We start from the raw sequence: 115,343 nt of genomic DNA, 5'->3' as shown, positions 1-115,343 counted from the left end.
TCGCTATTGAATATTATATTTGAATCTGTGATGTCACTGAAAAATTTCAAGAATGTATCCGGTACGGTGGCAGTGAGACACTCTTTTACAGTGTACGTCATATTCGACTTTCCGCGAATAATAAAAAATGCATTGCTGTCGGATATCTGCTTGAACAGATTGAAAGCGATATAGCCTCGATCACAGACATATGTAATGCCTTCGCGAAGAATTTGCTTAACAAATTCTTTTTCGGAAAAGTTACCTTCCGTACTGATAAATTCGGTTGGAATCATTCGGTTGAGTTCAAAAGATAAATGCATTTTGATCGCATTAGCGGTTTTCTTGTAACAAGCCCATGCCATATTGGAAATGGCCGGAAAAAGCGAACCATCTACAATTAGCATTTTTCCAAGATGACTGATTTCCGGAATTTTATGCAAATCCAATTCTTTTACCAACTGATGGAATATATCTTTAAATATTTCTGGGGGATAACGATTAAACGCTTCATTATACATAGACTTCGATGCGACGACCAATCCTAATGCCTTAGCAGTTGGTGATGTTTTGATCTCAGTGACGATTTGTCCAACGCTTTTAATTCTGGTTATTATTCCAAAAAGCAAATTTGTGGTGAACGATGATAATGAAAGCTTGTAAGTGTCCAAATCATTATGGAGACTATTTTGAGTAACCTCAATCAATGGTAGCACCGGTGATAGAATTGTTTGAAAAACATTTTTGTCGATGTGTTCGCTCATGGAGACCTCCTGGTTAATTAATTGTACCCACCATGATTAAAACACAAAGCGATCTTTTTGTCCAGCGCTATTTTTTATTTTAATAACAAGATGTTACGGCAATATGTATGCCGAACGGTATTGGTAACTTTCATACCCCGGACCGTAATTGTATCCGTTATGGTATTCTTCATCGAAGATATTGGTTGCGTTCAAAAAGAGTTCTATCTTCTTAATGGAATAGGAAAGGTACATGTCGACGGTGTCCGCACTGTCGATCTTGTCATAGGCGTTGTCATTGTCTCCCCCGGCATAGCGTTTGCCCAGGTGGTTGTACTGGCATCGATAGGTTAGGCCGAAATCGAAATTTAGGGCAAACCCCAAGTTTGCCTTGAATTCGGGCACCAGCGGGATTTTTTTTCCGTCATAGGTGCCGGCCGTAAATTCCGCATCGGTATAGCCAAATCCGCCAAACAGGCGTAACAGATCGGTAGCCTGGAAAGCGATATCCAGTTCTCCCCCTTGATGGCGGGTTTCATCGAGATTTTCATTCTGGTTGGAAAAGTCGTTCCAGGTGATTTCATCGTCGACATCGAAACTGAACAGCCTGGCGTTTGCAGACAGCCGTTTGTCCAGGCCAACGAACCGGACCCCGGCTTCGTATCCCATCGACGTTTCATGGTTGAGATCTTCGTTGACCGCACCTGTGGAAAGTATCATGAATTCGTCGGCTTTCGGAAACCTGAAGGCCTGATAGGTCCTGAAGTAAACTTTCGACCCTGGCGCGTAAATATAGGCCAGCCCCAGGTTCCAGGCCCATTCGTTTTCACTCAGGTCCTTGTCCGTGCCAAGGCTGGAGCGCAAGGTGGTATCGAAATCCTCGTAACGGGCGCCCATGTTCAATACCAGATTGTCAACCAAGCTGAATTCATCCTGGACATAGAATCCGACGGACGTCTGTTCATGGTCGTAGGTATTGATTTGGGTTTGGGTAGCGGTATCGCCGTTCCAGGCATCGTAGTCGGTGTCATAGAATTCGATACCGGCTGTCAGGCGGTTGTCCCTTCCAAGGATGGAGTGGTTCAGGACGTATTGGGGATTGGCCCCGAGGGTCGTATAGTCATAATCATAATACCCATAATACCCCCAGGCAGGAAAGTCCCAGGAGACCATGGTATCCTGGCGTTCATAATTTTTGCAGCTCAAATCGACGTTCAGCCGGCCCAGGCGTCCCCAGTCCGAACGAACGGAAAGCACGTAATAGTCCTCCTGACTCTCCCCTTCGTCTTCCAGATTGACGGCCTGACGGCGATCGGCGGCCATCTGGGATTGGGTCATTCCTCCCGGATATTCATAATCCGCCCGGGTGGTATTGGCTTCCAGGCTCAGGTCCAACATATCGGAGGCAGAGTAGAAGAGTTTCGCATAGGCGCTTTTTCGGTCCGCTTCCGAGCGTTCTCGGTATCCGTCGGTTTCATAATAAACGGCGCCAACATGGCCGCCGAACCGTCCCTCGCTAAAGCTCAGGCCGGCGGTCCCTTTGAATGTATCATGGGTTCCCCCGCCGGCTTCACCCCAGCCATGGACGCCGGCTGTGGCCTCCCTGGTGATGATATTGATGACCCCGCCCATGGCATCGCTGCCGTAAAGTACGGAATTCCCACCGTGGAGCACCTCAATTTTTTCCACGTTTTCAATGGGAATGGAAAGAAAATTGATACTGGACTGGTCAATGGGGTTGATCTTTCGGCCGTTGACCACAACGGCCACATGACGGCTGGCGGTTTCCCCGAAGCCGCCCATATCCACTTGTTGGTTGAACCCGTTGCCGTTAAGGTCGGTGACGATGACGCCCCCCAGATTCTGCAGCGCCTCGGGAACGGACTGGGCGCCACTGGCCCGGATATCCTCGGCCGTGAGCACCGTGATCTGGGCCGGGACTTTTTCGTTCTGCTGCTCGGACCGGCTTGCCGTGACAATCATCTCATCCACGACCACCGGCGAACTTTGCTCATCCACCGCTGCCGCCGGACCAGCAGCGGGCAGCATCCACAAGGTTAACAGAAAAAGGAAACCCACGCATTTTTTCATCTTTTTATGCCCTCCTCAATCCTTGGGTCCGGGCATAAAAAACCCGGACCGTAAAAGTCACGATCCGGGGATTTCCCATAACTATCCGGCAGGATCTGTCGTACCACACCCGTCCTCGAGGAATACGACGCATTGTCCAAGAAGGTCTTCTGACTTCCGGGTCTTTCTCTTTCCTGCACCTTCCCGGTATGTTACCAGTGGTCTGTTGCAGGTTTCGTCTCCGGTTACAGCGGCGGGCCCGTTCCCGACTCTCACGGGATTCCCTAACGCAGCCGAATCTTTCCGTTCTGCATTCGCGTTTCGTACGCGCCTGGACAACCAAAATTGAAAAAATATTAATTAACCGAGTCTGTCATTGTCAATACAAATACGTGTTGCCGCTTCGATCGAGGTAATTCAGAGACAACAAACAGGGGCGCGAAAAATTCCACCACGATGAACGCATCGCCAACTTTGACGAACAAGGGCTATGGTGTACCTGGCAAGGTGGGGAGGATTCCCTTGGTGGTCAATGCCTGGAAGAGAAGGGCGTCCAGATTGTCATCCTTGGATATCGGCAAGTACTTGTCCCGTTCAAAACAGCGGCCGCGAGCATCGGTCGATGTTTTTTTAATTTTTTTGCGCAGGATTCCGGCGGAACAGCCGTTAAAGATGGCGAACCCCAAGCAACGGGGCCTTAGGCTGGCGGAAAGAAATAATTCCACCATCCTGCTTGTCTTTGTGCCCGTCTACCGCGTTGCCGCCACCGGCACATATTCCCGATATGCACCGGTGGCGGCGCCTTGTAGACGAACCCAAATCCGGCGCGATCTGGGGGAATTATTTCTTTCCGCCAGCCCAAGCGATGGAGTTTAATATGATGAAATGGATCTGCATCACCCTGAGTGCCTTGACCGTTACGGCGTGTGCCATGTTCGCGCCTCAGGATCGGCCAAACACGCCTATCAGCCTACCGTCGGCATACTCGCTTTATACGGATAGCGACCCGGTGCCCGATCGGTGGTGGGAGGCGTTTGGCAGCGATGAGCTTAACCAACTGGTGGGAACCGCGCTGGCCGGTAATTTCGATGTGCGCACGGCCTGGGCCCGCTTGAAACAGGCCGATGCCGTTGCTCGTCAGGCCGGGGCGGACCGCATGCCGACGCTCGACGCCAATGCCGGTGCCGAAAAAAGCTGGCAGCAAACAAAAACCGATGCGGCCGGGACGTCCCATAGCAACAGCCGCAGCTTCAGCGCCGGACTAACTGCTGCCTACGAGCTTGACCTGTGGGGACGGCTGGCGGCACTGCACCGGTCCGAGCGATTGGAGCTGAAGGCGAGCGCCGAAGACCTGGCGGCGGCAGCCGTAACCGTGTCGGCCGAGGTAACCACCGCCTGGATCGAAATTCTTTCCCTGCACCGCCAGATCGCGATTCTCAAGGATCAAATCGACATCAACCAGCGCATGCTCAAGCTGCAGGAGCTGCGTTTCATCAATGGCCAGGCCGACGCCCTGGACGTTGCCCAACAGCGCGAAGCCCTGGCCGATGCCAAAGCCAATCTGCCGCCGTTGCAACTTACCGAGCAGCAGCAGCAAAATGCCCTGGCCGTTCTTCTGGGGCAGGCCGGTATCGGCGAATTCGCTCTCACCCAGGAAACATTACCGTCCTTGATTCCCCTGCCGGCTACGGGCCTGCCTGCCGATCTTTTGGCCGCCCGGCCCGATGTGCGCGCCGCCGGTTTGCGCCTGAAAGAAGCGGACTGGCAGGTCAGCGCGGCCCGGGCCGATCGCCTGCCGTCCATCACCCTGTCGGCAGACGCGGCTTTTTCCAGCGACGCACTTGATCTTTTGCTCAGCAACTGGGTGTCCACCCTGGCGGCCAGCCTCACCGGCCCGGTGTTCGACGCCGGTTACCGCTCGGCCGAGGTGGATCGCACCCGGGCCGTGGCGGATGAATATCTTACCGCCTATGCCCAGACCGTGGCCGAAGCAATCCAGGAAGTCGAGGACAGCCTGGCTACCGAAACACGCCAGGGCGAGTACATCACCCTTTTGGAGGAGCAGTTGAAGGCCTCGCGATTGACCTTGAAGGACGCCCATCTGCAGTATATGAACGGTCAAGACAACTACCTTGATTACTTGACAGCCTGGACCAGCGTTCAGACATTGGAACGTCAACTGGTGGACGAACAGGCCACGCTGATTAAAAACCGGGTCACCCTGTACCGGGCCCTGGGAGGCGACTGGACCGGCGCGTTGATCGGTGGCCGCTTCCTGGAAAAGAATACCGGCGCAACGAAACCGGCCGCCCGAACCGGTGGCACGACCGTTTCCGAACTTGGATAAGGCTGGCGGAAAGAATTAATTCCACCAGCCTGACCGCGACACCATGGAGTCAATCGATATGTCAGAGAATAAAGCCAACTCATCCTTTCCCGCCAAGGTCGGCAAGGCCCTCGTGCCCCTGGTGCTGATCATTGCCGGCGGGGCCGCCTGGTCCTATTTCAAGACTACCGCGCCGGTGATGCAGCGATCCACGCCCCAGCGTAAAGTTGCCGTGGTCGATGTTCAGACCGCCAGCCTGGGCAATGCCCGTGCCGTTGTTTCCGCCATGGGGACGGTCGTCGCCGCCCGCGAGGTGACCCTCAAGGCCCAGGTTTCAGGCGTTGTCCAATCCGTCGCCGACGCATACGTTCCCGGCGGGAGGATCGCCAAGGGCGCCGAACTGCTCTCCCTGGATCCGGCCGATTACCAGGTGGCCGTGAAAAAGGCCCAAAGCACGTTGGCCGATGCCAAGGCCGCCCTGGCCATCGAACAGGGCAGTCAGAATATCGCCCGGGAGGAGTTGCGCCTTTTGTCCGAGTTATCCGCCGAGACGGTTGCCGAAACCGATCTGGCCTTGCGCAAACCCCAGTTGCAGCAGGCCCAGGCGACGGTTGCCAGTGCCGAGGCCGACCTGCGCCAGGCCATGCTGGACCTCAACCGTACGGTGGTGCGGGCGCCCTTCAACGCCATGATCGTCGAACGCGATGTCAACCTGGGCACCTACGTGGGGGAGCAAGAGAGCCTGGCCACCCTGGTGGGCACGGATACGTTCTGGGTCGAGGCGGTGGTCTCCCTGGAACAACTCGCATTGATCGACCTGAATCACCCGGGCGGCTGTCCGGTGACCATCCGTTCCCAGGCTAGCCAGGGTCAGTGGGGGGGGAAGGTGGTCCAGGTGGCCGGCAAGCTCAATGATTCCAGCCGCATGGCCACGGTAATCATTGCCGTCCAAAACCCCCTGGGGACGATGGCGAAGCCAGCCGCATCCCGGCTGATGATCGACGACTACGTCTATGCGGATATCACCGGCCGGGAACTGAACGATGTGATCGAGCTGCCGCGTGCCGCCCTGCAGGACGATGATACCGTGTGGATCAACAGCGACAACACCCTGGATATCCGCAAGGTGACCCTGGCTTGGAAGAGCACCGACAAGGTCTACATCAAAAGCGGCCTGACTGCGGGGGAGCAGGTGGTCATGTCAAACCTGGCCACACCGGTTCAGGGCATGGCTCTGAAGCGGGTCGATGACGCGGCGGAATCCGCCGCGGATGCAACGGCCGGGGAGTGAGGTGACCCATGAAAGTGGAAACTTCTTCGAACCTGGAACGCGGCCCGCTGGCCTGGATGGCGGGCAACTCCGTAATCGCCAATCTGCTGATGTTCGTTTTCGTGGTGGGCGGCCTGATCGTCGGATGGCACATCAAGCAGGAAGTCTTTCCCGATTTTACCCTGGATACCGTTGACATCACGGTCAGTTACCCCGGTGCCAGCCCGGAGGAGGTCGAAAACGGCATCATCCTGGCCGTCGAGGAGGCCATCCAGGATCTGGAAGGTGTCGATGAGATTACCTCCACGGCCACTGAGGGCAGTGCCAGCATCAGCGTCGATGTGCTCGAAGGCGCCGACGTTACCCGCCTGTGGCAGGAGATCAAGAGCGAGGTGGACCGCATCGACACCTTTCCCGACGAGGCCGAGGATCCCCAGGTCTCCATTGCCGACCACAAACGGGGGGTCCTGACGCTGGCCTTGCATGGCAACGTGAGCGAATTGACCTTGCGGTCGGCGGCCGACACGGTGCGTGACAAATTGCTGGATAACGACGACATCACCCAGGTGGAACTGACCGGCGTCAAGGATTATGAGGTCCAGGTTGAGATCCCCCAGGCCACCCTGCGGCGCTTCGGTCAGACCCTGGGCGACGTGGCCGAGACCATTGCCGACGCATCGGTGGAGCTTGGCGGCGGCAGCCTGAAAACCGAGGGCGGCGATATCCTGGTGCGGATCAAGGACCGGCGGGATTACGCCAGCCAGTATGCCCATCTGCCCCTTCTCACCGAAGCCGACGGGTCCCGGATCCTGTTGGGGGATGTGGCCACGGTGCGTGAAGGGTTCGAGGATTCCAACACCTGGGCCGAGTTCGACGGGTATCCGGCGGTGATGATCGAGGTTTACCGGGTCGGTAACCAGACGCCCACCGAAGTCGCTGATGCGGCCAAGACGGTGCTGGAACAGCTGAACCGTTCCCTGCCCGAGGGTATGACCTTGACCCTCTTGGACGACCGTTCGGAGATCTTCACCCAACGGGCCGAGTTGTTGACCAAAAACGCCTTCCAGGGGCTGATTCTGGTTTTCATTTTTCTGGCGTTGTTCCTGGAAACGCGCCTGGCCTTCTGGGTCAGCCTGGGGATTCCGATTTCCTTCATGGGATCCTTCATTTTCCTCTCGGCCACCGATTTTTCCATCAACATGATCAGCATGTTCGCCTTCATCGTGACCCTGGGGATCGTGGTCGACGATGCGGTGGTGGTCGGTGAGAACATTTACTATTGGCGCCGCAAGGGCCTTGGGACCCTCCAGGCGGCCGTGGCCGGCACCCGCGAGGTGGCCATGCCGGTGGTGTTCAGCGTGCTGACCAACCTGGTTGCCTTTATGCCGCTGATGTTCGTTCCCGGCTTCATGGGCAAGATTTTCAATGTGATTCCCCTGGTGGTGGCCGCGGTTTTCGGTGTTTCGTTGATCGAAAGCCTCTTCATCCTACCGGCCCACCTGAGCCATCGGACGCGTCAGACGCCCATCTGGCCCCTGAACTACCTGGAGCGCTGGCAGGACCGCTTCAGCCAGGCCTTCGAACGATTTGTGCGCAACCGCTACGGCGATTTCCTGGACTTCATGATCCGGCAGCGCTATGGCGTGCTGGCCTTCGGCATCTTTTTGATGCTGGCCCTGGGCGGGTATGTGGCCTCGGGGCGCATGGGGCTGGAGATGTTTCCCAGCAGCGAGTCGGACTATGCCTACGGTTCCGCGACCCTGCCCTACGGGACGGCCGAGGCGCGGCTGAAAAGCATTGAGGCGCATTTGGTGGAAACCGCTCAGGCGGTGATCCGTGACAATGGCGGCGGCGAACTGGCCAAGGGGGTTCTCAGCAACGTGTCGGACAATACCGTCACCGTGCGCATTTTTCTCACCGCCGCGGACCGGCGGCCCATCCCCACGTCCAAGGTGGTCGACCTCTGGCGTCAGCGGGCCGGGACCATGGCCGGCCTGGAAACCATCCGCTTCGAATCCAACATGGGCGGTCCGGGCTCGGGCAAGAACCTGACCGTCATGCTCAGCCATTCGGATACGGATACCCTGGACGCCGCCGGCGAAAACCTGGCCGAACAACTGGCCCATTTTTCCATCGTCCACGATATCGACGACGGGTCGGCCCGGGGCAAGCGCCAGTTCGACATCCAGCTGCGTCCCCTGGGGGAACGCATGGGGCTGACCTCCCAGTCCGTGGCCCGGCAGGTGCGTTACTCCTTTCAGGGCGCTGAAGCCGTTCAACAGCAGCGTGGCCGCAACGAAGTGACCGTGCGGGTAAGCCTGCCCGAAAAAGAACGCGCCACCGAGGCGACCCTGGAAAATCTCATCCTCCAGGCCCCCGAGGGGGAGGTCTTTCTGCGGGATGCGGTGACCATGACCGCCGGCCGGGCCTATACATCCATCGAACGTACCAACGGGCGCCGGGATATTTCGGTGACGGCCAATGTGGACCCGCCGGCCCAGGCGGAAAATATTCAGCGCGAACTGAAAGCGACCATTCTTCCCGACCTGATCAAACGCTATCCGGGGCTCGGTTACAGTTTCGAGGGGCATCAGGCCGACATGCGTGAAAGCCTCAGCGCCCTGGTGACCGGCTCGCTCCTGGCCCTGTTCGGCATCTATGCCCTCCTGGCCGTGCCGTTCAGAAGCTATGCCCAGCCGTTGATTATCATGGTCAGCATTCCCTTCGGCATCATCGGCGCCGTTCTGGGCCACCTTTTGATGGGCTATGCCCTCTCCCTGAACAGCCTGTTCGGGGTCGTGGCCCTGTCCGGTGTGGTGGTCAACGATTCCCTGGTGCTCATCGATCTGGCCAACCGGAATCTGAAGTTCGGAATGACCCATTTCCAGGCGATTCACAGTGCCGGCATCCAGCGATTCCGGCCGATCCTGTTGACCACGGTGACCACCTTCGGCGGGCTGATGCCCATGATCATGGAAACCTCGTTCCAGGCGCGCATGATGATTCCCATGGCCATCTCATTGGGCTTCGGCGTGCTCTTCGCCACCCTAATTACCCTGGTGCTGGTGCCGGCGCTTTACATGGTTTTGGAGGATCTCTCACGCTTGATCCATCGGCGGCCTGCCGCCGATGGTCTGCCGCCGGACGGCGACATCAGCCCGCAACTGAGCGGGCCGTCCCATTCCGTTTGATGAATGTATTATAAGGATGAATTGTCCCTATAAAGCGTTTGTGCTATGAGAGCGAGTCTGACGAGATTCTTTAACCGATAAAAAAACGGGAACGGCGCAATGGACCGGATGACATCAAAGCTGACGCAATGGATTGAACAGGAAAACAGAGACCCAAGAAGTGCCCGGTGGCAAGCCGCTCTGGAAGAGATCATGAGCCTTTTCATCCCACGGCTGGAAAAGGGAAAGTTAACACCGGTTAACCCTCTGCAAGAGCAGGACATCCCCATATTCAAGTCCGCCCTGGCCAGTGTAGACTTAAGTCCGGGATTATGGGCCGCCTTTCTGCCCCCTTCTGCGGCCGCTCTGATCCTTCCCCCCGCCGATGCCATGGAAGAATTGGTAAGAATCGACAGCGATAAACCGTCATATAAAATTATCATCCAAAGACCCGGCAAAGAAAGTCGTATCCTTTGCACAGAAATTTCAGAATATGCGCACCGGCCGGGCATCGATATTTTCCAGGAAGGCGCTTTGCTGGGCAGTTTCAACTATGAGACCCATGAAATCTGCCTCGAAGAGATGACAAAGGCTGTCCGCGCCCATGCCTGGGAAAAGGATAAATGGTCCAGGGAAGACATCATTGCCTACACCGTGAACTGGTTTGAAAAGGTATTGTCTCTTGAACAAGCCGACGTCAGCGTGGAGGAAAAACGTTCCTTTTTCCATTCCCCCACCCTGATCCAGACGAACCGCGTGGACGCTTTGTTCCGTCTTCTGACGGCCTTCCTCAACCTTCGTTTTCAAGCTGATCCAGAAAATTTCACAGCTTCCCTACCTGATAAAATCGGAAACGGGGAAGACAGAATGTCAGCCTGCAACGCCCTTGCAGAATCTTATCTTCTGGATCTGCTGAACACCGTCCGCTCCCTGGCGCTGCTCGACTTTAAAAAATTCACCGGCCAGGAAGAGAAAAAATTCAAAACCGAATTCACCCGATCTGTCCGCAAGCTTGCATCAGATCTCGATAAAATGGATTCGTAATCCTTGCTCTGCCATCTTCGATCATCGCCCCCCCGGCATCAAAGGCCTCCATATTGACCGGTACTTTGGACGCAGGCATCCGGCTTCTGACCACGGCTTCAAAAGTATCGCGGTCAAGGGGCAACTCACCTGTCCTGGCCAGGGCACCAACCAACATGACGTTACCGAAGATGGGATTTCCCAGCCGGACCGCGGTTTCCGTGGTGTCGAGAAACCAGGCGCTTTCGGAAAAGTCGCGGATCCAGCCCATGATGGTTTCCGGTGCCGGGTATGTCTGCTCGCCGCTGATGACACTGATGGAGCGGACCGGACGCATGTTCGTAATTACCTTGACTTGCCGGTTGCCATAGGCCCGGAGCACCCTTAAGGTTTCGGCGGGCTCCAGGGACACGATCATGTGGGCGCGGCCCATGGGGATCTGAGGCGAATAGCTTCCTTTTTGCGATATCCTCAGGTGGCTCATTACCGACCCGCCCCGCTGGGAGGCACCAAAGGTTTCGCCGATGGTAATGTCAAATCCCAGACGGGAGAGCATATCGCCGACCATCCGGCTGGCCAGAACATTACCCTGCCCGCCGACACCGGTAATGATCAGATTGTAGGGGTCGTGTTTCAAATTTGCCTGGTTCATGAATTCACCACCTTTTCAACCCTAATCGCGTTTTGGGGGCAGACCTGGGCGCAGACGCCGCAGCCCACGCAAACGAATTCATCGATACGCATCTCTTTTTGTTTCGGGTCCCAGATCAGGCCGGGGCACTTGAAAACCCGGGTGCACAACCGATTGCAGCCGCAGGCCTCGCCCAGGCACTTATCCGGGTCAACCGACACGGTCCATTCCTTCTTACCCTTGCGGGCCGGGCTCAGCGCGCAGGCCTGGCGCAATACCAGCACGCGCACCCCACCCCCATCGTCCATCAATTCCGCGATGGTCTTTCTGGCGGCGTCAAATTGAAACGGATCGGCGATTTCCACCCGTGCGCCCATGGCCTGGCAGATGGTGGGAATGTCCAGGGCCGGCAGCGGCTTGCCATCCGCGCCCACCGGGATCCCGGGATGGGGCTGAAAACCGGTCATGGCCGTGCCCGCGTTGTCCAGGATCACCATGATCATATCCGCCTGGTTGTGGATGGCATTGACCAGCCCCGGCATGGCGGCATGGAAAAATGTCGAATCTCCGCAAACCGCGATCACCGGCTGCTCCAGGCCGAAGCGCCGCAGTTTGCCGAACCCGGAGGCCATGCCCACGCCCGAGCCCATGGCAGCGACCGTTTTCACGGCCCGAAACCCGCAGTCGGCCACGCCCAGGGTGTAACACCCGATGTCACCACTGATAAAGCCGCGGCGGTTGTCGAGCTTGAGCGCTTCATGCAGCAGCCAGAAGGAGGCGCGATGGGGGCATCCGGGGCAGAAGGTCATGGCCCGGTCCGGCACATTGCCCTCAAGCGCAGCCGAGATGCGCTGGCGATAATCGGCCGTGCTGTGATCAATTGGCAGATTCAAAAGGCCAGCCAGGGCTGCCATGACGATGTCGGGATTCAGCTCGTCCACAGAAGGAATCGTTTTGTCCGCACGCCCGTGAAACCGCGTCGGCCCGACGGTTTCGATCCGGTCGGCAAACAGGGCCTTGAGATTGTCTTCCAGAAACGGGGTGCCCTCCTCGACAATCAGTACGCGGTCTGCGGTGGCCAGGTGTTTTTCAATCAGGCGCGGTGGCAGCGGCCAGGTGGTTCCGAGTTTCAGGAGCCCCACCCGCTCCTCGATCCCCAGAATGGCGATGGCTTCCCGGCAGTAGAACGTGGCGGCCGAACTGGTGATGATGAGCAGTCCGGGCCGGTCCGGGCCGGTGTAAGTGTTGAAAGGACTCTCTTCGAAACACGCGATCGCCTTGGCGAGCCCTTCGTGCTGGCGCAGGCGCTGGGCCGGGGCCGTGGACGGAAGTGTCATGACCGGGCCCGTCATCTGATCGAAAAATTCGCCGTTGCATTGGAAATCGGCCTTGACGTCCGTTTCCGGAAGATCGCCGACCGTCACATTGCCCGAGGCATGGGACATCCGCGTGACGCTACGCAGCATGACCACGTTTCGGACGGTTTCGGAAAGCTCGAAGGCCCAGCGGGTCATGTCCTTGGCTTCCTGGATGTCGCCCGGCTCGATCAGCGGGAACTCCATCATCTTGCTGTACGGGCGGGAATCCCCCTCATTGGTGCTCGACAGGGAACCGGGATCCTCACAGGTCACCAGCACCAGGCCGGTGCGGGACCCGTATTCGGCCAGGTGGAGCAGAAAATCGGAGGCCACGTTCACGCCGACCTGCTTCATTGTGCACAGGGCACGAAGTCCCGAATAGGCGGCGGCTGCCGCTACTTCCAGGGACACTTTTTCGTTGGTGGACCACTCCACATACAATCCCATCTCGTCGGCAACATCTCCTAACGTCTTGGGGATTTCCGAAGACGGGGTTCCGGGATAGGCGGCAACGACCTTGACGCCGGCCTCCAGCGCACCCCGGGCAATGGCCTCGTTGCCCATCATCAGAGGACGTTCTGCCTTGTTTTGATTACCGGTAATAATTGACATGCAAACACCTATTAATTGTTTGATCAGGAAGCCAGGGCGTTATCCTCTCCGAGCAATCTGCGCAAATTCGACTGGCCATTGCGCTTCTTGCCCATGGCGGCGGATTTGAGCTTGGCCAGGTTCTCCGGCGGCACATCTTTGAATTCCAAAATCCCCTTTTCCTTGGCAAGGTTCATCAGCTGCTCGCCGGTCCTGCTTCTGACGATGGTCTGGTTCCAGTGCCTGTCCACGTCCCACCCTTCCGGGCTTCTCGCCGAACCGATTGAGATATCGGCGAACTCGGCCGTCATATCCGTGCAGTAGTCGCAGCATCCGCGGACGCAGCCATTCACTTGGTCGATGGGGATATCGATCACACCGCTGTCCGTTTCGACCTGCATGCAGGCGTGGCTGGAGGGCGGGATATCCATGGACAGAATGTTCTCCCCCTTGACCGCCTCGAGCACCAGCTCCCGTAGCTTCCGCCAGTCCAGGGTCCAGCCGCAGAACAGACCGATGGTCAGCTTGAGGCGGGCCACCCGGGCGGCGTCCTCATCCGCCGGATGGCTCCACATTTTGGCCAGCGCCATTGCCTGGCAGGGGGTCGCCACCACCCCCAGAGGACCCTGTCCTTCGGTGGACACGCGATTGAATTCGGCTACCGCCGGGGCGTTGGCGAATTTGCTGCCGGCAGCAGCCAGAACGTCGGCCTTACTGAACGCTGTCGTGCTTCTGGGCTGCATGGGGGTGTCTTCCATGGCCACAACCCACCCGTCGATGAGCCCTTCGTCCAGCGCCAGACAGGTCAGGGCGGTCACGGTGCCGCCGTGCTGGGCCCGGGCCCGAATCTCAGGATCGGTCGCGCGGGTTATGTAGAGCCCCTTAAAGGCGCCCAGCTCCGGGGTGATCTCCGAGGCATCGAAAAGTGCCTGCTGAAGGTTATCCCAATCCGTTTCCATCCGGGGGCAGTACCGCCGGCAGCGCCCGTCGTCACGGTCGCAGTCAAACAGCATGACCGTACTGCCCCGATGGATTCGAAGATAGGGGCAAAGCCCGACGCAGGCGCCGCAGCCGGTGCACAGCCCAGTATCGATAACGGAAGATGAGACATGTGAATGGCCGATGGGTTCTTTTTCCGTCATTGCGATAATCGTCCTTCTTTTATCTGGTTAACGGATAGGCCACGCATCCCGGATCGATTGCCTACCGCGTTTTTCCTAAACCGATGAGGGTGCCAAATTCCAAACGTGGTCGTATACGTTTTTAGCATTGGCCCTTTATGTCACAGCCATTTCAGAATTTAAACGCAAAATTTCATGACCCCATCGCCCCCGCAGGTTCGCTACCGATATACACTACAGCGTCAAAATACCGTTGGATTCATTAACCCACCGAAATATAATTAAATCCTGTTGCGTATGCGTTGGTAAAGTTCCTCCGTCGCCCTTGCCGGCGGGACGTCGAAGTGGGTTTGCAACACTGTCCGGCAGCGTTCATAAACTCTTACCGCTTCGGCATAACATCCCTGATAAAAATAACAGGCCATCAATCGTTGGTAAAAATGCTCTTCAAGCGGATCAATGGCCAATCCTTTTTGATACCAAACAATGGCACGGTCGTATTCCTTGGCCGTTTCCCGATGGCGGCCGGCCTCCTTCAGGATATCCAGAAACATGTTTTTCAGTCGTTCACGGGCGGCGATGATCCAGGGGGTTCCATTTTCATCGCCTAAAAAAGGGCCGCGATAGGCGTCAATCGCGCGTTGGAACCACTCAAGGGCCTCCAGGCCGTTGCCGCTGTCCCTCAACCTTCGCCCCCGGCGAATGGCCGTCTCGAAAACGTGAACGTCGACCCAAATGTAACGGGGATTAAAAGAGACCTTGCCGTTCGTCAGGGTGATGGCTTGTTTGACACCGATCAGTTTGCGCAGCCGATTCAATGCCGAGGAAAAGGCACTGGCGGCCATATCCCCGTCCGCATCCGGCCAGAGCGCGTCCATAATGGTGGCCAGGGGCACCGCCTGCCCCCCTCTTGCGCTCAATAATTTGAGCAATTCGAGGGGGCGTTTCTGGACTTTGCCGCTGAAGGATACCGGCTTCCCGTCACGCAGCAGTTGAAAGGTGTCGAACGTTCGCACATGAAACGCCCGCGGCCAGTCCACGAGGCCTTCAAACTGGGAATCCGGCGCCAGGCGGTGAGTTTGGATGAGCGTTTTGGCATAGTCCGTTTCGATGCCATGGACAAGGGCTTGTCCGCACAGATAGGATATCAGCCCGGGATGCCACCACCAGACCATGGTGAGAAATTGATGCCGGCGTCCCAGCCCGAAAGCCCGTTCCAAAACCACCAAACCCTGCCGCTCATCCTCCCGGTCATAGGCTATCTTGGCCCGCACGATCATTTCCATAAAGTCGAAGACCGCGCTTTGTCCCCGTCGCATGATATCACCGACCGACTGAAGCGTCTCCAGGGCTTGGTCGCTGTTCCCGTGCAGATGGCGGAGATAGGCCAGTTGGATCCGGCAGATCACGCATGCCAGCCGATATCCCGTTTCATCGGCAATACGCAGGGCGGTTTCGGCATGGGCCCGGGCTTGAACCGTATTGCCGGTCAGCAGCGCATACAAGCCGGCAAAGTGATGATAGATCGTATGGGCATGATAGTGGGCCGGATCGAGAATCGCCTCGAAACGTTTCAGGAACGCATCCGCGGTGTTGAAATCGGACAGCAACAGGGCCGCAAAAATGCCCGGCATGAAAAATTTGTGCTCCCATGTGTAAAGACCGGTCTTACGGACCATATCGATCGCCTCGGCGATCTCGTCCAGGATGGATTCCCGACCGCACAGCGTGTAAAGCCGGGTGGCGATATCGATCCATTTCCATTGAATTACCTGGGATGGCTGGGTCAGGCGGCCTTTGGCCAGGGCTTTGGAGGTCTTGCGGATGACCTCGACTTCATCAAACCGGCCCATCCACGCCTGATAGGTCATGGCCCAGCCGATGACCTGCAATTCAAAATCCACGTTGCCGCTCTTGCGGGCCAGTGACAGGGCTCTCTGAAAGCCCGGCTGGATGGTTTCCGATGTGGGTCTGCGGATCAATTCGGCCACGGCCCTGGCGAGCATTATCCGTGCCTCGATCTGCGGTGAGGGATAAACACCGGCGCCCCGGATCCAGCGATCCAGCCAGTCGAGCCATGGATCGATCGCGTGAAAGTCGTTCCATTCGCTGATGATGCATTGCACGATGCCGGCCCAGGCGAGCAAAAGGCCGCGCTCGTCATGGTCCCACTCAAATCGTTCAAAAGCGCCCACAAAATCCCCGCGTGCACCGACCGCCTCATCATACTGCCGGGCAGCGCCACGCCAATAGAGCAGCCAGGGATGTTCGTCGATAACCGGCGCGGGGATTTGGCTCAGCCAATCGGCAAGCGGTCTGTGGCGCCCCTGATCGAGCAGCATCGTGGCGTGGGCGTGGAGTAACCCGACCAAACCGGGCATGTCGCCCACATCGATCAGCCGCAAGGCCGCCTCTTCCACCAGACCGGCGTCCTGCAGCACCCGGGCGGCGCGGCGTTTCAACCCCGCCACGGTTTCCGGTCCCAGCATATCTCCGGCTTTGGCAATCAAAAAACGATGAAAAAGTGCATGGTACTGATAGGTGGGCGGATCGTCGGAAGACTTTTCCGTAAAGAGGTTTTTATGCTGCAGACCCGCTAAAATGCGGTCGGCATCCGTATTACCGGTGAAGGCTCTGGCCATGGCCGCGGTCATCCGGGGCAAAACGGCGGTTTTCAGCATAAAATTCCTGACCGGATCCTCCAACTTGTCAAACAGCTCACCGGAAAAGTAGTCGAAGATGGTGGATGGCATGATGGGGGGCCGGCTGGATGATGACCACTGCCGATCCCGCAGGCCTTTGGCCATCAGAACAATCCCCGCCGCCCAGCCCCTGGATTTTTCATAGAACTGGCGGGTAATTCCGGAATTAACGGGGCGGCCGGTTTCCAGGCGGAGGATCGCACCGGTTTCCTTGAGACTGAGCCGCAGCATGCCAGCATCGATGATGCGCATCCGGTTATTGGCCAGCAGGGAAATCAATCCCGGGGGCGGGTCCGAACGGCTCATGATCAACACGTGAATGTTCGCCGCCAGCTTCAGCAGCCCGTTTTTGAAAACTTCATGAAAGGTGGGAAACGGTTCGACGTTCTGAAAATCATCGAACACCATGAAAAGCGGCTGGTCCAGCCGGGCACTCACATTCTCAAAAAACCGGATGGCAAAAACCGCGGCGCCCGGTAGATAATCAGGCGTGAGAAGCGGCAGGGGCTTTCGTTTCCGAGGGGAAGCCTTTTTAACGGCCTGGCCGAGGTAATAAAAGAAGGTGGGCAGGTCGCCGTCGCCGGCATCGACCCGATACCAGATAAAGGGAAGCTTCTGGCGCGCCAGAAAACTGGCCACCAGGGTTGTCTTGCCGGCCCCGGCTGCCCCGGAAATCCAGGTCGCTGAATAGTGCGCCTTCCGGTCCAGTAGCTTAAACAGCGTTTCCCGTCGAACGACTGATGGCAGTTCAGGAGGAGCGATCTTACTGATGAGCGGTCGCGTCAGTCCCATGATCCCTGTCTTCCTTGACTCGGTTTAACGAGAAGATCCTTGTCCCTGCCGTCTCCTCCACCCCTCCTTGGTAGCGCAAACGCTCAGGTTCGTTCCTTCATTCAAAAAAAACGCTGGCAATGCAATCGGTGACCTATCGGTGACATCGGTCATGATAGGTGTCCAACGCTTACTGGATATGATTCTATGGTCGGCCAAATTTCACTTTTTAGCAAGTCCTCAAATCAATGGACAGTTTTCTCATTCGCATTTATCGGCGCAGCCCGGACGAGCCGGAAGAGGTCGTGGGCATGGTCGAGAATATCAATACCGGTCAACGCCGGCCGTTCAACAGCCTGGCCGGGTTGTGCCAAGCGATATCGGCAACGGATCCGAATGGAAAGAAATCACCGGGAACGGTCAAATCTAAAAAGTCTCGGAAGTCAAGGAAGGGGGGCTGATGATACGAGCAAATCCTGCAGCACGAATCGGTTGGGTTTTTTTTCTCCTTTTTTTAGGGATGTTGCTGGCCGGGCACGCCGCCTGGGGAAATGATTTTACCGCCGACATTTCGGCACGGATGTTCAACAGCGACGTAACGGGCAAAGTTTATGCAAGCGACGGCCGCTACCGGATGGACCTCACCGTTGCGGGCGACGACGTCGAAAAAGGTCCCGTCGTGGTCACGAATCGCGTCAAGGGCGTGACCCTGCTGCTCAACCCCAATACCCGCACCTATGACACATTTAAAAGCTTCTCCTTGCGCGCTTACATGCTCGACCCTTTTCAAGCCATTACCTACCTGCAGGAAAATGTTACCCGACGACGGATCAACGCGGAAACGGTTGCCGGGTATGCCTGCGATCACGATGGGTTTTACGACCAGGACGTCAAGCTGGCCGATGTATGGTTCGCCAGGGATCTGGACGCTTTTCCGGTCAAAGCCCATATCGTCAGCGGCCGCAAGGACGGCGCCGTCAAGGTCAAAACCAATATCCGGGATGTCACCCTGGAACTCAGCAACATTAAAGTCGCACCCATTGATTCAGCAGTATTTGCGATCCCCGCGGGATACGCCAAGGAAGTGCATTCGAGCCAGGTCAGGAAGGACAAGCCGGCCATTACCCAGACCGTTAAAGGGTCCGCTCCCTGGGGTCGCCGTATCGGCCAGGGGGGAGAAATCCAGGTGGCCGTGGATCCCCATCGGCCCGTCGCCATCGTTCTGAAAAACCTTACCGATCGCTCAAGCTGTCGCTACCGCATCATTCCCCAAAACGGGGCTCTGGATGCCACGCCTCCCCAACCGGTGGCGTTGACAAAAAAATGGCAAAAAAAACGATTCGAAATCAAAAAATCCAAAAAGAGCGCCCAGGTGATGGTTCACGTCGAGGAGGGGCTCGTTTATGCCGCCGTTACCAACGAAGCCGATCCGTTTGCGTTCAGCAGGGACAGGAAAATCCAGGAAGGCTATCTCCACCTGAGCATCCTGGGTGCCACCCAGATCGACCTCGATCCCGCCCGGCCGGCGATCATCACGGTGACCGGCGACAGCCAGGATGCGCCCGAATCCCGGGTGGTCCTGAAATGCTTCCAGCGCGGCAAGCAGGACAAGACCATCCAACAAGAATGCCGCCTCGCCAACGGCGATAGTGAAGTCTTTCATTTTGCGCCGGAGCAGCAGGTCCGGGCCTGCGATATCGGTGTTAAGGGGGAAAACGACGGGATCGTCTATCGTGCCGAACAGCCCGCCGCGGCCCCCGCCAAGACACGAACGGAAAATGCGCCGGCAACGGCCAAACCCGAGTCCACACCGAAGATCGTCCGCACCCCGTCAAGTGCTTCCGTCGGCCGCACGTCAACCATCCAGCCGGGTTCCAAAGCGGCCGCCCTCGACAAAGCCACGGCAAAAATCATTATCCGCGCCCTGAACAACGGCGATGTCGCCGCCGTCCGGGAACGGATCGACAATGGGATGGACCCCAATGCCCTGGTTTACGGCGCTCCCCTGCTGCAAAGCGCGGCCAACCTGAGTACGGCCGATATGGTCAAAATGATCATCACCCGGGGCGGCGATCTGGCCTACCGGGACCGCTCCGACAATGATGCCCTTTCCCAGGCCCAAAGCAACCGCAAGCACTGGCAGGCGGTGATTGCCGTGCTGGTGGAAGCGGGCGCCCCGGTCAACGACGAAACCAACGTCTGGAAATTGGCCTTTAAAACCAAGAACGGCGTTTTCCAACCCGGTGTCCGGGAAACCCTCGGCATGCTTTTTTCCAAAGGGGCGGATATCAACAAGCCCATCAGCAAAAGCGGCACAACACTTTTGATGCACGCCGCCAAAAAGGCGTGGCTCGAGCCGCTGGAATTCTACCTGGACCATGGTGCCGACATCGACGCCCGGGATGGCAGCGGCCAAACCGCCCTGGATTGGGCCAGGACCCCGCGGCGGGGCGAAAAAGCCTATGAACAGCAAAACCGCCAAGCCATCATCGAACGGCTGGTATCTTTAGGCGCACCTTGAAGACCGACAACTGGGAACCCATACCACGGAGATCGATATGTTGACGCTTAAGAAAATCCTGATCGGGCTCGCGGCAATGTTCGCGTTGCTGTTTTCTCTCACACCAGCAGTACTATCAGTGGAAAAATCCCTTTCCGAAAACACGGCTGCCGCCGAAACGGCCGGAAACATCCTTTTCATCCTGGACGCTTCGGGCTCCATGTGGGGCCAGGTGGAGGGCCAGGCCAAAATTGCCATCGCCAAGGAAGTCCTCACCGGCCTGGTGCAGGAATTGCCGGATGAGAGCACGGTTGGCCTGGTGGCTTACGGGCACCGCCGCAAGGGCGACTGCGACGATGTCGAGGAATTGATTCCCCTGGAACGGCTGGACAAAGAGAAGATGACCGCCAAAATCCAGGCCTTGAACCCCAAGGGGAAAACCCCCATCAGCCGGTCGGTGCGCCTGACGGCCGAGCGTATCAAACATCTCGAGAACGAAACGACCATTGTTCTGGTTTCCGACGGCAAGGAGACCTGCGATCCGGATCCCTGCGGGCTGGTCCGTGAACTCAAAGATGCGGGCATCAAATTCGTCATGCACGTCATCGGCTTCGATGTCACCGAGGAGGAGCGGGAGCAGTTGGAATGCATGGCCAATGCCGGGGGCGGGAACTACTATACCGCCGGCAATGCCGGGGAATTTCTGGCGGCCGCCAGGGAGGTCGTGGAAAAGTCCACCCCGCCCTATGGGATTTTCAAGGTTTCCGCGGAAAAAAACGGCAAACCATTTTTTACGCTTGTCACCCTGACCCACCAGGAAAGCGGCAAAAGATGGTCGCCAGCCAGTACATCCGGGAAAACCGGAACGGTGGAGATCCGGCTGGCTCCCGGCACGTACCAAGCCGAACTCAACAACACGGGTGTCAGCGGCGGCCAGGCCTCGGCGGTGCGTTTTAAAGATATTGTCATCGTGGCCGGCGAGACGGTGGAACGTAAAGCGGACTTTTCGGACGGCACCATCGCGCTTGCATCTTTTCTCAACGGCAAGCCTTTTGAGTGCAGTGTCTTTTTTTATCGCCAAGGAGAAAAAAAGCACTTTTTCAGCATGATGACCAACCACACCACCGGCGATCTTAAAAGACGAATGCTACCAGGCTTCTATCGCATCGAAGTGAGAGCCCATGAAATTGCCGGCAAACCACGCGTTTTTCTGGACGACGTGGAAGTTATGCCAGGCGGAACAGTCGAAAAAACCGTCGAATTTTCAGCCGGAGAACTGACCGTTGTCGTGACCCTCGATGGGAAACCTTTTGCGACTCCGATTAAAATCGTGGACGCGGCAGGCAAAGAGGTTATCAAGATTTGGAGCACCTGGCCCAAACAAGGCACCCGTGTCGTCACCTTGCCGGAGGGGGCGTATACGGTGCAAGTCATCAACATCGAAGACACGAAACAGGTTCACGAATTCGAGGCGGTTACGATAAGCGCGGGAAAGAGCGAGACCGTTACCGCGGCCTTTCCCATAAACCAATAAACCACAGTGTCGGTAAAGGAACGATAGTTATTTAAATTCAAGCAACAAAGAAAGGGTGGAATGAGAATGAACAGCCCCAAAGCCCTTCAGACAAATAAGTCCAAAAGCAGGTTTGTCCATTTATCCGGCGTCAGTGGCAAGGCAGACCGGGGGATGATTTTTCTGATTCTGGGGATGTTCGTGGCCGGCGTTGTTATGATGGCTTGGGGCGGCTTCGAAATCAAAGGCTCCCGGGAGAGCGGCAGCTGGCCCACCGCCCAGGGAACCATCAGCGCATCCAGTGTTGGCAAACGGACGACCAGAGATTCGAACCATCGGACCAAGACAACCTATTATCCAAAAGTGGGCTACCACTATCAGGTCGAAGGGAGAAAATATTCCAGCACTCGGATCGCATTTGGCGTGGGCGAGTCCGGAGGCAGCATGAAATGGGCCCAAAAGATTGTGAATAAATATCCGGTCGGTAAAACGGTGACAGTCTACTACAATCCCCAGGACCCGCCATACGGCGTCCTCGAATCCGGCACCACCTGGCGTTCGATAGTTCTTTTATTGGCTGGCGCCGTTTTTTTCATCGTAGGCGTTTTATGTGTGAAAGCCAAATTAAGGAGAAATTGAAAATGCGCACATTTGTCTATCTATTGGTTTTCCTTTTTTCGTCCATGCCGGCCCTGGCGGCTTCCTTTTTCGCGGACCTGGTCATGACAAGGGACGGTAAAACCGAAACCGGCAAGTTTTTTTTGTCGGATCGATGTTACCGGATGAATCTCAAAGAAGACGGAAAGCCGCTGATTATCCTGGTGGACCGCGTTGAGAACAAAACCCGCGTGATCGATCCTTCCGGGAAAATTTATCAGGAGTTTCCCAGCACCAGCTTCAGGAGCCTGATGTCGAATCCATTTGAAGCCTACCAAAAAATGGTGGCGGATCATGGCTCCAAGTCGTTGGGGCAGGAAACCGTCAACGGCATCGAATGCGCGAAACAGGCGATCGAAATGGACGGGAAGGTCGTGATGACCGGCTGGATTTCCCTCGAATTCAACTTTCCCGTCAAGTTGTTGAATCGTGCCAACGGCTACGCAACCGAACTGCGAGAAATAAAAAAATCGTCCTTGAACAAGGCCTTGTTTGCGGTTCCGGAAGGTTTTGTCAAACAGGAACAATCGAAGCCCCAGCCGGCGAAAAAGAAAAAGGAGAAGAAAGCGGTCATTACCGGCAAGGAAACCCACAACGCGCCCATTGGCCGGCGCTTGGGAGCCGGCGGCGTGTTGACCATCAAGGTGGATCCACAAAAAGACATCATGCTGTATTTGAAAAATGTCCACCAGGGAGCGTCCCATCTTACGATCGATGCCCTGAACAATAAAACATCGATTGCAAAAAAAGTTCTGAGAAATCCTTCCATTCGTTTTGCCAAACGTTGGGATCGTGAAGAGGTTAATTTCACCCCTTCGTCCAGTCGTGTCGCCACTCGGCCAAGCCCTGACGAGATCGTGGTGGCAGTGACCCAAGGCGCCGTTTCTGTAACCGTCAACCAGGAAACGATTCCCGGGGTAAAAAACCAACGCCGGGAAAAGTATGTACGGGAACCCGGCAAAACCGAATTCCGGGTAAAACGCCGAAGGACCGCTGTCTGCCGACTCGTCGGTGACAGCCAGGATCTTCCCGGAAGCAAACTGACCGTAGCTTTTTTCAAAGACAAGGACAGCGCGCCCGCCCTGAAAGAGGATTTCGATTTAAAAAACGGGCAGTCCCGACAATGGCGGTTCACCCCCGATCAGAACATCGCTTCGGGCGAGGTTCATGTCAAAAAAGGGGCGGTGCGGTTTTACCTGGAACAGGTTAGATGAATATCCCCATGGTTACGGAGTGTTAAACCGATGCATATTTTTCTGAGAACCTTGTTTGTTTTTCTGATGAGCATGATTTGGCTTCCATCCGGCATCCAGGCCCAGCAGCAGATTATTCCGGCCGCGGAGCTTTTAAAGCAGCTCAACCTGCCTTCGGGCATGGGACAGGTCTGGGAAGGAGAGATTACTTTCACCCAGAAGGACAGCAAGAGTAAACATATTGATGACACGCAGTTGGGGCACCAACAGGAAGTTGTTGACAGGCAAACCATACAAGCCAGTGCAACCATCCGGTTTTGCGGGTGCGGCCGCTTCTATGTGTCGAATGTGCAACGGGCCTGGAAGGAGACATGGGACCGTGGCCGTATCGATGCCTATTACAAGACGATGTGTAACAAGGAAACTGCGGACGGAAGGTCGGAGGCGGTGCCGGTCTCTCCAGGCAATGAAGTTTCAGAAGAGGAAAGCGGCAGCGGCGAGCTGTGCCCCCAAAGGGAGAAAGGCAAGAATGGGCAAACAATAAAGTGGTTCGACGAGACAAACTACGACATGAAACCGAAAGGGGCCAGGGTCGGACTGACGCCGGCACCCTACCAAGGCGGGTACTGGCTCGATGCGGCCGTTGAACTGTTCGTGAACTACACATCCGAGGCCGAATCCCTGCAAACAGATGTTTGCAGCGGCAAGCGCAAATCATCAAAACGATTGATGACAACCGTTCCTTTCGCCCAGGAGCCGCGATCCAGTGAATCGGGTGGTGAAGACAATAAAATATGCCGCTTCCAGGTCCATCCCGTTTCCAGGAAGTTTGTTTTGCACAAACACATCAAATTTTCCGACGGGCAGGAGAGAATCAAGGGCAAATTCACCCTGGTCGAGGAGAAGGCGGAAAAGCCGGGTGACTGGGACCGTCTCATGGTGGCAAAATATACATTGCAAATGAAGAATTATTGCAACGATGTCTTCAACTCTCTGTACGAGGATCTGGCCATGGCGGAGGCCTACAACGACCCCACCTTGCGTGGCAGGGCCGCCGGAGATGTGTCCACCTATAAACGGCTGGTTGGTCAACAGGCATGGCAGACCTATCAAAGCAACGGCCCCGATCCGATCGCCGATACCAGCATTCATATGTCCGCCCATAAGTGCGCCGAAAACGACAAAACCGCCGAGTGCAAGGAGGCCGCCAAAAAAGGGGAAAAATGTTGTGTCTTGGGAGCCAAGGAAGCGAAAGAAAGCCTGAAAGAACGCTGCCTTCCCGATGTGATTTATAAAGCCGTGTACGCCCACGAAAGAAGGCACGTTCGTCAATGCAATATGGATCCGGACATGTTTCCGCCAAACAATGTCGATAAACTCGGCGTGTACGAAACCGATGCCTACATTGCCGGCATTCATGTCTACATTTCATGGCTAAAACGAAACTGCCCGAACGATGGTCGCCTGGCCGTGGCCGAGGAGCGCCTGGCCGTGTTGAAGGCCAACCGGACCCGGTGACCGAAACTGTAAGCAGGGAGAGCTGCAATGAACAAACGAGTTTTTGTATCCGGAATGTTGTTTTTTTGGCTTGTGATGACAGGCGCTGCAGCAATCGCCCAGGATGACCAGGATGAAATCTTCAAAGCCTGCAAAGATCTTCCGCGCGGCCCCTGGTGCTACCAGGAAGCCGTGGAGCAGCTCAACCAGCCCGAGCTGTGCGAAAACATCCTCAAATACTGGCCCAAGGCCGACGGGGTGCATGGCTGGTGCTACTACCAACTGGCTATGAAAAACAGGGACTGCAAGCTTTGCGAGCGGATTCACAAAGGCGACATCAAGAAGATGTGCAGGTTGGATGTCTGCAAATAAAGAACCGTTTCCCGCCGCACGCAAAAACGACAACCCCCTGAAACCGCCGGCCGGCGGCAACAGGAACGCGGCTTATGCGGTGAACTGGCAAATTTCCGAAAGCGATCGATGAAGACTTTTGACCCATGCAAAAGAAGTATTATGAGAAATTTTCTGTGAATCGTTACTATTTTCCGTTGAAGGAGGCTTCTATGAAAAACTGCAAACGACTTATTGTACTGATGATTGTCCTTTTGCCGATGGCTGGCCATGCCTGGGCCGGTCCCAACATCAATCCCGGCCTCTGGGAATTCACCACCGAAACCAAAATGGAGGGGGCTGGCAACATGCAGGTTCCTTCCGAAACCCATACCCAGTGCATCACCGCGGACGATCTGGTTCCCATGAGTCAGGGTGCCTCCCAGGAATGCCAGATATCGAATGTTGTCACCAATGGGGACACCACCTCCTGGGAGATTGTCTGTAGCGGCCAGGGCGGCCAGATGGAGGGCACCGGCGAGGTGACCTATCATGGGGACACCATGGAGGGCAGCATGGTCATGGTGATCAGCAGCGCCAATATGAAACTCACCAACCACATCACAGGGCGCCGGATCGGCAACTGCAGCGGATCGTCAACGGCGGCGTCGGCCCCGCAGCCTGTCGCCCAGACGTCTTCCGAGCCCTCGGCCGTCGGGGAAGCCATCAGCGAAGACGCCAAGGACGTGGGGCAGGCTGCCCGGGATGAAGTCAAGGACAGTACTTCCCAAGAGGTCCGCAAAGGCGTGCGCGGCCTCTTCAAGAATCTTTTTAAATAGGGAGGTCATCGTGATCGTCGCCATCGTCATCGCCGGTGTCATCGTTCTTCTTCTGATCCTGCTTTACAACAACCTGGTGGGCAAGAAAAACCAGGTGGCCACTGCCTTTTCCAGCATCGACGTATTGCTGAAAAAGCGTTTCGACCTGATCCCGAACCTGAGCAAGATGGTGAAGCGCTACATGCAGCACGAAGTCGACGTGCTTACCCGGGTGACCGAGATGCGCGCCAAGGTCATGTCCGGCCAGATGAGCGAAGCGGACACCGTGGCCATGGACCGGGAAGTATCCAGCGCCATCGGGAAAATCATGGTTGCAGCGGAAAACTATCCGGATCTGAAGGCCAGCGAGAATTTCATCAACCTGCAGGCCTCCTTAAACGAAGTGGAAGAACAGATTTCGGCGGCGCGCAGAGCCTACAACGCCTCGGTCAAGGATTACAACAACGCCCTGGAAATGTTTCCCAGCAATATTGTCGCCAGCTTGATGCGATATCAGCAGAAGGTATTTTTCGAAATCGATACCCAGGAACGAAAGAATGTGGATGTAGGGCAGCTTCTGGATGTATGAGAGAATCTACCCCTTACGATTTGAACAATCCCAAATCATGGCAAGGTGCAGACATGCAATCACTGGAATCCTTCTACCAATCCGATCTGTTGCCGGACCTGGAAACGCTGGAGGCGCAACGGCTCACCGTAAAAAAGAAATTGGTGCAGGCGATCGTCATCTTCGTGGCGCTCAATCTGGCGTTTTTATTCGTTCATGGTCTGTTCGGCCTCAATCTTTATCTCATGGTCTGGTTGACGTTTATCATTTTATCGGCCCTCTTTACGTTTTTTTTCTGGCACATCAAGTACTACCGGGACTACCACACGGGCTTCAAAGACAGGATCATCCCCAGGATCGTGGCCTTTGTCGATCAGCGCCTGCGGTACGACAAAGCCGGTATGGTGCCCAGGGAAGCCTTTATGGCCAGCCATTTGTTTGCCGACAAACCCGGCGAATACAGCGGGGACGATCTGGTGAGCGGCACCTTGGGGGAGACGGCCATCCAATTCTCGGAGGTGCATGCCAAGCGGGTCGACATCATCCGGAAAAGTTCGAGTTCCAGCAGCACGAATCGAACGAAAAAACAGATCACCCCCATTTTCGACGGACTTCTCTTCGTTGCCGATTTCAACAAATCCTTCAAAGGGACGACCATCGTCCTGCCGGATACGGCTCAGCGGCTGTTCGGCGATATTGGCCAGGCCCTCCAGAGCCTCAATGTGCAGAACGGCCAACTGATCAAACTGGAAGACCCGGATTTCGAAAAGCTGTTCGTGGTTTACGGCCAGGATCAGGTGGCGGCGCGCTACATTCTTTCCACCAGCCTGATGCGCCGGCTGGTCGATTTCCAGAACCGCGCCCAAAAAAAGATGCGGCTCTCCTTTTCGGATTCCAAATTCTATGTGGCCATTGCCTTCAATAGAGAGCTGTTCGAACCCAGAATCAGAGAGAGCCTGCTCGACATCTCCCACATCCAGGAGTATTACGACGATTTGAAACTGGTCGTCGATATCGTGGATCAGTTGAATCTCAACACCCACATATGGACGCAAAAATCAGCGCTTGCGGCAACCTCCGTGGCCGCGGCCAATGCCGCCATGGAATCCGGGACGTCCGGTGTACCGCCGACACCTCCGCCGCCCCAGGGCGGCCGGAAGCGCTATTCGGAAGAAGAGACCAAGGCGCTTTTCAGAGAATTCGCCAACAAGGCCGATACCTCCATGGCGCCCAAAATCAAAACGGCCAAACGCTGGCTGAAGCGAATTGCTGGCATTCTGCTGGCGGTGATCGCCTTGCCGTTCCTGCTTTCCGGCGTCGGTATGGGCGGATTGATCACCCTGGGGATCGGTCTGTTTTTTATCGTGGGGGGCTTTATGTCCCCATCCGTGGAAAAGATGGTCGGCGGCGTCCTTTTTCCCGCCATTGGCATCGTTATCGCCGTGTTCAGCTACAGTGCCTATCAAACCAGCCTGGCCAGCAAATCCTGGCCGACAGTAAGCGGCAGTATTATCCAGTCGGAAATAAAAAAGCGGACCAGCACCAGCGGAGAGGGCACCAACAAAAAGAAGACGGTGAAGGAATACCCAAACGTCACTTATCAATATCTCATTGACGGTAAGACCTATAAATCCGGTAAACTTTCGTTTTCCTCAACGGGCAATGCCAAACAGGTCGTTGCCCGATATCCGGTCGGAAAAAGGGTTCCCGTCTACTACAATCCCGAAAAACCCAAGCAAGCGGTGCTGATCCCGGGCGGTGCGAAATTCAATTATGTGCCGTATTTTTTCTCCGGATTTTTTATCCTGATGGGGGTGCTCCTGCTTAGCCGATGGCGCAAACAGACCCGGGCGCTTGGAAATGCGGGGTGAAAAGAAAAGCGCCGGAAGGCTGGTCGTCACGCCACTTTATCTTTGGGTTTCCATACGTTCTTTTGTCAGGCAGTAAACGCCTTTGCCCATCATGCCCGGCCGGAAACACAGGTTGTCCGAAATACAAAGGGCCGGACTGCGGTCGCCGGTCTGCCAGCGGTTGACCAGGTCGGGCTCCCGGATCAACGGGCGGGACATGGCGAAAAAATCGGCACTGCCGTCAGCCAGCAGGCGCTCGGCCACTTCGGGAGAGCGGATGCCGCCTACCAGAATGAGCGGAACGTCCAGGACCTCCTTGAACGCCCGGGCCGACAGCCGGAAATAAGCCTCCTTCTCCGGGGTGGTGATGCCCGGCCGGCTGGGAGAGAGCGTTCCGCCGGTAAGCAGACCGCCGCTCAACTCAATGGCATCCAGGCCGGCGGGGACCATCCGCCGGACTGCCGAGATGCTCTCTTCCACGGTCAGTCCGCCATCCGCGAAATCCGAACAATTGATTTTGATCAGCAGGGGATAGTCCGCACCCACGACCGCACGGATCGCCCGGATGATCTCCACGTGAATGCGCGCACGGCTCTCGATGGATCCGCCATAGGCGTCGGTGCGCCGGTTGAACCAGGGGGAGAGAAACTGGCTGAGCAGATAACCGTGGGCGCAGTGCAACTCGATGCCGTCGAAGCCGGCCGCCAGGGCCCGCCGGGCCGCCGCCACAAAAGCTCCTTTCAGTGCTTCGATCTCCTCCGCGGACAGCTCGTGGCGCGGCGTTTTTGCCAGGCCGTCGAAATTGGAAACCACTCGGGGGGCGGTAGCGATGGCCTTTTCCAGGGCGAAGTTACCGGCATGGGCCAGTTGGGCAAGGATACTCCCACCAGCGGCATGCACCGCATCGGTCATCTGGCGCAGGCCGTCAACCAGGGCATCGTCATAGATGCCCAGCTGCCAGGGCGTGGCCTGGCCCTCCGCTGAGACATAGGCATGCCCGGAGATGATCAGGCCCACGCCGCCTTGGGCAAGGGCGGCCATGGTGTCGATCAGCCGGGGCGTCACCGCGCCCTTTTCCGTGGCCATGCCTTCCCAGGTGGCCGAGCGCACGAAGCGGTTGGGCAGGGTCAGTGTATGAAGGGTTGCAGACTCGAACAGGGGAGATGTTTGCATATGACAGGATTCACTTTCTCAAGGTGATGGTGAGCGTGTCGTTTTCGAGTGCTACCGGAAAAGTGGTCAGGGGCGATTTGGCCGCGCCGCTCACGGGCTGGCCGTCATAGGTATAGGTCGATTTGGAAACACTGCAGCACTGGATGCGGCCGCTGCCGGCGAGAACATCGATACGCCGGCCCATGTGGGCGCAGCGGTTGGCCACGGCATGATACTGGCCGTCGTCGCTGTGAACCACCAGCAGCCGGGGATCCAGACCCTGGCCTTCCAGGCGCACGCCGCTGCCGGGGGCGTTCAGTTCCGGCATTCGCGACAAATCGACCTGAACTGTTTTACCGTTAAGAGACCAAGCCGAGGGATCGGCCGGCAACGGAGTTTCACAAATGCCAAACAGTCGTTTCAGAAATTTCATGGTCATTTCTCCCTTGGTGATTTTCCATATCGGATCTCGTCGCTGGCATGGCCCGCTCTTACAGGTCCGTGGGCCATCTCCGTTTTCGGCAGCGAAAAAGGACCATGCCAGCGAGACACGACGGTTTTTCCATTCACCGTCCGAAAAAATCAGCGCAGGCCCCGCTCCTGGGCGATCTTCATGTAAGTTGCGAGCATATTTTTGGGCGGGACGTAACGGTCGTCGGCATTTTTCTCCACGATCTGCATGGCCCCGGAAGGGCAATCGGTAACACACAGCCCGCATCCGATGCAACGCTGCAGATCGACCCGGGCGATGTCGTCCATGGTGATGGCATCCATCTGGCACCGCTCCACACAGGCTTCGCAGCCGGTGCATGCCGTATCGTCCACCCGGGCGAAATAGTTCGAGTGCACGGCCATGGCCGGACGGTCCAGGGTTTTGAGGTTCTTGAGAATGCCGCAACAGCAGCCGCAGCACATGCAGATATTGCTGGTTTTCTGCTGGTTGCCCGGCTGAAGCACCAGACCGGCCTCCACGCCGGACTTGAGAATCTCCAGGGCTTCGGCCTTGTCGATGGAACGCCCCAGACCGTTCCGTTCATAGTAAAAGGCCGCGGCACCAAAGGAGAAGCAGGTCTCCATGGGTTTGTCGCACCCCTTGCCGATCAGTTTCTGTTCCTTGCGGCAGATGCAGTCGGAAACCACAATTTTGGATTGGGCATTGAGGATCGCTTCGGCGGCTTCATAGGGCGTGACCGCCATGCCGGCGGCAAGGCTTTTGGAAACCGGCACCACACGCAGTTGTTTGGTTTTGACATCCAGCCAGCCCTGTTTCAAAAGTGCAGGCATGTATTCGTTGACATCCGCGACCAGTCCCTCGTCCAGGCTGTTGAGGTGGTACTCCCAGATCCCGATGACAAACTGGGCCGCACTGTAAAGGATTTTGCCCCGCTTGGAAATCCGGAAGACCAGGCCCTTGTCCGCCATTTCGGCAAACTGCTTTTCCAACTCGGTTGCATCCCGTCCGTTGCGCGCCGCCACTCCCGCCACCGGTTCCGGAATCATGGTCAGGGTCATGGCGGCTTCGGCTTCCTCGGGAGAAAATAGCCGTTTGAGAATTCTCAGTTCGACACCGCTTTCGGTGGCGGGATAGCCGGCCGGCAGGTGGTCCAGAAAGATGGCCAGTTGCTTGTAGATGCCACTCATGGGGCGCTCCTTGGTGGAAAAATCAAATTTGTTGTCCGGTGGCGGTCTCTCCGCGCCGTCCCTTCTGCAGCAGCACCACCAGGACAAACGCGGCCAGACCCAGACCGTCGGCCCAGTAGGTGGGCCAGAGAAAACCGGCGGCAGCCAGCCAGAAAAGCAGGGTTTCCGGCCAGGTAGCCCGGCGGATGAAGAAGCGCTCGAGGGCCGAGGCAAAGGCGATGAGTCCCAGCATGGTGGCCACCATGGACCACACCACCGGCCAGTGCAGCAGTTCATAATGCTCACCCATGCCCAGCAGGGGGCGGTAGGCCATGATGATGGGAATGATATAGAGGCCCTTGGCCAGCTTCCATGAGGTGAAGGCTGTACTCATGGGGTTGGCGCCGGCCACACCGGCCCCGGCGAAACTGGCCAGGCTCACCGGCGGTGTCACATTGGCGTCCTGGGAATACCAGAACACGATCATGTGGCTGACCATCAGCGGCACGCCCATGTCCAGCAAGGCCGGGCCGGCCAGGGTGGCCAGAACGATGTAACTGGCGGTGACGGGCAATCCCATGCCCAGCACCAAGGAGGCGAGGCCGATCAAAAGAATCGCCAGCACCTCGATGCCGTAACTCAGGTCCAGCACCAGGCTGGAAAATTTCAGCCCCATGCCGGTCAGCGTCACCATACCCACAATGATGCCGGCGGCCGCACAGGCCACCGAAACCATGATGGCGCTTGTGGCCCCCTTTTCCAGCGCCTGAACAATACTTTGCAATTCACCGCCGGCGAATGCGGCCAGCGACGGGCACGAAGGATCCGTTGCCGACGCTATCTGCCAGCGCACGGCATTGGCCAGCAGGCTGGCGGCTACCGTGCTGATCACGGCCACGAAACCGGCCATCATGGGGGAGTAGTTGTTGACCAGCACATAGATGAGGATCACCACCGGGATGACGAAATGCAGGCCACTTTTGAACACCTGACCCACCCGGGGCAGTTCCTCCCTGGGCTGTCCTTCCAGGCCGTACTTCTTGGCCTCGTAGTGGACAAAAAAGAGCAGCGTGGCGTAGTACATGATCGCCGGCACCAGGGCCACCTTGATGATGGTCAGGTAGCTGATATTGGTGAATTCGGCCATGAGGAAAGCACCGGCTCCCATGATCGGCGGCATCAACTGGCCACCGGTGGAGGCTGCCGCCTCGATGGCGCCGGCCACATGGGGACGGTAGCCGACCTTCTTCATCATGGGGATGGTAAAGGAGCCGGTGGCCACCACATTGCCCACGGCAGAGCCGGATACCGAGCCCATGAAACCGGAAGCCACCACGGATGTTTTGGCCGGGCCGCCGGAAAAGTGGCCGGTCAGGGCGTAGGCCATCTCGATGAAAAAACTTCCCCCGCCGGTGGTCTCCAGAAAGGCGCCGAAGAGTACGAAAACAAACACGAAGGTAGCGGCCACCCCGATGGGCAGACCGAAAATTCCCTCGGTGGTCAGCCACAGGGTCGTGGCGATGCGCTCGACGGAGTAGCCCTTGTGGATGATCAGATCGGGCATGTACGGTCCGAAGTAGGCATACAGCATGGCCACCACGCAGATGACGGACATAAAAACCCCGATCACCCGGCGGCAGGCTTCCAGCACCAGCAGCGTTCCGAGAATGCTCACCAGCCGGTCCATGGGCAGCCAGTCCCCCTGGCGCTCGAAAATGGCGGTCAGATTGACGCAGATATAGACCGTGCAGAAAATCGCCGCCGCCACCAGCACCCCATCCACCACCACCCACAGGTTCAGGCGGTCCTTGCGGGCGGTCGAGAATGGAGGCCTGAGCAGAAAGGTAAGGGTCAGGATGGCCCCCAGATGAATGGAGCGTTGGACCAGGGCGGTGAGGGCGGCAATCCCGGCGGTGTACAATTGATAAAGGCTCAGGCAGACCGCCACCACCATAACAATTCGGGCGGTGACGGTGGCCAGGGCCGGATGACTGGGCAAATCAGCTGCAGGATCGATGGTGGCCATTCAATCGGTGCTTTCTATCAGGTGGATGGGGTTTGGTGGCCGTCGGCAATGCCGGGCGGTGTGGCCCGGTGGGGAAACACCTGCCGCCACAGGGCATAGAACCGGGAAATCGAGCGACCGCAAAACTGCACCGCCGCATGGGGGGCCAGGGTGCTCAGATTGGTCTGGGTGCCACGCCAGAGCAGCATATGGTCCACCCCGGGACTGCCGATGCGCAGAACGAAATTTCCCGTGCGCATGTGCATGTCCACAATCGATTCATAGGGTCCCTGCCTGACCATACGGCCCACGCCGGGCATCTTGCCCATGCCCGCACCGAACTTCAGGTAGCGCTCCTCTTCGATAAAGATGCTGCCCGACGGATCCAGTGTGTGCACCTCCCAAATGGGCGCGTTTTCCACCGAATGGTAGTATTGCAGGGTAAACGGTTCACCAGCGGCGAGGGGCAGCACCGCCAAGGGCGGCCCCCCGTCAACCGGAACGACACGAAGCTCCAGGCCTCCGGGTCTGAGCAGCACACCGAGGGCGATCAGAGCGGTCAAGACAACGCTGGTAATGGCAACACGATGGTTTTGCATGGTCATCATCCGCAATCAGGGTTTCAATTTGTCCGGCACCGCGACGCCCTTCTCCTGCAGATACTTGATCGTGCCCGGATGCAGGGGAATCGGCGAATATTTAACCGCGTTTTCCGGCGTGGTGTAAACGGCCGACGGATGGATTTTCTTCAGGTAGTCGTTGTGCTCGAACAGGGCTTTGACCAGCCGATAGACCAGGTCAGTATCCAGCGACGCCTGGCAGATCATCACGTTCCACACTCCGATGGTGGGAACGGCCTCGTCGACACCGCGGTATACGCCGCCGGCCAGGTCAACGGCCGAATAGGTCTTGTTGGCCGCCAGCACGGCAGCGGTCTGTTCGGGAGTAAAACCGATGATGCGGATGTCGTGGGTCGTGGAGAGGTCCAGGATGGAACTGGTGCCGGGCCCCACCGACCACGTCCCCACCTCGATGGTCCCGTCCCGCAATGCATTGGCGCTTTCGGTGAAGGAGAGCCGGCTGTCCTTGTAACTGTCGGGGGAAATATTGAGCGCCTTGAGCACCCCTTCGGCCATGAAATTGGTACCGCTGCCGGGACTGCCGGTGCTGATGCTGCGTCCTTTCACCTGGGTGATGTCCGTTACGTCGGAGCTTTTCAACGCCACCACCTGGAGCAGGTTCGGGTACATGATGGCCATGGCGAAAATGTCGTTTTTCTTGCCCTTGAACTTCCCCGTCCCATTGTAGCCGGCGACGGCGACATCACCCATCACCTCGCCGATGACGGTCTCGCCCTTGTGGGCCAGCTTGACATTTTCCACACTGGCCCCGGTCACCTCGGCCACGGCCTTGACATCCTTGACGTGCTTGGACCAAATCTCGGCCACACCACCGCCATAGGGATAATAGATCCCTCCGGTGCCACCGGTGCCGATACCGATAAACGTGGTTCTGGCCATCGCCGGTACGGCCATCAGACCCAAAACGAAAACCAACAGAACTGCCATGCTTGTGCGTTTCATGTCCGTAACCCTCCCCTTGTTGAATAAGCTTACAGGTATTCGGTTGACGCCGAAAAAGAGATACCTTCGTTTTATTGCCGTTTAATCATTCTATGATTTTTATTCATTTAGAATGGTGCATGAATAATTTTTTGTCAACCGGTGCGCGGTTCAATAACCACGGTCCCGTCAAACGTAACCGGGAATCCCGATAAATGAGCCAGTGTCACGGACGATCGTGATCAGCATTTTCAAATAGGACGGTTGCCAATTGATCGGATTTGTGATTTGGAACCGGTTTTTTAAATGGGTAACAGGGCCGCCAATATGTCAGGGAACGATATCAGAAAAATACCTTTTAATTACACCTCCGCCGATGACCATCAGATCATCCGCCTGATCATTGGCGAGGCGGGCTTTGGCCAACTCCGGAAAAGTCGTCTGCTGAAACGAAAGGGCCCAGCGTTGCGCCCCCTGCTGCGCTTTTTCGGCGACCTGTTCATGCTGCGGCGAAATGCCTTCGTCCGCAACGAGCTGATTGAATCCAGCCAGCGCCGGAATCAGTTTTTCGACGCCGTGCGCCAGGATCTGGCCATGGCCGAAAAAGCGGCGGCTTCCGGTGAGCCCGCGTCAACGGCCGTCATGGACGCCTGCCGCCGGTCCCTGGCGGAGAGCGAAGCCGGCATCCGCCAGATCCGCGACAGTCAACGCCGGATTGTCCGGCGGTTGGCGCCCCTGATCGGCCGCCGGAACATCTTCACCGATCCGTTCAGCATCAACGCCCATGTGACCGACGCCACCAACTGGCGGCTGAGCCTGCCGCTGGCCGTGGCCCGTCCCACCTGCGAGGATCAGGTTCCCGGCACGATCCGTGCCCTCTCCGACGCCGGATTCAAAGTGATCCCCCGGGGCGGCGGAACCGGGCTGACCGGCGGCAGCGTTCCCCTTGAAGCGGGCTGTGTGGTCATCAACACCGAACAGCTCAATCGCATTCACGGGATCGAAACCGTGTCGATCAGCACGCCGGACCAAAAGACCCGCCAGGTGCCGGTGATTCACCTGGAAGCCGGCGTGATCACCCGTGCGGCCATGGACGCGGCCAAACAGCAGGGCCTGATCTTCGCCACCGATCCCACCAGCGCCTGGGCCTGCACCATCGGCGGCAATATCGCCGAAAACGCCGGCGGCAAGACCGCCGTCCTTTGGGGCACGGCCATCGACAACCTTCTGGCTTTCAGCATCGCCATGCCCGATGGACGCCTTTACATGGTAAAACGGTCGGCACACAGCCTGCGCCGGATCCGACCCGAAGACCGGATCCGCTTCGATGTGCTGGACGACACCGGCCACCGCGTCCGCGAAGTAAACCTTGACGGCCTGGATGTCCGCAAAGCCGGCCTGGGCAAGGATATCACCAACAAGGCCCTGTCCGGATTGCCCGGGGTTCAGAAGGAGGGCACCGACGGCATCATCACCTCGGCCCGTTTCATCCTGCACCGGGCCTATCCGAGGCAGGCCACCTGCTGCCTGGAATTTTTCGGCGAAGACATGGACGAGGCCAGCCGGGCCATCGCCGCCATCTGCAACGCCTTCGCCAATCGCGGCGAGGAAACGCTCATGGCCCTGGAGCACTTCGACGATGCCTACGTGCGCGCCATCGGCTACAAGGTCAAGGCGCCCCGCCAGGATCCGCCCAAGGCGGTCCTGCTGGTGGATATGGTCGGGCACGACGACCAACAGATCCGACGCGGGCTGGATCGACTTGCGCAGCTCATGGCCGCCTACGCCAACACCCACCTTTTCGTGGCCGAAAACGAACAGGAGGCCGAGCGTTACTGGCGTGACCGCAAGCGGCTGGGAGCCATCGCCAGACGCACCCGATCCTTCAAACTCAACGAGGACATTGTTCTGCCCATCCACGCCCTGGCCGAGTTCGCCCAGTTTGCCGACGATATCAATGCCGAGGAGCAGCGCGAAAATCAGCGTGACCTGGTTTTCCGCCTGGGCGCCCACCTGGAGACCGCCCAGCCCCTGGAAGACCCGGAATGGCTGGCCGCCAAACGACCCGCCGCAAAAACCCTGCTCATGGAGACCCTGGAGCGCATCCGCCTGTCCGGCAAACACCATCTGCAGGAAGAAACCCACATCCGACAGCTGCGCGGAGAACTGACCGAACTGTTCAGCGGCTACGTGAAAATCAACCATGAAATCGACGAAATCGTCGCCGACACCCGCTCCAAATTGATCGTCATCGCCACCCACATGCATGCCGGTGACGGCAACATCCACGTCAATATTCCGGTCTTTGCCAATGACCGCGAAATGATGATCCGGGCCGCCGAAACCGCCGATGCGGTCATGGCCAAGGCCATCGAACTCAATGGGGTGGTCAGCGGGGAGCACGGCATCGGTTTCACCAAATTCAAATACCTGGACGAAAGCCGCATTGACGCCCTTGCGGATTACCGCCGTCAGGTGGATCCCGACGGGATCATGAACCCGGGCAAGCTCAGTGACCCGCGGGCACCGCAACTGGTCTTCGCCCCTTCTTTCAACCTGCTGGAGCTGGAAGCCAGCATCCTGCGGCATGCGGAACTGGAGCAGCTGGCCGAAATGATCTCCGGTTGTGTGCGCTGCGGCCGCTGCAAGACGCCCTGCTGCGTGTTCCATCCCCAGGAGAATCTCTTTTTCCACCCGCGCAACAAGAATCTTGCCGTGGTGGCCCTCATCGAGGCGATCCTGTGGGAAACCCAGCGTTTTCGCAGCACCGGGTTCAACGCGCTGAAATACCTCGGCCAGGTGGCCGATCACTGCACCATCTGCCACAAATGCCAGCCGCCCTGCCCGGTGGACATCGATTCGGGTGCCGTCTCGATCCTGGAGCGCCAAATCCTCACGGCACGCCGGTACCGCCATACCGCTCCGCCCACGGCCCTGGCCCTGGCCTACCTGGACAATCGCTCGAAGACGGCCAATGCCATCCTGCGGCCCACGGCCCTGTGGGCCGGCAGCCGGATGCAGCGCAGCGCTGCCTGGCTGCTCAACCGGCTGCCCGGCGGCGGCGGCGCCATCCGGGCAGCCGGGCTCGATCTGTTGCGCGCGCCCATGCCGCCGGTTCCGGCCGGCACCCTGTTCGGCCGCCTGCCGGCGTGCGGCCGCCATCAGGCCGTGGTGGTCGAACCCGAGGAGCCGGCGCGCGGCACGGTGTTCTACTTTCCGGGTTGCGGCTCCGAGCGGATGATCGCCCGTATCGCTCTGGCAGCGATCCACATTCTGGTCCACACCGGCCTGCGCGTCATCCTGCCGCCCCCCTTCCTGTGCTGCGGCTTTCCGGCCCAGGTCAATGCCAAGGCCGACATGCACCGCCGTCAGGCCATGCGCACGGCGGTCATCCTGAACCAGATCCGCGAGCGTTTCGGCCACCTGACCTTCGACGCCGTGGCGGTCAGCTGCGGGACCTGCCGGGAAGCCCTGGCCGGCATGCAGGCGGAGGCCATCTTCGGCTGCCCGTTGACCGACGTCAGCCGCCTGGCGCTTGAACGCGGCTTGAACGCCGCCATTCCGGGCCCATGCCTCTACCACGCCCCCTGCCACGACTCCCTGGACGGCACGGCGGACACCCTTCTGGGAAGCCTGGGTCATCCGGTCAGCGTCGTGCCGCACTGTTGCGGTGAAGCCGGCACCCTGGCCCTGAGCCGGCCCGATATCGCCGCAGCCATGCGTGCGCGCAAGGCCGATGCCTTCCGCCCCCTGCTCGCAGACACCCCCACGCGCAGCACCATCGTGCTGACCAACTGCCCGTCATGCCTCACCGGCCTGGGGCGCAACCAGAATCTGGGATTCTCCGTCCGCCATTTAACCGAAGAACTGGCCATCGGCACGGACGGCAGTGCCTGGCTGAAAAAGGCCCGCGCCTGGCTTGCCCGGGCAGTGGTGGTAACTATATAAGGCTGGCCTTCACGGATCATCCATGTCGATCCATGGCCTCCCTGACCTTAATGGCCAGATCTTTTTTGGAGAAAGGCTTCTGAATAAACGTCACGCCTTCGTCCAGTACACCGTGATGGGCGATCACATTGGCTGTGTATCCGGACATGAAGAGACACTTTATTCCGGGAGAAAGAACTTTCAAGCGCTCGGCCAGTTCGCGGCCGTTCAGTTCCGGCATGACCACATCCGTGAGCACCAGGGCAATGCGGTCGGTATGCCCCTCGGCGATCCTCAGGGCCTCTTTCGGGTTCTTGGCCAACAGCACCCGGTAGCCCAGACTTTTCAATAATTTCTCGGCCAGTTTCAGTATCAACGGCTCGTCTTCGACCACCAGGATCATTTCATCCTGGCCCTGGGGAAGCGTTTCCAGCGTGGCCTGGGGATGCGGAATATCTGCCCCTGCGTGGCATGGCAGGTAGATCCTGATGGTGGTCCCGTCCCCCGGTTCACTGTATACATTGATGAAGCCATGGTTCTGTTTGACGATGCCATAAACGGTGGACAGCCCCAAGCCCGTTCCTTTGGACTCCCCTTTGGTGGTAAAAAAGGGCTCGAAAATTTTATCCGCCGTCTCCCTGTCCATCCCGCAGCCGTCATCGCTGACCGCCAGGACGACAAACCTACCTGGTACAAACCCCCGATGCTCGCGGCAATAGGCCTCATCGAATGTCGTGGTTCCGGTTTCAATGGTGATTTTGCCGACATCCCGGATGGCGTCCCGGGCGTTAATGCAAAGGTTGGTCAGCAGTTGGTCGATCTGGGAGGCATCGATTCTCACCGGCCACAAATCCAGGGCCGGCCGCCAGATCAAATCGATATCCTCACCCAGCAGCCGTTGCAGCATTTTCAGCATGCCCTGAAGGGTCTCGTTCAGATCCAGCACGGTAGGGGAAACGGTCTGTTTGCGGGCAAAGGCCAGCAGTTGGCGGGTAAGATCCGCCGAGCGCTGCGCCGCCTTGCGAATTTCCTGCAGGGTGGTGAATATCGGTTGGGTGTCGTCCAACTGGCTCAGCTCCAGCTCCGTATAACCCAGAATCACATTCAGCATATTATTGAAATCGTGGGCCACCCCTCCGGCCAGGCGACCGATGGATTCCATTTTCTGTGCCTGGCGGAGCTGCCCTTCGGTTTGCTTGATCTGGGTGACATCCCTTAAAAAGACAACGATTCCCGCCCGCCTGCCGGCATGGTCATCATAGGCCGATGAACTCAGTACAATATCCAGCAAACGGCCGTCCTTGGTCAGGCGCCGGGTCTCCATGCCGGTCACGGGCTTACCGTCGAGCACCTCATGGATCCCGGCCAGGGATTTCTCCTTTTCGCTTTCCGGGACAAAGGGGATCCGTTTGCCCTCGACATCCTGAAGACTGAAGCCGAACGTACGGGTAAATGCGGGATTGATGTAAGTCGCCTCTCCTTCAAGGTTATAAATCACCAGCGCGTCGGGAACCGATTTGAGCAGCGATTCGTAAAGCTGCTCCCGCTGCAGGGATTCCCGGTAGAGTTTTCGGTAACGGACGCGTGACCGCTTCAGGTTTTCCTCTGCCCGTTTGCGCTGGGTCGTATCCCTGCCGATTCCCAACACGCCCAGGAGCTTGCCGTCACTCCGGAACATGGGCGTTTTGATCGTTTCGAGAATTTCGAGATGGCCATCGCTGGCGAAGACGACCTCCTCCTCGTTTTTGCTGGGTCCGCCTTTATCAACGGCCATTTCGTCATGCCGGCGGAAAAAGTCGGCCAGTTCCCGGTCCACGAAATCATAGTCGGTCTTGCCGACAATCTCCTCCTCCCGGGCACCGAAAAAAGCCTCGAAGCGCGAATTGCAGAACAGGTAGACCCCCTGCTGATCTTTCAGCCAGATCAGGTCGGGGAGAATGCGGATCAGGGTCTTTAGCCGGTCTTCCATCTCACGGTCACGCGTGTTCAGCGTTTCGTCGGTGGGCTCGTCGGACAGGGGCATCGGCATTCCTTTTCAAGCATTTCGATTGGCGATTTCCTTCAAGACCGCCAAATTTACCACAACTCCGCAGTTAAGAACAGCGTATCGAATCGGGCCGGCCCGAAAGCGGAACATGCATGCAGGCGGTGGGCATGGTCGTCGGATTCCAATGCCGTTAGCGGCTTCAGACGGGTTCTTCGAACCGGCGCTTAAGCGAATCTATCGGGCACGCGACGCATCAGGGAAAAGCGTTGACAAACATCCGCCAAATAGTTAGCTAGGTAACTATTAACAATTACAATAAAAACAACGTATCCAGGGTTCGGCTGATCGACAGGCTCGAAAATCGTGGTCGGGTCGAAGGGCGGCGGTCTTGATCCCAGTGACCGGAGAAATCATCGTTTCAGCAGAGCGGAATTTGAAATGTCTTCACGCGCCACTCCCAAAATAATGCCTTCGTCTGACTCAAAGCGGCAATCGGCCCTTGAGCGCTCGGCCATTTTCGTGGCCACCCTGACCTCTTTCATGGGACCGTTCATGATTTCGTCGGTCAACGTCGCCCTGCCGGCGATCCAGCAGGACATGGCCATGAACGCCGTCCAGTTGAGCTGGGTGGCCACATCCTACCTGCTGGCCATGGCGGTTGGCCTGGTCCCGGCAGGCAAGATCGCCGATATTTACGGCCGCAAAAAAATCTTCAGTACCGGTCTGCTCATTTACACCGCCGGATCGACAGCCGCGGCCTTTGCAGGAACGACTGCCGGGTTTATCTTTTTGCGGGTGGTCCAGGGGCTGGGAGCCGGCATGTTCGTAACCACCGGCATGGCCATTCTGACATCCATTTTCCCGCCCCAGAAGCGCGGCCGGGCCATCGGGCTGTATGTGTCGGCGGTCTATGTGGGGCTATCGGTCGGGCCTTTTCTGGGTGGCTTCCTGACCCAGCAGCTCGGCTGGCGCAGTATTTTTGCAGTGATGCTGCCGCTGGGGCTCGGCTCCATCACAATGACCCGCGCCTTCCTCAAGGGGGAGTGGGCCGATGCCCGTGACCAGCGTCTGGATATCATCGGATGTCTGATTTATGCAGCCGCCATTCTCGCGCTGGTGTACGGGGCCTCGCTGCTGCCGTCGGCAACCGGGTCCGGTCTGGCATTTGCCGGCCTGTTGGGGCTGATGCTTTTCTTTTTGCAGCAAAAACGGGCCACCGATCCGGTTTTCGAGGTGTCTCTGTTCCTGAACAACCGGACGTTCACCTTCTCCAGCCTTGCCGCCCTGCTCAATTATGCAGCCACCTTCGCCCTCACCTTCATGATGAGCCTCTACCTGCAGTACATCAAGGGTATGCCCCCGCAGACCGCAGGCACGGTGCTCATGGCCCAGCCGGTCATCATGGCAATCTTCTCACCCATTGCCGGGCGGCTCTCGGATCGCATCCAACCGCGTCTTCTGGCCACCTGGGGAATGGTTGTCACCGTTGCCGGGATGCTTGTCTTCACGCAGCTGCACACACGCAGCGCCATTGGCGGCATCATCGGCAACCTGGTGCTGCTCGGTTTCGGATTCGGGCTTTTTTCCTCCCCAAACATGAGCGCCATCATGGGCGCCGTTGAAAAAAAGGATTACGGCATTGCTTCCGGTACCGTGGCGACCATGCGGCTGATGGGCCAGATGACCAGCATGGCGATTGCCACCGTGGTGCTGACCCTGCTGGTCGGCCACCGGACCATCGAACCGCAGAACTACGACCGTTTCCTGGCCTGTGTTCGGACGGTGTTTACGATTTCGGCAGGTTTGTGCACCATCGGCATTTTCTTCTCCATGTTCCGGGGGCGGTTGCGTCATCCACAGGGTGAATAAGACTTCATTTCTCACCATCATCGGGATTCGTTTGCGGGTTTTGTTGAATCGCTTCGGTGAGACCCTCAGAGCCCGTTTGATAAATCCGTCTAAAGCCCGCTAACGGCGTTGGAAAGTATCTCAAAATGCTCACATATTACATATATGCTCCGCTTTTGAGCCACTTTCCGCCTTGTTATCGGGCCTGATCCAGACTTCTCAAACAGGCTCTCAGATGTGGCGGATAAATTCCCGCAGAAGCGTGTCGAAGGTCCTTATTTCCGCCTCCGAGAAATTGGCCGTGCATTCACGGGTCAATTTCAGGTGAAAGTCGGAGTGGCGCTGGTAGTGTTCGGTCCCCTTTTCGGTCAACTGGATCACGTAGGAACGCCGGTCGGCCGGGTTTTGAATTCTTTGGACAAGCCCTTTTTTCTCCAGGTTGTCAATCATCACCGTCAGGGTACCGGTGGTCACTCCCATTTTGGAAGCCAGATCTTTCATTTTGATCATGCTGTTGACGCCGAGGATCTCGATGGTATGCATCTGCGGCAGGGTGATGCCGCTGCCCTCGACGACGGACTGTTCCCAGGATGACAATTTTTCATAAAATTCGATGATCAGGTCCGACAGCGCGTTCATGAACACCTCTCCATCAGGTTTCCCGGGTAAAAACAATCGACGATGACAGTGTGACAACGAATATCGATCCGATATTATGCGTCACCGCGCCCATGATCGGCGAAAGCATTCCCGCGGCACCGAAAGCGATCGCGACCAGATTGATCATAAGACTGACCGCGATGCTGATTTTTATCGTCCGGGTCATCTTTCGGCTCAAACGGATCAGAAACGGCAGCAGTGCGATGGTGTCGTTCATCAGGACGATATCGGCCGTGGACAGCGCCATATCCGATCCGCGCAAGCCCATGGCGATGCCCACGGCGGCTGCCTTCAGCGACGGGGCGTCGTTCATTCCGTCTCCGGTAAAGACGGGATTCAGGGCGGACGAGGCTTCGATCGTGGACAGCTTGTCCTCGGGTTTGAGCCGCGACCGGTAATCGGCGATGTCCACGGCGTCGGCGATGCGCCTGACGGCCGCTGCGGAATCCCCCGAAAGGATAGCGATTCTCTCGGCCCCCAGGGCGATGAGGTGTCTGACGGTTTCGGCAACCTCCGGCCGAGGAGGGTCGAAGAGATCGATCTCGCCGGCCGGCAATCCATCAACGACGACCTGAATGCGTGTTTCTCCGCCGGTGGCACCGGTACTGCCGGCAAAAACCCCCACCGACTTCCCGTCCACGATGCCGTTGACCCCGAAACCGGGGATGACCGATATCTGGCCGGCTGTTCGTTGCAGGATGCCCCGTTTGGCCGCCTGGTCTAAAATTGCTGCGGCAATGGGGTGCGTGCTACCCCGTTCCACCGCTGCGGCAAACGCCAGCAGCGCATCCTCGCAGAATCCGTCGGCTGGCCGGATCGCGGTGACCATCGGCTTTCCGGCGGTGAGGGTACCGGTCTTGTCGAAAAAAAACGTCCCGGCATGAGCAATCTTCTCAAGGTAGACCCCGCCCTTGACCATAATGCCCGACTTGGCCGCCCGGCCGACAGCCGCGACGGTGGCCACCGGCCCGGCCAGCAGGAACGAACAGGGGCACCCCACCACCAAAACGGCAATGGATCGCGTGATATCCCGGGTGATCAGGTAAGTCAGCACGGCGATGCCAACGATCAAGGGGGTAAAATAGGCGGCGTAACGGTCAACGATCCGTGCACTGCCGACCTTGCTGTTCTCAGCTTGGTGAATCAGGTCGAGGATCCGGCCGATGGTCGCATCATCGCCCGTTCGCTTGACCTTCACCTTGAGATATCCGTCGAGGTTCAGGGTCCCGGCAGACAAATCGTCCCCCACACCTTTGGAAACAGGCAGCGACTCACCGGTCAGAAGGGATTCGTCGATGGATGCGGTGCCGATGATGATCTCACCATCGACGGGGATGACCTCGCCGGCCTTGACCACGGCGGTCTCGCCGACACGGACCTCACCGATCTTTTTTATCCGCTGGCGGCTGCCGGTTTCAATCAGAGCCGTGTGCGGGTTGACCTTGACCAGGCTTTCGATTGAACGCCTGGCCCTGCTGCTCAGCGTCTCCTCGATAAACGCACCCAGGACCATAATGAAACTGATCAGGGCCGCCTCGAAAAAGTTGCCGTTCAGCACACAGGCAACGATGGCGATGCTGACCAGTTCGTCGACGTTGACTTTTCGCTGGAAGATGCCCTTGAGGGCACCGGCAATGATCGGCAGTCCGTTGATCGCCACGGAGAGCATCAGGCAAAGGTTGAAGATGGCCAGACCGGCTGGAAAATTCATCGGGCTTCCCCAGGCATCGCCCCGTGATAACAAATAGCCCGCCGGAATCAGAATGCCACCGGCCATGATACGGTAAAAATCCGCTGACTGAAAAACCGCCTTGTATACCGACAGGTCGCCATACCGTCCGATCATGCTCTTGCCTCCACAGCCCGGCCTCATTGTTTGAAACTCGGTTATCTTGAACATCAAACAATCAGAAGATCAAACGAATGTCAACAGACATATCGCCCATCTACCGGGCACGCGGAAAAATCCCCGTGTCGGTAAAAACGCGACGGGCTCACGCCTTCACCGCGGCAGCGGAGAATGGATCTCCCACCAGGGGCGTCTCTGCCACCAGGGGCCGCCAGTCGCCACGCGTCAAGGGGTGCAGCGGGGTCGGCCGCCCGGTCAGCGCCTGGAAGGAAAGGACGATGAGCAGTGGAGAGAGCCATAACAGGGCGAAAAGAGTATCCGGGTAAATCCCGATCAGGCAGAGACCAGCAGCGGCGACCGCAAGGGTCACCGTGGGAATGATTTTGGTTGCCGGAAGATGGATGCCGCGGCACCGGGACAGGCCGGCGCCCAGCGCCGGGATGGTGAGCAGCAGTTCGATCATCCAGATTTAACGGATCACTTGATCCAGGAAATGACCACGGTACCGAAAATCAGGGCAAGGATGCCCATCAGGCGATACCCCTGGTCATTCAGGTTGTCCAGCCAGGCCTGACTGGTTTCGAACAGGCCGCGGGGATTGAAGTAGATCAGAACGCCCTTAACGATGCCGAGAACACCGATCAGGCCAACAAATCCGACATGGGACGTGGATGCTGCGCCGATCAGCAGGAGCAGTCCCACAACCGCCGGCACCAGTGCCAGCCAGATGCGATCCAGCCGGGTCAATACGCTTTTGAGATACGCTTTGTAGTCCTCCGTGTAAAGGATTGCAATTGCGCCGGCGGCAACCCAGGCAAAACCCAACAGATACACCACGAATTTCATCGCATAAACCTCCTCTTTTCTTAGGATTGTCTGTTTTCCGTAAAAAATTTAATAGTTGCAGTCGAAACCGTCTTGCTGCAGTTATTTCTGGCCCGTCAATTATCAGTGTTCAGCATTGATTGGTAGTCAAAAACAGATTGTAAATACGGTCGTCACATCACTTGTGGCAGCGTCTGAAATATGGTAGCAATTTTCCGATTCTGGAAAATGATTGTAACGGTCCCGTCAAAAACAGATCTATAATTGTAGCAACCGGTTAAAAAAAATACCGTACGGAAAGACTGTCGATGGATGAACCCCCCTACATCATTGTAGACAACCAGAAAATTCTACCGATCGAACGGGCACCGCGGTCGAACCCGGTAGCCGACGGGAAACGCGGCCGGGAGGACGATCCCTTTGGGATTGTCGATCGGGTCACCCTGTCGCGGGAAGGCCTTGAAAAATCCAGGCAGGCGCTGGATGTTGTTGAACCTGATCGCCAATCACCGAAGCCCACGCCCCCCCCGCAGTTGACCTATTCACCGAAAATACGGCGCTGATTGCCCCCTTATTTACGGCAGAAAAAGTGCAGGTTAAAAGGGTCGTTGGGGATTTCCGCCACAGTCACCTGACCAAATCCGGCCTCGCCAAGCATTTTTTCGGCTTGCTGACGGCCCCACATCATCCCCAGGCCAGCACCGCCATCCACCAGCCCCACCGGCATGCAGTGCATCAGGCTGACCGTGTAGAGAAACGCCCCCATGGGATGACTGCGGTTGCCTCCGATGCCACTTTCCGCAGCGATGTCGATCATCGAAAAGGCGCCATCCGCTTTCAGTATTTCATAAATCCCCTGAAGGGCTTCCAGGGGGCGGGTCTGATCGTGGATGGCATCGAAGGCGGTGATGTAGTCAAAATTTCCGGACAATTCGTTGGGATGACGCAGCTCGGCCGCATCGCGCACATCGAAGCGGATGTTCTCCAACCCGGCGTCACGGGCTCCGGAACGGGCCGTCTCCAAAGCCTCACGGCTGATGTCGATACCGGTAAAGTGACTGGCCGGAAACGCCTGGGCCATCACCAGGGTCGCCACACCCTGAGCACATCCCAGGTCACAGACCTCGATCCCTCGCCGGAGGGCGTCGACCAGTCGGCCGTTGTCCACCGACGGCAGAAAAACATCCACCAGCACCTGCCGATGCTTGGCATCGCCCAACTGCCCCATGAAATCGTGAAAATCGGGGTATTGTTCGTAGGGGATCCCCTCACCGCTGAGAAATCCCTGGAAGACCCGCTCCATGGCGCTGACCGTGAGCAGTGGAATCTCCTGGGTGTAAACGCCCAGGTTGCCGCTGCCGGCCCGACGGGCAAGCAGATCGCCGTGGGCCTTGGGTAGAAAAAATCGCTCGGTGCCGTCGTCTCCCGGCACCAGTTCGACGATACCGCCACACACCATGATCCCCAGCCACTCGTTCACGTAGCGGCAGTTGAGATTGGCCTGCCGGCTGATTTCTTGCGCGCTGCGGGGCCTCACTTCGGCATCCATGATATCGAAAAGGCCGGCCCGGTACCCCAGGCCCATGGCCAGATTAAGGGAACCGTAGTTGAGAATATCGATCATCTTCTCCGGAAAGCTTTTGGTTGGTTCGGCTGATTGCATCTGTTCTCCTTCGAATCCACACTCAATTTAAACCGTTTTCCATGAGAATGCCCCGCTAATGTTCCTTCCGGTCGGTCGCCAAAAGGTGCTGCATGGCATCGGGCAAGCCGCCGGAAGCAAAGGTTTTCATACCGGTCTCACCGGGAAGCCGGAAGCTCAGCGTGTGGGCATGCAAGGCCATCCGGCTGAAATGGCATTGCCGGGAAACAAATTCCAGGGAACGTACCGACCCGTAACGCCGGTCACCCACCACCGCATGCCCGGCCAGACAGGCATGCCGCCGGATCTGGTGCTTGCGGCCGCTCAACAGTTCGCATTCCACCAGTGAATAGTGGTCACTGGTCTCCAGTGCCCGCCAACGGGTCGTGCAGGGCTTCCGTTTTCCCCTGCCCACAGGATTTTTGCGGCCACCGGCTGCATCGGTGAGCGGCCAGTGCCACGTGCGCCAGCCGGCATCGGTCGGCAGCATGCCGTGAACCATTGCCAGGTAGCGTTTGTGCACGCTTCGGGCAGCAAACTGGGCACCAAAGAATGCACCTGTTTGGCTGTCTCCGGCCAAAAGCACGATGCCGCTGGTATCCCGATCGAGGCGGTGGACAGCATGAACCCCGGGCATATTGCGGTCGACAACCGGCACCTGGCCGGCCTTTACCGCCATATGCACCAGGGAACAGAGATCCTGCCCCGGATCGTTGTGGATACTCATCCCACAGGGTTTCTCCACCACCAGCCAACGCGGGCCGCAGCCCACCACAGGTAGCGGAACATCAACGCCGCCGATGACAACCGGCGTGGATGATTGCGTTTGCATGATATTGGGCCGGGCCGCGTCGAATCGTTTTTTATGGACGGCCATCGGACTCCAGTACCCGGGCGATCTTTTCGTAAATGGTCCGCCGCTCCTTTTTCAAAATTCCGTTATACACCACTTCCTGGACAATGCCATAATTGAAACGGTAAACCGGCTCGTGCGGATCCGCCTGGCGACGAATCAGGCCCTGCCCGGCCAGCTGATCCAGGCAGGCCGTTAGCACTTCCGGAAAATCGGTAATCCGCCGAAGCAGTGTCAGGTGGAAAACCCGCCCGATGACGGCGGCCTCCTGCAGGATGGCCTTGGCGTTGCGGCCCAGCCGATCCAGACGGGAGTGGATGATGCTGTTGATGGTCGAAGAGAGATCCGGAATGGCGACCATGTCCTCGAAATGCCACCGGTTGCCGATCCGTTTCAGACGCCCGGCATCGATCAGTGCGTTGATCACTTCTTCGATAAAAAAGGGGTTTCCCGCCACCCGGCTGGTCAGGTAATGGTCAAGGGCTTCCGGAATCGCACGGGTTCCGATCAGCGACTGAGCCATCGCCCTTGATGCGGCAACATCCAGATCACGCAAATGAATATGCTCCCAGGCATGGGAGACACGTTCGCCGTTCTCCCCATGGGCAAAATTCAACGATGACCGGTAACTGATCACAAACATCAGGGGCAGGCCCGGCTCCCTGAGAATACAACGAATCAGGGAAAGGGAGGACGGATCCGCCCAGTGCAGATCCTCAAGGCAGACAATCGTGGGCGCCTTACGGGAAAGCACCGACAGAAGGCAGGTGACGGCCTGCTGAAGCCGGGACTTGAAAACTTCCTGATCGGAAACTACGGTTTCAAGCGATGAGGGTGTATAAAAGCCGGCCAGATAAGAGGCCACCGTATCCCCATCGGCCACCCACCGACCGAGACCGGCATGGAGTTTTTGCAGGATCACCGTATCACCATCGGCCTCGTCAATATCGAAAAACCGATTGAGCATATCGATAAACGGGTAGTAGGGAACGGCACGGGTATACGTATAGGCATAGCCGTCCAGCCAGCAGATCCTCGACCGACGGGTCGATGCCTTGAACTCGGCAATCAAACGGCTTTTTCCGGTACCGGCATCACCGCAGATGGTCAGCACCGTCCCTGCCTGCCTGTGAAGACGCAAGGCGGCATCCCTCATCTGCTTCAATTCACGCCCTCGCGCAATCAATCTGGTTTTGAGCCCGTGAACCCGCCGGACCTTCTCCGGCCGAACCACGGCATCTGCCACGCGGAAAACCGCAATCGGCGCCTCCCGCCCTTTCACCGCGACCGCAGGCAGCGCCTCAAAACGAAAAAATCCGGCCGCCGAGGAGAAAGTACCGCTTTCCGCAAGAACCTCTCCCGGCGAGGCCAGATCCCTGAGCCGGGCAGCCAGATTGACCGTATCCCCGGTAAGGCCGGGTCGTCCGCTCTCTTTTTGCGTGACCCCGGTGACCACCAGCCCATAGGCAATCCCCGACCGCATGGAAAGCGGTTCACCGATGCACCCCGCCTCGGCCCTTCCCAGCCGTTCGGCCATGCGCCGAATATCCAGCGCCGCCCGAATAGCCCGGACAACATCATCTTCATGGGTGCATGGCATGCCGAAAACGGCCATTAAACCGTCCCAGAGCATCCGGTCGATATATCCACCGTAGCGCTCGATGATGTTGACCGACTCTTGGAAGAGATGGCGGGTGACCTCCCGGATATCTTCCGGATCGACGCGGCGGATGATTTCCCGATAGTGGCAGATGTCCGAAAAAAGGACCACCACATGCTTCCTCTCACTTTTCAGGGACTCGTGTTGCCGATCGGCATCCGATGGAAGGAAATGGCCGCACTGGTCACAAAACCGGCTCTCCGGCCGGTTCATGTTCCGACATTGGCGGCACTGGACCTGCGGTATCAAGGGACCACCGCAATGGCGGCCCGTCGATAACGCCTCATCGATTTCAGCATGAGATGTAGAGCAACACATAATTGGCTGGCCTTTCGCAGGGACACAAAAACATTGGCCATCTGATACCCCACTGATCCTGACAAGTCAAACCCGGGTACCGCGTGGCCGTCTGATTTTATACAGTATCGTTCAATGTCCAGGATATTCCAGCGCGCCGCCCGTTGAGGTGTATAGACAACGCGATAGACGCGGACAGGCCGGCCATTCCAACGGCCCGATACCGCAGCAAACTTTTTTGTGCATTGCAACATTTTGGCGTTGACATCCCTGAACGAAGCTCTATAGTAGATTTAAACCAGAAACATAAATAAATAACTAACGGAGGAACAGATGGATCAGAAACAGGTGTTCAAACAGATGGTGACTTTCAACAAATCCGCTTTCAACAATGCCTACAATGCCATGATCATGGTACAGGATCAGACGGAAGCCATGGCCAATACCATATTGAGCCAGGCGACCTGGTTGCCCGAGGAAGGCAAGAAAGCTGTCCAGGAATGGGTGGGTGCCTTTAAAAAGGGCCGCGAAACATACAAACAGTCTGTGGACGATGGGTTTAAAAAGATCGAGGAGTTTTTTTAAAAACAACCTGAGACAACACCCGCCAACCAAAGGGGCGGTCCCGAAAAGGCCGCCCCCCGAGTTTGAGGAGTCCCAATGATTGGTAAAAGCTTTGACGAACTGCATGTCGGTGATACGGCCCAGTTTTCAAAAACCGTGACCGACACCGATATCTATCTGTTTGCCGGTGTCACCGGTGACCTGAATCCGGCCCACATTGACGAGACCTACGCCAAGGGAACCTTTTTCAAAACACGCATTGCCCACGGCATGCTGTCGGCCGGATTCGTTTCCGCAGTTATCGGCACGCGCCTGCCCGGCCCGGGCACCGTTTACATGCATCAGTCCCTGGACTTTCTGGCACCGGTATATATTGGCGATACGGTGACCGCCAGGGTCGAAGTGATCGAAAAATTGGAAGCCAAGAAGCGGGTCCGGCTGAAGACCGTCTGCACCAATCAGGAAGGCGCCGAGGTGCTGTCCGGTGAGGCACTGGTCAGTCCGCCCCGGCCGCCCAAAGCCACCTGACCGACCCTATTGTGAACGAAGACTATTTGACAGAAATCGCCTTAAGATAATGTTTTTGGCAAGGCCAGAGAGAGAAAGCTGTATCAACCATACCGCTTTCGACCGATAACGCAGCCCAAAAACATTATCTTGAAGGCTATGAGCCGCTTGAATTCTTGATCCTTTTCCTGCATGGAGCCCTTGATCGCATCACCGCCGGAAAGCATGCCAATGATCCGGCCCGCTTTCTGAATCAGCAGATCCCGCTCGCCACCGACGCACCGTCATGCGTCACCAGAATTGCTCCCACCTTGTTCGTATTCATTATTTTCAAGGCATCGATAAATAGTGCTGCTCCGCCCATCTGTCAAACGATCCGCGTCCTGGCGTGTTGACACCGACCAATGCTCCCAATTATAGTCGGGCCAGGTTCCATGCCATCCCGCAACAAAGATCCTATCCCCGCACAGTGACCGCCGGACTGTTTTGAGACAAGCTCGGCTGCCGGTGGCAGGAACCCTGACCCCCCACAACAGTGGTGCTCCCCATGCAGATGACGCCTAAAAATTGGTTTTCGGCCCTCCGGCATCTTTTCCAGCGACGCCTCCCTGAAGATCGCAAGCTCGGCCAGGTATTGATTGAACGCGGTATTCTCACGGAACGCCAGTTGAACGATGTCCTGGCAGCCCAGCGCCAACGGCTGGTGGACACCGGTCAGGCCGTCCGCCTGGGCCACATGATCACCGAACTGGGGCTTGCTGCCGAGGCCGACGTGGTTGCGGTCATCAATGAGAATTTCAGAATCTCGGTCGCCTCCCTGTCGGATAACATCCGCGAACTGATCCTGCGCCGCCGCGGACCGCTTGCCCAGCGGCTGCCCAAACCGGCCATGCCCATCTGGCTCAAGCTCTGCCTGGGCGTTCTGCTCATCGTTACCGTCACTATCGTCTCCTTCAGCTATTTCATGATCAATCGGCAGAAGGCCCGCCTGTTCGATCAGACCGTGACCGTCGGAACGGTGAGCCTCAACTATTTTGTCAATAACGCCCGAATACCTCTCATCCAAGATGACATTCTCAGTCTCAATACCCTGATCAAAGCGGCTACCTCCACCGAAGGGCTGCGCTACGCCATGGTAACCGACACCCAAGGGCTAATCCGCGCCCATACCGATGTGGGCCGCATTGGAACCCGGCGGATCGCGCCCAAGGCCACGGCATCTCCCGTAAAGCATGGCGACACAACCTATTTTTCCTTCCCGTCGGCCTCCGGCGAACAGATTCTCAACCTGACCCGCGATGTGGTGTTTCAGGACAAACGGCTGGGAAGCGTTCATGTGGGGGTATCGCTTAATTTTATCGAACAACTGGTCGATAAGGAAATACAGTCGATCCTGATGATGACCCTGGGAACGGTCAGTTTCGGATTGGCGATTGCCGTTTTTATCGGTATCCGTTTCGCGCAGCCCATCCAAACGCTGGTGGCCGCCACCGAAGCCATCGGTAAGGGCGATTACCACTACCGGGTGGCGCTGAACCGCAATGATGAGCTGGGCAACCTGGCCACCGCTTTCAATCAGATGGGCGAGGAGCTGTTCCGGCATTCATTGACCCGCCAGTCCTTTGGCAAATATGTCGGGGCAGAGGTGCTGGAGATGATTCTGGCCGATCCAGAAAAAATGTGGCTCAAGGGCCACAAGAACGAGGCCACCATTTTTTTTGCCGATATTCGGGGATTTACCGCCTACTCGGAGAACCGTGAACCGGAGCTGGTCGTGGAAATGCTCAACCGTTATTTCGAAATCGCCACCCGCGCCATTCTCGATTATGGCGGCTATGTGGATAAATTTATCGGCGATGCCGTCCTGGGTGTGTTCGGCGTGCCGGTATTCAGGAAAGATCATACGGAGCGGGCCGTGCGGGCCGCACTGGCGCTAAAAACGCAATTGCAGGCAAGCAGCATCAACGGAAACACCATGCTATCATCCGTGGGCATCGGCCTTCACACCGGCCCCATCGTATCGGGAAACATCGGCTCCCAGGACAAAATGGAATACACCGTTATCGGCGACACGGTCAATCTGGCGTCGCGGCTCAGCAGCCTGGCCGCCGCAGGTGAAGTCCTGGTGACCTCGGCGATTTGCGAGCCCCTGGCCGATCGCATCCAGGTGGAACCGGCCGGCGTCCGCAGCATCAAAGGGAAATCCGAACCGGTGAAGACCTTTCGGGTCACCGCCATCGAGCAGAGGGCGCATGTCAGATCAAGCCGGTAATTTTTTTCAACACTGGAAAACGTTGGCGTCTGTGATGGTAATCGCCGGCATGGCCTGGGTGGTCACCATCGTGGGGATTCTTTTTCCGGCCACCGGCCACGCCGGAGAGAGCAATCCCCGCTCGGCCCCCCCGCTGCCCCGTCTGGTGCGTGCCGGCCAGGGCGATACGCCGGAGACGCTGGCCAGTCGCTACCTCAACGATGCCGGCAGGGCATGGACGATCGTCGAATATAACGGCGTGGACGCGTTCACCGAAGGACAGGCGGTTCTGATTCCCATAGCCCCGTTCCGGCGTGGTGGGTTGGCTTCGGACGGTTACCAGACCGTTCCCGTCCTGGCATACACGGACATCGCCGAATCGCCAGGCGAACCCGGCCAGATCGTCCGGACCGACTTTGAAGCGCAACTGGCCTGGCTGAAGGGAAACAACTTCAACAGTATCAGACCGGAAGATCTGATCGCTTTCATGGATTTTACCGGTCAGCTTCCCAGACGCGCAGTGCTGATCAGTGTGGACACCCAATCCCGGCAATTTTTCGATTTCGGCCTGCCCCTGCTGCAAAAATACGGTTTTACCGCAACCCTTTTCGTTGCCACCCGCGGCGTGGGCCGAAAAAGCGCCATGACCTGGGAACAGTTGGAAATGCTCCAGCAGATGGGCTTCACCATCGGCTGCCGGGGACGAAGCGGACGCTCGCTGACCCGGCGGCAGAAGGGACAGCGTAGCGAAAACCATTTCAAATGGATGGCGGCCGAACTGCGCCAGGCCAAACAGACCATCGAAATCCGATTGGGCACGGCCTGTAAATTTCTGGCCTGCCCCGAAGGCGACACCAACGCGCTTTTGGTGGCCGCCGCCGTAAAAATCGGGTATACGGCCATTTTTTCGCGCAAAACCGGCGTGACCCCGTTTTTTGGTGACCGCTACACCATCCCCCGCATCGTCATCGATCCGCACACGACGCTGTCCAGCTTCACCGACCAGATGACCCCCATGAACCAGGCGGAACTGAACTGATGATCCGTCAATTGCCATGGATCGTTCTGATCGCCAGCCTGATTCTCTCCGGTTGCGCCGGTATGGGCGATTCCGTATCCCATTTCCTCCAGTCCGGCCCTTTCTGGCGGGCCGAACAGGCCGATGCGGTCCGGCAACGGGCCCGGCAACTGGAAACCGATGGCGACCTGGCCCTGGCATTGGCGCACTGGCAGGTGGTCCGACACATCGCTTTTGGAAAGACCGACGCCAAACAGGAGATCGCCCGCCTGGAAAAAACCATTGCCGCATCGGTGCAGACCCATTTTCAGGAAGGGCAGCGGGCCCTGCGCCAGAATAAACGCCAGTCTGCCCGCGACCACTTTCTGGCAGCGTTGCGCCTGGACCCTGATTTCCAGCCGGCCCGGGAACAGCTCAATGTCCTGTGGGCCCCGTTTCCGTTCATGATCTACCGGACCGCCAAGGACGAGGATCTGGCCGATGTGGCCAAAGCGGTCTATGGCGACCGCAGCCTCGCCTTTCTGGTTGCCTGGTTCAACGACCTGCCGGAAGACGCCACACCGGCCCCGGAAACCGTCCTGATCCTCCCTAAAAAGGAGAAGGCCGCCACCGACCTGAATGCCGTTCCCGACGAAACCGCGCAAAAAACCACCGTGCTGGCAACCCTTGAGACCGCCCGGCACAACCTGACCATTGACAACCAGCTGAATCTGGCCCGCAAGCATGTGGCCAATGGACGGTTCCGGCAGGGCCTCGATACCGCCGAAAAAGTCGTGGCAGAAGCGCCGGACCATCCTGCCGCCAGAAACCTGGCCATCGAGGCCCGTTTCCGACTGGCCCGCGAGCATGTGGACCAGGGAGACTTTCTCGAAGCCCTCGCGGTATTGGCCCGGGCCGACGAAAGCGATGCACTCAGCATGGCCCTCAAATCCCGTGTTGAGAACCGCCTTGTGGAACTGGCCCAGGAACACTACCGCAACGGCGTCAAACTCTTCATCAATGAAAACCTGAAAGCGGCCATCCGGGAATGGGAACAGGCCCTGGCGTGCAACCCGAATCACCCAAAAGTCCGCGAAAACATCGCCAACGCCCGCCAGCTGATCGAAAAAATCGAAACAATGCCGTAAGACGGTGGATCACGATCCCGCGCCCGCCCCGTCCAACCGATAATCCCACCGGTCACCCCACCAACCACTCCAGCGCAAGGCCCACCCAGATCATCAACATTTTCGATCCATCTGCGAATCGATATCCGTTCTGTCAATTAGACTTTTCCAACCGGCGATGGTAGCACATCGCAATCGCTTTTATTCCAGTGGGTTCCCTATATTTCGAATCTTCATTCAATCTCATCAGAGGAGGTTTAACATGTCACAGCGGAATCGATGGTTTGATTGGGCAATGGCGTTGGTGATTCTGGTGGCAACCGGGTTCTCTCCGGCCATGGCCGACGATCTGGCGCCCTTTGCCGGACAGGCGGGCAGGGTGGCCATTTCCGGCGGTACCGCGCACATTCCGGTGATGAAGGAAGCCGCCAAACAGATCATGCAGCGCTATCCGGACATCCAGGTTACCGTGGCCGGGGGCGGCTCCGGTGTGGGCATCAAGCAGGTGGGCGAAGGCCTGGTGGAGATCGGCAACTCCGGCCGCAAACCCACCGATGAGGAAATTGCCAAATACGGCTTAACCATGTTCAAGTGGGCGGTCGATGGCGTCGGCGTGGTGGTCAACCCGAAAAATCCGGTGACTGAACTGACCAAAGCCCAGACCAAGGCCATCTTTGCCGGCCAGATCGGCAACTGGAAAGCGCTGGGCGGACCGGACAAGACCATCAACCTCTACACCCGTGACGAAGCCAGCGGCACCCGCGCAGTGTTCTGGAAAAAGGCCATCGAAAAAGGCGCGATCAGCAGCAGCGCCAATGTGGTGGTTTCCAACGGAGCCATGAAATCGGCCGTGGCCGGCGACCCTTACGGCATCGGCTATGTCTCCGTGGGCCACATTGATGCCAGCGTTACGCCCGTGGCCCTGGACGGCGTGACCCCGACGTTGGAAACGGTGAAAAGCGGCGCCTATCCCGTGTCCCGGGGACTTTACAGCAACACCAAGGGCGAACCCACCGGCCTGACCCGAATCTTTATCGATTTTCTCTTCAGCCCGACCGGCCAGGCGATCGCCGCTGAAAAGGGGTTTGTGGCTGTCAAATAGCTATGCCTGGAGAATGCTTGAGCAAAATCGCGGAGCCGTGGGTAAGACGTCTTCTGGGGCTGATGGCCGCATTCAGCGTGGCCGTCACCGTGCTGATGTTCGGCTTCATGGTAACGCTGGGCCTGCCCCTGATCACGGAGGGAACCTTTTTCAACATGTTCACCGGGCCGTGGCAGCCGGGCCAGGGGGCGTACGGCATCGCCCCCATGATCGTGGGCACGGCGGTCATCGCCGGCCTCGGCATGGCGGTGAGTTTTCCGGTCAGTCTGGGCTGTGCCGCCCTGATCAGTGTGCTGGGGCGCGGCTGGCTGCCGATCCTGCTCCATCGACTGGTGCGTTTTATGACCGGCATTCCCACCGTGGTGTACGGGTTTGCCGGTATTTTTCTTCTGGTGCCCCTGGTGCGTGAGTGGGCCGGCCGCGGTTCGGGGCTGTGCATCCTCTCCGCCGGCCTGCTGCTGGCCGTGCTCATCGCGCCAACCATGATCCTTTTCTTTACCGACAGTTTTGCCACGGTTCCGCGGTCCTACCTGCAGGCCGCCGACGCCCTGGGCGCCAGTCCGGTACAGAAACTGATCCATGTCTTTATCCCGTGCGCCTGGCCGGGACTGGTCAACGGCGTGGTGCTGGCCATGGGGCGCGCCGTGGGCGATACCCTGATCGCCCTGATGATTGCCGGCAATGCCACGGCCATGCCGGGTGCGCTGACCGAACCGGCCCGCACGCTTACCGCCCATATCGCCCTGGTGGTGGCCGCCGATTTCGACAGCCTGGAGTTCCGTACCCTGTTTGCCTGCGGCATCATCCTTTATCTGTGCACCACGCTAATGGTGGTTCTGACCCGGGGGATCGGTGCGCTTAGGGAAAGGCGACCATGACCCGCCGTCTGGTCGAAACCGGCGTCACCATCATGGCCTGGCTCTGCGGCGCACTCCTGACCACCAGCGTGGCCGGGCTTCTGGGGTATGTGATCGTCAACGGCGCGGGCAGTCTCTCGGCCAGTCTCTTTTTCGGCGACACCGCGCCCATGGATGCCCTGCTGCTGCGTCGGCAGGTGTTTGACGGCATCTTCCCGGCCATGGTGGGTACCCTGGTCCTGGTGGGACTCTCCATCATCATCGCCGTTCCCGTGGGCGTGGGGGCCGGCATCTATATGGCCGAATTCGCCGGGCGCCGGATCAAAGGGATCTTCGGCCTCTTTTTCGACATCCTGGCAGGCATTCCCTCTGTTCTGGTGGGGCTTTTCGGATTCAGCCTGGCGGTATTTCTGCACCATCGCCTGTCGGATCGGATAACCCCCTGCCTGCTGATATCGGCCCTTTCACTGGCGTTTCTGGTTCTGCCCTACCTGATCCGAACAACCCAGACGGCCCTGGAAGCCCTGCCCCGACAAATCCGCATCACCGCCCCGGCGCTGGGCGCATCACGCCTGCAGACCCTTTTTTATGTACTCCTGCCCCAATCCCTTTCCGGCATCGTCAGCGGCATCATTCTCTCCATTGGCCGCTGCGCTGAGGACACGGCCGTCATCATGCTCACCGGTGTGGTAGCAACGGCCGGCATTCCCACCTCCCTTCTGGCCAACTACGAGGCCCTGCCCTTTTTCATCTACACCATCTCCGCCCAGTACGCCGATCAGGCCGAGCTGATGCGCGGCTACGGGGCGGCAATCGTCCTTCTGGCCATCTGTGCCGCTTTGTTCACCCTGGCCGCCGCCATCCGCCACCGGCTGGCCGACCATCTGCTTTACGGCACGCGGTAAATAGGAGGTTTGCATGCAGGTTGCGCAATGCGTCAAAATCAAGGTTCGCCAGCTCTCCTTCGCCTATGGCGACCATACGGTACTGAAAGATTTGACGTTTGACGTTCAGGCAAACACCGTCACCGCGGTGGTGGGCCCCTCCGGCCAGGGAAAATCCACCCTGCTGACCGTTTTCAACCGCCTCTGGGAAGACATTCCCCATGCCCGCCTGGCGGGAACGGTGCGCATCCGTCTAAGCGGAAACGAGCGTGACATCTATCACCGGGCCTGCTCGCTGACCGAATTGCGCCGCCAGGTGGGCATGGTCTTTCAGACACCCAATCCCCTGCCCATGAGCATTTACAAGAATGTGGCCTTTCCGCTCAAACTGGTTGGCGGATCGACGCGTTCGCAGACCCGTGACCGGGTTAAGCGCACCCTTCGGCAGGCATTTTTGTGGGACGAGGTCAAGGATCGCCTGAAGGATGACGCCCGCGCCCTCTCCGGCGGTCAGCAGCAACGCCTGTGCATGGCCCGGGCGCTGGTGCTGAATCCGGAAGTACTGCTCCTGGACGAGCCCACCTCGTCCCTGGACCCGGCTGCCACCGAAACCATCGAGCAACTGATTCTCAGCCTGAAAACCGCCTGCACCATCGTCATGGTATCCCACGACATGGCCCAGGTCGAACGGGTAGCCGACCAGTGGATCGCGCTAAGGGAAGGACGGATCGTGGCGGATTGAACCGAAAAGCGTTCAAACGTTCCACATTTTTATAACCCAGGCAGCGGCCTGAGGCGCGATAAATGGGGTGCTATAGAACCATGGGTACGGCAACCGCGTCCCGATGGGCCTTGCCATAAAGCCGTTCTACCAATGCCAGGGCGAACTCCACGGCGGTCCCCGCGCCTCGGCTGGTCATGCAGTTACCGTCCACCACCACGCGCTGGTCGACATCCGCCGCAGATGCCAATCCGTCGACAAAGCCGGGGTGACAGGTGGCCCGGCGCCCCTGGATCAAGTCGTGATGTTCCAGAACCACGGCCGGGCTGGCGCAGATCGCCCCGAAGAACCGCTCCTGTTCGTTCTGGCGTCTGAGAATTTGGGCCAACTCGGCGCAGTCGCGCAGGTGCTCGGCACCGGGAATGCCGCCGGGAAGGACCACCAGATCATAAGTCTGGTCCACGCAGCTTTCAATCAAGGTGTCGGCCACGATCACCACGCCGCGAGAGGCGGTGATCTGTCGATGGCCACTCACCGAGGCCACGGTGACGGTGGCACCGGCCCGTCGCAAGACGTCGATAATGGCCACGGCCTCCAGTTCCTCGGTGCCGTCAGCCACCGGGACCAGTACGGTTTTCTCCATGTCCGCTTCCTCGCCCATTGGATGTTGCAGTTGATCAAGGAATTCATTTATGGTTTATGTCATTATAGATTGCCAATCAATACCATATGGGAGCGTGTTTGATGAAACAACGGATTGTTGCCATCACCCTGCTGATCTGCCTGCCGCTGGGGTGTGCGTTTTATGCGGAAAAAGCCAAAATGGAGCGGTACAGCCTTATTCTGGATTCCTATGAAACCGCCATGCGCATGTCGGATTTCAACACCATCTGCCAGTACGTGGATCCCGCTGCCATGACGCGTCAGGACTGCCTGAAGCAGTTCGGCGATATCAAGTTGGTCGATTACAAGGTCGCCCATATGAAGGCGTCCGAAGATCGCATGCAGGTGGAACAGGAGATCGACGTCAGCTATTACGCCTTGAGCAATATTCTCCTGAAAAAAAAGAGCTATAGTCAAACCTGGACCTACGACGAGCAGAAGAAAAACTGGCTGCTCAGCGCTCCGCCGTCTTTTGAATGACCCCTGCGTAAATTTTGCTTTTTACCTTTCTGACAATGCTGCGTATCGTGGGGCCGTTGGCGGCCAGAAAGATGGTCAGCTCCTCCAGATCATCTTCGTCGATCTGGAGGCCACTGGATTCGATCAATTCCGACAGCGCACTGGCGGCATCCAGTATGCGATCCCAGGCATCGGCCTCTTGTTTGGTAATGGCGGCCATGGAGGGGGGTTATTTGCCTTTGGCCTTGCCCACCGGGGCCTTCTTTTTGGCCGTTGCCCGCCGGGGTGTCTCCGCTTCCGTTTCGGCTTCCGGCTCCGGCGAACGCGGCGGTTTTGCCATGGGGGTCAGGCCTTTGAGAATCCGGATCACTTCAGGCCCGTTTTGGGCCAGGAAAACCGAAAGGGCATCAATGGTGGCGTCGTCCAGATGGGTCTCCAGACCGGCATCCTTGATGAAAGCGGCCAGGTTGTCGGCGGCGTCCAGCATTTTATCATAGGCGTCAGCTTCTTTTTTAACCAGGAATTCCTTGTCCAGTTCGACACCATTGCGCACCACCACGTATTTGGTAATGACGGCCATGAAACGGGCTCCTTATTTGTTGAAACGTTCCTATTCCCGGAAACGAAGATACCTGCGTTGAAGATCGTAGACCACTTGGGTGAGGCGTTGCTGCTCCTCTTTTTCGATGGTACAAAATTTCAGGGCAAAGCGGTGGATCTCTTCTTGCGCGTCGTTTTCCACGCGGACGACTTCCGCTTTTTTCACCTCAATCGTATCACCGGGGTTGCCTGGAAAGACAATGCGGCTGTCAAAAACCTGCTGCTCCTTTTTTAATACCGGCCCACGCATGAACTTGAAATTGTGTTTGATCAGTGCTCCATAAACCCCGCCCAGGCTAACATTGATGAGATCCAGAACCCCATGGATTTTTTTCAGTTTAAAATGCATCTGGGTACCGGGCAAGGTGTTGATGCGGAAATTGTAGCGTCGCTGAAGCCGCTCGACATGTTCCGGAAAAGGAATCCTGAGACCCTGCCGGGAAAACCGGCCCCCCCGGGTGCTGAACAGATACTCGAGCCGGTCCGGCCCGTTGAAATTGAACCGCAGATGCCAGCGCTGATTTTCACCGGCAATATTTAGAAAATCCTCCGGCGGATCGACGAGCAGAACGTTTCCGTCAGCCGTTTCCTCCATTCCGGTAAGGCAGGTGAGGCTGTCGAAACCGGCACCGACGACATTCATGGACAGGATCACCTTTTTTTGAATCAACTCCGCAAACAACTCAACCAGCTTTTTGCCTTCCAGTTTTTCCGCAGCCCCCATTTTCCAAATCCTTGATCAAACAAAGTCATTTCAACCTGATTTTATAGCCTTTTTCCATTTTTCGGTCAGCATCGTAAAATCTTTAATACAGAAATGACAAGGCGTCATGCAATGCTTTTTATGCTTGTGACAACAGGTCCGAGGCGTCTTTATTCTTTTTTCGCGTCCGTGTCTGTGTCCAGTTGGCGGTATCGTTCGGTCTCTTGCGCCTGAATGTCGCCGATTTGCTCCTTCATCTCCCGGTAGCGTTCAAGGTCTTTCTGACCGGCGGCGGTTTTTACCGTGTCATCCACCTGATCACGGGTGTCCGTGCCTTCACAGCCAGCCGTCATCAGCAGCCCGCAGAAAAGCAAAATCAGCAGTAACGCGCGTGTAAGGCTCTGGTCGGTTTTCATCATGGCTCCTATTCAAATTGTTTGCGAAACGATTCAAACCTGTCCTCAAGATCGGCCATCTGCTCCCGTAAATCGGAAACCTCCTCCTCCAGCTGTGCCAGCCGGTCACATGTTTCCGCTTTGACCGGTGGCGAAACGGATTCGTCGGGCCGGTCAATGCCGTCCGGTTCGTCCGAGAGAAGATGTGCGTAGCGGGCCTCCTTGTGGCCGGGCAAACGGTCCAGGCGGCGGATATGTCCCCACTCGTCCAACCGGTCCAAGGTTTCCTGCACGGCATCCAGCCCGTCGAAAGCATGCAGGCGGTCGCTGCGGCCACGAATGGCCCCGGGCGTCTGGGGCCCGCGCAGCAGCAGCACACAAAGCACGGCCGCTTCGGCGGCCACCATGTTATGCTGGCGGGTGAAGCGCTCCTCGTACTTGGGAACCCGGCCCATGGTGCTTCGGTTGACCCAACCTTTTTTCTCCAGTGCGTCGGCGGCATCCTGAACGGTCTGCTCGTCCCAGGCGACGACCGGGTCGCGGTTGGACTTCTGATTACAGGCGTTGGTCAGGGCGTTGAGGGAAAGGGGATAGTACTCCGGTGTTGCCATGGATTTTTCCATCAGACAGCCCAGGACCCGGATCTCCTGTTCGCTGAGTACGATTTCCATGGATTACGATTCCTTGAGCGATTTTTTGACCGCCGCCAGGGTTTCGTCGGGCATGCTGAAGCTGTGCTCGGGAGCGGGGAAGGCCGATGTGCGAACCTCCTCGCCATAGGATTTGATGGCATCGATGATCGTGGGTCTGATTTTGGTGTACTGTTTGACGAACTTGGGCACGAAACGGTCGAACAGGCCCACCATGTCGTGGGTGACCAAAACCTGGCCGTCCACGTCCACGCCGGCACCGATACCGATTACCGGTACGGAGACCGTTTCCGCGATCAACCGACCAAGGGGAGCGGGAACCGCTTCGGCCACGATGGAAAAAACCCCGGCCGCCTCAAGGGCCTTGGCATCCTCCACGATCCGACGGGCCGCCGACGCATCCTTGCCCTGCATCTTAAACCCGCCCAGGGCGCTGGCCGTCTGGGGGGTGAGGCCGATATGACCCTGTACGGGAATGCCGGCTTTGACGATGGCCTGAACCACCGGTGCGAAATCCACGCCGCCTTCCAGTTTGACCGCATCGCAGCCGCCCTCTTTCATCAGCCGGCCGGCATTGATGATGGCATCACGGATGCCGGTGTTGTAGGTCATGAAAGGCATGTCGCCGACAACCAACGGCCCTTTGCAGCCGCGCACCACGGCCTGGATATGGTGGATCATCATCTCCAGGGTCACCGGTACGGTGCCGTCCAGCCCCAGCACCACCATGCCCAGGGAATCGCCCACCAGGACCATGTCCACCCCGGCTTCATCGGCCATCAGACCAAAAGGATAGTCGTAGGCGGTGATCATAACCAGCTTGCGGCCCTCTTTTTTTGACTGGATAATACTCGGGATGCTTACTTTTGTGTCGGACATGAAATTTCTCCTTTTTCAGGTTCCCTCCCGATCGATGGATTGGGGGCGGGAGCCGATTGATGGTGATCGGTTGTGCGCGCCCGCTCGGGAGTACCACCGTCCGATCGATTGTTCAAAGGGCTCAAGGGGCCGAAGATCTGGCCGCCAATATTTTCAATAATGGCCCTGCAGGGTCTCCACCAGTGCGCTCAAGGTCCGGTTGACAGGGGTCGGAACGCCGGCCGTTTCGGCCATGCGAACGATAAAACCGTTGATGGCGCTGATTTCGGTGAGGCGCCGGTGATCCACATCCTGTCCCATGGAAGATCGGTTGGGGCCGGTGGCGGCGGCGATCTGAAATACCTTCTCCACCGGATCTCCGTCGATGGCGATGCCTTTGGCCCGGGCAACGGCGATGGCTTCCTCGACGGCCTCACGGGACAGTTGGCGGGTTTCCGGCTGGTCCAGCAGCTGGCCGTTTTTAATGCCGGTCAGGGCGGTGATGGCGTTGATGCCGATGTTGATGAACAGTTTGGCCCACAGCACCGCCCGCACATCGTCGACCACCCGGGTGACGATGCCCGCGCGGTTGAACGTGTCGGCAAGCGTTGCAGCACGGGCGGTTTCGGTTGACGTCCAGGCGCCGATCACGGTTTCGCCGCTGCCGGCGTGGCGGATGGTTCCCGGTTCAAGAAAGGTGGCACCGTTGGCGGTGGTCCCGGCAATGATCCGCGATGGATCCACGCTTTCGGCGAGCACCTCGGTATTGCCCATGCCGTTTTGCAGGGTCAGCACCAGCCCGGATGACCCGGCCAGGTCGGCGGCGGTTTGGGCGGCGGCGGCGGTATGGGCGGACTTGACGAAAACCACGGCCAGATCCACGGGGCCGATGTGCTGCGGATCGGTGGTTGCCGGCAACCGCACCGTTCTGCGCTGATTCTGTTTTTCGATGACCAGCCCGTTGGCGTTGACCGCATTCACATGGTCCGTGCAAATGTCCAGCAGGGTGACGGTTTCACCGGCCTCGGCCAGCAGCGCACCAAAGAGGCTGCCCATGGCACCGGCACCGATCATTGCGATTTTCATGCTGCTCCCTTTCCGTGGTTTCGGATACTGCAGTTTATCATATCGGTCCGTTGGCGGACATCTGCCATGTATAGCATTCAAGATAATGTTGTTGGGCTGCGTTATCGGTCGTCGCGGTAATCATTATACAGCTTCCTCCCTTAAGGCCTTGCCAAAAACATTATCTTAAATACTATAGCGTACGGATATCATTGTCAGGCTGCAGGTTGGTGGCGAATTGTTTCGCTTAAACGGTTTCGGGTTGATCGGAAATTCTTTTGTGCCCTTTTCATTCCGGCAGGCATGTATCTGTTTTAACAAGGCTTCGGAAAATAGTCAAAGCCGGCGGGCCAGATCGCGGTAGGCGGTGATGCCGAAGGCGCTTTCGGCGTCAAGGATGCCGTGGATGATAGCGCGTGCCAGGCAGTCGGCGGCGGCATGGCCGATTTCATTGATGCATACCTGCGCGGCCGGCATCGTGAAAACCCCGCCTGATTCAGGCAGGGCCTGTTTGCCGGTGGCCAGGCAGAAAACCACGTCCCCGTCGAACAGGGTGTGTGCCGGGCGGATGGCCCGGGCCATCCCGTCGTGGGCCATCATGGCGACCCGTTTGGCCTGCGCCTTGGTGAGGATCGCATCGGTGGCCACCACAGCCAGGGTGGTGTTGTGGGCCGGTTTTGCCTCCGGTGCCGGGGGGAGCACCACCGGCCCGTGGATGCGACCGCCGAATTCCCCATCGATTTCCAGACGCGCCTCCCAGAAGGTCCCGTCGGCGGGATCGATGGCCGATCCCATGGCGTTAACGGCGGTCAGAACGGCAACGCTCATCCCGGATTCCAGAACAATGCTGGCGCTGCCGATGCCCCCTTTGATGCCGCCGGCCCTGGCACCCGTACCGGCGCCGACGCTGCCGCCGGTGACCGGCCCGGAAACCGCGCACCGGCAAGCGGCCTCTCCCCACCCGGCATCCACCGGCGGCCTGAAGCAAGGGCCGCGTCCCAGGTCGAAGAGCACCGCCGCCGGAACGATGGGTGCGACCTGGCCCTCGTCCAGGGGGAATCCGATCGACCGGGATGCCAGATGGCGCACCACCCCGTCGGCCGCGGCCAGTCCGTAAACCGAGCCGCCGCTCAGGCAGATGGCCTGCACGGTCTCCACCAGGTTCTCCGGGGCCAGAAGCTCGGTCTCCCGAGTACCCGGTGCTGCGCCGCGGACATCGACACCGCCCACGGCCCCGGCGGGGCAGACAACTACGGTGGTGCCCGATGCGGCGGCCGGGTCGCTGTAGTGACCGACCCGGATACCGGGAACATCGGTCAGCGCGTTGTATTTACCGGGATGGGGGGATGGTCGACGCATCGGGTTTCCGTTTGGTATGGGTGTGGTGACGGGCCGTGAATCCACGGCCTGCTCGGCCGGCGTTGTGCCATCACTGTCTGCGATAGCGGTTATTTGGGATCGAGAAATCCGGACTCGAAAAGATCATCGGCCTGGGTATCCACGATGCGGGACAGTTCCAGGTAGCGATTCATCAGGGTATAGGCGTACGGGGTCAGGGTGGAGCCACCACCGGCGCTGCCGCCCTGATTTTTAACCAGCAGGGGTTTTCCCAGGGCTTCCTCGGTCACCTTGATCTTGCCCCAAACGGCGCGATAACTCATTTTGAGTTCTTTGGCGGCCGAATTGAGCGAGCCGCACTTGTCGATGGCCTTCAATATGCGCATACGGCCCAAACCAAAAATGATCCGGCCCTCTTTATCCACCAGCCAGACTTTTGATTTGACGTAGACGTTTCTTTTCTTGGCAGTCATCTCTCCTCCTGTTGGTTCGTCACGCTTTCCGGAAAACGAAAAAAGGATAGCAGGCACGGAGAGTGGCAGCAAGAAAAAAGGTGGGCGGCTGATAACCATCCGGGATGCCCTCGGATGGCTGTCAACCAGGGAGAATTACGGTGTTTACCGTCGCTTTGGCGCACGTTTCAGGACGCGTCGCAAAAAGACTTAAAGGTCAAACACGATGCCCTGGGCCAGTGGCAGGAGGCTGCCGTAGTTGATCGTGTTCGTCTGCCAGCGCATATACCCCTTCCAGGCGTCGGAACCGGATTCCCGGCCGCCGCCGATTTCCTTAATGATCACCCGCCGGGTGGTGGTGCAGCGCTGGCCGGCGGTTCCGGCGGCGCCGAAAACGATGGCCGGGATCGCCATACCCAGGTCGGTGGCCGGAGAAACCACCTCGATTTTTTCTCCCTCACCCGTGCCAAGTCAACCGCAAGGTTCGGGGGATCAGGACTTAGGGTCGCGGCAAAAAAAGCAGGGAAAGCCACCTTGGCGTGCCTTTCCCTGCTCGACTGATTTAAACCTGACAGATGCCTTGACCGGTGGGGTCGTTGCCGGGCATGGCAGATTCAGCCACTGCGGTGATATTCCGCAGATTGGCGTTTAATCCGTGACCTCCTCCATGGAGAGCACATTGATGATCCGCATATTGTCCTTCTCGGCGATCGTCCCGGTGACTTTCACCGTCTTGCCAACCATCTCGGGGGTGGTGTCGCTGCCTTCAAGAACATAAGTGCCGTCGGCAGCGTCGAGAACGATAATTTCTCCTTTCTCTGCAATGGTACCGATGATGCTTTCTTCGGCCATGGCCACACCAGCGGTGGCGATAACCAGGAACATCATCGCAAAAAGAGCTGCAAGAATGTTTTTCTTTGATGTTTTCATATGAACACCTCCATCTGCGTTTGTTGACCCCAACGTTCTGCCCGAGGGAGCGTGATGCTGCTCCCCGAAAACACACCGAGTGCTGAACCGTCAGCACAGGGAACCGACCAGCGGTGTGCTTTCTTCTTCTCTCAGCAATGGACATGCCATACAATATAACCCATTGATATTGAACTGTAACAATATGTTCTTTTTCTTCCGTGACGTATTCATTGGGTTACGTTGGGTGCACCTTCTGACGCAAAATTGCGCATCGGTCATCGCGGCAATGCGAAATGGAGAGGAGTCGATTCAATCCGGTGATGGCGGCATGGCACTCATGATTTGGCGGGAAAATACCGATAGGCGGAACATGAAGCCAAAACGCCATACCATCGCCGACCGCAGGGGCCTCACCCGGCGCCAGCTGCTGGCCGTCGGCACACTGAACCTGCTCGGATGGGCCGCTTTTCCCATGCGCACGGTCGCCGCCCCATTTGAAAACGATTTGAAACTGGTTGCCCATATCCCGGAGATGGTCGAACGGGAAGGCCCCCTGCGGGTATTCAGGGATTATGCGGCCGACCCGGACAATGAGATCGAACAGCACCTCCGGCGGGAACTCGTCCAGCGCAGCGAGTTGCTATCGAAAATAAAAGCGCGGATCGGATTTGAACGCAAAGTCCGCTTTTCCGTGGAAGACCTCGAAGTCCGCCTGATGTTCGTCCCCCAGTCGGACAAACGTCATGCCGCCGCCTATCAACGCTACTGCCAGGATATTACCGACTATCTGTTTGAGATAAATCGGGCCGAAAATTTTTATTCTTCCATCACGAGCCCCCATGAAGACCATCCCGTCATCTCAGAAACGGGGGTCTCCGCGTTTATCGTCCACCGTCTGGCAAAAGCATACCGGGCCGTCTGCCGATTTACCGCTGAGTCCGGAAAGAGCGTAAAATACGCTGCTTCAGGGGCCATTTTTTCCAATCATCTGGGTGCGGTGGATCTGGAGATCGAACGGCTGGCCCCGGGCCGGTTTGGTCTGCGCCGTCCTCCTTTTACCATTTGGCAAAACAGCGGCGCTGAATTTTTCAGCCTCATGGCGATCCCGGTGGAAGAGACGCTGCATTATTATTTGGGAAGGGCAACGGACCGGTTGCTCGACGCGTCTTTGCGGCAGGATCCGTCCAAGAGCCTGGCTGCGGCAAGACAAATGGCTGATGAGTGGATGGCGGTGGAGGAGTCGGTGGTGGGCGGACTGGTGGATCGCGTTCTGGCGCGTTATTGCGACCGTTATCCGGGGGGGCTGCCAGACAACCTGAATTTCGAAAGGTGGGCTGGCAACGTACCCGATTTATCGCAGTACCGCTATCGCCGCCAGGGCATCCAGCTGGTCAGAACACTAGGCATTCACCGGAGTATCGGTTTGTATATGGAGGACCCGGGCCGGTTCAGGGAACAACTCAAGCTTACTTGACTTGATAACCCCGGAATGGATATTTAGGCACTCATGGCAAAAAGACCTCAACCCGATCTCCCCGACCGGCCGGTACTGCTAGACGGCGGTATGGGGCGGGAACTCCAGTTTCGGGGCGTTGCACTTTCCGAATCGATCTGGTCCGCCCAGGGCCTGATCGACGCGCCTGATGTGGTGCGCCAGATCCACAGGGACTATATCACGGTGGGCGCTGACATCATCACCACCAACACGTACGGGCTCATCCGCGACGATCTGGCCAAGGCCGGGATCGCGGATCGTTTTGCCGAACTCAACCAAAAGGCCTGCGCCCTGGCTCGCGAAGCCTGCGATAAGGCAGCGCGGCCGGTGCTCGTGGCCGGCTCCCTGCCGCCGCTTCGGGGAAGCTTCCGACCCGATCTCGTGGGACCGAAAGCGGAAAGTCTCACTTGCTATCGCGAGCAGGCCCGCCTGCTGGCCCCCCACGTGGACCTGCTGTTGTGTGAAACGATGTCCAGCGCCGTTGAAGCCCGGGCCGCCGCTGAAGCGGCTTGTGAGACGGGCAGGCCGGTGTGGGTGTCGTGGACGCTGCACGAGGATGAGTCCGGCCGGCTGCGCAGCGGTGAGACGATTGCCCAGGCGGTATTTATGCTGGCCGATCTGCCGGTAAGCGGATTTCTCACCAACTGTGCCTCACCGGCAAGTATCACCCGGGCCATCCCCAAGCTGTCGGCGGCAACGAACCAGCGTGTCGGTGGCTATGCCAACACCTTTCACCCCATCCCGGCGGATTGGCGGCTGGACGGGCAAAAGACATCAGACGGTCTGCTCCCCCTGCGCAACGATCTGGGGCCGGACGCCTATGCCGTTCATGCGGCCCGTTGGCTTGACGCCGGGGCAAGCGTCATCGGCGGCTGCTGCGGCACCCGACCGGCGCACATCAAAAAACTGCGAGACCTGATCACGGCGCGGTACCCCGATTTTCGCGGAAGTTGAGAGACGCGCTATCGGGCAGATTGCTTTTTCGCCCATAAGCGTTTGCGCTTGATCCTGCTGCGGGCCGATGATATGTGGAATCAGGTTTGCTTCCCAACCGAAAGAACCCCAATGTTGCATTGGGGTGAAGGCTGCCATGCTTGACCGCGACAATCAGGACGATCTCTTTCCGTCGGCCAATCCGATTCCCTGGCGCCACGTCCTTTCACTGCTCTCCGAAGGGGTGGCGGTGCTTGTCCGGGGGCGGGTGATCTACGCCAATAATGCGCTGTGTGAAATGACCAGCCGAAACCGCGGCGAGATTCTCGGATGCACGTTTTTGAGTATGGTGGCCGAAAATGACCGTGCTTTCGTCTCTGACTACCTGCGGCAGGTCGATGTGGCCTCTGCCGCACCGATTACTTTCAGGCTGGAGCGCGGTACCAGTGCCGGACGTCAGGTCCGCTTGACGGTCGCTGGGCTGCAGCTGCGCGGCCAGTATACCGACGATCCGGGCATCTGCTGCAGCCTGACCGATGTCACCGATTTCCAGGATCGCATTGTCGCCCTGGAGCGGGATAACCGCCGTATGCGCAGCCATCTGGACGATACGGAGAGTGTGCTCATCTCCTTCGCGCCTTACGACTGCAACGACATTTTACTGGTCAACCGGCATGTGGAGGCGTTGTTGGGCTGTTCCATCAAAGATATCATGAACGGCCGGCGCCACCTGTTCGATTTTGTCCATCCGGACCATCTGCCGCAAGTCATGGAATTCTACAACAAGTTTCCCGACATCCATGAAACCGAGGAAATCGAATACCCGATCGTCAACAACAGCCATCAGACCCGATGGGTGCGCGACATGGGCAACACCCTTTTCGTCGAGCACGGCCACGGGATGCCGCGTCGGATCGACCACACGCTGGTCGACATTACCGACCAGAAGAACCGTGAACTGGAGCTGAAGGAGGAACGCCGCAAACTGTCCAGCATCCTGAAAAACAGCACCGACATGATCTACCGCGTGGACCGGGCGGGGAATTTTCTTGAGCTGAATCCGGCGGGAATGAAGCTTTTGGGCTTTGGCGAGGATCTGAAAGGCCGCAACATCCTGGATGCCTATATCGATCAGCGCCAGCGGGAGCGCTTACTGAACCAGTTGGAGGAAAAGGGTCATGCGCAACAGCTGACCAAGTGGAAAATGGCCAACGACGCCATTATCGATGTTGTCATCAATGCCGTCAGGGACGGCCAATCTCAAACCGGCGATCTTTCCTACCAGGGGATCGTCCACAATGTCACCCACACCCTTGAACTCCAGAAACTGGAGACCATCAAAAAAATGGCCGGCGGTTTGAGCGACAAAATCAATACGCCGCTGATGACCCTGTTGATGAACATCCAGATGATTCGCGAAAGCGTACAGGACGGCATGCAGGATACCGCAGACATCCTCGAGTGCCTGGATGAGATGGAGAAAGCCTACCACAAGATCGTCGGTCCAATGGCGGCGGTACGGGAAACCTACTGGCACATCGAAGAGGTGCCCGATGGTTGCGGGGGCACCATTTATGAAATCCACGACAAACGCTAATTGTTCAAGACCCCCTTCAACAATCCCTTGACCGTATCTTCATACGGTTTGACTTCCTCTTTTTCGAACAGCTTTTTTACTTTCTCGTTTTCGAATACCTTTTCTTCGAGCTGTTGCTGAGCGACGGATTTAAGGTCGGGTCTGAATTTCGGGTCTGAGAAGGAACCGGAGACCAGCACCGGCACAACCAGTCCGGTGTATTGGGTCGTATCCCCCTGGCCCTTCATCGTGCCGACCAGCTTCGGTTCGATCCTGAAGTCGACGGTCTCTTCTACCAGATCTGCGCTTCCGGCGGCCAGCAGACGCAAAAATGGCGAACTCATGCTGGTCTGCTGGGTCGTTATCACGCCCTTTGCGGCGGAAAAAGGGATTTTCAGTTCGGTAAAATCGGTACGTGGCTTTTCTCCGGAGGTCTCTGCCAGTCCAAAGGCGGCCTTGGTGTTGCGCACCATGTTGGGCAGATCGACGCCCACAATGGCACCATCGGTCAGGCGAATCTCACCTTCGCCACTCAGGGTCCGTTTGATCCGATTCGGATCGTCACCGGCCATTTTCAGTTTGATCTCGGCGTTGGTGGTGCCCTCCAGGATATCCTTTTCCATCTGGTCCTTCAGCAGCGGCGCCACCTGAAGGTTGCGGATCTGCGTGTCAATACTGCTGGACGGGACCGTGCCTTTCACATTGAACAGACCGCTTCCGGCAATGGTTCCCTGGTAGGCGTTGAGACTGAAGGGATCGAGACGAAACACGCCGTTTTGGGCTTTCACGGTCAGTTGCAGGTCGCTGATAGCGGCTTTGTTGACAATGATCTTGCCGGCTTTCATTTTCCCGTCCAGGACAAGCTGACGCAGCGCCGTGTAATCGATCGTTTTCTGTGCCGACGGCGTTGATGATTGCCCAGCTTTAGGTGACGGTTGCTTCTCCCCACCAGGGGTGGGCTGAGACGTTGTTTTCCGGGCAGTCGATTGCGGGGGCAGGTAGCGATCCACGTCGATCTGGTTAAGGTCGAGGGTAAAGGCAATCTTGGGCCGGTCAAACTGGCTCGCATTCAGGGAAAAATCCATATCCGTGGCATCAAGGGTGAGTTTGCCTTCGGAGACGGTGGCTGCCGTCTGATCGGCCTTGAGATTTGCCGTCAGGCTAAGCGTTTTAAGCACATCCGGATCGGCCGTCTGAACCGTGTTGCCCAGTCCAAGCCGATTCATCACGGCTTTCGCCGAAAAAGGCTTGACCGCCAAGGCCAATTCAATTTTTGGGTTTTGGGCCGGGTTGGTTACCTTGCCGGCAAGGCTGACGTTGAGTTCCTCGAATGCCTGTATGGATATATCAATCGGGATGGTTCCCTTGCCGATGTCCCGGCCCACCGGTCCAACGCTGCCTTCCAAGGCAACCGGTTGATTGTCCAGCCGGGCACTGGTTTTGAACTGAACCGGATTGTCAAAGGAGACATTTTTAAGGCTCAGGTTGAAATCGGTCACCTCCCGGCGGGTGCCGGCCGCCTCGTCGATATAAACGATCGCCCCCTGATCGATACCGAAATCGCCGACCACCAGCTTGCCGATCGGCAGTTCCGCAAGTGGTTGATCCACAGTCGGTTGAGCCGATGCAGGGGATTTTTGTTTTACAGCAGGGGCGGCGGGCGCCGCTTTCGGGGTCGAAAATTGCCAGTTCGTCCTGCCGTCACGGTGTTTGATCAGCGTCACCTGCGGCCCACTGGCAATGAATTTCTGGACTTCGATATCTTTTTTCAGGAGAGGAAGCAGTTTGACCCGCACCTCGAAGGATTTGATTTTCAGGAATGCCGGTTTCTCAAATCCCTTTGGATTGCCCAGTTCCAGATCAGAGAAGGACACGCCTGCCCAAGGGAACAGGGAAAGCTTCAGGTCACTGCCGATCTGAAAAGTCCTGCCGGTGGCCGCGGCCACTTTTTCTTCCATCAACGGTTTGTACGTGTTCAGATCCACGAAAAATGGGACGACCAGAAGAATGACGATCAGCAGCCCCACGATACCCAAGCCGCCGATAAGGATCCATTTGATCACTTTATTCATCGTTTACCTCCTTTTTTATGCAACATTGGGGTGGATCTTGATCGCCACCAGTGCGGCCGTCTGATCGAACCTGTCCGAATGGTGGGCGTCTGATTTTTTTTCTTCGTAATAAACGATGCGCAAGCTTTCAAAGGCGTGCAGCAGTTCGTTGGGCTGCAGGCAAAAGGCATCATCTTTTTCCTTGCCGATGAACGATTCGAAAATGAGTACGCCGCCCGGTTTGAGCCCCTTCAGGATCATGGGGAACAGGCGCCGATCGAGAAAACGGAAGTTGACCAACAGCGTATAGCAATCTTCCGGCATCTGCCAGGTGTCGAGATCCAGGCAGTGCACATGGATGTTGGGATGCCGCCCGGTGAGCTTAGCGGTGGCCACGGTCGAAATGTCCACCGCATCGACCGCAAACCCTTTCTCGGCCAGAAAAATGCTGTTGCGCCCGTTGCCGCAGGCGATGTCCACGGCGTTGCCCAGGGGGGCCAGGTGCCAGAATTTCTCCAGAATGGCGGCAGGAGTAGCGGCCCCCGGGTCTTTCCGATATTTTTCATCCCAGCGCCGGCGGTCCTGATCGGTCATGGTCGATGAATCTCCGATTGATGTTTTTGGTTACCGGGATCTTTTACCCGCAGACGGTATGGTGTTTAAGATAATGTTTTTGGCAAGGCCAGAGGGAGAAAGCTGTATCAACCATACCGCGACGACCGATAACGAAGCCTAAAAACATTATCTTGAATGCTATAGTTTCGTCAACGCCGATGGTTATGCTATATATTAATCACTGATCGTCATGACAACATCCTTGTTGTTTCATGGACCCGGCGCAGCCAAGGAGTACTGCAATGGATTATTTCGAATACCGCGAGGGCCAGCTCTGGGCCGAGGAAGTACGGGTGGCGGAATTGGTCGAGCGATTCGGCACACCGCTGTACATTTACTCTGCCAAAACCCTGACCCGCCATTTCCTGGCCTTCGATGCCGCACTGAAAGGCCTTGATCATCTGACCTGCTTTTCCGTCAAGGCCAACAGCAATGTCAATCTGCTGCGTCACCTGGGCACGCTCGGCGCCGGTGTCGACATTGTTTCCGGTGGAGAGTTGTACCGGGCGGTGCGGGCCGGTATCGCCCCCGCCAAAATTGTCTTCTCCGGCGTGGGTAAACAGGCTCACGAAATCCGCGAGGCCCTGTCGGCCGGCATTCTCATGTTCAATGTGGAGTCGTCCCAGGAACTGGAATGTATCGGGCGCATCGCCCAGGAGATGCAGACAGTGGCCCGCATCAGCATCCGTATCAATCCGGACGTGGATCCCAAAACGCATCCCTACATTTCCACCGGCCTCAAGGAAAACAAGTTCGGCCTCGATATGCTCGAGGCCACGGGTGCCTACCTCATGGCCAGAAAGCACCCCTTTCTGGATCCGGTGGGCATGGATTGCCACATCGGCTCCCAACTGACCCAGATCGGTCCTATTGTGGAGGCACTGGAAAAACTGCTCGTCTTTACCGATCGGCTGCATGCCTCGGGAATCGCCATCCGTTATCTTGACCTGGGTGGCGGCCTGGGTATCACTTACGACGACGAACAGCCGCCCCTGCCGGCCGACCTGGGCCGGGCGATTTCCACAGCACTGGCCGGACGTGAGCTGACCGTCATCCTTGAGCCGGGCCGAGCCATTGCCGGCAACGCGGGAATCATGGTTACCCGGGTGCTCTACACCAAAAAGACGCCGATGAAGCATTTCGTGATTGTGGATGCCGCCATGAACGACCTGGTGCGTCCCTCGCTCTACGGTGCCTACCACCGCATCTGCGAAGTCACCCCCACAGACCGGGGCCTCATGACGGTCGATGTGGTCGGCCCCATCTGCGAGAGCGGCGATTTTCTGGCCCAGAATCGCCTGTTGCCGGCCCTTGCGCCCGGGGACACGCTGGCCGTTTTCTCTGCCGGTGCCTACGGGTTCAGCATGGCATCCCAATATAACTCCCGCCCCCGGTCCGCCGAGGTGCTGGTGGACGGTGAAAAAAGTCTTCTGGTGCGCCGGAGGGAGACATACGAGGATCTGATTGCCTTGGAAGTAGAATGAAGGCACGGAAAGATGATCAACGATATGGCCGTTGTCATGGCTGCCATCCAGGCCGCCATCCCCCTGGACGGAAAAGTCCGAACCATTTATGCGGAAGAGACGCGCGACCGGGTAAAGGCCTTTGAGGATCTGAACGAAAACTTCGACTACGATCCAGGAGAATATGCCGGGGCGTTTGGCGCGCCAATCCGCGTTTCTCCCTCAAACCCGAATACAGGAAAAAAAGCCAAAAAAACCCTGAACAATCTGGATTTTCATCTTGTTCCGGCAACCACCTTCGTCGATGGCCTTGAGAGCATGGCGAATCTCGAAATCGGCCGGATGCCGGTTTTCAAAATCGGGGCGCTCGCCCGGCTGGATGACGCGGTGTTCGATCAGGCCAATGGCAGCATACTGGCGAGCCGTGAAATGATCGACCGCTATCGAATGGTTTTAGGGTCCGCGCAATAAACTCTGCGTGGGAGCACAAGTTGTTTTGTACCTGATCAGGTGGGGTTCCCACGTAGGAGCGAGGGAACCAGACAAAGGAAGGAGTGAGATGAAAAAGATGGTTGTCGCGCAATACTGTTCGGCATATATATTGCCATAACATCCTGTTATTAAAATAAAAAATAGCACTGGACAAAAAGATCGCTTTGTGTTTTAATCATGGTGGGTACAATTAATTAATCAGGAGGTCTCCATGAGCGAACACATCGACAAAAATGTTTTTCAAACAATTCTATCACCGGTGCTACCATTGATTGAGGTTAATCAAAATAGTCTCCATAATGATTTGGACACTTACAAGCTTTCATTATCATCGTTCACCACAAATTTGCTTTTTGGAATAATAACCAGAATTAAAAGCGTTGGACAAATCGTCACTGAGATCAAAACATCACCAACTGCTAAGGCATTAGGATTGGTCGTCGCATCGAAGTCTATGTATAATGAAGCGTTTAATCGTTATCCCCCAGAAATATTTAAAGATATATTCCATCAGTTGGTAAAAGAATTGGATTTGCATAAAATTCCGGAAATCAGTCATCTTGGAAAAATGCTAATTGTAGATGGTTCGCTTTTTCCGGCCATTTCCAATATGGCATGGGCTTGTTACAAGAAAACCGCTAATGCGATCAAAATGCATTTATCTTTTGAACTCAACCGAATGATTCCAACCGAATTTATCAGTACGGAAGGTAACTTTTCCGAAAAAGAATTTGTTAAGCAAATTCTTCGCGAAGGCATTACATATGTCTGTGATCGAGGCTATATCGCTTTCAATCTGTTCAAGCAGATATCCGACAGCAATGCATTTTTTATTATTCGCGGAAAGTCGAATATGACGTACACTGTAAAAGAGTGTCTCACTGCCACCGTACCGGATACATTCTTGAAATTTTTCAGTGACATCACAGATTCAAATATAATATTCAATAGCGATGAAAACAAAGCAAGTTATCGTATTGTTAGCTTTACGGCTATGGGCGAAAACTACATTTTGATCACAAACAGAAATGATTTGACAACTTACGAAATTATAATGCTTTACGCTTACAGGTGGCAAGTGGAACTTTTTTTTCGCTTCATAAAAAGAACCTTCAAGGGAATTCACTTAATGAGCCAATCTCCTCATGGCGTACAGATACAATTCTACTTGTATATGATTGCTTATCTATTGTTATTATCATTCAAACAAGATACGGAAATAATAAGCAGAGAAAATGAAAAAGATGAGCATGAATCTGAAGAAAATAATAAGAACGAAGCCTTGCTAACTTCATCTTCATGCTCCAATTCAAATGCAAAAAGACCATATGTTTGCGGGTTAGTAACTCTTCTTGGAGAAAAATTAAAACAGTTTTATAAAATTGGTCTTCACTGGTTATTAGCAGTAAAAAATAATTTGTTAGAAATATTTGATGTGAATATCGCCAAAGTTATTGCTCAATACTCTTATCAATGAATGTGCCGAACAGTATTGGTTGTCGCGACACTCGTGTTCGTCTTTTCCGTCGGAGTGGCAACCGCCCGGAATAATCAAAGGGCCGCCAAACCTTCATAGGCTTGGGCATCTTTGATGAACCGGGCCGGAAAAGCGGTTACTTTGCTGGTTTGATAATCAAAGTACAAAAGGGTCACCGAACCTTCGGCGCAGATCTGATCTTTCAGGGTAATTAAAAAAACTCCATGACAATTGACTTTTGATTGATTTCACGGATTCTGCATTTCACCGTGATCACAGCGCCCAATCCAAGCTCTTTTTTGTAGTAGCAATGCGATTCGGCGACAATCAACCCGGGATTTATGGTTTCACTGTCGAAATCATAACCCAGCGCCGCCAAGTACGCAATTCTTGCTTTATTAAAAAATACCAAATACTTGTTAACGGACGCATGGTTGCGATAATTGACATCTTGTTCTCCAACCGTCAGTTCAACTGAAAAATGAAACATGCAAATCAACCTTCTAAGGCGATTTCTGTCAAAGAATATACCCGCCTGCTTGTCTTTTCATCCGTCTTCTGCATTGGGCGTTTCCACACATAGCCCCACTATGCGTAAAAAAGCCCGCCTTGAATACGAATGAAAATCCTGCGCATCCTGGTATATGCTTATCCGCCAATCGCCTAAAACGGGTTCAAGTAAGAAGGAGAGCACCGTTCTAAAGATAAGTACGTCCTTCGCTTCGATGAAGCGTTTACTATAGACAATATGTTCAACCATATCAATGTTTAAGATAGGGATGGGAAAAGGGCAGCACTAAAAAATCGCTCATGCCTTTTACCTTGGCCCGTCCAACGGAAACCTTGCCATCGTCATCGCCCGGGATCTTTTCGGAAAACCAGGCATCGAACAGGGCGTGCGTGTTGCCGGTAATCACCCCCACCGGGTAGTCGACCGGTCCCAGGCCGGCAACAAAACCGTCTGGATCGGTGCCCAACGGCTGTCCGGCCGGGCCGTTGTACCATTGGTAAAAAGGATTCTCCTTCAGGGCATCGGCAACCTCACTACCCTGGTTCGGGGGGCTGAGCATGACCACGCGCCCAAGATTTTCTTCTGTGTTGATGGCGCCTTAATTCGTCAGATTGACGACGCTGCGTCCCTTGTGCTGTCGGTTCAACATCCGATCGATCCGCTGATCCAGATCTTCCAGGCGGATCTCCTCGACCATGGTTTCCGGCATGGGTATTTTCCACTCATCAGACAGCTTTTCCCAAGTTTCCAAACGGTGGGGCATGGGACAGTTCTGAGAGTCAATGCCCACCAGGGTCACTCCCCGGAGGATGAAGGGGTATACATTGACGGGCAGTTCCGGTGAGGCGGCATTGCCGCAGGTGGTGACCACGCCGTTGGCGTTCATCGACTTGACGGCGGTTGCCAGGATATCTCCGCCCACCGCATCGATGCTGCCGGCCCACTGGCTTTTCAGCAACGGCCGGCCACTTTTGTCCGTGGCCTCATCAATGCTGATGATGCGTTTGGCCCCGATTGCATTGAGGTAGTCCGACCGGTCCACCTTTCCGTTGACGGCGGCAACAGCATAACCCAGCTTCGACAGGATGGCCACGGCAATACTGCCCACGCCGCCGGTCGCACCGGAAACGAGAACTTCCCCGTGCTCGGGAAGCACGTCGTGGCGGATGAGTTGGAATACCGAAAGGCCGGCGGTGAATCCGGCGGTCCCATAGCCCATGGCCTCTCGCAGGGTCAGTCCCTTGGGCAGGGGCACCACCCATCCGGCCGGCACGCGGATGTACTGGCCGAATCCGCCGGCCGTGTTCATGCCCAGATCATAGCTGGTGACGATGACCGGATCGCCGGGAGTAAATCGCGGGTCACTGCTTTCCGCCACGATGCCGGCAGCATCGATGCCCGGTGTGTGGGGATAGTTGCGGGTGACGCCTTTGTTGCCGCTGGCCGATAAGGCATCCTTGTAGTTCAGGGATGAGAAATGAACCCGGACCAGCACGTCACCGGCCGGCAGGTCGTCCACACTTTTATCCTGGATTTGCCGCAGGTATTGTTTGTTTTCGGTTTCGGTGATGACGAGGGCTCTGAATGTTGTTGGTTTCATGAAACCTCCATGGGGTTAGGGGGGCATGGTACAACTGCATGTCAATTGACATTTGGATTTTGGCATTTGTTATTGATTGAATCAAGGTCGTTGATTTCTGATCCCTCCAAAAACAAGAATTATGGGGTTGACCCGACAATTGGTTCACAGTTTATAGAAGGTGTTGCCATGGCCATGGCGCAACCGATAATCTGTCAAACCAAGGAGAGTGACCATGTCAAGCAACGTCAGCAAAAATGAGTGGGTCGATATGTTCCGTGAAATCGGATTGACCGAAGAGACCATGATGAAATGGCATCAACTATTTGAATCCCGTCATCCTGACGGCCACGCGGCCTTTCTGCAATGGCTGGGAATTCCGGCTGATGAGATTGCCGATATCCGGACACGCAGCAAGTAAGGGCCAAATGTGGGTGAGCATGCTGGAAGCCGCCGGGATGGACGAGGCCGCCATGGCCAGGTGGCATGCTGAATTCGAGCACCTGGCCCCGGCGGCCCACTACGATCTGTTACGCCAGCTCGGTATCCCGGAGCGTGAAGCGCGCCAGATCCAGGCCTGGTCCAGAGATATGGCATTTGGCTCTTTTGAAGGGGATCGGTCATGAACTGGTGCGTCCCGACTCCCTGCGATCAGAATCCCAGAAAATAGTCATGGAAGACCGCATCGTCGGTCAACTCCGGGTGGAAGGTGGTGGCCATGACGGTTCCCTGCCGGACGAATACCGGGGCCTGGTCGTGGGTGGCCAGTACCGATACCCCCGGTCCGCAGGCGGTGATCCGTGGTGCGCGGATGAACAGGGCCGGAAACGCCGGCCGGTCGAGGACCGATACATCCACCGCGTGGACATCGCTGGCATCCTGGCGGCCGTAGGCGTTGCGCCGCACGGTGACGCCGAGCGATTTTAAAATCCCGGGACCGTTGTCCACGCTTTCGGCCAGCAGGATCGCCCCGGCGCAGATGCCCCACACAGGCATGCCGGCGGCGATCCGTTCCTTCAGCGGTTCAACCAGGCCGTAGGCCTTCAGATACATGGCCATGACCGTACTCTCCCCACCGGGAATGATCAGCCGGTCGACAGCCGCAAGATCCTCAAGATCCCTGACCACCCGATGGCTGTGGCCCAGCCGCGCCACATGGTGGCGGTGGTCCAGAAAGGCCCCCTGAAGCCCGAGCAGTCCCACCACCATGACCTACCACCCCCGTTCCGCCAGGCGGGTTTCCAGGGCGGCGATCTCCTGACCCGGCATGGGATCGCCCAGGTCCTTGGAAATTTCAAGCAGTTTGTCCGGCCGTTCGTAGTGAATGACCGCCTGGACAATCGCCCGGGCCGTGCGCTCGGGGTGCTGGGATTTGAAAATTCCCGAGCCGACAAATACGCCGTCGGTGCCCAGTTGCATCATCAGGGCCGCATCGGCCGGGGTGGCCAGGCCGCCGGCGGCAAAATTGACCAGCGGCAGGCGTCCCCGCTCACGGGTTTCCTCCACGAGATCAACGGGGACCCGATACGTCTTGGCCTGTGCCTCCATTTCCGTACGATCCATGGATTGAAGCGCTTCAATCTCCCGGGTGATGGCGCGCATGTGCCGTACCGCCTCCACTACGTTGCCCGTTCCGGCTTCGCCCTTGGTGCGGATCATGGACGCCCCCTCGTCGATGCGGCGCAAGGCCTCGCCCAGATTGCGCGCCCCGCACACAAAGGGCACGCGGAACTGGCGCTTGTCCACATGCAACTCTTCATCGGCCGGGGTGAGCACTTCGCTTTCGTCGATGAAGTCCACGCCCAGAACTTCCAATATGCGCGCCTCCATGAAGTGGCCGATACGCACCTTGGCCATCACCGGAATGGAGACCGCCTGCATGATCCTCTCGATCATCTCCGGTGCGCTCATGCGGGCCACCCCCCCCTGCTTGCGCAGATCGGCCGGTACCCGTTCCAGCGCCATGACCGCACAAGCACCGGCGGTCTCGGCGATTTTGGCCTCTTCCGGGGTAGTGACGTCCATGATGACGCCGTTTTTAAACATTTCCGCAAAGCCGCGGTTGACCGGCTCACGGGTTTTTCCGATGGTTTCCATGGGTGTTGGCCCTCCCTGCTTCGTGTGCTATAGCATTCAAGATAATGTTTTTGGGCTGCGTTATCGGTCGTCGCAGTATTACCATACGACTTCCTCCCTCTGGCCTTGCCAAAAACATTATCTTAAGCGCTGTATAAAAGCCGCAATGATGGATTGAAATAAATGTAATAGTACATTTATTAAAATGTACTATTACTGTCAATGGAAAATTACCATCGGGAATAACCATGGCCTTGTATGAAGAGATTGCCCGGCAGATTCGGGAGCGGATCGTCAACGGTGAGTACCCGCCGGGGGAGCGGATTCCCTCCATCCGGCATTTTGCGGGGCGTTTTGGCTGTAACAAGCTGACCGTGCAGAAGGCCTTTGAACGGCTCACCGCCGAAGGATTGCTGGAAAAGATCGTTGGCAGCGGCTCCTACGTGAAGTTTCCGGAAAAAATACAATCCGCCGGCGAGGTGTATGATCTGTCCACCGATTACCTCTCGGAATCGTTTTTTCCCCATGGGCTGGCCGGAGAAATCTTTCAGGAAATTTTCAAGCGCCAGGAGGGGGACGCACTTTCCGCCGCCCCCATCGCCGGTGATCCGGGTCTCATCGAAGTCCTGGGCCGCTTCTACCAGCTGCCCACACGCCGTATGCTGGTGGTCTCCGGTGCTCAGCAGGGCCTCGATCTGGCGGCAAAAGTATTCGCGGCGCGGGTGCCCGACACGATCCTGTTCGAGGATCCCACCTATCCCGGGGCCATCTCCCTGTTCAAGGCCCGCCATTTTATTTCTCTTGATCGCTTCGGACCGCGTATCGAGGAGCTCGAAACCCGCATGGCCGACGGAATCCGTCTGTTTTACACCATGCCGTCGGTGCACAATCCCACCGGCATCTCCTATTCGACGGCGCGCCGGGAGGCCGTGGCCCGGCTGGCCGAAGCCCACGGGGTGTTCATTATCGAGGACGATTATCTCTCCGAGTTTGTTGATGACCGCCGACCACGGTTTGTGGATATCGCCCCGGCACGTACCATTTACGTCAAATCACTGTCCCAGACCACGGTTGCCGGCCTGCGGCTGGGGTTCATGGTGGTTCCCGCAAGCCTCTACGATCGTTTTATCCACGCCAAATACACCTCGGACATCGGTTCCAACGGCCTGATGCAGAAGTTTTTCGATGCTTTCGTGCGGGGCGGTGGATACCGCCGGTTTCTGGACAGTCTCACCGAACGCATGCAGGCTCGCAAGGCGCGCCTGGTAAAACTCCTCAACACGACCGGGAGCCTGACCCTTGCTCCGGGCCAGCACGGCGGCAGCCTGTGGGTGCAATGCCGCAATCGTCCGAATCTGCCCCATGTGCCCTGGGCGCCGGGGCGGCAGTTTTCCTTCAATCCGGCCATGGAAAACTGCTTCCGCATCTCCTTCATGGCGTTGAACGATGCGGATTTTGATCGCGCACTGGAATATCTGGGACGGATTTTAAAGCGCCTGGATGGTTAGGATCGGGAATTTTATTAACCGTATTGTGCAGGAAAGGCCGATCCGTCATGACTGACGACGCCCTCTTGGCGTATGTCCGTAAAGAAAGGAAAACCAATGGGTAGAGCAATAAAAGGCATCATTGCCGCGGGATTGATGGTTCTGCTGATCGTTGGACCGGCCATGGCCCGGAAGGTGCTGCGGATTCCCAACCTCGAAGACCCCAAGACCGCCGATTGCCAGAGAACCCCCGAATTTTATATGCTGCCGCTGAATGTCTTCGACCGGCTGGTGGAGGCCGTCACCGTGGGTCCCGGGAAGTCGGAACTGGTTCCCGGGCTGGCCGAGAAATGGGAGATTTCGGCTGACGGCAAAACCTACACCTTCCATCTGCGCAAGGGCGTGTTGTTCCACAACGGAGAGGAACTCACCGCCGACGATGTGGTCTACACCTTCGACCGGATGCTCGATCCGGCGACCAAGGCGCTCAGCACCGACATCCTCGATTTTGTCGACGGGGCCATCGACCGTCTTGACGGCAAGGCCGATACGGTCAGGGGACTTACGGCCATTGACCGGTACACCGTCCGGATCCGGCTCAAGGCAGCCTATGCGCCCTTTATCGCCGTGATGGCCAGCCCCCAGGCGTCCATTTTCAATCGCACGTTCACGACTGCGGCCGGCGACCAGTTCGGCCTGACCCCGGAAACCACCTGCGGTACCGGCCCGTTCATCCTGAAGACCTATGTGCTCAACGACCGCCAGGAGCTGATCGCCAACGATAAATATTTCCGCGGCCGTCCGAAACTCGACCGCATCGTCGTTCGCGTGGTGCCCGATCCGGAAACCATGCGCCTGTTGTTCGAAACCGACGAACTGGACGTCTTCGACTGCGATTACGCCATCACGCAGATCCCCTACTTTTACCAAAGCGAGAAATGGAAAACGCAGATCAAGAGCGGGCCGCGGGTGGCGATCTACTACTTCAGCATGAACCAGCGCATCAAACCCTTTGACGACGTACGTGTGCGCAAGGCCTTCCAGATGGCCATCGATCGTGAGCAGATCCTGGAGAAGCAGTTCTACGGCCGGGGAAAGATCGAAAATGCCATCATCCCGCGGGGCCTGGTCTGCTATTCCCCCGGCGGCAAGGCCATTGAATACAATCCGGAGAAGGCCAAAGCCCTGCTCGCCGAGGCCGGGTATGCGAACGGTGTCGACATGACCATCTTGCAGGTCAGCAGCTGGAGCACCAAGTGGGAGGACATCAACCTGATCGTCCAGTCCATGGTAAAAAAAGCCGGTTTCAATGTCACCATCAAGCAGGTGGACGAGGCGGCCTACTACGCCACCCGCAAGGTCGGTGACGCCGAGAGCTACACCCAGTCCTGGTCCGCCGACTTTAACGATCCGGACAACTTCCTCTACACCTTCTTCAGCCAGCGCGGCACGCTGGTGCGCTCGCTCAACAACCTTGACCCGACGGTGTTCGAGGGCCTCGACGACGCCCGGACCATGACCGATCCGGCCCAGCGTTGCGCGCTCTATCGCCGGCTCGAGGAACGGATCATATACGAAGATGCCGCCTGGGCACCCTTGTTCAGCCTGGACCACACCTATGTGGTCCAGCCGCGCGTGAAGAACTTTGTGGTGCCCTGGAACGGCTGGAGCGATATGTGCTACTTTGAAATGGAAGTCGAGTAGCCGCCATCCATGCTGAAATACATCCTTCACCGGATCCTCGTTTCCATTCCCGTACTCGTGGGGATCACGCTGCTGCTGTTCGTCATGCTCAACGTGCTCCCCGGCGATCCGGTGGCCCTGATGATGAAAGAGCATGCCAGCCCGGATGTGATCGCCCGGGTGCGCGCCCAGATGCATCTGGACGACCCCGCGATCACCCGCTATTTCCGCTTTCTGGGCGGGGCGCTGCAGGGTGATTTCGGCATCTCCTACAAGATCAACCGGCCGGTTACCGGGCTGATCCTGCAGGCTTTTCCCAACACACTGATCCTGGCCTTGTGCGCCGCCCTGGTGGCCTGGACCATCGGCATTCCCTCCGGCGTGATCTCGGCCGTCAAACGCCACGGTTGCATCGATCATTTTTTCATGGGTTTTTCCCTGCTGGGCGTCTCCATGCCGGTGTTCTGGTCGGCGCTTTTGATGCAGTATGTCTTCGCCTGGAAATTGCATCTGCTGCCCGTGTCGGGTTTTTACGGGGTCAAATACGTCATCCTGCCGGCCATCGTCCTGGGCTGGAGCTCCGCCGGGGTGATCGCCCGGCTGACGCGTTCCAGCCTGCTGGAGGTGATGCGCCACGACTATATCCGTACGGCCCGGGCCAAGGGACTGCGCGAAGCGCCGGTAATCGTCACCCACGCCCTGAAGAACGCCCTTCTGCCCGTGGTCACGATCATGGCCATCCAGGTGGCCGGCCTGCTCTCGGGTGCCGTGATCACCGAGAGCGTGTTCGGTATCCCCGGGGTGGGACGGATTGCCGTCAACGCCATCGAAACCCGGGATATGCCCCTTTTGCAGGGGGCGATATTGTTTTCGACCGTTCTGGTGATTGCCGGCAACCTGGTTGCCGATATTCTCTACTCGTTCCTCGATCCGCGCATCCGCTTTGCGATGCAGGAGAAATAGCCGTTTTGGGACCGCCCGTGGAAGCGCTTGAAACCATGCCGGAAACAGAGCTGCCCGCCGAACCGGCGGACACGCTCCTGGACGATATCGGGCACGCCTTCCGGAACAACCGGCTGGCCATTGTGGGCCTGGGCGTGGTGGGTTGCCTGATGCTGGTGGCCCTGCTGGTTCCATGGATCAGCCCCCACGACCCCTTTCAAGTCGATCTGGATCAGCGCTTGCTGGCGCCGTCATGGTCCCACTGGCTGGGGACCGATAAATTCGGCCGCGATCTGCTGACCCGGATCCTTTACGGCACGCGGATTTCGCTGATGGTGGGGCTGGTGCCCAGCCTTCTCTCTATGCTGATCGGCACGCTGATGGGGATCGTCAGCGGATTTTACGGCGGTAAAACCGATTTTGCGATCATGCGCCTGGCCGATGTGATGATCGCTTTTCCGTCGCTGCTGCTGGCCATGGTGGTCATGTATACGCTGGGGGCGAGCCTGATCAATATTTTCATCGCCCTGAGCGTTGTGGGCTGGGCCGGAATCGCCCGCGTGGTGCGCTCCCAGACCCTGTCCCTGCGAACCAAGGAGTTTGTCGAGGCGGCCCATGCCAACGGCGTGCGCCGCCCGGTAATCATGCTCCGGCATATCTTCCCCAATGTGCTGCCGACCCTCATCGTCCTGTTCTCGCTGGGGATTCCCGAGGCGATCATGTGGGAATCGACCTTGAGTTTTCTGGGCGTTGGGGCCCAGCCGCCCACGCCGAGCTGGGGACTGCTGGTGGCCAACGGCAAGGCGTTTCTTTTTTCCGCACCGTGGGTGGCGATCGCTCCCGGCGTGGCGATTCTGATCACTGTCCTGGCGTTCAATTTCATGGGCGACGGCCTGCGCGACGCCCTGGATCCATACATGAAGGATTGAATCACCACCGTGCACGGCATCGATCCCCCCATTTTGCAGGTCGACCATCTGACGACCCGGTTTCACACCCGCCGGGGCGTGGTGCGGGCCGTGGACGACATCTCTTTCGCGGTCGGCAAGGGACGGGTGGTGGGGCTGGTGGGGGAGTCGGGATGCGGCAAAAGCATGACCGCCCTGTCGGTCATGGGGCTGGTGCCTTCGCCGCCGGGAACGGTCGAGAGCCGGGGGATTCTGCTCAACGGCCGTAACCTTGCGCCCCTGTCCTACGACGAGATGTGCGCGATCCGCGGCCGACAGATCGCCATGATTTTTCAGGAACCGATGACCGCGCTGAATCCGGTGCTCACGGTGGGCCGGCAGGTGGGCGAGGCCATTGCCGTACACCAGCGGCTCAGCCGGTCCGACATCCGTGGTCGCGTGGTCGAGATGTTTGACCTGGTGGGAATTCCCGAAGCGGCCTCGCGTTACGCCGCCTATCCCCATCAGCTTTCCGGCGGCCTGCGGCAGCGGGTCATGATCGCCATGGCCCTGATCGCCGAACCGGCGCTGTTGATTGCCGACGAACCCACCACGGCGCTGGATGTGACCATCCAGGCCCAGATTCTCGATCTGATGCTGGACCTGCGGGCACGGCTGAATACGGCCATCATCATGATCACCCACGATCTGGGAGTCATTGCCGAAGTGTGTGACGACGTCAACGTGATGTATGCCGGCCAGATTGTGGAGACGGCCGACGTTTTCGACCTTTTCGATCATCCGCTGCACCCGTACACCCGGGGATTGCTCCATTCCATGCCGGGCATCGCTGCCGACATCCGGCCCGAACGCCTGGCCAACATCCGCGGCCGGGTGCCCAGCCTGCACCAACTGCCGGACGGCTGCCGGTTTCATCCGCGCTGCGACCGGGCCATGGACCGGTGCCGGCGGCAGCCGCCCGGCTGGTTCGACTGCGGCAACGGGCACCGGGTCAGCTGCTGGCTTTATTCAACGAACGGACAGACGGCATGACGGTACCGATCATCGAGACCCGCCACCTGAAAAAGGTTTTTACGGTCACGTCGGGACTTTTTTCCGGAGACCGCCATATCCATGCCGTGGATGATGTCAGCATCGCCATCCGGGAGCAGGAGGTCTTCGCCCTGGTGGGCGAGTCGGGGTGCGGGAAAACCACCCTGGGCCGCGTGCTGCTGCGCCTGGAAGAGAAGAGCGGTGGCACGGTTCGCTTTCGCGGCAATGATATCCACGACCTCAGCGAAAGCGACCTGCGCGGCCTGCGCAAAACCATGCAGATCATTTTCCAGGACCCCTATGCGTCCCTGAATCCACGCCTGCGCGTGCGCAGCATCCTTGCCGAGCCCCTCGTCGCCCATGGCTACGGCAACCGGGCGCAAATCGATGCGCGGGTAGGGGAACTGCTGCGCCTGGTGGGATTGCGCGACGACGTCCGGCGCTACTACCCGCATCAGTTCAGCGGCGGGCAACGGCAGCGCATCGGCATTGCCCGGGCCCTGGCCATGAACCCCGAATTCGTCGTCTGCGACGAGGCCGTCTCGGCCCTGGATGTCTCCATCCAGGCCCAGATCCTCAACCTGCTCAAGGATCTGCAGGACCGCCTGAAGCTGACCTACCTGTTCATCACCCACGACCTTTCCGTGGTGCGCCATATTGCCGATCGGGTCTGTGTGATGTTTCTGGGAAAAACGGTCGAGCTGGGCGCCACGGACGATATTTTCAAACACCCCCGTCACCCCTATACCCGGTTCCTGATTTCTGCGGTGCCGGTTGCCGATCCCCACCGCCGCAACCGGGAGCGCATGATTCTGCAGGGCGACATTCCCAGCCCCATGAACCTGCCCGCCGGATGCCGCTTCCACACCCGCTGTCCCTATGCCCAGGCCATCTGCAGGCGGGAGGACCCGCCGTTAGCGGCGTCCGCCGGGCGATGGGTGGCCTGCCACTTTCCACTGCCAGCGGAGGCGATCCATGCGACCGGTCAGACGACTTAGACCGGCCCGGATGATCTGAAAAGAGAGTTGCGCAGCGGAATGCCTGTTGTTTCCGCCTTGACGCCGATGACGATCTTGAGCAGGAGCGTCAGCAGAAGACTGCCGATTCCGTAAACCCCAAGGGAGATGATCAGCTCCGGTCCCGTGGGCACATACTCGGTTATTTCATGCAGGGGGGAGGGAATGAATCCGCCGGCGATCAACCCGATGCCTTTGTCGATCCAGGTACCGACGAAAACCATGCCGCAGGCCACGGCGAGGATTCTGAAATGGTTGCGCGTCGCCGGGATCAGAAGCAGCACGGCTGCCGTGACCATCAGCACCAGGGACGCCTGCATCCAGGGCACCAGGCCGCTTTTGCCCTCGAGGCCGATGTAAAGATAAAGAAAATGATCCATATGGGCCGGTATCCGGGAATAAAACACCACGAAGACTTCGCACATCAGGAAAAACAGATTGGCCAGGAGGCCGTAGGTCACAATTTTGGCCAGCGTGGCGATGGCCTGCCGGCCGGCATCGAATCCGGTGGCGGTTTTGAGGAACAGGCACAGCAGAATGAGCAGGGCCGGGCCGGAGGCAAACGCCGATGCGAGAAAACGCGGGGCCAGAATGGCGGTCAGCCAGAGTCCCCGCCCGGGCAGTCCGCAGTACAAAAAGGCCGTGACCGTGTGAATGGCAAATGCCCAGGGAATCGAGACGATGATCAGCGGTTTGAGCCAGGCGGGCGATGCCACGCCGTTGCGTTCGGCCTCCAGAACGTTCCAGCCGATGATGATGTTCAGCAGCAGATAACCGGACAGTACGGTTGCATCCCAGAAGATCACCGAGCCGGGGGTGGGGTAGAGGAAAACATTCAGGGCGCGCATGGGCTGCCCGAGATCCACAAAGAGGAACAGAAGGCACATGCAGATGGTTGCGGCGGCCAGGAATTCGCCGATGATCGTGATCCGGCCGAAGGCCTTGTAGTCGTGCAGGTAATAGGGCAGCACCAGCATCACCGCCGATGCGGCCACCCCGACCAGGAAGGTAAGCTGGGCCACATAAAAGCCCCAGGTGACGTCCCGCGACAGTCCGGTCAGGCCCAGGCCGAAATCGAGCTGCCACAAATAGAACCCGGTGCCCGTCAGAATGACGACACCCAGAAACCCCAGCCATTGCCAGTAACGCCTGCCGCCGGTAAGCGTTTGCTCAAGCATGATTTCCTCCTGTTGCAGTGTTGTTTTTAGAGAGATTTTTTTAACAGGAGTGAATTAATCAGCAATTAATTGCCGGCAGCACCGCTCAACCGATCGTACAGGGCGGTGGTTTGTGGGCTCAGCGGAGAATTCAGGTCAACGGCGATATTCGCTTTGCAGCGATGATACACCTGTTCCAACCGGACCCTGTCTCCCCGGTGAAAATGGCAGCGCATGAGGGTCCGATAGACCGTTTCGGCATATCGGTCGATGATCAGGTGCTTTTCGGCCCAGGGGATACAGGCATTCCAGTCCGACCGGGCTTCATAGGTGCGGATAATGGCCAGCAGCAGTTCCCGATAACGGGATTGGATGGCTTCCCGATCCTGAACGCACCAGTCGGCGTAAGGTTCTTCCTGAAACAGATCGCCGTTATAGATGCTTGCGGCGTGCAGCATGGCATCCAGGCGGTTCGGGGCGGCCGGGTCTGTACTCTGTTGAAGCTGCCGGCAGCGGTTGAGAAAATCGATGAAATCGATCGTTCCTTTCCTGCCCGGTTCCAGCCGGTAGCCATCATTCTGCCTCAGGATATAATTCGATGGCACGCCGCGTTTCAGATCCGGCTCCAGCAGTTTGCGCAGCGCGGTCATGGTCACATGGAAGCGCCGGTTCGTTTTCTGGGGGTCCTCTCCCGGCCAGAGCAGTTCCAGGAGGACGTCCTTGGGGATGAATCCCTGCCCGCTTTTCAATGTCAGGTACTGGAAAAGCCGACGGACATTGGCACTGCGCCAGTCGCGGTCCGGAATCACGCGTTCGCCGCAAGAGACCGTAAACGGTCCCAGGCATTGGATTTCCAGCGGGGCCTGCCAGCGCTGTGGAGAAAACGCCGGCCGTGCATCCGCGACCATTTGGTTGCGGTGGGCGGCGTTTTTCTGCCTGGCCAGTTGCGCCTGAAGGGATTCATCCGCTCCGGCAAAAAGCCGTTCGATATAGGAGCGCATGATTCCCCCGGCATGGCAAGCCAGGAGGGTTGAGATCATCCGGTCCCCGCCTTTAAGGACCCAAGGATCGTAATGGTTTGCCCGGGCGATCTGCAGGGCCGTGGCCATGTGATCGATGGCCGATGCGGGCTGCCTTTGTCCTGCGGCGATCTGTGCCTTCAGCCGGAACAGCCGAAAAAGATGAAAATCCGAAACGGCAAACCGGCTGCGCGGGTGGTCGATCCATCCATGGGCGCGGGCATCGTCTCCCTGGTCCATGCATACCTGGGCAAGCCTGAGGGTGAGCGCGGCCCAGGTGAATGGGAGATCGAGCCCATCGATGACCGTCAGCCCCTGGCGCAAAGCGGCTTGCGCCTGATCGGGCGCGTGGCGTGCCTGGTGGTGCATGGCAATGACTTCATGGATAGATGCCTGCCCCCAGAAGTTGTCGTGACGGGTAAAAATCTGCAGCGCCAGTTCGGCGTCATCGATGGATTGCGCGGAATTTCTTCGTGTCACTTGGTTGAGGGCCCGGCTGTACAGCAGCCAGGCATAGGTGGAATCGCTGAAGCCCACCGTTCTTGCCAGGCGGAGTCCTTTGTCGGCGTAGGCGCCGCCCGACCGGTGCCGGCCGCGGTAAAAGGATATCAGTGCGGCCTGGAAATAGGCCAACGGCAGGGGGCCGATCATCCCGTCGCGGCGGAATCCGTGCATGGCCTTGGCATTGATGCGGTACGCCTTTTCAAACGCGCCGGAACAATAGAAACGGTAACTGTAGCAAAGGTTCAGCCAGTTCTCGACAAGCGATCTGCCGGTTTTCCCGGAGCGGGACGAAAAACGGATCGCCTCCCGGTGGTAGTCATCCGCCGCCGGCATATCGCCGAGAATCGCGCAGAAGAGAATCAGGAGCCCGGCAACTTCCATGGAAAAAAACGGATCATCGTGCGGCCTGCCCCACAGTGGCGCCATCTCTTTTCTGGCCCGCCGGATATTGCCGGTAATGTAGTAATGGTAACTCAGGTCTTTCAGACAGCTGGCGACCCCCGATTCATCCTTCTGCCCGCGGAATTGCACCAGTGCTTTTCTCAAGCCGTCAATGGCCTGGTGAGGGTTCCCCTGAATCGAGGTCAGCTTGGCCCGGAGATAGATCAGACGCGGTTCCTGGCTGAGCAGCGCTTCGGGTATCTTCTCCAGGACCATGCCCAGAAATGCCAACGGGCACTCCATGATGTCGCGCATCATCATGCCCTTGATCAGGCGGCCGATCGCTTCAAAATGGCGGCCTGCAAAATAGTGACGGATCGCGCCAAACAGATCGCCGTTTTTCTCCATGGCGTGGCCGATATCCATGTGCAGCGTTGCGATGGCATTGCGATCACGTGTTGTTTCCAACTGGCGGCGCAGGAATTCCTGCAGCAGGTGGTGATACCGGAAAGGGGCGTTCTCATCCGTGCTTTTAAAAGTGAAAAGATGCTCCCGGCAAAGCATGTCCAGGATCGTGCGGGAATCCCGGCGGTTAAGAAGGGTATCGCACAGGTCCGGTTCGAGCCGGTCGAGCAGGGCGGTTTGGATCATGAAACGCTGAAGTTCAGGGGCGAGGCGGTCGAAGATGTTCTCTTTAAAATACTTGAAAATATAGTCCTTGGTTTTGCCCACGGCCGGCAGGCCGCCATCGGGTGCCCCCCCGCTTCGGCCCCTGGCGGCATGGTAAAAGAGGATCAGTCCGGCCGCCCATCCACCGGTGGCCGCGTAAAGGGCAGCCATTTCGGGATCACCGAGCGGTGTTTTCAACTGGTCATGGTAAAGCCGGGCAATCTCTTCCCTGTGAAAGGTCAGATCGTCTTCACCGATGTCCACGACTTCCAGCATGGCGCGCAGGCGGGAGATTTTCAGCGGCGGCTCGTGACGGCTGATCACCACAAAATGCAGCATCGGACCGGAGCGGTGGAGGAGATCCTCCAGGACGGTGTGGACACTGCTGTGCGCATCCACAAGATAGTAGTCATCCAGCACAATGACCATGGTTTGGGTGACCCACCGTTCCACCTCTGCCAGAAGCTCGGCCAGGACCATTTCACGGCGCGTCGATAACAGCAGGGATTCTGCCCAGCGCTCTTCAATGCCGGCGGCAAATCCGGGATGGCGCTCGCGAATGCCTTCCACCAGATAGGTCAGAAAGGTTGCCAGGTCACTATCGGATTCCTCAAGGCCGTACCAGACCCCATCCACCTTTAGATCGGCGATGCACTGGGCGGCCAGGGTGGTCTTGCCATACCCCGCGCCGGCAACGATCAGGCCCATTTTTTGGGTCGTGATGGCGGACAGCATCCCGGCAAGGCGATCCCTTTTCAGCGAATGCGGCGCGGTGGACGCCCTGAGCTTGGAATGTCTGATGGAAAGGTGCTGCTTCAAAAAAAGCCTCTATCTGCAAGTGGGCTAGTTCAATCCCAAACCGACCACCAGTCCCACGGCAATTCCAAGTCCGATGAAAATGGCGCCGACCACGATTCCCACGGCAACATTTTTTGACGCCAGTTCCCGGGAGGTGTCGAAGGGGGTGATGGTATCGAAGAGTTTGTAGCCGGCGGCCATGAATGCCAGGGTCAGCAGGGCGCCGGCAATGGCGTAGACGAAATTGAGCAAGGCGATGGACAGTTCCATCAGTGCAGTACCTCCGTGATGAGTTGGATTTTGTTGATGTAGCCGATGGTCTCGCGGCTGCTTTTCCCGGTGACGGCGGGCAGCGATCGTTCGATGGACAGCCAGCGGTTGGGGTCGAACCCCTTTTTTCGGGCGACCCGCTGGGCCTTGATGATATTCATCTTCCCGGCGTTGTAGGCCCCGAAAGTGAAATTGAGGCGATCGTTAAAGGGGCGCTTGGCCGTCCATGTATTCCACAATTGGCGGTCATAGTAGATCCCGGCGGCAATATTCCAGCGCGGTTGTTCCCGGGACCCTTTGATGACCGGCTGTTTGCGGCGGATTTCGGCAAAGGTGCGGGGCATGATCTGCATGAGGCCCACGGCGCCCACACGGGATTTGGCAGTCGCCTGAAGTCGCGATTCGGCCACGGCCTGGGCCTTGAAATGCCGCCAGTCAAATGCCGGTCCGAAAAATCGTTTGGTGTATTTCGAGAAATAGCGATCGAAGGCGGTGACCTGGTTGTAACGCTCGAAGGCGCCCGATGAGGCCGGCAGGCAGAGTAAAATGGCCAGGCTGAGAAAAGCAAACAATCGGCGATGACGGTGTGATGGTGGCATGTGCATCCTTATTAAAATTTATAGCGTCCGCCAATATCAGCAAACATCACCCCGTCTGTCAACTGCCGGGGGCCGCAACGCCGGGCAACCGCATTTGGAGCCTGTTTTTGACCTTTGCGCCATGAATGGTTAGGATGATCACATTATCCCCACTTGCAACCCAAGGTGTGATCATCATGTTCTCCAAGATTGTCATTTATCAGAATTCGCTGCCGGAATGGTTGATCGGTATCGGCATTGCCGTGCTGGTCTTCCTGGCGGTGGTTGCCGCCAAACGGATCATCCACAAAAAACTGGCTGCGTTCGCCGCCAGGACCGATACGGTCTGGGACGACCTGCTGGCCGAACTGATCGACCGGGTGAATGTGATTTTTATTTTTATCCTGGCGGTGTACAGCGGGTCATTGAAAATTGCGCTGCCCGATGCCACCGGTATCATCTTCAGCCATGTGGTTGGCCTGGTGACCCTTCTTCAAGTGGGCGTGCTCATCTCCCATGCGGTGAGCTTCTGGGTCGCCCGTTTCCGCAAGCGGAAAATCGAGAGCAATGCCGGCGCGGTGACCACGCTGACATCGGTGGGGTTTGTGCTGCGCATGATGATCTGGATCATCCTTTTGCTGATCGGGCTCGACAACCTGGGCGTCAACATCACTACACTGATCGCCGGCCTGGGAATCAGTGGTATCGCCGTTGCCCTGGCGATTCAGAACATTCTTGGCGACCTGTTCGCGTCTTTTTCCATCGTCCTGGACAAACCCTTCGTGATCGGTGATTTCATTATCATTGAAGAATACATGGGAACGGTCGAGCATGTGGGGCTGAAGACCACCCGCATTCGCAGCCTCTCCGGAGAGCAGCTGATCTTCTCCAATACCGACCTGCTGCAAAGCCGCATCCGCAATTACAAGCGCATGGTTGAACGCCGGGTGGTGTTTGCCATCGGTGTGGTCTATCAGACCGCCTATGAGCAGATCCGGCAAATTCCGGAGATGATCAGACAGGCGGTCGAGGCCAACGCCCAGGTTCGCTTCGACCGGGCCCACTTCAAGGAGTACGGCGACTATGCCCTGAATTTCGAGGTGGTCTATTGGATCCGGAATCCGGACTATACGGTCTACATGGACATTCAGCAGGCGATCAACCTGGACATTTTCAGGCAGTTCGGCGAGGCGGGGATCGAATTTGCCTATCCCACCCGGACGATCTACGTGCAGTCCACGGGCGCTGGTGCTGACGGGGGGAACGATCCCGCTGCCGGTTGATGGCCCGGGGCGGGTGTGTTTTCCAACCTGCGATTTATCCAGAAGCCCTCAAACGCTTTTCTCTTTCCTCAATTCCTCGGCCAGTTCCGGCAGGAAACCAGTGAGCTGGGACGCCTCACCGGGGCCGACGATAATCTCCCACTCCGGCAGCGCGCTTTCGAGTTCGGCACTGAACTGGGCGTTTCTGGCGGAGATGACCAGTTTCCGGTGATCCACCCGCTCCTCCAGTTTGCAATCCTTAATGAACCGGATGGTGCTTGGCGCATCGAATTTGCCTTTTTGGGTGCTGCGCAGACAATGATGGCACCAGCACATGACATCCGGCTCGCTGATCTCCTGGAAGCAGAGAAAAATCGGTGTGCGGGAAACTTCCGCCGCCAGGGTGAGATTGTAATAGGTCAATGCCCACGATGAGGCCAGAAGCACCGGTGCATGGCGATCGGGTGCACCGATTTCATAGACCCCTTCAGGGGTCATCAGAGGATCCTGGGGATCACTGAAAAGTTCCATCCGCTCCAGCAAGAGCGGGAAAATACTCTCTGCCTGAAAATCGGAGAGAACCACGATTCCGGCATATTTGGCGATAAACATGGCCGCAATCAATGTTTCCATGGAAAGGTCGTTGGTCATTTCGCAGGGGAACGTGATTGTCGGATAACTCAGTGATTCGACGGCTTGATGAATGGCGGCTCGCCGGATGTGTACCTGATCCGCCAGCGCTTCCCGCACGGTTCGCGCCCCCGTATCCAAAACGATTTCCTGCACGCCGGCGTCGGCCAAACGGCTGGATAACGCGGTGAGCTCCTCCAAACCCTGGGCTTTGGCCACCAGCGGGCAGTCATGCGCTGCGGCAAGCTCGATCATCGACTCGGCATTGGCCGATGTGGCCGAGCAAATCAGTGGTTTTGAGCCGGCGCAGGCCTTCAACCCGGCGGCCATGATTTCAGGATCGTCACTCATCAGGATGATTCTGGCGTCGCTGCCTTTTCTCACTGTTTCAACCGTGTGGGCGAATTTTCGCGCATCCTGCAATTCGTTCTTGATCGCGACCAATTCGGCCCGTAACTCACATCCCATTCGACAATAGCGCACCCGTTGGAACCGCTTGAGCCTGGCATCCAGGTCCGCCTCCGAAGCGGTGTCCGAAATGCATATGGCCAGACCCGTCGGGTTGTTGAACCGCTTGTCGTGGCGGAACATGACGGATTCCCCGCCGATTTTGAGCGCCTGGTCGCCGCTGCCAATGGTAACCAGTTTGATCGGCGGTGCTTCCGCCTGGGCGAGTTTGGCTTTTGCCTCATCCGATACATACGGGCAGGCCTCAAGCTCGATTTTATCGGCGGCCAAACTCATGGCAAAAGCGATACAGGTTGCCATTCCACACTCCCGGCAGTTCGTCTTGGGTAAAAGCTTGAAAATTTCCATTCCAGATAACGCCATGTTTCGCTCCTTTGCTTTGGTGATGAACTTCTGTTCATCGTTATGATCAGGGACAAGTCTACCTCTTCGGGACATCAGCGGGGTCCCGAAGAAATATCGATTTCCATTGTCCGCCTGCCGTGCCCGTGCAAAAAAATATCCCCGTGCCCATAGGGGCACGGGGATATCGTTTTTTATCCCTGTGATCGCAATGTTTGCGCAAAATGCTCTACGTCCCGAGAGATTTTACAACACCCATCACAGGCAGGTCTTCTGGCTTCACTTGCTTTTTGGCGGCCTTCCCATTCAAACAGCAGTGAACAGTGGCACGAGTTGCCAAAAAGAATGCCTTTCAGGATACCCTGAAAATGCGTGTGTTACAGCGGCGGGTCCGCTCCCGATTTGCACGGGATTCCCGATTAAGTCCGTTGGACACCTGTGATCATTAGCTCAAAAAAAGTCTATTATGGGAGACCTCCTTAGCTGTCAAGCCAATTATTCACCCCAGAACGGGGTGCTGTGTGTTCGTGTCAGCCCTGGTGACTTTTAAATGCCGATGATCCGGTAACCAGCTGTTGACAGAAATCGCCTAAGACGGCCAGATCGTCATGGACAATGGCAAACGTTTGGGAAAGGCTCTAGTGCCGTGTCTCAAAAGTTCTGTACTATAAAATGGCAATATAAAATTCGTTAACAACCGGTTGTATTTAACCCATCACTATGCTATTATTTACCAAAATCTGTTGACATGAAGGTATACACACTAAAAAAGTGGGTCAAATACGATGAACGCCATGCGAATCACAAATTGCCAGGATCTATCCTTCTCCGGTAAGCTCTCAAGAGAACGAATCGATCGGGCGCTGGAGGCATTGGGAGCCAATGTCATCAGGCGTCTGCTGTGCTTTGCGCTGTATCTGCTTGGCCTTAACCGCCAAAACATCGCAAAAACGCTCGATATGCCGGCCGAGACAGTCAAGTCCACTATCAGGACGATTATAAACGATGGTTTGTCCGCCCTCCAAGACCGGCGACGGCGGCAATACCAACCTTTGGCCACAATATGTCACCAGTTGCCACCTATTGCGGTAAGACAGCAAGAGCAGTTCATCATCATCGATCTGGGCGCCCCTGATAGACAACTCAAAATTGACAAGCAGGATACTTTGCAGAGCAAAATTGTGCTTTTGACCATGCTCAACTCCGGCTTGCTCACCAGTAAACAAGTTGCCGAGGCGATTGGGCTAACGCGGCCTCGCACGATGACCCTTGCCCGACAGCTGATGCAAAAAGGAGCGCTTTCCTTGGTGGATCAGCGAAAAGGACAAAAGCAAGACTATCGGGTGAGCCCTCAGATCAAAGCCGAACTCATTCAGCAGTTTGCCGTCGACGCCATCACAGGCGGTGCGACCTCGGGCCTTTCGATCTCGGATCAATTAAAAGAGCGTTGCCAGATAACCATTTCGCCACGCACCGTCCGCCATCATCTTGACAAGCTGGGCCTGTCCAAGATCAAACGATCTTTGCCCGAGTTGGTTACCGCAGTAAAAAAAACTTCCAAAGCTGGTGCTTCCGAATAGACAATACCCTGACATGGCCCAAGCCACTTCCGGCAAGAGTCGAACAACGGGCAGCCATTGTGGCGCTGTATAAGGGCGGATTCACACCTGGTGTTATTTCTGTTTTCACCGACTCCCATCGTTCGACTGTCCGTAGATGGATATGCCGGGTTAAAAACGGTGAACCGCTGGCCGACTATCCTCGTTGCGGGCGGCCTCGCACCTTCTCGAAAGACAAACGTCTGATGACCATTGCCGTTTATTGTCAACAAGCGCCACCTCTTCCCGGACTTCACCGGTGGTCTCTTCGCGATGCACAGCGTTATTTCAAAGTACATACAGACTTAATCGGCATGCCCATCAGCCGCTCGACCATCCATCGTATTCTTTTGGAACATGCGCTAAAGCCTCACCGTCACAAATACTACCTACAAATCAGTGATCCGGATTTTTTCCAAAAAATGGAGAATATCATCAGCTGTTACCGGAACCCGAATGAGCATCTGTACTGTTTTGATGAGTGTACCAGCATCCAGGCACTCAGACGGCTTACCCCGAACCTGCCGGTCGGCAGCAATCAGCCGGTTTTGGAGGACTTCGATTACGAACGTAACGGCGTGTGCGACTTGCTTGCTTTTCTCAATCCGGCGACAGGCGAGGTCTACGGCCGTTGCACCGAAAACCATAATCGTCATACCCTATGCGATGTCTTCAGATCCCATGTTGACAGCCATGCCCCCGATGCGCAAATCCATTACATCATGGATAATTTGACGCCCCATTACCATGCTGATTTTTGTCAAACCGTTGCCGAGCTTAGCGGCATTAAATATTCGCCCCTGACAAGCGGTGCTGAACGACGTGAGTGGCTGCAATCTGAGAATAAGCGCATTGTTGTTCACTTTATTCCCTTTCATGCTTCTTGGCTGAACATGGTCGAGATATGGTTCGGCATTCTAAAAAGCAAGTGCCTCAAATACGACCAGTTTCAGTCTCTTGAGCAATTACGCGCAGCTATCGCCGCTTTCATCGATACCTGGAATGAGTTCTTTGCTCATCCCTTCAAATGGTCCTATACAGGAAAAGGCCTTTATGCCAAGGCTGTCCGACGCTTTTGTAGACTGCTTTACATAAAGACAGATCAAATGGATTCCAAGTTTTTGACGAGCCAGCTATTGCTTATGAGCAACATCGCCGACAATTACCTGAATGCGATACCCGTTTCAGACTGGATTCAGCTACTGGACTTGGCAGCCCAAAGCGATGAGTACATCTGTAATATCATCGAAAGGGAAACCGGTCCGATTCGGCTCAAAAAAGCGCGCAATGCGTATGCCCTCTTTTCAGAAGCCCTTGTCCGCAACGATCCACGTCTGGCGAAGGCCGCATAGATTGGGTATTCTTCAATCAGAAACTAAAATTGCCAAAATTGAGCGCAGAACTTTTGAGACACGGCACTAGGGGATCTTCCGCCGGTGGGGATCCCGACCGGGATTGCCGGTAATTTCACTGAGCCGCTGTTGCGTCTCCGGATCGGTGACATGCTCGAACTTATGGGCATGGCGGTGGACATCCGCGTCACAGCAGCCCATGACATCACAAAGGTAGGTCTCCCACAGGCGATGCGAACGGATCAATCCCTGTCCGGCGGTTATCCCTTCATCGGTCAGCGTCAACCCGTTACCGTCAGTCAGAATCAGGTTTTTGCGTTTGAGTTTCCAGATCATCAGACGAATCGTGGATCCCACCTTGAGGGCTTTCTTGATTTCCGCGATGGGAACCGGCGGCGCTCCTTCAGGAGCCAGTTCGTGATAGCGGTAAAGAAAGCCCAGCGTATCGTCACCGATGATTCCAAGGCCCAGGCGCAATTGGTTGGTCGCCCGGCCAATGACGCCGTAACGCGGCGCAAAGAGAAAAACCAGGAGAAACAGGAGGCCGGTGGCCAGGGCCATCATGCCCGCCGTGCTGGTGTCCTGGAACCCGAACAACCGTGGAACGGTAATGGCGCCCATATGCCCCAGCACGGCCGAGGCCGCCGCGAACAATACGCTGATGGCCAGCACGCGGCCCAGCCGGTCGGTGATCAGGTGTGCCGCGGCACCGGGAACGATCAGCATGGCGATGACCAGAATACTGCCCACGCTTTCGAACGCTGCGATGGTGGTTGCCGCCACCAGCGTCATCAGGCCGTAATGCATGATATTGGCGTTGATGCCCATGGTGGTGGCCAAGGCCGGATCGAAGGCGGTGATCCTCAGCTCCTTGAAAAAGACGATAACGAAGATCAGGTTGAGGACCAGCATGATCCCGCTGGTGACGGCGGCCTGGGGGATGTCCTGGCCGAAGATCAGGACCGTATCCAGGGGAGTCAATTCGATGGCGCCGTATAACACGCAGCTCGGATCCAGATCCACATGATCGGCCGCCTGACGAATGAGAATCAGGCCGATGGCGAATAAGGTGGTGAAGACCACCCCCATGGATGCGCCGCGGTCAAGGCCACTGAGGCGATCGATGCCCTGGATCAGAAGGGTGGTCACCACACCGATGAGAATGGCGCCCATCAGCATGGGCAGGCTTGCCCGGCTGCCGGTAATCAGGAAGGCGATGGCCAGGCCCGGCAAAACGGCGTGGCTGATGGCATCGCCCATCATGCTCATGCGGCGCAGCACCAGATAATTCCCCAACAAGGCACAGGCGGCGGCGCTCAGGGCGCCAACCACGACAATCCATGTGTCGATAAAGGTCCATTCCATGGTCAACGCACTCCTTTGATAAGGGGCAGTTTGTGGGGGCTGGGAGGCGGGGCATGCCCCTTGCCGGCATCCAGAAGGGTTTCCAGGCGACTGATGAGTTCCGGTTCCAGAACATGCTCGATCCGGTCGGCGGAAAGATCGACCATGCCCGGTGCCACGTCGGCATGGGTGATCAGGTAGGTTTCCCACAATCGGTGGCGGCGCACGATTTCCTGGGCCGCTTCCCTGCCGGTGTCGGTCAGGCGAATGGTTCCGTCGCTGGGTTGACGGATCAACCCCTGGCGATTCAGGCGCCGCAGGGTTCGCTTCAATGAGGGTGAGGTCCAGGCCCGCCTGCGCATGAGAATTCCGGCGCGCGGGGCCTGTTTTTCGTTATTGGCCGCGGTCTCGTCCCATTCATGAAGATCCCTGAGCAGATTCTCGTTCATGATTTTGCGTTGCAGGCGCTGCCGGTCTATCCCCAAGCGCAACAATCCCCGGGCGGATCCGAAAAACAGACTGACCAGGAAAAAGAAGGAGGCGGCCAGAACGATGACCGCCCCGGCCGGCAGGTTGGCCATCAAGGCCGAAATGCCCGATCCCAGAAAACCGCTGAGCGCGCCAAAAAGACCGGAAAGCCAAAGCAGCGTGCGCAGCCGGTGGGTCCAGAACCGTGCCGATGCGGCCGGAATGATCAGCAGCGCCACCACCAGGATCAAGCCCACGGCCTGCAGTCCGATCACTGTCACCAGGACCACCAGGGCCATCATGAGAAAATCCAGCCGGGTCACCGGCCAACCCTGGGTTCGGCCGTAATCGGCGTCGAAACAGATCAGGGAGAATTCCTTGAAAAAGAGGAGACAGGCCAGCGCCGCCACGAACGCGGTGACCGCAATCAACAGGGCATCCGAGAAAAGCATGGATGCGGTTTTGCCATAAATGAACGAGGAAAGGCCGGCGGCGTTGCCAGCATCCATGCGGGTGGCCATTCCCATCAGGGCGATACCGAGTCCGAAATAGACGCTCAGCACAATGCCCAGGGCGGCATCGTCCTTGAGCCTCGAAAATCGCTGGATGGCCAACACCGATAGGGTACCGATAACGGCAAAAACCGCTGCACCGGCAATCAGCCCGGGCAGGTGTTTGCCATTGCCGGTGATAAGGGTCATGACCATGAAGGCCAGCGCGATGCCCGGCAGGGTGGCATGGCTGAGGGTGTCGCTGAGCAGGGCACGCCGGAGCAGGACCAGAAATGTGCCGATCAAGCCGGCGGCCAGGCCCAGCAGGGTCGTTCCAACCACGACCACGCGAGTATTGTAATCCTGGAATGTGAACACGCGCAAGAAGTCATCCAGTCGGTTCCCGGCGTCGGCGGTCTGGGCCATTGCCGGCATTGTTACCGCACAGAGAAGAAGAGGTGCCATGACAAAGATCGCAACGGCCATTCTTCGGGTTGGGTTCATGGGGATTATCCTTTGGCCGATGGAAAGTTGGGGCCTTTGGCCACTTCATCCAGTGCCTGACTCAACAAGGTGAGCCGGCCGCCATAGGTTTTTTTCAGATTCTCCTCGTTGAAAACCAGATCCACCGGTCCGGCGGCCACCAGGCGCATGTTCAACAGCACCACGTGATCGAAGTACGTGGGGACCGTCTGCAGGTCATGGTGGACCACGACGCAGGTTTTGCCGGCTGCCTTGAGTTCCTTGAGCAGGGCGATGATGGCCCGCTCCGTGGCCACGTCCACACCGGCGAAGGGTTCATCCATGAAGTACAGCTGGGCGTCCTGAACCAGGGCCCGGGCCAGGAAGACCCGTTGCTGCTGCCCCCCGGAAAGCTGGCTGATCTGGCGTTTGGCGTAGTTGGCCATGCCCACCTTTTCCAGGGCGTCCAGGGCGATCTGGCGGTGCGACCGTTTGACCGGCCGCAGCCAGCCGATTCGGCGGTAGAGTCCCATGGCCACCACATCCAGGGCATTGACCGGAAAGTCCCAGTCCACGCTCTCGCGCTGGGGGACGTAGCCCACCAGGTGGCGCTGGGCCTCGTAGGGCTCGCCGTAAATGGTCACCGCCCCGGAAGCGCGGGGCACCAGGCCCAGAACGGCTTTGATGAACGTGCTCTTGCCGGCGCCGTTGGGTCCCACCACGGCAATCAGGCGGCCCTCGGGCAGGGTCAGATCAACGTCCCACAGCACGGGCTTGCGATGGTAGGCCACGGTGAGATCATTGACCCACAACGGCGCCTCTTCAGCGACGGTGGCATCGGCGGGCATCTGGATGGATTGTTTCTCGGGGGTTGCCATAGCCATTCCTTTATTTGGTTTCAGCCAGTTTCCCCTGCATTCCACCAGCCGGCGCCTGGCCGCCCAGGGCCCGTGAGATGAGGGTCGCGTTATGGTCGATCATTCCCACATAACTGCCTTCGTAAGTGCCGGGACTGCCCATGGCATCGGAGAACAGGTTCCCACCGATGGTCACCCGGTGCCCGCGGGCAGCCGCCCCCTCGATAAGGGCCTTGACGTTCTTGTCCGACACGCTGGTCTCCACGAAGACGGCAGGGATGCGGCGGGTTACCAACAGGTCCACCAGCCGGTTGATATCCTTGAGCCCTGCCTCCGATTCGGTGGAAATGCCTTGAATGCCCTTTACTTCGATACCGTAAGCCCGGCCCATGTAGTTGAAGGCGTCATGGGCGGTAACCAGAACTCGCTGATTTTCGGGGATGGAGGCGATGGCCTGACGGGCATAATCGTCAAGGCGGTGGAGGAGTGCCTGGTAGGTTTTTGCGTTCCGATGGTACAGCTCGGCATTGGGCGGATCGAATCCGGCCATGGCCTCGACCACCACATCGACGGCCTTGATCCAGCCGCCCACATCCATCCACACATGGGGGTCGTGATGTCCGGTCTGCTTATCTTGAAGCAGGTAGTCCGCTTTCAATAATTCCGTAACGGCATAAACCGGTCGTTTGCGGGATATCTTGACCAAAACGTCGGACATCTGCCCTTCAAGCAGCAAACCGGAATAAAAGATGATATCCGATTTGAGCAGTACGGCCACGTCGCTGCGGGTTGGGCTGTACACATGCGGATCCACGCCGGAACCGATGATATTGGTCACTTCCGCCCGGTCACCGGCAACCTCGCGAACGATGTCCGCCACCATGCCCACGGTGGCGCCGACGCGGATCGGGTATTTGCCGTCAAAGGTAGCCGCCGAAGCGCTTGCAATCGTGCACAAGACGGTCAATAGAGCCACAATCATCGATTGCCCTCGAATCACTTTGCTCGTTTGCCATTTTGCCCATTTCATGTTGGCTCCCTTCTGTTTTTGTAGCCAAGAAACTTTTTAAAAAAATTAAACCTGGAATAATTTAGGTCAACCAAAAAACGTTATTTGATCGATAAAAATACTTCTTTGAAAGGACATTGAGGTGCGGAATCAGTGCTCACAGTAACACGCATTAGGAAAAAAACACACCCATGATTATGCGTTTATTCAATTATCGGATTTATATTTACGCAAGGATTCGGTATTAAGAAACCCATGCGAATGAGAGCCAAAATAACCGGCCGGACAGGTTGTCGACTGGCAATGACAGTGATCGTACTGGTCGCTCTATGCGTTTTCAGCGGGCGGCGGGCAGCGGCCCACCCGCACGCCTTTGTGAATTGCACGATCTCTTTTGTCATGGACAAGACCGGATTGGTTGGCTGTCACCAGCACTGGACGCTGGACGCGATGACCACGGTGGCCGTCCTTGATGTCGTCGATACGGATCACAACGCGTTCCTTTCCATGGGTGAACAAACGGCGCTGCGCCAATTAACCGTGGAGAGCCTCAGGGACTATCACTATTTCACGGCCATGCGTGTCAATGGCCGGGGCGTCGCGGTCGAAACGATTGCCGATTTTACAGCCGAGGTGCGGGACAACCGGTTGGTCTATGATTTTCTGGTTCCCTGCCGGGTGGCGGCCAAGCCGGGCAAGCGCCAGCAGGTAAAGGTTGCGGTATACGACGACTCTTTTTATACTTATGTGGCCTATTCCGCCGGGGACCGGACCGCCATCGATCCGTCGAAAGATCCGATGTTCGCCAATCGGGAGGCCCCGGCGCGGCCCGGGGATTATCAGCGCTTTGCCGAGGCCGTGGGCATTTCAAAGTTCAATGGAGACATTCAAGTCACGGGTGATCCGCAAGGTTTCCGGATCGATACCCGGGTGGAGGACGCCGTCGACATGGCCTATTTCCACGACCAAATCATTCCCCAAGCCGTTGTCATGACCTTCGAACCCAAATGAGGATGCGTCGTATCGCCTTTCTGATGCTGATGGTGGCGGTCGTGGCGGTCATGCCATGGGGTTATGGCGCGTCAAGCCAGGCGGCCCGCAATCCTTTTATCTCCTCGAAGCGGACCAACGGCACAACCGAAAGCAAGCCGGCAGTTGGCTATCCGGCGCTTTTTCAGCCGGCCATGCAGAAGATCGTCACGGTCCAGTTCGCCATCCGACAGAACATGGTCCGGTTGGCCGGGGATATCCAGCAAGATCCATTCGGCCATGCGTTTCGGATGTTCATGCTCTTCTCCCTGCTTTATGGCATGGTTCACGCTTTGGGACCGGGCCACGGCAAGGTTTACGCCTGTGCCTATTTTCTCAACCGTCCCGGCACCATCAAACGGGGGCTGGCGCTCGGCTGTCTGACCATGCTCGTCCATGTGCTGTCCGGCACAGTGCTGATTCTTGTGGGCGCAACGGTCCTGAAAACATCCGGTGCCATGACCCTGGAGAATGCCGGCGTGGTATTGGAAAGGGTCAGCTATGGGCTGCTCGTCGGGCTGGGGATATTTCTGGCCGGGCACACGCTTTTGCAGTTGCGGACCAAAACGGTTCCCGTCCCCCAGAGCTGCCCGGGCGCATCGGATACCCGAAGCCTCCTGGTTGCGGCTTTGGCCGTGGGCATCGTTCCCTGCCCGGGGGCGGCGATGATTCTGCTCTTCTCACTCACCCTGGGGATTCTGCCCGCCGGTTTGGGCGCCATGATATGCATCGCCGCCGGAATGTCCCTCACCACCGGCGTCTTTGCCGTATTGACCATCGTTCTCAAGCAACGCTTTCTGGGACTGGTGGAAGGCAACCGGCGCCTGTTCAGTTTGGCATATGCGATTCTCGCCTTGGGCGGCGCGGCCGGTATCACGATCCTTGGCATGGTACTTTTTATCGGCAGTGTTAATTGATTACGAATTGATGGTCACCCGTTTGTCGTAAAATTCATCAATCTGTTTTGAGTGATAACTTTAGCCGCGTGCGGAAGTCGGTAACCTTGCCATTTTCCACCGTCATATCCAATTTGGCAATTTCTGCCACTCTAAGATCCTTCAAAGACGTTGATGCGATTTCCACAGCATTGTCCGCTGCAATTTCCCAAGATGCCGGACTTGTTCCCACCAATCCGATGAGTTTGTAAACGCTTTCGCTCATAGGGCTCTCCTTCCTGTTTCTCAGTGGACAGTTGAATAACCGCTACTCACAACAGAATTAAATTCAAAACATGAATTGAGAATACCCTGCACCACCTTCCCGTGTCAATCTTTGTAAGCGTTCACAGGGCACCGCATCTGCTTTGTTGCCGGGCATTTGAAGTATGACCAATACGTCTTCATGCCCGGCGCCGCACATCTGCGGCCCCCTGTAAAACGCTTACCGAACAGGAGGATGCGACCCATTGCCCATTTTAACCCTGTGAATGCGTACCAATCCTTTGGCCTTTTTGGGGCGGGTCAGTCACATCAACCAAATTTTTACGAGACCACCAAATTTTGCTTTGGCTGATTTCGGCTAAATTCGGTTAATCGAAATTTAATGATTTCCTAATCGTCTCTCAATGCATAGCGCCTATTCTCAATATATTTAGACTCTTTTTTGTCAATTCCATGGCCACCGTACCGGCAGTTATTTTTATCTAAAAGGAAAAACCCGTATGAACGCATCCAACCTTACTTCCACCTATAGCGGGCCGGTCCGGGCCGTCGTGCTGGACTGGGCCGGAACCGCCGTCGATTACGGCTGCATGGGGATGGCCGCCGTATTTGTGCATGTCTTTGACGCCTTCGACATCCATGTTTCGGTCACTGAAGCCCGGCAGTTCATGGGGCTGGCAAAAAAAGAGCACATCCGGCGCATGTGTAGGCTGCCGGGAGTCGTCACCCAATGGCAGGAACAATACGGTCGCATGCCTGATGAAAGTGATGTGGATTTGCTGTACGTGCGCACCGAACCGATGATGGTCGACACCATCGCCGATCATGCTGCGCTCATCGATGGCCTGCTGCCTTTTGTGGCCGCCATGCGTGAGCAGGGCATCCTCATCGGCTCCTGCACCGGTTACACCGCACCGATGATGCAAGTGCTGACCGATCAGGCCGCCAGGCAGGGCTACACGCCCGACTGCATGGTGTGCGCGTCCGATGTGCCTGCGGGACGGCCCTATCCCTGGATGTGCTATCAGAACGCCATCCGGCTGCAGATCTATCCCATGGCCGCCATGATAAAGATCGGCGACACCGTCAGTGATATCGAGGAAGGCCTCAATGCCGGCATGTGGACCATCGGCCTGACCCAGTCGGGCAACGAGCTGGGCCTGCCCGCCGATCTTGTGGCCGCTGTTCCGCCGTCAGAAATGGAGCGGCGCCTGGCTGTCATCGAAGCCCGGTACCGTCAGGCGGGTGCCCATTATGTGGTTCGGGGCATCTGGGAGTGCACGGCGGTGGTTGAGGACATCGGCAGGCGGTTGGCCCGTGGCGAACACCCCATGATGGAGTTATCCCCCGTGCAGGAATGCATGCAGGCGGTTGCCGGATAATAACCGACCCAGCCGTCAACGACCTTGAGTGAAGGGGACAGCAACCGCTTCGCCCACAGCTCCCTCTGGCATTTCCGTTGCGGGTGTCCTGCCGGTCAGCTGACAGCTTCTGAGTCCCATCGGGGCATCAGACTCGCCACCGACAGCTTGTCCGCTGACTGTTTGGCGGTTTTTTTCATTTTGGCGATGACGGTGCCGATCTCTTCGGGAGAATAGATCCGTTGCCCGTCGGCCGGAAGATCGAGGATAACGCTGCTGACCGTCATCAAGGGGAAGCATTTCAGTTGGCCCTCTCGATCCAGGGCCTGGATGCATCCCCGTTCGATGGCCGTATGCCGGTAAAACCCCCGCACATTGTCTCGGAACCGACTTGCGATGGCCGTCACTTCGTCAACGACCTCCCCGAGGGGGATGTCTTTCAATCCCATGAAGAAATCATCCCCCCCGACGTGGCCCACAAATCGGTCGCGGCAGAGGATATGGGATTTAAGCAGGTCGGCGAACAGCAGGATCACCCGGTCTCCCTGGCGGAACCCGTAATGATCGTTGTATGCCTTGAAGTTGTCGAAATCGAAATAGACCAGGGCGTAGCTGGCGGCCGTGTCCTGCAGGGCCTGGGAGACATACTCAACAATGCAGTGATTACCGGGAAGATTGGAGAGCGGGTTCTGATCCCGGGCCAGGGCCAGCTTCTTTTCGTTCAGGATTTTAAGCATGGACTGGGTATTCAGGAAACCGACATAAGCCATATCCCGGGTCACCAGAACCCCTTCGAGGGGTTCGTTCCCGGTGAACAGATCCATGATATGATCGATGGGCATACGGACATCGACCTGTGGAATGCGTGTGATGAACTCATCGATATTTCTGCTGAAGGCCTGATTCTCCAGAACAAAACGGCCATACCGGGAATAGATGAATTCCTTGATGGACGTCTCGCGGATAATTCCCACCGGTTCACTGTAGGGATTGACCACCGGGAAAAATGTTCGGGTGATGTGATTCTTGAATGCATCCAGAATTTCTGTCATCGGTGCATCCGAGCGTACCGGGTGAATCGTTTCGATACCGGCCCGCAGCAGTGAGTGATCCTTCAGGCCGCTGCCGCGCCGGTCATGCTCACACCACTGCCGCACCGCTGAGTAGGTCTTCCGCAGCCGTTGTGGATCCGTCATCGACGGCTGGATGAGATCCCCCTGGACCAGGTCGCAACCGATATTGCGGCATTCGTGGAATACCGATTCGTCGGCCACCCGCTGGGCGATCACCATGCTGCCCAGTTGATGGGCGACCGAGACCAGACAGGCCGCGATCATTCGCTTTTCCCGGTTGCAGTCCATCTGGTCGATGAAAAACGGGTCGAGTTTGACGTAATCCGGGCGCAGGTCGTAAAACAGGCGCATCCCGGAGCCCCCGAAGCCATCAACGGCAATGCGAACCCCTTGTCGCCGGAGCTGGTTCAGGCGCTCGATGAGTTTTCCGGAGGGGCTGGTCATCAACCGGGCCGAGAGTTGCAGGCATCGTTTGCCGGCACTGCCGGGAGGTTCTTTCGCCAGCGCATCGATCAACCCGTCCATGCCGTTTGTTTCATCATACAACCAGCTGTCGATGTTAAAAAAAAGGCAGGCCTGCGCATTCCATGGGATGGCGTTGAATTTCGTAACCGCATGTTGATAAAGGCCACCGTGGGTCCGGGCGCACAGTGAATCCCGACAGTCCTGGCCAGATGGCCCGGCAACGGATTTTGCGTCCGCGTTGATGATAGTGGCCTCATAACCGTAGCAAACGCCGCTGTGAATATTGACAATGGGTTGAAAAGCATGGTCCGGCCGGTCAGGCATCTGCATCGATTCAGATTCAGTCGATTTCTTCATTAAGAGGCTCCGCACGACAATGAGAAAGTAGTAAACCAACGGTAGTTGGACAACCCGCAAGAACGTTTCTTTAGAATCGAAATCACAACCAGATTTTTATTTTGATTGCCACTTTTTTCTTCTGTCTAATCGAATTCTAACAAATTTTTTTTATAATGAAAGATGCTCACTTCAGATGCCATCAGGAAGGAAACAATGGTCCGTCAAACCATTTTGGTGTGTGGTGGAAATGGCTGGCATCCACACCGTTGGAATTGGATGGGAATTAAATACCTATTCTGAAGCGTTCACAAAATAATTGGTGGGTTCCATAGATTGATTGTCAATCAACGGCGGGCCCACGGGGTGACGGCGTTTTCCCGCCGCCGCCCCGTGCACAGGCACATATGGTTTGGAGACCTTTATCCCCGCAGTGCGGGGTCAGACAATCGATCAAATCAAGTTGGTGTAAAAATATCACTTGGTTTGTACGGGTGCGCTCCTTCGATGACCTCAACACCGGCCTTGGCCTTGATTTTATTGATCAGGGTCTCCTTGTATGGACAGTGGTCGGTGATACAGGGGGCGACATGCACTTTGGTCGGAGCTTCATTCATGGGCTTGTTCCACAGATTGACCTGGGCCATGCGGGTAACAATGGTCGCGCCCGGGCAGTCGCCACAGTTGAGCAGGCCGGTCAGTTCCGCGTCCTGACCATAGCGTTCGAATTCACCTTCCCGGCGATTAAAGCCCACCATGCACCGGGAACAGCCGATGCAAACATCATCCATGGCCCGTTTGCAACCGATAATCAGTATTTTCTCCATTTTTTCCTCCAGCAATTATAAGATTGATAAAAATTACCTGCACTCATACCTGGGGTCTGCTGCTTTTTTTTCATATTTGATGACTTCAAATGAGCATTCCGAAAAATCGTACTCAGCGGAAGCACTATTGTTAAAACGAGCCTTGCCGTTAGGAAAATCAATTTGAAGAGGAACGGTTATTGCTACATTTTCAGAACAGAGACTCTCTTTTTCCGAAGGGGAATACACTACCTGTTCCCCGGAAGCGGTTTTAACCGTTATGGAACTATGGGTCGTACTCAGTGATGTAACATTTCCTTCACTGTCAAACGTCAGAGAGTTGACGTCCCCCATAATGCCTTCGGGATCATTGTCATAGGCCAATATTTTCCCAAGCTTTGTGTCAACAGCATAAGGTTCGGCCGGTTCAACTGATTTGACAGAACCGTCTTCATAAAACGAAATTCCAACTCTGACACGCATTATTCCGGCAGGTGTTTTTACTTCAATCGTTTCCTGTGGCCAGAGGGTGATGCTTTTAATATCACCGTTTTTAAAAAAAGTGATATTGATCACCTTAGCACGAATTGTACCGCAGGGCAGCTTCAGTTCAAGGTTCTCAGACAGGGTATATTCGTCTTTTTCTCCCCAGTAACCGCTTAACTTGCCGTTAAGGGGAAAAAGCTTTTTCAATAGTCCATCTTTATAAAACATGACGAGTTCTGCTGATAATTTTCCGTATTTTGTTTCGATGTAGGCCGCATCCTGAAGGGGTGCTTTTCTGAGATTTCCATTATCGTAAAAGTAAACCGGCTTTAATATTTTTCTACCATGATCGTCCACTGAATATTGGGGAACAACAACCCCGACTGGTGTTTCAATTTCAAATCGTTCAGTAAAGATCAGGGATGCGGGATTCCCGGAGGCATGTTTTTCCAAATCCTGATAACCAGATATTTCTCCATATTTTGTTTTCAGCACTTCCATTTTCGGCATCTCTCTTTTTCGGCGATTTCTGTCAAAGAATATACCCGCCTGCTTGTCTTTCCATCCGTCTTCTTCGTTGGGCGTTTCTACACATAGCCCCACTATGCGTAAAAAAGCCCGCCTTGAATACGAATGAAAAGCCTGCGCATCCTGGTATATTCTTTTCCGCCAATCGCCTTATTGCTGTTATGCTTCATCTTCCAGACCAAAAACGTTGGTTATTGTATTAATATAGTTAAAATAGCCTGTTATAGCGACGGCCTCAAAAATTTGTGTATCACTGTATCCCATGTTTTTTACTTCATCGATATCTGATTTTAGAATTTTGTAAGAATCTTTCCGGGAGGCTCGCAGACAAAATTTCAGTAGAAGTTTTTCCCCTTCACCACATTCAATTGTATCTATACCACCCAAAATCTGTTCAACCTGTTTATCACTCATGCCGAGTCTTTTGGCGAGTGTCTTATGCGCGTTCACACAGATTTTGCAGCCGTTTTCCATTGAAACAAGCACTGCAATACGTTCTTTGGTGGAATAGGGTAGTTCTGTTTTGGTGATTAAGAAGTTAATGACCATATTATTTGTAGCCAAAAAAATATCCTCGCGTAGAGAAAGAAGTCTGGTCGTTTCGTCGAGAGTTCCATTTTTCTCTAATCTCGGTTTTACCAACTTTTGAATTTTCGGTGACATGTCGGAAAATTCCGGCAACTTAATATGTGCCATGTCTTTACTCCTGAAATAAGTGATCCCCAACTAAGAGCCTGTTTGATAAATCCGTCTAAGGCCCGCTAACGGCGTTGGAAAGTGTCTCAAAATGCTCACATATTACCTATATGCTCCGCTTTAGAGCCACTTTCCGCCTTGTTATCGAGCCTGATCCAGACTTCTCAAACAGGCTCTTAGCGGTTGGGACACAGTTCGGCTTCAAATTTTTCTACTATCATAAGCCCAATTTAACAATGCCTGCCTTTGTTTTGGTCGGCAATTCAGGTCGCCTTTTTTACAATTTTTCTTGATTTGAGCAATGTGTCTCTTCATGGATTTCCATCTTTTGATCTGACGATCATCGTCTGCACATCTTCTTCCCATGAAATACCTGCAATACCATTGAAACCATCCTCTGGGGTCCTCATGATATATCCACCCTTTTTCTCGCCAGATAGCCAATGGTTGCGAAGCGTTGACTTCAAAGTAGTTCATTTTGGGATCATGGCGTTCAGGACATAGCTTTGCTTGGATGAACCAATCTCTGGGAAACTCTTTCACACCGTCGGTCATGTATTTTCCACCGAAAACACCCATTCTCAGCATTTGCTTTGGTGTTAATTCTGGAACGAAATCTGAATGAAAGTTCTTTCCGGCTGGCTCTGTAAGATAATAAACATAATTTTTTTGCATGAAATCGTTTACGATTATTTTTTGATTCTTCATTTATGGCAAGATTTCCAGCATCCACGAAACTGTCTATTTTAACCACGTTCAACTCGATATGACTTATGGAAAAAGGCCGTCCCGGGTTCCCGGTCGAGTGTGAAACAAATGGTTCGACACCTTCATCAGCCATCCAAGTACATAGATGATGAATCAAATGCCTCTTCTGGGGGTTCCGTGCCATGTCCCGTTGTCAAAATAACAGGGTTCATCGTTCATTTGACCATACGAATAATAGGTCATCGTCCACTTGTTATCGTCACCGAAGTACCTGAGTCGACAGAGGTGAGTGGGAAACTCTCTTAATTCTTCGGTTCTTTCTTCGCGTGATTTTCCGCCAAAAAGTTCGGGATCGTAATCCGGAGATACATACGGCTCAATATATGCGTCAATGTAGCAAAACTTGCTGCGAAACCTAACGTCAATTCGATTGTATTTTCCAGAGTAGTTTTCCTTCGCATGAGAAAGGATACGTTCGCGGATAATTGGTTTGATCTTATCTGGAATTTTTACCCCTCCTGATTGAGGATCATATACCCATTCTTTTTTGGACATTGTTAAACACCTTTTTTGGTTTTTGCCATCTCCTCCAAATTTAAACACAATCCAAGTTGCCGCGATTTGACACCAATCAATCCGAAGAACGTCTATACCACACAAGTCGATTTTCCATAAAAAATCAAGTTATTTTTAGCATCCGCTCATTAGTTGCTGGTCGTCATTCCGGCGAACGCCGGAATCCAGACAAGCACTGGATGCCGGATCAAGCCCGGCATGACATGGGAATCGATCAGCACCTCTACCCCAATGTTGCAAGATGGGGGTTTACAACCTGCCGGATACTTTTACAGCCTGCCGGACCACGCAGCCTCCAACTTCTTGCAACTTTTTCAATTAACATTGAATTCTGTTTTTATGAGCATGGCATGGGGCTTGCTCAAAAATGAGTTGGTAGAACCAAAAGGTGTAGGGGAGGGACTCATGATCACCCGCTTTAAGCGCCGCAACAACGATGGTCCGAACGGCCAGCCGATTCCAACCGACGAAAACGTCAATAGCGGATGGGCCGAGTGGCAATCCATTCGCAATGAACTGGAAAGCGCGGCGCCGGGTTGCGGTCTGAACATGGCCTATGTGGCCGTCACCCGGCACGCCAACGGTCCCCACAAGGATCATCCGGCGCTGTGCTGCCTCTCCGGCGAATCGCCCCGGCAAACTTGGACGTTTAGCGATCTGGAGCGTTTCACCAACCAGGCGGCCAATGTTTTCAGGAACCTGGGTATCGGCCCGGGACAGGTCGTGGCCACCCTTTGCGGCCGGGTGCCGGAACTCTATCTGACGGCTCTGGGCGCCCTGAAGGCCGGCGCCGTTTTTACGGCCCTTTACGCCTCCTATGGCCCAGAACCGATCCTGCACCGGCTGGTCGCCAGTCAGGCAGTCGTGTTGATCACCACTCGGCGCCAGTATTCCAAAATCCAGGCGTTGCGATCACGCCTGCCGGACCTGAGCCACGTTCTGCTCATTGACCCCCCTGATAAACCCGATCCGGGAGTGATGCATCTGCCGGCCCTGATGGACGCGGCTGCGGAGGATTTCCATCTATCGCCCACCGATCCCGAAACCCCGGCTCTGATCCATTTTACCAGCGGTACCACGGGCATGCCCAAGGGCGTGGTCCATGCTCACGCCGCCGCGTTGCACCAGCTGCTGACCGGCCGGACCGTCCTTGATCTGAAGCCGGACGATCGCTACTGGTGCACGGCAGATCCCGGATGGGTCACCGGCGTGGTTTACGGATTCCTGGTGCCGCTCATGGCCGGGATAACGACGATCGTGGACGAAGCCGAATTCGATGTCCGGCGCTGGCTGCGCATTCTGGCCGAGGAACGGATAACGGTCTGGTATACCGCGCCATCGGCCCTGCGTCGCCTGATGACCCTGCCCTCCAAACCCTGCCGGGAATTCGATCTCGGTGCCCTACGGCATGTTTTCAGCGTCGGCGAACCCCTGCATGCCACGGCGGTGCG

The 115,343-nt window shown here is 56.9% G+C and carries 105 protein-coding genes and 2 riboswitches (2 of these 107 only partly in view); of the genes, 50 read left to right on the top strand and 55 right to left on the bottom strand.

Translation table 11 applies throughout. The features are described from left to right. Both GN112_RS19365 and GN112_RS19360 read right to left on the bottom strand, forming a co-directional pair. On the bottom strand, positions 1-743 hold the 5' portion of the coding sequence (locus tag GN112_RS19365) for an IS4 family transposase (RefSeq protein WP_155309288.1). The gene continues 523 nt to the left of window position 1, outside the view; the window shows 743 of its 1,266 coding nt (coding positions 1-743); the start codon lies at positions 741-743; the stop codon falls past the left edge of the window. Positions 744-836: 93 nt separating this feature from the next. Then, complete coding sequence (locus GN112_RS19360; RefSeq protein WP_155311727.1) at positions 837-2,813, bottom strand: TonB-dependent receptor; 1,977 nt, start codon at positions 2,811-2,813, stop codon at positions 837-839. 122 nt (positions 2,814-2,935) lie between these two features. Continuing rightward, positions 2,936-3,142: riboswitch (cobalamin riboswitch) on the bottom strand. Positions 3,143-3,314: 172 nt separating this feature from the next. Here GN112_RS19360 and GN112_RS33650 point away from each other — a divergent pair. From GN112_RS33650 to GN112_RS19335, 5 genes are all read left to right on the top strand, one after another. Then, positions 3,315-3,668 carry a hypothetical protein gene (locus GN112_RS33650; RefSeq protein WP_162459024.1) on the top strand — a complete coding sequence of 118 codons (354 nt, stop codon included), beginning with the start codon at positions 3,315-3,317 and terminating at the stop codon, positions 3,666-3,668. 1 nt (position 3,669) lies between these two features. Then, positions 3,670-5,139, top strand: coding sequence for an efflux transporter outer membrane subunit (locus GN112_RS19350; protein WP_162459023.1), 1,470 nt, complete (start codon positions 3,670-3,672; stop codon positions 5,137-5,139). A gap of 58 nt (positions 5,140-5,197) precedes the next feature. Then, a complete protein-coding gene (locus GN112_RS19345) occupies positions 5,198-6,409 on the top strand; it encodes an efflux RND transporter periplasmic adaptor subunit (protein ID WP_162459022.1) in 1,212 nt (403 codons plus the stop codon). Between the two features lie 8 nt (positions 6,410-6,417). After that, entirely contained in the window at positions 6,418-9,579 is a 3,162-nt protein-coding gene (locus GN112_RS19340; RefSeq protein WP_155311723.1) for an efflux RND transporter permease subunit, read from the top strand. Positions 9,580-9,771: 192 nt separating this feature from the next. Beyond that, positions 9,772-10,602 carry a hypothetical protein gene (locus GN112_RS19335; protein ID WP_231717068.1) on the top strand — a complete coding sequence of 277 codons (831 nt, stop codon included), beginning with the start codon at positions 9,772-9,774 and terminating at the stop codon, positions 10,600-10,602. Here GN112_RS19335 and GN112_RS19330 read toward each other — a convergent pair. The 4 genes from GN112_RS19330 to GN112_RS19315 all read right to left on the bottom strand — a co-directional run bounded on the left by GN112_RS19330 (position 10,550) and on the right by GN112_RS19315 (position 17,776). Continuing rightward, the gene (locus tag GN112_RS19330; protein ID WP_155311721.1) at positions 10,550-11,233 is read right to left on the bottom strand and encodes an indolepyruvate oxidoreductase subunit beta; all 684 of its coding nucleotides are present in this window, start codon (positions 11,231-11,233) and stop codon (positions 10,550-10,552) included. The two genes, GN112_RS19335 and GN112_RS19330, sit on opposite strands and share 53 nt — an antisense overlap. Further along, complete coding sequence (locus GN112_RS19325) at positions 11,230-13,182, bottom strand: thiamine pyrophosphate-dependent enzyme (protein WP_155311720.1); 1,953 nt, start codon at positions 13,180-13,182, stop codon at positions 11,230-11,232. Before GN112_RS19325 ends, GN112_RS19330 begins: the two co-directional genes overlap by 4 nt. A 23-nt stretch (positions 13,183-13,205) precedes the next feature. Next, the gene (locus tag GN112_RS19320) at positions 13,206-14,303 is read right to left on the bottom strand and encodes a Coenzyme F420 hydrogenase/dehydrogenase, beta subunit C-terminal domain (RefSeq protein WP_155311719.1); all 1,098 of its coding nucleotides are present in this window, start codon (positions 14,301-14,303) and stop codon (positions 13,206-13,208) included. Positions 14,304-14,563: 260 nt separating this feature from the next. Then, entirely contained in the window at positions 14,564-17,776 is a 3,213-nt protein-coding gene (locus GN112_RS19315) for an AfsR/SARP family transcriptional regulator (protein WP_155311718.1), read from the bottom strand. A 227-nt stretch (positions 17,777-18,003) separates the two neighbouring features. Here GN112_RS19315 and GN112_RS19310 point away from each other — a divergent pair, with 227 nt between their 5' ends. The 10 genes from GN112_RS19310 (at position 18,004) to GN112_RS19265 (ending at position 28,702) form a co-directional block, all read left to right on the top strand. Next, complete coding sequence (locus GN112_RS19310; protein WP_155311717.1) at positions 18,004-18,216, top strand: hypothetical protein; 213 nt, start codon at positions 18,004-18,006, stop codon at positions 18,214-18,216. After that, positions 18,216-20,276: an ankyrin repeat domain-containing protein gene (locus GN112_RS19305; protein WP_155311716.1), complete on the top strand. Its 2,061-nt coding sequence runs from the start codon at positions 18,216-18,218 to the stop codon at positions 20,274-20,276. The genes GN112_RS19310 and GN112_RS19305 overlap by 1 nt, the downstream gene beginning before the upstream one ends. A gap of 37 nt (positions 20,277-20,313) precedes the next feature. Beyond that, positions 20,314-21,789 (top strand): vWA domain-containing protein, encoded by a 1,476-nt coding sequence (locus GN112_RS19300; RefSeq protein WP_155311715.1) that lies wholly within the window; start codon positions 20,314-20,316, stop codon positions 21,787-21,789. Positions 21,790-21,855: 66 nt separating this feature from the next. Next, complete coding sequence (locus GN112_RS19295; RefSeq protein WP_162459021.1) at positions 21,856-22,407, top strand: DUF3592 domain-containing protein; 552 nt, start codon at positions 21,856-21,858, stop codon at positions 22,405-22,407. A 2-nt stretch (positions 22,408-22,409) separates the two neighbouring features. Beyond that, positions 22,410-23,639 (top strand): hypothetical protein, encoded by a 1,230-nt coding sequence (locus GN112_RS19290; protein WP_155311713.1) that lies wholly within the window; start codon positions 22,410-22,412, stop codon positions 23,637-23,639. Positions 23,640-23,669: 30 nt separating this feature from the next. Beyond that, the gene (locus GN112_RS19285) at positions 23,670-25,136 is read left to right on the top strand and encodes a hypothetical protein (RefSeq protein WP_155311712.1); all 1,467 of its coding nucleotides are present in this window, start codon (positions 23,670-23,672) and stop codon (positions 25,134-25,136) included. 27 nt (positions 25,137-25,163) lie between these two features. Continuing rightward, positions 25,164-25,487, top strand: coding sequence for a hypothetical protein (locus GN112_RS19280; RefSeq protein WP_155311711.1), 324 nt, complete (start codon positions 25,164-25,166; stop codon positions 25,485-25,487). 191 nt (positions 25,488-25,678) lie between these two features. Beyond that, on the top strand, positions 25,679-26,284 hold the full coding sequence (locus GN112_RS19275) for a DUF3617 domain-containing protein (protein WP_162459020.1): 606 nt from the start codon (positions 25,679-25,681) through the stop codon (positions 26,282-26,284). A 10-nt stretch (positions 26,285-26,294) separates the two neighbouring features. Beyond that, a complete protein-coding gene (locus GN112_RS19270) occupies positions 26,295-26,852 on the top strand; it encodes a LemA family protein (protein WP_155311709.1) in 558 nt (185 codons plus the stop codon). A gap of 53 nt (positions 26,853-26,905) precedes the next feature. Then, entirely contained in the window at positions 26,906-28,702 is a 1,797-nt protein-coding gene (locus GN112_RS19265; RefSeq protein ID WP_162459019.1) for a DUF3137 domain-containing protein, read from the top strand. A gap of 36 nt (positions 28,703-28,738) precedes the next feature. On the opposite strand, the gene GN112_RS19260 is transcribed toward GN112_RS19265, so the two are convergent. The 6 genes from GN112_RS19260 to GN112_RS19235 all read right to left on the bottom strand — a co-directional run bounded on the left by GN112_RS19260 (position 28,739) and on the right by GN112_RS19235 (position 35,041). Then, positions 28,739-29,854 carry an NADH:flavin oxidoreductase gene (locus GN112_RS19260; RefSeq protein ID WP_155311707.1) on the bottom strand — a complete coding sequence of 372 codons (1,116 nt, stop codon included), beginning with the start codon at positions 29,852-29,854 and terminating at the stop codon, positions 28,739-28,741. Positions 29,855-29,864: 10 nt separating this feature from the next. After that, a complete protein-coding gene (locus tag GN112_RS19255) occupies positions 29,865-30,266 on the bottom strand; it encodes a Rieske (2Fe-2S) protein (RefSeq protein WP_155311706.1) in 402 nt (133 codons plus the stop codon). A gap of 149 nt (positions 30,267-30,415) precedes the next feature. Continuing rightward, the gene (locus GN112_RS19250) at positions 30,416-31,474 is read right to left on the bottom strand and encodes a 4Fe-4S binding protein (RefSeq protein WP_155311705.1); all 1,059 of its coding nucleotides are present in this window, start codon (positions 31,472-31,474) and stop codon (positions 30,416-30,418) included. Between the two features lie 22 nt (positions 31,475-31,496). Continuing rightward, positions 31,497-33,479: a TRAP transporter permease gene (locus tag GN112_RS19245; RefSeq protein WP_155311704.1), complete on the bottom strand. Its 1,983-nt coding sequence runs from the start codon at positions 33,477-33,479 to the stop codon at positions 31,497-31,499. 17 nt (positions 33,480-33,496) lie between these two features. Next, positions 33,497-34,057, bottom strand: a complete 561-nt coding sequence (locus GN112_RS19240; RefSeq protein WP_162459018.1) for a DUF1850 domain-containing protein — start codon at positions 34,055-34,057, stop codon at positions 33,497-33,499. A 15-nt stretch (positions 34,058-34,072) separates the two neighbouring features. Further along, a complete protein-coding gene (locus GN112_RS19235; RefSeq protein ID WP_155311702.1) occupies positions 34,073-35,041 on the bottom strand; it encodes a TAXI family TRAP transporter solute-binding subunit in 969 nt (322 codons plus the stop codon). 285 nt (positions 35,042-35,326) lie between these two features. On the opposite strand from GN112_RS19235, the gene GN112_RS19230 reads away from it, so the two are divergent. Beyond that, positions 35,327-38,968, top strand: coding sequence for a DUF3683 domain-containing protein (locus GN112_RS19230; protein ID WP_231717067.1), 3,642 nt, complete (start codon positions 35,327-35,329; stop codon positions 38,966-38,968). Positions 38,969-38,984: 16 nt separating this feature from the next. Here GN112_RS19230 and GN112_RS19225 read toward each other — a convergent pair whose 3' ends face one another. Beyond that, entirely contained in the window at positions 38,985-40,970 is a 1,986-nt protein-coding gene (locus GN112_RS19225; protein WP_162459017.1) for a hybrid sensor histidine kinase/response regulator, read from the bottom strand. A 402-nt stretch (positions 40,971-41,372) separates the two neighbouring features. On the opposite strand from GN112_RS19225, the gene GN112_RS19220 reads away from it, so the two are divergent. Next, positions 41,373-42,803 (top strand): MFS transporter, encoded by a 1,431-nt coding sequence (locus GN112_RS19220; protein WP_231713908.1) that lies wholly within the window; start codon positions 41,373-41,375, stop codon positions 42,801-42,803. A 210-nt stretch (positions 42,804-43,013) separates the two neighbouring features. Here the strand turns inward: GN112_RS19220 and GN112_RS19215 are convergent, their stop codons facing one another. The 4 genes from GN112_RS19215 to GN112_RS19200 all read right to left on the bottom strand — a co-directional run bounded on the left by GN112_RS19215 (position 43,014) and on the right by GN112_RS19200 (position 46,137). Beyond that, the gene (locus tag GN112_RS19215) at positions 43,014-43,421 is read right to left on the bottom strand and encodes a MarR family winged helix-turn-helix transcriptional regulator (protein WP_155311700.1); all 408 of its coding nucleotides are present in this window, start codon (positions 43,419-43,421) and stop codon (positions 43,014-43,016) included. 13 nt (positions 43,422-43,434) lie between these two features. Continuing rightward, the gene (locus tag GN112_RS19210; protein WP_162459016.1) at positions 43,435-45,288 is read right to left on the bottom strand and encodes a heavy metal translocating P-type ATPase; all 1,854 of its coding nucleotides are present in this window, start codon (positions 45,286-45,288) and stop codon (positions 43,435-43,437) included. A 148-nt stretch (positions 45,289-45,436) separates the two neighbouring features. Next, positions 45,437-45,754, bottom strand: coding sequence for a hypothetical protein (locus tag GN112_RS19205; protein WP_155311698.1), 318 nt, complete (start codon positions 45,752-45,754; stop codon positions 45,437-45,439). Positions 45,755-45,768: 14 nt separating this feature from the next. Then, on the bottom strand, positions 45,769-46,137 hold the full coding sequence (locus GN112_RS19200; RefSeq protein ID WP_155311697.1) for a hypothetical protein: 369 nt from the start codon (positions 46,135-46,137) through the stop codon (positions 45,769-45,771). A gap of 287 nt (positions 46,138-46,424) precedes the next feature. On the opposite strand from GN112_RS19200, the gene GN112_RS19195 reads away from it, so the two are divergent. Further along, positions 46,425-46,679: a hypothetical protein gene (locus tag GN112_RS19195; protein WP_155311696.1), complete on the top strand. Its 255-nt coding sequence runs from the start codon at positions 46,425-46,427 to the stop codon at positions 46,677-46,679. Between the two features lie 8 nt (positions 46,680-46,687). Here GN112_RS19195 and GN112_RS19190 read toward each other — a convergent pair whose 3' ends face one another. Genes GN112_RS19190 through GN112_RS19180 form a run of 3 tightly spaced genes read right to left on the bottom strand, consistent with a single transcriptional unit; the run spans position 46,688 to position 50,520 of the window. Continuing rightward, complete coding sequence (locus GN112_RS19190) at positions 46,688-47,779, bottom strand: class I SAM-dependent methyltransferase (protein WP_155311695.1); 1,092 nt, start codon at positions 47,777-47,779, stop codon at positions 46,688-46,690. 55 nt (positions 47,780-47,834) lie between these two features. Next, entirely contained in the window at positions 47,835-48,635 is an 801-nt protein-coding gene (locus tag GN112_RS19185) for an RluA family pseudouridine synthase (protein WP_231713906.1), read from the bottom strand. After that, a complete protein-coding gene (locus GN112_RS19180; protein WP_173179757.1) occupies positions 48,622-50,520 on the bottom strand; it encodes an adenylate/guanylate cyclase domain-containing protein in 1,899 nt (632 codons plus the stop codon). The genes GN112_RS19185 and GN112_RS19180 overlap by 14 nt, the downstream gene beginning before the upstream one ends. Before the next feature lie 381 nt (positions 50,521-50,901). On the opposite strand from GN112_RS19180, the gene GN112_RS19175 reads away from it, so the two are divergent. The 9 genes from GN112_RS19175 to GN112_RS19135 all read left to right on the top strand — a co-directional run bounded on the left by GN112_RS19175 (position 50,902) and on the right by GN112_RS19135 (position 59,599). Next, positions 50,902-51,153: a hypothetical protein gene (locus GN112_RS19175; RefSeq protein ID WP_155311693.1), complete on the top strand. Its 252-nt coding sequence runs from the start codon at positions 50,902-50,904 to the stop codon at positions 51,151-51,153. A gap of 75 nt (positions 51,154-51,228) precedes the next feature. Next, positions 51,229-51,660 carry a MaoC family dehydratase gene (locus GN112_RS19170; protein ID WP_155311692.1) on the top strand — a complete coding sequence of 144 codons (432 nt, stop codon included), beginning with the start codon at positions 51,229-51,231 and terminating at the stop codon, positions 51,658-51,660. A gap of 526 nt (positions 51,661-52,186) precedes the next feature. After that, the gene (locus GN112_RS19165; protein ID WP_155311691.1) at positions 52,187-53,911 is read left to right on the top strand and encodes an adenylate/guanylate cyclase domain-containing protein; all 1,725 of its coding nucleotides are present in this window, start codon (positions 52,187-52,189) and stop codon (positions 53,909-53,911) included. After that, positions 53,892-54,929, top strand: coding sequence for a polysaccharide deacetylase family protein (locus GN112_RS19160; protein WP_155311690.1), 1,038 nt, complete (start codon positions 53,892-53,894; stop codon positions 54,927-54,929). The genes GN112_RS19165 and GN112_RS19160 overlap by 20 nt, the downstream gene beginning before the upstream one ends. Further along, on the top strand, positions 54,929-56,035 hold the full coding sequence (locus GN112_RS19155) for a tetratricopeptide repeat protein (protein ID WP_155311689.1): 1,107 nt from the start codon (positions 54,929-54,931) through the stop codon (positions 56,033-56,035). The genes GN112_RS19160 and GN112_RS19155 overlap by 1 nt, the downstream gene beginning before the upstream one ends. 241 nt (positions 56,036-56,276) lie before the next feature. Next, positions 56,277-57,116 (top strand): phosphate ABC transporter substrate-binding protein, encoded by an 840-nt coding sequence (locus GN112_RS19150; RefSeq protein WP_197743355.1) that lies wholly within the window; start codon positions 56,277-56,279, stop codon positions 57,114-57,116. Positions 57,117-57,133: 17 nt separating this feature from the next. After that, positions 57,134-57,994 (top strand): PstC family ABC transporter permease, encoded by an 861-nt coding sequence (locus GN112_RS19145; protein WP_231717066.1) that lies wholly within the window; start codon positions 57,134-57,136, stop codon positions 57,992-57,994. Next, entirely contained in the window at positions 57,991-58,878 is an 888-nt protein-coding gene (locus GN112_RS19140; protein ID WP_155311688.1) for a PstA family ABC transporter permease, read from the top strand. The genes GN112_RS19145 and GN112_RS19140 overlap by 4 nt, the downstream gene beginning before the upstream one ends. Before the next feature lie 13 nt (positions 58,879-58,891). After that, positions 58,892-59,599: a phosphate ABC transporter ATP-binding protein gene (locus GN112_RS19135; RefSeq protein ID WP_155311687.1), complete on the top strand. Its 708-nt coding sequence runs from the start codon at positions 58,892-58,894 to the stop codon at positions 59,597-59,599. Positions 59,600-59,669: 70 nt separating this feature from the next. Here GN112_RS19135 and GN112_RS19130 read toward each other — a convergent pair whose 3' ends face one another. Further along, complete coding sequence (locus GN112_RS19130) at positions 59,670-60,221, bottom strand: DJ-1 family glyoxalase III (RefSeq protein ID WP_155311686.1); 552 nt, start codon at positions 60,219-60,221, stop codon at positions 59,670-59,672. A gap of 101 nt (positions 60,222-60,322) precedes the next feature. On the opposite strand from GN112_RS19130, the gene GN112_RS19125 reads away from it, so the two are divergent. Next, the gene (locus tag GN112_RS19125; protein WP_155311685.1) at positions 60,323-60,721 is read left to right on the top strand and encodes a hypothetical protein; all 399 of its coding nucleotides are present in this window, start codon (positions 60,323-60,325) and stop codon (positions 60,719-60,721) included. Here GN112_RS19125 and GN112_RS19120 read toward each other — a convergent pair. The 11 genes from GN112_RS19120 to GN112_RS19070 all read right to left on the bottom strand — a co-directional run bounded on the left by GN112_RS19120 (position 60,696) and on the right by GN112_RS19070 (position 67,691). Next, a complete protein-coding gene (locus tag GN112_RS19120) occupies positions 60,696-60,920 on the bottom strand; it encodes a YebG family protein (protein WP_155311684.1) in 225 nt (74 codons plus the stop codon). The genes GN112_RS19125 and GN112_RS19120 overlap by 26 nt on opposite strands. 9 nt (positions 60,921-60,929) lie before the next feature. Continuing rightward, positions 60,930-61,280, bottom strand: coding sequence for a YebG family protein (locus GN112_RS19115; RefSeq protein ID WP_155311683.1), 351 nt, complete (start codon positions 61,278-61,280; stop codon positions 60,930-60,932). 30 nt (positions 61,281-61,310) lie between these two features. After that, the gene (locus GN112_RS19110) at positions 61,311-62,024 is read right to left on the bottom strand and encodes a PilZ domain-containing protein (RefSeq protein WP_155311682.1); all 714 of its coding nucleotides are present in this window, start codon (positions 62,022-62,024) and stop codon (positions 61,311-61,313) included. Between the two features lie 149 nt (positions 62,025-62,173). Beyond that, on the bottom strand, positions 62,174-62,419 hold the full coding sequence (locus tag GN112_RS19105) for a hypothetical protein (protein ID WP_155311681.1): 246 nt from the start codon (positions 62,417-62,419) through the stop codon (positions 62,174-62,176). Positions 62,420-62,427: 8 nt separating this feature from the next. Further along, on the bottom strand, positions 62,428-63,069 hold the full coding sequence (locus GN112_RS19100) for a YceH family protein (protein WP_155311680.1): 642 nt from the start codon (positions 63,067-63,069) through the stop codon (positions 62,428-62,430). Positions 63,070-63,072: 3 nt separating this feature from the next. Beyond that, the gene (gene panB, locus GN112_RS19095; RefSeq protein ID WP_155311679.1) at positions 63,073-63,927 is read right to left on the bottom strand and encodes a 3-methyl-2-oxobutanoate hydroxymethyltransferase; all 855 of its coding nucleotides are present in this window, start codon (positions 63,925-63,927) and stop codon (positions 63,073-63,075) included. Positions 63,928-64,080: 153 nt separating this feature from the next. Continuing rightward, on the bottom strand, positions 64,081-64,992 hold the full coding sequence (locus GN112_RS19090; protein WP_155311678.1) for a ketopantoate reductase family protein: 912 nt from the start codon (positions 64,990-64,992) through the stop codon (positions 64,081-64,083). A 315-nt stretch (positions 64,993-65,307) separates the two neighbouring features. Next, a complete protein-coding gene (locus GN112_RS19085; RefSeq protein ID WP_155311677.1) occupies positions 65,308-66,330 on the bottom strand; it encodes a P1 family peptidase in 1,023 nt (340 codons plus the stop codon). Between the two features lie 89 nt (positions 66,331-66,419). Further along, positions 66,420-66,782 (bottom strand): winged helix-turn-helix domain-containing protein, encoded by a 363-nt coding sequence (locus tag GN112_RS19080; protein WP_155311676.1) that lies wholly within the window; start codon positions 66,780-66,782, stop codon positions 66,420-66,422. Between the two features lie 189 nt (positions 66,783-66,971). Then, entirely contained in the window at positions 66,972-67,208 is a 237-nt protein-coding gene (locus GN112_RS19075; protein WP_269434983.1) for an aldehyde dehydrogenase family protein, read from the bottom strand. A gap of 201 nt (positions 67,209-67,409) precedes the next feature. Continuing rightward, positions 67,410-67,691, bottom strand: a complete 282-nt coding sequence (locus GN112_RS19070) for a DUF5818 domain-containing protein (RefSeq protein WP_155311674.1) — start codon at positions 67,689-67,691, stop codon at positions 67,410-67,412. A gap of 352 nt (positions 67,692-68,043) precedes the next feature. On the opposite strand from GN112_RS19070, the gene GN112_RS19065 reads away from it, so the two are divergent. The 3 genes from GN112_RS19065 (at position 68,044) to GN112_RS19055 (ending at position 71,698) form a co-directional block, all read left to right on the top strand. Then, positions 68,044-69,147: a hypothetical protein gene (locus tag GN112_RS19065; RefSeq protein WP_155311673.1), complete on the top strand. Its 1,104-nt coding sequence runs from the start codon at positions 68,044-68,046 to the stop codon at positions 69,145-69,147. A 33-nt stretch (positions 69,148-69,180) separates the two neighbouring features. After that, a complete protein-coding gene (locus GN112_RS19060) occupies positions 69,181-70,122 on the top strand; it encodes a homocysteine S-methyltransferase family protein (RefSeq protein WP_155311672.1) in 942 nt (313 codons plus the stop codon). Positions 70,123-70,258: 136 nt separating this feature from the next. Then, positions 70,259-71,698 carry a PAS domain-containing protein gene (locus GN112_RS19055; protein WP_162459014.1) on the top strand — a complete coding sequence of 480 codons (1,440 nt, stop codon included), beginning with the start codon at positions 70,259-70,261 and terminating at the stop codon, positions 71,696-71,698. Here the strand turns inward: GN112_RS19055 and GN112_RS19050 are convergent. Both GN112_RS19050 and GN112_RS19045 read right to left on the bottom strand, forming a co-directional pair. Continuing rightward, positions 71,695-73,749, bottom strand: coding sequence for an AsmA family protein (locus GN112_RS19050; protein ID WP_155311670.1), 2,055 nt, complete (start codon positions 73,747-73,749; stop codon positions 71,695-71,697). The two genes, GN112_RS19055 and GN112_RS19050, sit on opposite strands and share 4 nt — an antisense overlap. Positions 73,750-73,764: 15 nt before the next feature. Beyond that, entirely contained in the window at positions 73,765-74,322 is a 558-nt protein-coding gene (locus tag GN112_RS19045) for a class I SAM-dependent methyltransferase (protein ID WP_155311669.1), read from the bottom strand. A gap of 263 nt (positions 74,323-74,585) precedes the next feature. Between GN112_RS19045 and lysA the strand changes: the two genes are divergently transcribed. From lysA to GN112_RS19030, 3 genes are all read left to right on the top strand, one after another. Further along, positions 74,586-75,827 (top strand): diaminopimelate decarboxylase, encoded by a 1,242-nt coding sequence (gene lysA / locus GN112_RS19040; RefSeq protein ID WP_155311668.1) that lies wholly within the window; start codon positions 74,586-74,588, stop codon positions 75,825-75,827. A 12-nt stretch (positions 75,828-75,839) separates the two neighbouring features. Continuing rightward, complete coding sequence (locus tag GN112_RS19035) at positions 75,840-76,277, top strand: hypothetical protein (protein WP_155311667.1); 438 nt, start codon at positions 75,840-75,842, stop codon at positions 76,275-76,277. Positions 76,278-76,509: 232 nt separating this feature from the next. Continuing rightward, on the top strand, positions 76,510-77,775 hold the full coding sequence (locus tag GN112_RS19030; RefSeq protein WP_155311666.1) for an IS4 family transposase: 1,266 nt from the start codon (positions 76,510-76,512) through the stop codon (positions 77,773-77,775). A gap of 211 nt (positions 77,776-77,986) precedes the next feature. On the opposite strand, the gene GN112_RS19025 is transcribed toward GN112_RS19030, so the two are convergent. The 3 genes from GN112_RS19025 to GN112_RS19015 form a co-directional block, all read right to left on the bottom strand. After that, on the bottom strand, positions 77,987-78,265 hold the full coding sequence (locus tag GN112_RS19025; RefSeq protein ID WP_155311665.1) for an acyl-CoA thioesterase: 279 nt from the start codon (positions 78,263-78,265) through the stop codon (positions 77,987-77,989). A gap of 271 nt (positions 78,266-78,536) precedes the next feature. Further along, positions 78,537-78,845: a hypothetical protein gene (locus GN112_RS19020; protein WP_155311664.1), complete on the bottom strand. Its 309-nt coding sequence runs from the start codon at positions 78,843-78,845 to the stop codon at positions 78,537-78,539. Between the two features lie 39 nt (positions 78,846-78,884). Continuing rightward, the gene (locus GN112_RS19015) at positions 78,885-79,886 is read right to left on the bottom strand and encodes a YhdH/YhfP family quinone oxidoreductase (RefSeq protein WP_155311663.1); all 1,002 of its coding nucleotides are present in this window, start codon (positions 79,884-79,886) and stop codon (positions 78,885-78,887) included. A 214-nt stretch (positions 79,887-80,100) separates the two neighbouring features. Here GN112_RS19015 and GN112_RS19010 point away from each other — a divergent pair, with 214 nt between their 5' ends. Together GN112_RS19010 and GN112_RS19005 are read left to right on the top strand one after the other, a co-directional pair. Continuing rightward, positions 80,101-80,286, top strand: coding sequence for a MerR family transcriptional regulator (locus GN112_RS19010; protein WP_155311662.1), 186 nt, complete (start codon positions 80,101-80,103; stop codon positions 80,284-80,286). 19 nt (positions 80,287-80,305) lie between these two features. Then, positions 80,306-80,491, top strand: a complete 186-nt coding sequence (locus tag GN112_RS19005) for a MerR family transcriptional regulator (RefSeq protein ID WP_155311661.1) — start codon at positions 80,306-80,308, stop codon at positions 80,489-80,491. A gap of 25 nt (positions 80,492-80,516) precedes the next feature. Here GN112_RS19005 and pdxT read toward each other — a convergent pair whose 3' ends face one another. After that, positions 80,517-81,074 carry a pyridoxal 5'-phosphate synthase glutaminase subunit PdxT gene (gene pdxT / locus GN112_RS19000; protein ID WP_155311660.1) on the bottom strand — a complete coding sequence of 186 codons (558 nt, stop codon included), beginning with the start codon at positions 81,072-81,074 and terminating at the stop codon, positions 80,517-80,519. A gap of 3 nt (positions 81,075-81,077) precedes the next feature. Beyond that, on the bottom strand, positions 81,078-81,962 hold the full coding sequence (gene pdxS, locus GN112_RS18995) for a pyridoxal 5'-phosphate synthase lyase subunit PdxS (RefSeq protein ID WP_155311659.1): 885 nt from the start codon (positions 81,960-81,962) through the stop codon (positions 81,078-81,080). 227 nt (positions 81,963-82,189) lie between these two features. Between pdxS and GN112_RS18990 the strand changes: the two genes are divergently transcribed. From GN112_RS18990 to GN112_RS18965, 6 genes are all read left to right on the top strand, one after another. Further along, on the top strand, positions 82,190-83,449 hold the full coding sequence (locus GN112_RS18990) for an aminotransferase-like domain-containing protein (RefSeq protein ID WP_155311658.1): 1,260 nt from the start codon (positions 82,190-82,192) through the stop codon (positions 83,447-83,449). 96 nt (positions 83,450-83,545) lie between these two features. Beyond that, positions 83,546-85,132, top strand: a complete 1,587-nt coding sequence (locus GN112_RS18985) for an ABC transporter substrate-binding protein (RefSeq protein WP_155311657.1) — start codon at positions 83,546-83,548, stop codon at positions 85,130-85,132. Between the two features lie 9 nt (positions 85,133-85,141). Then, complete coding sequence (locus tag GN112_RS18980) at positions 85,142-86,074, top strand: ABC transporter permease (RefSeq protein WP_155311656.1); 933 nt, start codon at positions 85,142-85,144, stop codon at positions 86,072-86,074. A gap of 5 nt (positions 86,075-86,079) precedes the next feature. Then, entirely contained in the window at positions 86,080-86,982 is a 903-nt protein-coding gene (locus GN112_RS18975) for an ABC transporter permease (RefSeq protein WP_197743353.1), read from the top strand. Between the two features lie 9 nt (positions 86,983-86,991). Next, positions 86,992-87,993, top strand: a complete 1,002-nt coding sequence (locus tag GN112_RS18970) for an ABC transporter ATP-binding protein (protein WP_197743352.1) — start codon at positions 86,992-86,994, stop codon at positions 87,991-87,993. Then, positions 87,990-88,991, top strand: a complete 1,002-nt coding sequence (locus tag GN112_RS18965) for an ABC transporter ATP-binding protein (RefSeq protein ID WP_155311655.1) — start codon at positions 87,990-87,992, stop codon at positions 88,989-88,991. The genes GN112_RS18970 and GN112_RS18965 overlap by 4 nt, the downstream gene beginning before the upstream one ends. On the opposite strand, the gene dsrP is transcribed toward GN112_RS18965, so the two are convergent. From dsrP to GN112_RS18945, 4 genes are all read right to left on the bottom strand, one after another. Then, entirely contained in the window at positions 88,988-90,187 is a 1,200-nt protein-coding gene (dsrP, locus tag GN112_RS18960) for a sulfate reduction electron transfer complex DsrMKJOP subunit DsrP (protein WP_155311654.1), read from the bottom strand. The genes GN112_RS18965 and dsrP overlap by 4 nt on opposite strands. Before the next feature lie 65 nt (positions 90,188-90,252). After that, positions 90,253-93,558 carry an AfsR/SARP family transcriptional regulator gene (locus GN112_RS18955; protein WP_155311653.1) on the bottom strand — a complete coding sequence of 1,102 codons (3,306 nt, stop codon included), beginning with the start codon at positions 93,556-93,558 and terminating at the stop codon, positions 90,253-90,255. A gap of 24 nt (positions 93,559-93,582) precedes the next feature. Further along, positions 93,583-93,807 carry a DUF350 domain-containing protein gene (locus GN112_RS18950; RefSeq protein ID WP_155311652.1) on the bottom strand — a complete coding sequence of 75 codons (225 nt, stop codon included), beginning with the start codon at positions 93,805-93,807 and terminating at the stop codon, positions 93,583-93,585. Then, on the bottom strand, positions 93,807-94,406 hold the full coding sequence (locus tag GN112_RS18945) for a transglycosylase SLT domain-containing protein (RefSeq protein ID WP_162459013.1): 600 nt from the start codon (positions 94,404-94,406) through the stop codon (positions 93,807-93,809). The genes GN112_RS18950 and GN112_RS18945 overlap by 1 nt, the downstream gene beginning before the upstream one ends. A 176-nt stretch (positions 94,407-94,582) precedes the next feature. On the opposite strand from GN112_RS18945, the gene GN112_RS18940 reads away from it, so the two are divergent. Continuing rightward, positions 94,583-95,668, top strand: coding sequence for a mechanosensitive ion channel family protein (locus GN112_RS18940; protein ID WP_155311650.1), 1,086 nt, complete (start codon positions 94,583-94,585; stop codon positions 95,666-95,668). Positions 95,669-95,716: 48 nt separating this feature from the next. On the opposite strand, the gene acsC is transcribed toward GN112_RS18940, so the two are convergent. Next, positions 95,717-97,108, bottom strand: a complete 1,392-nt coding sequence (gene acsC / locus GN112_RS18935) for an acetyl-CoA decarbonylase/synthase complex subunit gamma (protein WP_162459012.1) — start codon at positions 97,106-97,108, stop codon at positions 95,717-95,719. 225 nt (positions 97,109-97,333) lie between these two features. Beyond that, positions 97,334-97,542: riboswitch (cobalamin riboswitch) on the bottom strand. A gap of 339 nt (positions 97,543-97,881) precedes the next feature. Between acsC and GN112_RS18930 the strand changes: the two genes are divergently transcribed. After that, positions 97,882-98,667 (top strand): COG3415 family protein, encoded by a 786-nt coding sequence (locus GN112_RS18930; protein WP_155311648.1) that lies wholly within the window; start codon positions 97,882-97,884, stop codon positions 98,665-98,667. Beyond that, positions 98,607-100,037: an IS630 family transposase gene (locus GN112_RS18925; protein WP_155311647.1), complete on the top strand. Its 1,431-nt coding sequence runs from the start codon at positions 98,607-98,609 to the stop codon at positions 100,035-100,037. The genes GN112_RS18930 and GN112_RS18925 overlap by 61 nt, the downstream gene beginning before the upstream one ends. A gap of 66 nt (positions 100,038-100,103) precedes the next feature. Here GN112_RS18925 and GN112_RS18920 read toward each other — a convergent pair whose 3' ends face one another. Genes GN112_RS18920 through GN112_RS18905 form a run of 4 tightly spaced genes read right to left on the bottom strand, consistent with a single transcriptional unit; the run spans position 100,104 to position 104,689 of the window. After that, positions 100,104-101,402: a metal ABC transporter permease gene (locus GN112_RS18920; protein ID WP_155311646.1), complete on the bottom strand. Its 1,299-nt coding sequence runs from the start codon at positions 101,400-101,402 to the stop codon at positions 100,104-100,106. Positions 101,403-101,404: 2 nt separating this feature from the next. Further along, positions 101,405-102,844, bottom strand: coding sequence for a metal ABC transporter permease (locus tag GN112_RS18915; protein WP_197743351.1), 1,440 nt, complete (start codon positions 102,842-102,844; stop codon positions 101,405-101,407). Between the two features lie 5 nt (positions 102,845-102,849). Next, complete coding sequence (locus GN112_RS18910) at positions 102,850-103,680, bottom strand: metal ABC transporter ATP-binding protein (RefSeq protein WP_269434931.1); 831 nt, start codon at positions 103,678-103,680, stop codon at positions 102,850-102,852. 10 nt (positions 103,681-103,690) lie between these two features. Then, positions 103,691-104,689, bottom strand: a complete 999-nt coding sequence (locus GN112_RS18905; protein ID WP_155311645.1) for a metal ABC transporter solute-binding protein, Zn/Mn family — start codon at positions 104,687-104,689, stop codon at positions 103,691-103,693. A gap of 282 nt (positions 104,690-104,971) precedes the next feature. On the opposite strand from GN112_RS18905, the gene GN112_RS18900 reads away from it, so the two are divergent. Both GN112_RS18900 and GN112_RS18895 read left to right on the top strand, forming a co-directional pair. Next, the gene (locus GN112_RS18900; protein ID WP_162459010.1) at positions 104,972-105,679 is read left to right on the top strand and encodes a DUF1007 family protein; all 708 of its coding nucleotides are present in this window, start codon (positions 104,972-104,974) and stop codon (positions 105,677-105,679) included. After that, entirely contained in the window at positions 105,676-106,614 is a 939-nt protein-coding gene (locus tag GN112_RS18895; protein ID WP_155311643.1) for a nickel/cobalt transporter, read from the top strand. The genes GN112_RS18900 and GN112_RS18895 overlap by 4 nt, the downstream gene beginning before the upstream one ends. Before the next feature lie 37 nt (positions 106,615-106,651). Here the strand turns inward: GN112_RS18895 and GN112_RS18890 are convergent, their stop codons facing one another. Then, positions 106,652-106,858, bottom strand: a complete 207-nt coding sequence (locus GN112_RS18890; protein WP_155311642.1) for a dodecin family protein — start codon at positions 106,856-106,858, stop codon at positions 106,652-106,654. Between the two features lie 499 nt (positions 106,859-107,357). Here GN112_RS18890 and phnX point away from each other — a divergent pair, with 499 nt between their 5' ends. Next, the gene (gene phnX / locus GN112_RS18885) at positions 107,358-108,239 is read left to right on the top strand and encodes a phosphonoacetaldehyde hydrolase (protein WP_155311641.1); all 882 of its coding nucleotides are present in this window, start codon (positions 107,358-107,360) and stop codon (positions 108,237-108,239) included. A gap of 95 nt (positions 108,240-108,334) precedes the next feature. On the opposite strand, the gene GN112_RS18880 is transcribed toward phnX, so the two are convergent. The 6 genes from GN112_RS18880 to GN112_RS18855 all read right to left on the bottom strand — a co-directional run bounded on the left by GN112_RS18880 (position 108,335) and on the right by GN112_RS18855 (position 113,871). Further along, on the bottom strand, positions 108,335-110,113 hold the full coding sequence (locus tag GN112_RS18880) for a GGDEF domain-containing protein (RefSeq protein ID WP_155311640.1): 1,779 nt from the start codon (positions 110,111-110,113) through the stop codon (positions 108,335-108,337). Positions 110,114-110,550: 437 nt separating this feature from the next. Further along, positions 110,551-110,919 carry a CGGC domain-containing protein gene (locus GN112_RS18875; RefSeq protein WP_155311639.1) on the bottom strand — a complete coding sequence of 123 codons (369 nt, stop codon included), beginning with the start codon at positions 110,917-110,919 and terminating at the stop codon, positions 110,551-110,553. 33 nt (positions 110,920-110,952) lie between these two features. Next, entirely contained in the window at positions 110,953-111,885 is a 933-nt protein-coding gene (locus GN112_RS18870) for a hypothetical protein (protein WP_155311638.1), read from the bottom strand. Between the two features lie 186 nt (positions 111,886-112,071). Continuing rightward, positions 112,072-112,608 carry a carboxymuconolactone decarboxylase family protein gene (locus tag GN112_RS18865; protein ID WP_155311637.1) on the bottom strand — a complete coding sequence of 179 codons (537 nt, stop codon included), beginning with the start codon at positions 112,606-112,608 and terminating at the stop codon, positions 112,072-112,074. A gap of 201 nt (positions 112,609-112,809) precedes the next feature. Continuing rightward, positions 112,810-113,316 carry a hypothetical protein gene (locus tag GN112_RS18860; protein ID WP_155311636.1) on the bottom strand — a complete coding sequence of 169 codons (507 nt, stop codon included), beginning with the start codon at positions 113,314-113,316 and terminating at the stop codon, positions 112,810-112,812. Between the two features lie 153 nt (positions 113,317-113,469). Beyond that, positions 113,470-113,871, bottom strand: coding sequence for a hypothetical protein (locus tag GN112_RS18855; RefSeq protein WP_197743350.1), 402 nt, complete (start codon positions 113,869-113,871; stop codon positions 113,470-113,472). A gap of 56 nt (positions 113,872-113,927) precedes the next feature. Between GN112_RS18855 and GN112_RS33645 the strand changes: the two genes are divergently transcribed. Both GN112_RS33645 and GN112_RS18850 read left to right on the top strand, forming a co-directional pair. Then, positions 113,928-114,263 carry a hypothetical protein gene (locus GN112_RS33645; protein ID WP_162459008.1) on the top strand — a complete coding sequence of 112 codons (336 nt, stop codon included), beginning with the start codon at positions 113,928-113,930 and terminating at the stop codon, positions 114,261-114,263. A 34-nt stretch (positions 114,264-114,297) separates the two neighbouring features. Continuing rightward, positions 114,298-115,343: the 5' portion of an AMP-binding protein gene (locus tag GN112_RS18850; RefSeq protein WP_162459007.1), read on the top strand. Its footprint extends 673 nt past the window's final position; 1,046 of the gene's 1,719 nt are visible here — the first part of the coding sequence; the start codon lies at positions 114,298-114,300; its stop codon lies off the right edge, out of view.

It is taken from the genome of Desulfosarcina ovata subsp. ovata, from assembly GCF_009689005.1.
Lineage (GTDB): Bacteria > Desulfobacterota > Desulfobacteria > Desulfobacterales > Desulfosarcinaceae > Desulfosarcina > Desulfosarcina ovata.
Note: the sequence above shows the minus strand (reverse complement) of the source record. Positions and strands in the feature narration are given on the sequence as shown.

Bases quoted from the DNA above. Each gene is read 5' to 3' on its own strand.
- GN112_RS19360 (WP_155311727.1), bottom strand. From the start codon at position 2,813: ATGAAAAAATGCGTGGGTTTCCTTTTTCTGTTAACCTTGTGGATGCTG.
- GN112_RS19350 (WP_162459023.1), top strand. From the start codon at position 3,670: ATGATGAAATGGATCTGCATCACCCTGAGTGCCTTGACCGTTACGGCG.
- GN112_RS19345 (WP_162459022.1), top strand. From the start codon at position 5,198: ATGTCAGAGAATAAAGCCAACTCATCCTTTCCCGCCAAGGTCGGCAAG.
- GN112_RS19340 (WP_155311723.1), top strand. From the start codon at position 6,418: ATGAAAGTGGAAACTTCTTCGAACCTGGAACGCGGCCCGCTGGCCTGG.
- GN112_RS19335 (WP_231717068.1), top strand. From the start codon at position 9,772: ATGAGCCTTTTCATCCCACGGCTGGAAAAGGGAAAGTTAACACCGGTT.
- GN112_RS19330 (WP_155311721.1), bottom strand. From the start codon at position 11,233: ATGAACCAGGCAAATTTGAAACACGACCCCTACAATCTGATCATTACC.
- GN112_RS19325 (WP_155311720.1), bottom strand. From the start codon at position 13,182: ATGTCAATTATTACCGGTAATCAAAACAAGGCAGAACGTCCTCTGATG.
- GN112_RS19320 (WP_155311719.1), bottom strand. From the start codon at position 14,303: ATGACGGAAAAAGAACCCATCGGCCATTCACATGTCTCATCTTCCGTT.
- GN112_RS19315 (WP_155311718.1), bottom strand. From the start codon at position 17,776: ATGGGACTGACGCGACCGCTCATCAGTAAGATCGCTCCTCCTGAACTG.
- GN112_RS19310 (WP_155311717.1), top strand. From the start codon at position 18,004: ATGGACAGTTTTCTCATTCGCATTTATCGGCGCAGCCCGGACGAGCCG.
- GN112_RS19305 (WP_155311716.1), top strand. From the start codon at position 18,216: ATGATACGAGCAAATCCTGCAGCACGAATCGGTTGGGTTTTTTTTCTC.
- GN112_RS19300 (WP_155311715.1), top strand. From the start codon at position 20,314: ATGTTGACGCTTAAGAAAATCCTGATCGGGCTCGCGGCAATGTTCGCG.
- GN112_RS19295 (WP_162459021.1), top strand. From the start codon at position 21,856: ATGAACAGCCCCAAAGCCCTTCAGACAAATAAGTCCAAAAGCAGGTTT.
- GN112_RS19290 (WP_155311713.1), top strand. From the start codon at position 22,410: ATGCGCACATTTGTCTATCTATTGGTTTTCCTTTTTTCGTCCATGCCG.
- GN112_RS19285 (WP_155311712.1), top strand. From the start codon at position 23,670: ATGCATATTTTTCTGAGAACCTTGTTTGTTTTTCTGATGAGCATGATT.
- GN112_RS19280 (WP_155311711.1), top strand. From the start codon at position 25,164: ATGAACAAACGAGTTTTTGTATCCGGAATGTTGTTTTTTTGGCTTGTG.
- GN112_RS19275 (WP_162459020.1), top strand. From the start codon at position 25,679: ATGAAAAACTGCAAACGACTTATTGTACTGATGATTGTCCTTTTGCCG.
- GN112_RS19265 (WP_162459019.1), top strand. From the start codon at position 26,906: ATGCAATCACTGGAATCCTTCTACCAATCCGATCTGTTGCCGGACCTG.
- GN112_RS19260 (WP_155311707.1), bottom strand. From the start codon at position 29,854: ATGCAAACATCTCCCCTGTTCGAGTCTGCAACCCTTCATACACTGACC.
- GN112_RS19255 (WP_155311706.1), bottom strand. From the start codon at position 30,266: ATGAAATTTCTGAAACGACTGTTTGGCATTTGTGAAACTCCGTTGCCG.
- GN112_RS19250 (WP_155311705.1), bottom strand. From the start codon at position 31,474: ATGAGTGGCATCTACAAGCAACTGGCCATCTTTCTGGACCACCTGCCG.
- GN112_RS19245 (WP_155311704.1), bottom strand. From the start codon at position 33,479: ATGGCCACCATCGATCCTGCAGCTGATTTGCCCAGTCATCCGGCCCTG.
- GN112_RS19240 (WP_162459018.1), bottom strand. From the start codon at position 34,057: ATGCAAAACCATCGTGTTGCCATTACCAGCGTTGTCTTGACCGCTCTG.
- GN112_RS19235 (WP_155311702.1), bottom strand. From the start codon at position 35,041: ATGAAACGCACAAGCATGGCAGTTCTGTTGGTTTTCGTTTTGGGTCTG.
- GN112_RS19230 (WP_231717067.1), top strand. From the start codon at position 35,327: ATGGGTAACAGGGCCGCCAATATGTCAGGGAACGATATCAGAAAAATA.
- GN112_RS19225 (WP_162459017.1), bottom strand. From the start codon at position 40,970: ATGCCCCTGTCCGACGAGCCCACCGACGAAACGCTGAACACGCGTGAC.
- GN112_RS19220 (WP_231713908.1), top strand. From the start codon at position 41,373: ATGTCTTCACGCGCCACTCCCAAAATAATGCCTTCGTCTGACTCAAAG.
- GN112_RS19215 (WP_155311700.1), bottom strand. From the start codon at position 43,421: ATGAACGCGCTGTCGGACCTGATCATCGAATTTTATGAAAAATTGTCA.
- GN112_RS19210 (WP_162459016.1), bottom strand. From the start codon at position 45,288: ATGATCGGACGGTATGGCGACCTGTCGGTATACAAGGCGGTTTTTCAG.
- GN112_RS19205 (WP_155311698.1), bottom strand. From the start codon at position 45,754: ATGATCGAACTGCTGCTCACCATCCCGGCGCTGGGCGCCGGCCTGTCC.
- GN112_RS19200 (WP_155311697.1), bottom strand. From the start codon at position 46,137: ATGAAATTCGTGGTGTATCTGTTGGGTTTTGCCTGGGTTGCCGCCGGC.
- GN112_RS19195 (WP_155311696.1), top strand. From the start codon at position 46,425: ATGGATGAACCCCCCTACATCATTGTAGACAACCAGAAAATTCTACCG.
- GN112_RS19190 (WP_155311695.1), bottom strand. From the start codon at position 47,779: ATGCAATCAGCCGAACCAACCAAAAGCTTTCCGGAGAAGATGATCGAT.
- GN112_RS19185 (WP_231713906.1), bottom strand. From the start codon at position 48,635: ATGGCCGTCCATAAAAAACGATTCGACGCGGCCCGGCCCAATATCATG.
- GN112_RS19175 (WP_155311693.1), top strand. From the start codon at position 50,902: ATGGATCAGAAACAGGTGTTCAAACAGATGGTGACTTTCAACAAATCC.
- GN112_RS19170 (WP_155311692.1), top strand. From the start codon at position 51,229: ATGATTGGTAAAAGCTTTGACGAACTGCATGTCGGTGATACGGCCCAG.
- GN112_RS19165 (WP_155311691.1), top strand. From the start codon at position 52,187: ATGCAGATGACGCCTAAAAATTGGTTTTCGGCCCTCCGGCATCTTTTC.
- GN112_RS19160 (WP_155311690.1), top strand. From the start codon at position 53,892: ATGTCAGATCAAGCCGGTAATTTTTTTCAACACTGGAAAACGTTGGCG.
- GN112_RS19155 (WP_155311689.1), top strand. From the start codon at position 54,929: ATGATCCGTCAATTGCCATGGATCGTTCTGATCGCCAGCCTGATTCTC.
- GN112_RS19150 (WP_197743355.1), top strand. From the start codon at position 56,277: ATGTCACAGCGGAATCGATGGTTTGATTGGGCAATGGCGTTGGTGATT.
- GN112_RS19140 (WP_155311688.1), top strand. From the start codon at position 57,991: ATGACCCGCCGTCTGGTCGAAACCGGCGTCACCATCATGGCCTGGCTC.
- GN112_RS19135 (WP_155311687.1), top strand. From the start codon at position 58,892: ATGCAGGTTGCGCAATGCGTCAAAATCAAGGTTCGCCAGCTCTCCTTC.
- GN112_RS19130 (WP_155311686.1), bottom strand. From the start codon at position 60,221: ATGGAGAAAACCGTACTGGTCCCGGTGGCTGACGGCACCGAGGAACTG.
- GN112_RS19125 (WP_155311685.1), top strand. From the start codon at position 60,323: ATGAAACAACGGATTGTTGCCATCACCCTGCTGATCTGCCTGCCGCTG.
- GN112_RS19120 (WP_155311684.1), bottom strand. From the start codon at position 60,920: ATGGCCGCCATTACCAAACAAGAGGCCGATGCCTGGGATCGCATACTG.
- GN112_RS19115 (WP_155311683.1), bottom strand. From the start codon at position 61,280: ATGGCCGTCATTACCAAATACGTGGTGGTGCGCAATGGTGTCGAACTG.
- GN112_RS19110 (WP_155311682.1), bottom strand. From the start codon at position 62,024: ATGGGGGCTGCGGAAAAACTGGAAGGCAAAAAGCTGGTTGAGTTGTTT.
- GN112_RS19105 (WP_155311681.1), bottom strand. From the start codon at position 62,419: ATGAAAACCGACCAGAGCCTTACACGCGCGTTACTGCTGATTTTGCTT.
- GN112_RS19100 (WP_155311680.1), bottom strand. From the start codon at position 63,069: ATGGAAATCGTACTCAGCGAACAGGAGATCCGGGTCCTGGGCTGTCTG.
- panB (WP_155311679.1), bottom strand. From the start codon at position 63,927: ATGTCCGACACAAAAGTAAGCATCCCGAGTATTATCCAGTCAAAAAAA.
- GN112_RS19090 (WP_155311678.1), bottom strand. From the start codon at position 64,992: ATGAAAATCGCAATGATCGGTGCCGGTGCCATGGGCAGCCTCTTTGGT.
- GN112_RS19085 (WP_155311677.1), bottom strand. From the start codon at position 66,330: ATGCGTCGACCATCCCCCCATCCCGGTAAATACAACGCGCTGACCGAT.
- GN112_RS19080 (WP_155311676.1), bottom strand. From the start codon at position 66,782: ATGACTGCCAAGAAAAGAAACGTCTACGTCAAATCAAAAGTCTGGCTG.
- GN112_RS19070 (WP_155311674.1), bottom strand. From the start codon at position 67,691: ATGAAAACATCAAAGAAAAACATTCTTGCAGCTCTTTTTGCGATGATG.
- GN112_RS19065 (WP_155311673.1), top strand. From the start codon at position 68,044: ATGAAGCCAAAACGCCATACCATCGCCGACCGCAGGGGCCTCACCCGG.
- GN112_RS19060 (WP_155311672.1), top strand. From the start codon at position 69,181: ATGGCAAAAAGACCTCAACCCGATCTCCCCGACCGGCCGGTACTGCTA.
- GN112_RS19055 (WP_162459014.1), top strand. From the start codon at position 70,259: ATGCTTGACCGCGACAATCAGGACGATCTCTTTCCGTCGGCCAATCCG.
- GN112_RS19050 (WP_155311670.1), bottom strand. From the start codon at position 73,749: ATGAATAAAGTGATCAAATGGATCCTTATCGGCGGCTTGGGTATCGTG.
- GN112_RS19045 (WP_155311669.1), bottom strand. From the start codon at position 74,322: ATGACCGATCAGGACCGCCGGCGCTGGGATGAAAAATATCGGAAAGAC.
- lysA (WP_155311668.1), top strand. From the start codon at position 74,586: ATGGATTATTTCGAATACCGCGAGGGCCAGCTCTGGGCCGAGGAAGTA.
- GN112_RS19035 (WP_155311667.1), top strand. From the start codon at position 75,840: ATGATCAACGATATGGCCGTTGTCATGGCTGCCATCCAGGCCGCCATC.
- GN112_RS19030 (WP_155311666.1), top strand. From the start codon at position 76,510: ATGAGCGAACACATCGACAAAAATGTTTTTCAAACAATTCTATCACCG.
- GN112_RS19025 (WP_155311665.1), bottom strand. From the start codon at position 78,265: ATGTTTCATTTTTCAGTTGAACTGACGGTTGGAGAACAAGATGTCAAT.
- GN112_RS19020 (WP_155311664.1), bottom strand. From the start codon at position 78,845: ATGCTCAGCCCCCCGAACCAGGGTAGTGAGGTTGCCGATGCCCTGAAG.
- GN112_RS19015 (WP_155311663.1), bottom strand. From the start codon at position 79,886: ATGAAACCAACAACATTCAGAGCCCTCGTCATCACCGAAACCGAAAAC.
- GN112_RS19010 (WP_155311662.1), top strand. From the start codon at position 80,101: ATGTCAAGCAACGTCAGCAAAAATGAGTGGGTCGATATGTTCCGTGAA.
- GN112_RS19005 (WP_155311661.1), top strand. From the start codon at position 80,306: ATGCTGGAAGCCGCCGGGATGGACGAGGCCGCCATGGCCAGGTGGCAT.
- pdxT (WP_155311660.1), bottom strand. From the start codon at position 81,074: ATGGTGGTGGGACTGCTCGGGCTTCAGGGGGCCTTTCTGGACCACCGC.
- pdxS (WP_155311659.1), bottom strand. From the start codon at position 81,962: ATGGAAACCATCGGAAAAACCCGTGAGCCGGTCAACCGCGGCTTTGCG.
- GN112_RS18990 (WP_155311658.1), top strand. From the start codon at position 82,190: ATGGCCTTGTATGAAGAGATTGCCCGGCAGATTCGGGAGCGGATCGTC.
- GN112_RS18985 (WP_155311657.1), top strand. From the start codon at position 83,546: ATGGGTAGAGCAATAAAAGGCATCATTGCCGCGGGATTGATGGTTCTG.
- GN112_RS18980 (WP_155311656.1), top strand. From the start codon at position 85,142: ATGCTGAAATACATCCTTCACCGGATCCTCGTTTCCATTCCCGTACTC.
- GN112_RS18965 (WP_155311655.1), top strand. From the start codon at position 87,990: ATGACGGTACCGATCATCGAGACCCGCCACCTGAAAAAGGTTTTTACG.
- dsrP (WP_155311654.1), bottom strand. From the start codon at position 90,187: ATGCTTGAGCAAACGCTTACCGGCGGCAGGCGTTACTGGCAATGGCTG.
- GN112_RS18950 (WP_155311652.1), bottom strand. From the start codon at position 93,807: ATGGAACTGTCCATCGCCTTGCTCAATTTCGTCTACGCCATTGCCGGC.
- GN112_RS18945 (WP_162459013.1), bottom strand. From the start codon at position 94,406: ATGCCACCATCACACCGTCATCGCCGATTGTTTGCTTTTCTCAGCCTG.
- GN112_RS18940 (WP_155311650.1), top strand. From the start codon at position 94,583: ATGTTCTCCAAGATTGTCATTTATCAGAATTCGCTGCCGGAATGGTTG.
- acsC (WP_162459012.1), bottom strand. From the start codon at position 97,108: ATGGCGTTATCTGGAATGGAAATTTTCAAGCTTTTACCCAAGACGAAC.
- GN112_RS18930 (WP_155311648.1), top strand. From the start codon at position 97,882: ATGCGAATCACAAATTGCCAGGATCTATCCTTCTCCGGTAAGCTCTCA.
- GN112_RS18920 (WP_155311646.1), bottom strand. From the start codon at position 101,402: ATGGAATGGACCTTTATCGACACATGGATTGTCGTGGTTGGCGCCCTG.
- GN112_RS18915 (WP_197743351.1), bottom strand. From the start codon at position 102,844: ATGAACCCAACCCGAAGAATGGCCGTTGCGATCTTTGTCATGGCACCT.
- GN112_RS18910 (WP_269434931.1), bottom strand. From the start codon at position 103,680: ATGGCAACCCCCGAGAAACAATCCATCCAGATGCCCGCCGATGCCACC.
- GN112_RS18905 (WP_155311645.1), bottom strand. From the start codon at position 104,689: ATGAAATGGGCAAAATGGCAAACGAGCAAAGTGATTCGAGGGCAATCG.
- GN112_RS18900 (WP_162459010.1), top strand. From the start codon at position 104,972: ATGACAGTGATCGTACTGGTCGCTCTATGCGTTTTCAGCGGGCGGCGG.
- GN112_RS18895 (WP_155311643.1), top strand. From the start codon at position 105,676: ATGAGGATGCGTCGTATCGCCTTTCTGATGCTGATGGTGGCGGTCGTG.
- GN112_RS18890 (WP_155311642.1), bottom strand. From the start codon at position 106,858: ATGAGCGAAAGCGTTTACAAACTCATCGGATTGGTGGGAACAAGTCCG.
- phnX (WP_155311641.1), top strand. From the start codon at position 107,358: ATGAACGCATCCAACCTTACTTCCACCTATAGCGGGCCGGTCCGGGCC.
- GN112_RS18880 (WP_155311640.1), bottom strand. From the start codon at position 110,113: ATGAAGAAATCGACTGAATCTGAATCGATGCAGATGCCTGACCGGCCG.
- GN112_RS18875 (WP_155311639.1), bottom strand. From the start codon at position 110,919: ATGGAGAAAATACTGATTATCGGTTGCAAACGGGCCATGGATGATGTT.
- GN112_RS18870 (WP_155311638.1), bottom strand. From the start codon at position 111,885: ATGGAAGTGCTGAAAACAAAATATGGAGAAATATCTGGTTATCAGGAT.
- GN112_RS18865 (WP_155311637.1), bottom strand. From the start codon at position 112,608: ATGGCACATATTAAGTTGCCGGAATTTTCCGACATGTCACCGAAAATT.
- GN112_RS18860 (WP_155311636.1), bottom strand. From the start codon at position 113,316: ATGAAGAATCAAAAAATAATCGTAAACGATTTCATGCAAAAAAATTAT.
- GN112_RS18855 (WP_197743350.1), bottom strand. From the start codon at position 113,871: ATGTCCAAAAAAGAATGGGTATATGATCCTCAATCAGGAGGGGTAAAA.